This is a genomic window from Mesorhizobium sp. P2_E7, assembly GCF_056403855.1.
Map to the genome: position 1 here is coordinate 1 of NZ_JBFUER010000010.1, position 115,343 is coordinate 115,343.

Annotated in this window: 93 protein-coding genes and 1 pseudogene (1 of these 94 running past the window's edge); 34 read left to right on the forward strand and 60 right to left on the reverse strand. The window is 63.2% G+C overall.

Annotation, left to right across the window (positions count from 1 at the left end):
* Positions 1 to 1,592, reverse strand: a 1,592-nt coding sequence (locus AC1DYC_RS29360; RefSeq protein ID WP_477411183.1) for an Ig-like domain-containing protein, incomplete at its 3' end; no start/stop codon positions are given.
* 322 nt (positions 1,593 to 1,914) lie between these two features.
* On the opposite strand from AC1DYC_RS29360, the gene AC1DYC_RS29365 reads away from it, so the two are divergent.
* Complete coding sequence (locus AC1DYC_RS29365; protein ID WP_477411184.1) at positions 1,915 to 2,859, forward strand: transglutaminase-like cysteine peptidase; 945 nt, start codon at positions 1,915 to 1,917, stop codon at positions 2,857 to 2,859.
* A gap of 151 nt (positions 2,860 to 3,010) precedes the next feature.
* On the opposite strand, the gene AC1DYC_RS29370 is transcribed toward AC1DYC_RS29365, so the two are convergent.
* From AC1DYC_RS29370 to AC1DYC_RS29390, 5 genes are all read right to left on the reverse strand, one after another.
* On the reverse strand, positions 3,011 to 3,652 hold the full coding sequence (locus AC1DYC_RS29370) for a ribbon-helix-helix domain-containing protein (protein ID WP_477301986.1): 642 nt from the start codon (positions 3,650 to 3,652) through the stop codon (positions 3,011 to 3,013).
* The gene (locus AC1DYC_RS29375; RefSeq protein WP_477411185.1) at positions 3,642 to 4,931 is read right to left on the reverse strand and encodes an HlyD family type I secretion periplasmic adaptor subunit; all 1,290 of its coding nucleotides are present in this window, start codon (positions 4,929 to 4,931) and stop codon (positions 3,642 to 3,644) included. The genes AC1DYC_RS29370 and AC1DYC_RS29375 overlap by 11 nt, the downstream gene beginning before the upstream one ends.
* A gap of 45 nt (positions 4,932 to 4,976) precedes the next feature.
* On the reverse strand, positions 4,977 to 7,109 hold the full coding sequence (locus AC1DYC_RS29380) for a type I secretion system permease/ATPase (protein WP_477411186.1): 2,133 nt from the start codon (positions 7,107 to 7,109) through the stop codon (positions 4,977 to 4,979).
* A gap of 37 nt (positions 7,110 to 7,146) precedes the next feature.
* Positions 7,147 to 8,595 carry a TolC family outer membrane protein gene (locus AC1DYC_RS29385; protein WP_477411282.1) on the reverse strand — a complete coding sequence of 483 codons (1,449 nt, stop codon included), beginning with the start codon at positions 8,593 to 8,595 and terminating at the stop codon, positions 7,147 to 7,149.
* Positions 8,596 to 9,075: 480 nt separating this feature from the next.
* Positions 9,076 to 11,301 carry a mechanosensitive ion channel family protein gene (locus AC1DYC_RS29390; RefSeq protein WP_477411187.1) on the reverse strand — a complete coding sequence of 742 codons (2,226 nt, stop codon included), beginning with the start codon at positions 11,299 to 11,301 and terminating at the stop codon, positions 9,076 to 9,078.
* A 530-nt stretch (positions 11,302 to 11,831) separates the two neighbouring features.
* Between AC1DYC_RS29390 and AC1DYC_RS29395 the strand changes: the two genes are divergently transcribed.
* Positions 11,832 to 12,746, forward strand: coding sequence for an MBL fold metallo-hydrolase (locus AC1DYC_RS29395; RefSeq protein ID WP_477411188.1), 915 nt, complete (start codon positions 11,832 to 11,834; stop codon positions 12,744 to 12,746).
* Between the two features lie 282 nt (positions 12,747 to 13,028).
* Entirely contained in the window at positions 13,029 to 13,805 is a 777-nt protein-coding gene (locus AC1DYC_RS29400) for an alpha/beta fold hydrolase (protein ID WP_477411189.1), read from the forward strand.
* A gap of 95 nt (positions 13,806 to 13,900) precedes the next feature.
* Here the strand turns inward: AC1DYC_RS29400 and AC1DYC_RS29405 are convergent, their stop codons facing one another.
* The 6 genes from AC1DYC_RS29405 to AC1DYC_RS29430 all read right to left on the reverse strand — a co-directional run bounded on the left by AC1DYC_RS29405 (position 13,901) and on the right by AC1DYC_RS29430 (position 22,865).
* Positions 13,901 to 15,106 carry a TadE/TadG family type IV pilus assembly protein gene (locus tag AC1DYC_RS29405; RefSeq protein ID WP_477411190.1) on the reverse strand — a complete coding sequence of 402 codons (1,206 nt, stop codon included), beginning with the start codon at positions 15,104 to 15,106 and terminating at the stop codon, positions 13,901 to 13,903.
* A 66-nt stretch (positions 15,107 to 15,172) separates the two neighbouring features.
* Entirely contained in the window at positions 15,173 to 16,597 is a 1,425-nt protein-coding gene (locus AC1DYC_RS29410; protein ID WP_477411191.1) for a UDP-N-acetylmuramoyl-tripeptide--D-alanyl-D-alanine ligase, read from the reverse strand.
* A 321-nt stretch (positions 16,598 to 16,918) separates the two neighbouring features.
* Positions 16,919 to 17,800, reverse strand: coding sequence for an alpha/beta hydrolase (locus AC1DYC_RS29415; RefSeq protein WP_477411192.1), 882 nt, complete (start codon positions 17,798 to 17,800; stop codon positions 16,919 to 16,921).
* 129 nt (positions 17,801 to 17,929) lie between these two features.
* Complete coding sequence (locus tag AC1DYC_RS29420) at positions 17,930 to 20,239, reverse strand: CapA family protein (RefSeq protein WP_477411193.1); 2,310 nt, start codon at positions 20,237 to 20,239, stop codon at positions 17,930 to 17,932.
* 103 nt (positions 20,240 to 20,342) lie between these two features.
* Positions 20,343 to 20,795 (reverse strand): hypothetical protein, encoded by a 453-nt coding sequence (locus AC1DYC_RS29425; protein WP_477411194.1) that lies wholly within the window; start codon positions 20,793 to 20,795, stop codon positions 20,343 to 20,345.
* Between the two features lie 15 nt (positions 20,796 to 20,810).
* Positions 20,811 to 22,865, reverse strand: coding sequence for an ATP-grasp domain-containing protein (locus AC1DYC_RS29430; RefSeq protein WP_477411195.1), 2,055 nt, complete (start codon positions 22,863 to 22,865; stop codon positions 20,811 to 20,813).
* Positions 22,866 to 23,212: 347 nt separating this feature from the next.
* Here AC1DYC_RS29430 and AC1DYC_RS29435 point away from each other — a divergent pair, with 347 nt between their 5' ends.
* The 3 genes from AC1DYC_RS29435 to AC1DYC_RS29445 are packed head-to-tail and all read left to right on the forward strand — an operon-like array spanning position 23,213 to position 27,806.
* The gene (locus AC1DYC_RS29435) at positions 23,213 to 24,793 is read left to right on the forward strand and encodes a hypothetical protein (protein ID WP_477411196.1); all 1,581 of its coding nucleotides are present in this window, start codon (positions 23,213 to 23,215) and stop codon (positions 24,791 to 24,793) included.
* Positions 24,790 to 26,496, forward strand: coding sequence for an ATP-binding cassette domain-containing protein (locus tag AC1DYC_RS29440; protein WP_477411197.1), 1,707 nt, complete (start codon positions 24,790 to 24,792; stop codon positions 26,494 to 26,496). Before AC1DYC_RS29435 ends, AC1DYC_RS29440 begins: the two co-directional genes overlap by 4 nt.
* Entirely contained in the window at positions 26,493 to 27,806 is a 1,314-nt protein-coding gene (locus AC1DYC_RS29445; protein WP_477411198.1) for an HlyD family type I secretion periplasmic adaptor subunit, read from the forward strand. Before AC1DYC_RS29440 ends, AC1DYC_RS29445 begins: the two co-directional genes overlap by 4 nt.
* Positions 27,807 to 27,876: 70 nt before the next feature.
* Here the strand turns inward: AC1DYC_RS29445 and AC1DYC_RS29450 are convergent, their stop codons facing one another.
* From AC1DYC_RS29450 to AC1DYC_RS29470, 5 genes are read right to left on the reverse strand one after another with little or no spacing between them, the layout of a single operon-like run.
* Positions 27,877 to 28,479 carry a cysteine hydrolase family protein gene (locus tag AC1DYC_RS29450; protein ID WP_477411199.1) on the reverse strand — a complete coding sequence of 201 codons (603 nt, stop codon included), beginning with the start codon at positions 28,477 to 28,479 and terminating at the stop codon, positions 27,877 to 27,879.
* Positions 28,476 to 29,546 carry an ABC transporter ATP-binding protein gene (locus AC1DYC_RS29455; RefSeq protein ID WP_477411200.1) on the reverse strand — a complete coding sequence of 357 codons (1,071 nt, stop codon included), beginning with the start codon at positions 29,544 to 29,546 and terminating at the stop codon, positions 28,476 to 28,478. Before AC1DYC_RS29455 ends, AC1DYC_RS29450 begins: the two co-directional genes overlap by 4 nt.
* The gene (locus AC1DYC_RS29460; RefSeq protein ID WP_181061074.1) at positions 29,533 to 30,312 is read right to left on the reverse strand and encodes an ABC transporter permease; all 780 of its coding nucleotides are present in this window, start codon (positions 30,310 to 30,312) and stop codon (positions 29,533 to 29,535) included. Before AC1DYC_RS29460 ends, AC1DYC_RS29455 begins: the two co-directional genes overlap by 14 nt.
* A gap of 10 nt (positions 30,313 to 30,322) precedes the next feature.
* Complete coding sequence (locus AC1DYC_RS29465; RefSeq protein WP_477411201.1) at positions 30,323 to 31,231, reverse strand: ABC transporter permease; 909 nt, start codon at positions 31,229 to 31,231, stop codon at positions 30,323 to 30,325.
* Positions 31,221 to 32,252 (reverse strand): ABC transporter substrate-binding protein, encoded by a 1,032-nt coding sequence (locus tag AC1DYC_RS29470; protein WP_477302406.1) that lies wholly within the window; start codon positions 32,250 to 32,252, stop codon positions 31,221 to 31,223. The genes AC1DYC_RS29465 and AC1DYC_RS29470 overlap by 11 nt, the downstream gene beginning before the upstream one ends.
* Positions 32,253 to 32,404: 152 nt before the next feature.
* On the opposite strand from AC1DYC_RS29470, the gene AC1DYC_RS29475 reads away from it, so the two are divergent.
* The 4 genes from AC1DYC_RS29475 to AC1DYC_RS29490 all read left to right on the forward strand — a co-directional run bounded on the left by AC1DYC_RS29475 (position 32,405) and on the right by AC1DYC_RS29490 (position 39,474).
* Positions 32,405 to 34,627, forward strand: coding sequence for an MGH1-like glycoside hydrolase domain-containing protein (locus AC1DYC_RS29475; RefSeq protein WP_477411202.1), 2,223 nt, complete (start codon positions 32,405 to 32,407; stop codon positions 34,625 to 34,627).
* Positions 34,628 to 34,635: 8 nt separating this feature from the next.
* The gene (locus AC1DYC_RS29480; RefSeq protein WP_477411203.1) at positions 34,636 to 37,359 is read left to right on the forward strand and encodes a carbohydrate-binding protein; all 2,724 of its coding nucleotides are present in this window, start codon (positions 34,636 to 34,638) and stop codon (positions 37,357 to 37,359) included.
* Positions 37,360 to 37,369: 10 nt separating this feature from the next.
* Positions 37,370 to 38,497 (forward strand): serine hydrolase domain-containing protein, encoded by a 1,128-nt coding sequence (locus tag AC1DYC_RS29485; protein WP_477411204.1) that lies wholly within the window; start codon positions 37,370 to 37,372, stop codon positions 38,495 to 38,497.
* A 218-nt stretch (positions 38,498 to 38,715) separates the two neighbouring features.
* Positions 38,716 to 39,474, forward strand: coding sequence for an SDR family oxidoreductase (locus AC1DYC_RS29490; protein WP_477411205.1), 759 nt, complete (start codon positions 38,716 to 38,718; stop codon positions 39,472 to 39,474).
* A gap of 55 nt (positions 39,475 to 39,529) precedes the next feature.
* Here AC1DYC_RS29490 and betI read toward each other — a convergent pair whose 3' ends face one another.
* Complete coding sequence (gene betI / locus AC1DYC_RS29495) at positions 39,530 to 40,279, reverse strand: transcriptional regulator BetI (protein ID WP_477411206.1); 750 nt, start codon at positions 40,277 to 40,279, stop codon at positions 39,530 to 39,532.
* A gap of 21 nt (positions 40,280 to 40,300) precedes the next feature.
* Here betI and choX point away from each other — a divergent pair, with 21 nt between their 5' ends.
* The 3 genes from choX to AC1DYC_RS29510 all read left to right on the forward strand — a co-directional run bounded on the left by choX (position 40,301) and on the right by AC1DYC_RS29510 (position 43,256).
* Complete coding sequence (gene choX / locus AC1DYC_RS29500; RefSeq protein WP_477411207.1) at positions 40,301 to 41,230, forward strand: choline ABC transporter substrate-binding protein; 930 nt, start codon at positions 40,301 to 40,303, stop codon at positions 41,228 to 41,230.
* Positions 41,231 to 42,268 carry an alcohol dehydrogenase catalytic domain-containing protein gene (locus AC1DYC_RS29505; protein ID WP_477411208.1) on the forward strand — a complete coding sequence of 346 codons (1,038 nt, stop codon included), beginning with the start codon at positions 41,231 to 41,233 and terminating at the stop codon, positions 42,266 to 42,268.
* An 82-nt stretch (positions 42,269 to 42,350) separates the two neighbouring features.
* On the forward strand, positions 42,351 to 43,256 hold the full coding sequence (locus AC1DYC_RS29510) for an AraC family transcriptional regulator (protein ID WP_477411209.1): 906 nt from the start codon (positions 42,351 to 42,353) through the stop codon (positions 43,254 to 43,256).
* Between the two features lie 38 nt (positions 43,257 to 43,294).
* Here AC1DYC_RS29510 and AC1DYC_RS29515 read toward each other — a convergent pair whose 3' ends face one another.
* The 6 genes from AC1DYC_RS29515 to AC1DYC_RS29540 form a co-directional block, all read right to left on the reverse strand.
* Positions 43,295 to 44,416 (reverse strand): NAD(P)/FAD-dependent oxidoreductase, encoded by a 1,122-nt coding sequence (locus AC1DYC_RS29515; protein WP_477411210.1) that lies wholly within the window; start codon positions 44,414 to 44,416, stop codon positions 43,295 to 43,297.
* Positions 44,397 to 44,813 (reverse strand): hypothetical protein, encoded by a 417-nt coding sequence (locus AC1DYC_RS29520; protein ID WP_477411211.1) that lies wholly within the window; start codon positions 44,811 to 44,813, stop codon positions 44,397 to 44,399. Before AC1DYC_RS29520 ends, AC1DYC_RS29515 begins: the two co-directional genes overlap by 20 nt.
* A gap of 2 nt (positions 44,814 to 44,815) precedes the next feature.
* Positions 44,816 to 47,461, reverse strand: coding sequence for a LodA/GoxA family CTQ-dependent oxidase (locus AC1DYC_RS29525; protein WP_477411212.1), 2,646 nt, complete (start codon positions 47,459 to 47,461; stop codon positions 44,816 to 44,818).
* Positions 47,462 to 47,595: 134 nt separating this feature from the next.
* Positions 47,596 to 49,569: a tyrosinase family protein gene (locus AC1DYC_RS29530; RefSeq protein ID WP_477411213.1), complete on the reverse strand. Its 1,974-nt coding sequence runs from the start codon at positions 49,567 to 49,569 to the stop codon at positions 47,596 to 47,598.
* 10 nt (positions 49,570 to 49,579) lie between these two features.
* Complete coding sequence (locus AC1DYC_RS29535; RefSeq protein WP_477411214.1) at positions 49,580 to 51,697, reverse strand: multicopper oxidase family protein; 2,118 nt, start codon at positions 51,695 to 51,697, stop codon at positions 49,580 to 49,582.
* A 467-nt stretch (positions 51,698 to 52,164) separates the two neighbouring features.
* A complete protein-coding gene (locus AC1DYC_RS29540; protein WP_477411215.1) occupies positions 52,165 to 53,673 on the reverse strand; it encodes a winged helix-turn-helix domain-containing tetratricopeptide repeat protein in 1,509 nt (502 codons plus the stop codon).
* Between the two features lie 133 nt (positions 53,674 to 53,806).
* Here AC1DYC_RS29540 and AC1DYC_RS29545 point away from each other — a divergent pair, with 133 nt between their 5' ends.
* Together AC1DYC_RS29545 and AC1DYC_RS29550 are read left to right on the forward strand one after the other, a co-directional pair.
* Positions 53,807 to 54,037 carry a DUF1127 domain-containing protein gene (locus AC1DYC_RS29545; RefSeq protein WP_477411216.1) on the forward strand — a complete coding sequence of 77 codons (231 nt, stop codon included), beginning with the start codon at positions 53,807 to 53,809 and terminating at the stop codon, positions 54,035 to 54,037.
* Positions 54,038 to 54,113: 76 nt separating this feature from the next.
* A complete protein-coding gene (locus tag AC1DYC_RS29550) occupies positions 54,114 to 55,280 on the forward strand; it encodes an MFS transporter (RefSeq protein WP_477411217.1) in 1,167 nt (388 codons plus the stop codon).
* Between the two features lie 123 nt (positions 55,281 to 55,403).
* Here AC1DYC_RS29550 and AC1DYC_RS29555 read toward each other — a convergent pair whose 3' ends face one another.
* From AC1DYC_RS29555 to AC1DYC_RS29580, 6 genes are all read right to left on the reverse strand, one after another.
* Positions 55,404 to 57,461, reverse strand: coding sequence for a DNA/RNA non-specific endonuclease (locus AC1DYC_RS29555; protein ID WP_477411218.1), 2,058 nt, complete (start codon positions 57,459 to 57,461; stop codon positions 55,404 to 55,406).
* A gap of 29 nt (positions 57,462 to 57,490) precedes the next feature.
* On the reverse strand, positions 57,491 to 58,702 hold the full coding sequence (locus tag AC1DYC_RS29560; RefSeq protein WP_477411219.1) for a hypothetical protein: 1,212 nt from the start codon (positions 58,700 to 58,702) through the stop codon (positions 57,491 to 57,493).
* A 1-nt stretch (position 58,703) separates the two neighbouring features.
* Positions 58,704 to 59,966: a caspase family protein gene (locus tag AC1DYC_RS29565; protein ID WP_477411220.1), complete on the reverse strand. Its 1,263-nt coding sequence runs from the start codon at positions 59,964 to 59,966 to the stop codon at positions 58,704 to 58,706.
* Positions 59,967 to 60,758 carry a M12 family metallopeptidase gene (locus AC1DYC_RS29570; RefSeq protein WP_477411221.1) on the reverse strand — a complete coding sequence of 264 codons (792 nt, stop codon included), beginning with the start codon at positions 60,756 to 60,758 and terminating at the stop codon, positions 59,967 to 59,969.
* Positions 60,759 to 60,771: 13 nt separating this feature from the next.
* Positions 60,772 to 61,119, reverse strand: coding sequence for a YbaY family lipoprotein (locus AC1DYC_RS29575; protein ID WP_477411222.1), 348 nt, complete (start codon positions 61,117 to 61,119; stop codon positions 60,772 to 60,774).
* A 432-nt stretch (positions 61,120 to 61,551) separates the two neighbouring features.
* On the reverse strand, positions 61,552 to 62,190 hold the full coding sequence (locus tag AC1DYC_RS29580; RefSeq protein WP_477411223.1) for a TetR/AcrR family transcriptional regulator: 639 nt from the start codon (positions 62,188 to 62,190) through the stop codon (positions 61,552 to 61,554).
* Positions 62,191 to 62,357: 167 nt separating this feature from the next.
* Here AC1DYC_RS29580 and AC1DYC_RS29585 point away from each other — a divergent pair, with 167 nt between their 5' ends.
* Together AC1DYC_RS29585 and AC1DYC_RS29590 are read left to right on the forward strand one after the other, a co-directional pair.
* On the forward strand, positions 62,358 to 63,554 hold the full coding sequence (locus AC1DYC_RS29585; RefSeq protein ID WP_477411224.1) for a TCR/Tet family MFS transporter: 1,197 nt from the start codon (positions 62,358 to 62,360) through the stop codon (positions 63,552 to 63,554).
* A 79-nt stretch (positions 63,555 to 63,633) separates the two neighbouring features.
* A complete protein-coding gene (locus AC1DYC_RS29590) occupies positions 63,634 to 64,056 on the forward strand; it encodes a hypothetical protein (protein ID WP_477411225.1) in 423 nt (140 codons plus the stop codon).
* A gap of 83 nt (positions 64,057 to 64,139) precedes the next feature.
* Here the strand turns inward: AC1DYC_RS29590 and AC1DYC_RS29595 are convergent, their stop codons facing one another.
* The 5 genes from AC1DYC_RS29595 to AC1DYC_RS29615 form a co-directional block, all read right to left on the reverse strand.
* A complete protein-coding gene (locus AC1DYC_RS29595; RefSeq protein ID WP_477411226.1) occupies positions 64,140 to 65,354 on the reverse strand; it encodes an NAD(P)/FAD-dependent oxidoreductase in 1,215 nt (404 codons plus the stop codon).
* A 92-nt stretch (positions 65,355 to 65,446) separates the two neighbouring features.
* Positions 65,447 to 65,611 carry a DUF3309 family protein gene (locus tag AC1DYC_RS29600; protein ID WP_477411227.1) on the reverse strand — a complete coding sequence of 55 codons (165 nt, stop codon included), beginning with the start codon at positions 65,609 to 65,611 and terminating at the stop codon, positions 65,447 to 65,449.
* A 219-nt stretch (positions 65,612 to 65,830) separates the two neighbouring features.
* Positions 65,831 to 67,210, reverse strand: a complete 1,380-nt coding sequence (locus tag AC1DYC_RS29605) for an aminotransferase (RefSeq protein WP_477411228.1) — start codon at positions 67,208 to 67,210, stop codon at positions 65,831 to 65,833.
* 155 nt (positions 67,211 to 67,365) lie between these two features.
* Positions 67,366 to 67,857: an Lrp/AsnC family transcriptional regulator gene (locus tag AC1DYC_RS29610; RefSeq protein WP_477411229.1), complete on the reverse strand. Its 492-nt coding sequence runs from the start codon at positions 67,855 to 67,857 to the stop codon at positions 67,366 to 67,368.
* Positions 67,858 to 67,931: 74 nt separating this feature from the next.
* Complete coding sequence (locus AC1DYC_RS29615) at positions 67,932 to 68,909, reverse strand: GlxA family transcriptional regulator (RefSeq protein ID WP_477411230.1); 978 nt, start codon at positions 68,907 to 68,909, stop codon at positions 67,932 to 67,934.
* A gap of 130 nt (positions 68,910 to 69,039) precedes the next feature.
* Here AC1DYC_RS29615 and AC1DYC_RS29620 point away from each other — a divergent pair, with 130 nt between their 5' ends.
* Positions 69,040 to 69,678, forward strand: coding sequence for an HD domain-containing protein (locus tag AC1DYC_RS29620; RefSeq protein WP_477411231.1), 639 nt, complete (start codon positions 69,040 to 69,042; stop codon positions 69,676 to 69,678).
* 149 nt (positions 69,679 to 69,827) lie between these two features.
* Entirely contained in the window at positions 69,828 to 70,226 is a 399-nt protein-coding gene (locus AC1DYC_RS29625) for a hypothetical protein (protein WP_477411232.1), read from the forward strand.
* Between the two features lie 108 nt (positions 70,227 to 70,334).
* Here the strand turns inward: AC1DYC_RS29625 and AC1DYC_RS29630 are convergent, their stop codons facing one another.
* The 8 genes from AC1DYC_RS29630 to AC1DYC_RS29665 form a co-directional block, all read right to left on the reverse strand.
* Positions 70,335 to 72,221 (reverse strand): ABC transporter ATP-binding protein, encoded by a 1,887-nt coding sequence (locus tag AC1DYC_RS29630; protein ID WP_477411233.1) that lies wholly within the window; start codon positions 72,219 to 72,221, stop codon positions 70,335 to 70,337.
* A complete protein-coding gene (locus AC1DYC_RS29635; RefSeq protein WP_477411234.1) occupies positions 72,221 to 74,077 on the reverse strand; it encodes an ABC transporter ATP-binding protein in 1,857 nt (618 codons plus the stop codon). Before AC1DYC_RS29635 ends, AC1DYC_RS29630 begins: the two co-directional genes overlap by 1 nt.
* Before the next feature lie 212 nt (positions 74,078 to 74,289).
* Positions 74,290 to 75,063, reverse strand: coding sequence for an SDR family NAD(P)-dependent oxidoreductase (locus AC1DYC_RS29640; protein WP_477411235.1), 774 nt, complete (start codon positions 75,061 to 75,063; stop codon positions 74,290 to 74,292).
* 9 nt (positions 75,064 to 75,072) lie between these two features.
* Entirely contained in the window at positions 75,073 to 76,407 is a 1,335-nt protein-coding gene (locus AC1DYC_RS29645) for a dihydroorotase (RefSeq protein WP_477411236.1), read from the reverse strand.
* Positions 76,408 to 76,409: 2 nt separating this feature from the next.
* A complete protein-coding gene (locus AC1DYC_RS29650) occupies positions 76,410 to 77,333 on the reverse strand; it encodes an allantoinase PuuE (RefSeq protein ID WP_477411237.1) in 924 nt (307 codons plus the stop codon).
* A gap of 11 nt (positions 77,334 to 77,344) precedes the next feature.
* Positions 77,345 to 78,361 carry an NAD-dependent epimerase/dehydratase family protein gene (locus AC1DYC_RS29655; protein WP_477411238.1) on the reverse strand — a complete coding sequence of 339 codons (1,017 nt, stop codon included), beginning with the start codon at positions 78,359 to 78,361 and terminating at the stop codon, positions 77,345 to 77,347.
* 30 nt (positions 78,362 to 78,391) lie between these two features.
* Entirely contained in the window at positions 78,392 to 79,153 is a 762-nt protein-coding gene (locus AC1DYC_RS29660) for an SDR family NAD(P)-dependent oxidoreductase (protein WP_477411239.1), read from the reverse strand.
* Entirely contained in the window at positions 79,153 to 80,400 is a 1,248-nt protein-coding gene (locus tag AC1DYC_RS29665) for an MFS transporter (RefSeq protein ID WP_477411240.1), read from the reverse strand. Before AC1DYC_RS29665 ends, AC1DYC_RS29660 begins: the two co-directional genes overlap by 1 nt.
* Positions 80,401 to 80,642: 242 nt before the next feature.
* Between AC1DYC_RS29665 and AC1DYC_RS29670 the strand changes: the two genes are divergently transcribed.
* The 7 genes from AC1DYC_RS29670 to AC1DYC_RS29700 all read left to right on the forward strand — a co-directional run bounded on the left by AC1DYC_RS29670 (position 80,643) and on the right by AC1DYC_RS29700 (position 87,985).
* The gene (locus AC1DYC_RS29670; RefSeq protein ID WP_477343716.1) at positions 80,643 to 80,993 is read left to right on the forward strand and encodes a RidA family protein; all 351 of its coding nucleotides are present in this window, start codon (positions 80,643 to 80,645) and stop codon (positions 80,991 to 80,993) included.
* A 24-nt stretch (positions 80,994 to 81,017) separates the two neighbouring features.
* Entirely contained in the window at positions 81,018 to 82,448 is a 1,431-nt protein-coding gene (gene hydA, locus AC1DYC_RS29675) for a dihydropyrimidinase (protein WP_477411241.1), read from the forward strand.
* Positions 82,433 to 83,362, forward strand: coding sequence for a nitrilase-related carbon-nitrogen hydrolase (locus AC1DYC_RS29680; protein ID WP_477411242.1), 930 nt, complete (start codon positions 82,433 to 82,435; stop codon positions 83,360 to 83,362). The genes hydA and AC1DYC_RS29680 overlap by 16 nt, the downstream gene beginning before the upstream one ends.
* Positions 83,363 to 83,611: 249 nt before the next feature.
* A complete protein-coding gene (locus tag AC1DYC_RS29685) occupies positions 83,612 to 84,898 on the forward strand; it encodes a Coenzyme F420 hydrogenase/dehydrogenase, beta subunit C-terminal domain (protein ID WP_477411243.1) in 1,287 nt (428 codons plus the stop codon).
* Positions 84,895 to 86,055 carry an NAD(P)/FAD-dependent oxidoreductase gene (locus AC1DYC_RS29690; protein WP_477411244.1) on the forward strand — a complete coding sequence of 387 codons (1,161 nt, stop codon included), beginning with the start codon at positions 84,895 to 84,897 and terminating at the stop codon, positions 86,053 to 86,055. The genes AC1DYC_RS29685 and AC1DYC_RS29690 overlap by 4 nt, the downstream gene beginning before the upstream one ends.
* Entirely contained in the window at positions 86,052 to 87,329 is a 1,278-nt protein-coding gene (locus tag AC1DYC_RS29695) for a hydantoinase/carbamoylase family amidase (protein WP_477411245.1), read from the forward strand. The genes AC1DYC_RS29690 and AC1DYC_RS29695 overlap by 4 nt, the downstream gene beginning before the upstream one ends.
* On the forward strand, positions 87,326 to 87,985 hold the full coding sequence (locus AC1DYC_RS29700) for a cysteine hydrolase family protein (RefSeq protein ID WP_477411246.1): 660 nt from the start codon (positions 87,326 to 87,328) through the stop codon (positions 87,983 to 87,985). Before AC1DYC_RS29695 ends, AC1DYC_RS29700 begins: the two co-directional genes overlap by 4 nt.
* Here AC1DYC_RS29700 and AC1DYC_RS29705 read toward each other — a convergent pair.
* The 9 genes from AC1DYC_RS29705 to AC1DYC_RS29745 all read right to left on the reverse strand — a co-directional run bounded on the left by AC1DYC_RS29705 (position 87,970) and on the right by AC1DYC_RS29745 (position 99,345).
* Positions 87,970 to 89,460, reverse strand: a complete 1,491-nt coding sequence (locus tag AC1DYC_RS29705; protein ID WP_477411247.1) for an N-acyl-D-amino-acid deacylase family protein — start codon at positions 89,458 to 89,460, stop codon at positions 87,970 to 87,972. The two genes, AC1DYC_RS29700 and AC1DYC_RS29705, sit on opposite strands and share 16 nt — an antisense overlap.
* A 5-nt stretch (positions 89,461 to 89,465) precedes the next feature.
* Complete coding sequence (locus AC1DYC_RS29710) at positions 89,466 to 91,007, reverse strand: trimethylamine methyltransferase family protein (protein ID WP_477411248.1); 1,542 nt, start codon at positions 91,005 to 91,007, stop codon at positions 89,466 to 89,468.
* Positions 91,008 to 91,081: 74 nt separating this feature from the next.
* Positions 91,082 to 92,050 (reverse strand): D-2-hydroxyacid dehydrogenase, encoded by a 969-nt coding sequence (locus tag AC1DYC_RS29715; RefSeq protein WP_477411249.1) that lies wholly within the window; start codon positions 92,048 to 92,050, stop codon positions 91,082 to 91,084.
* A 10-nt stretch (positions 92,051 to 92,060) separates the two neighbouring features.
* Positions 92,061 to 92,969 carry a dihydrodipicolinate synthase family protein gene (locus tag AC1DYC_RS29720; protein ID WP_477411250.1) on the reverse strand — a complete coding sequence of 303 codons (909 nt, stop codon included), beginning with the start codon at positions 92,967 to 92,969 and terminating at the stop codon, positions 92,061 to 92,063.
* 9 nt (positions 92,970 to 92,978) lie between these two features.
* Positions 92,979 to 93,560 carry a hypothetical protein gene (locus AC1DYC_RS29725; protein WP_477411251.1) on the reverse strand — a complete coding sequence of 194 codons (582 nt, stop codon included), beginning with the start codon at positions 93,558 to 93,560 and terminating at the stop codon, positions 92,979 to 92,981.
* Entirely contained in the window at positions 93,561 to 96,413 is a 2,853-nt protein-coding gene (locus AC1DYC_RS29730; protein ID WP_477411252.1) for a 2Fe-2S iron-sulfur cluster-binding protein, read from the reverse strand.
* A complete protein-coding gene (locus AC1DYC_RS29735) occupies positions 96,410 to 96,676 on the reverse strand; it encodes a sarcosine oxidase subunit delta (RefSeq protein WP_477411253.1) in 267 nt (88 codons plus the stop codon). The genes AC1DYC_RS29730 and AC1DYC_RS29735 overlap by 4 nt, the downstream gene beginning before the upstream one ends.
* 2 nt (positions 96,677 to 96,678) lie before the next feature.
* The gene (locus AC1DYC_RS29740; protein WP_477411254.1) at positions 96,679 to 97,920 is read right to left on the reverse strand and encodes an FAD-dependent oxidoreductase; all 1,242 of its coding nucleotides are present in this window, start codon (positions 97,918 to 97,920) and stop codon (positions 96,679 to 96,681) included.
* 6 nt (positions 97,921 to 97,926) lie between these two features.
* Positions 97,927 to 99,345: an MmgE/PrpD family protein gene (locus tag AC1DYC_RS29745; protein ID WP_477411255.1), complete on the reverse strand. Its 1,419-nt coding sequence runs from the start codon at positions 99,343 to 99,345 to the stop codon at positions 97,927 to 97,929.
* 168 nt (positions 99,346 to 99,513) lie between these two features.
* On the opposite strand from AC1DYC_RS29745, the gene AC1DYC_RS29750 reads away from it, so the two are divergent.
* From AC1DYC_RS29750 to AC1DYC_RS29765, 4 genes are all read left to right on the forward strand, one after another.
* Entirely contained in the window at positions 99,514 to 100,401 is an 888-nt protein-coding gene (locus tag AC1DYC_RS29750; RefSeq protein ID WP_477302125.1) for a LysR substrate-binding domain-containing protein, read from the forward strand.
* Between the two features lie 194 nt (positions 100,402 to 100,595).
* Positions 100,596 to 102,254: an ABC transporter substrate-binding protein gene (locus AC1DYC_RS29755; RefSeq protein WP_477411256.1), complete on the forward strand. Its 1,659-nt coding sequence runs from the start codon at positions 100,596 to 100,598 to the stop codon at positions 102,252 to 102,254.
* Positions 102,255 to 102,372: 118 nt separating this feature from the next.
* Positions 102,373 to 104,793 carry a GcvT family protein gene (locus AC1DYC_RS29760; RefSeq protein ID WP_477411257.1) on the forward strand — a complete coding sequence of 807 codons (2,421 nt, stop codon included), beginning with the start codon at positions 102,373 to 102,375 and terminating at the stop codon, positions 104,791 to 104,793.
* 61 nt (positions 104,794 to 104,854) lie between these two features.
* Positions 104,855 to 105,757 carry an SMP-30/gluconolactonase/LRE family protein gene (locus tag AC1DYC_RS29765; RefSeq protein WP_477411258.1) on the forward strand — a complete coding sequence of 301 codons (903 nt, stop codon included), beginning with the start codon at positions 104,855 to 104,857 and terminating at the stop codon, positions 105,755 to 105,757.
* A 21-nt stretch (positions 105,758 to 105,778) separates the two neighbouring features.
* Here AC1DYC_RS29765 and AC1DYC_RS29770 read toward each other — a convergent pair whose 3' ends face one another.
* Together AC1DYC_RS29770 and AC1DYC_RS29775 are read right to left on the reverse strand one after the other, a co-directional pair.
* Positions 105,779 to 106,684, reverse strand: coding sequence for an allantoinase PuuE (locus tag AC1DYC_RS29770; RefSeq protein WP_477411259.1), 906 nt, complete (start codon positions 106,682 to 106,684; stop codon positions 105,779 to 105,781).
* 27 nt (positions 106,685 to 106,711) lie between these two features.
* Positions 106,712 to 107,779: a pyridoxal phosphate-dependent aminotransferase gene (locus AC1DYC_RS29775; RefSeq protein WP_477411260.1), complete on the reverse strand. Its 1,068-nt coding sequence runs from the start codon at positions 107,777 to 107,779 to the stop codon at positions 106,712 to 106,714.
* Positions 107,780 to 108,005: 226 nt separating this feature from the next.
* On the opposite strand from AC1DYC_RS29775, the gene AC1DYC_RS29780 reads away from it, so the two are divergent.
* Entirely contained in the window at positions 108,006 to 108,935 is a 930-nt protein-coding gene (locus AC1DYC_RS29780; RefSeq protein WP_477411261.1) for a LysR family transcriptional regulator, read from the forward strand.
* On the opposite strand, the gene AC1DYC_RS29785 is transcribed toward AC1DYC_RS29780, so the two are convergent.
* Together AC1DYC_RS29785 and AC1DYC_RS29790 are read right to left on the reverse strand one after the other, a co-directional pair.
* Positions 108,886 to 109,623 (reverse strand): SDR family oxidoreductase, encoded by a 738-nt coding sequence (locus AC1DYC_RS29785; RefSeq protein WP_477411262.1) that lies wholly within the window; start codon positions 109,621 to 109,623, stop codon positions 108,886 to 108,888. The two genes, AC1DYC_RS29780 and AC1DYC_RS29785, sit on opposite strands and share 50 nt — an antisense overlap.
* A gap of 128 nt (positions 109,624 to 109,751) precedes the next feature.
* Positions 109,752 to 110,360, reverse strand: coding sequence for an NAD(P)-dependent oxidoreductase (locus AC1DYC_RS29790; RefSeq protein ID WP_477411263.1), 609 nt, complete (start codon positions 110,358 to 110,360; stop codon positions 109,752 to 109,754).
* A 104-nt stretch (positions 110,361 to 110,464) separates the two neighbouring features.
* On the opposite strand from AC1DYC_RS29790, the gene AC1DYC_RS29795 reads away from it, so the two are divergent.
* Complete coding sequence (locus tag AC1DYC_RS29795) at positions 110,465 to 111,376, forward strand: LysR family transcriptional regulator (RefSeq protein WP_477411264.1); 912 nt, start codon at positions 110,465 to 110,467, stop codon at positions 111,374 to 111,376.
* Between the two features lie 93 nt (positions 111,377 to 111,469).
* Entirely contained in the window at positions 111,470 to 111,745 is a 276-nt protein-coding gene (locus tag AC1DYC_RS29800) for a hypothetical protein (protein ID WP_477302144.1), read from the forward strand.
* A 57-nt stretch (positions 111,746 to 111,802) separates the two neighbouring features.
* On the opposite strand, the gene AC1DYC_RS29805 is transcribed toward AC1DYC_RS29800, so the two are convergent.
* Complete coding sequence (locus AC1DYC_RS29805) at positions 111,803 to 112,753, reverse strand: GlxA family transcriptional regulator (RefSeq protein ID WP_477411265.1); 951 nt, start codon at positions 112,751 to 112,753, stop codon at positions 111,803 to 111,805.
* Between the two features lie 88 nt (positions 112,754 to 112,841).
* Between AC1DYC_RS29805 and AC1DYC_RS29810 the strand changes: the two genes are divergently transcribed.
* Entirely contained in the window at positions 112,842 to 113,978 is a 1,137-nt protein-coding gene (locus tag AC1DYC_RS29810) for a DJ-1/PfpI family protein (RefSeq protein ID WP_477411266.1), read from the forward strand.
* A gap of 55 nt (positions 113,979 to 114,033) precedes the next feature.
* Here the strand turns inward: AC1DYC_RS29810 and AC1DYC_RS29815 are convergent.
* The 3 genes and pseudogenes from AC1DYC_RS29815 to AC1DYC_RS29825 form a co-directional block, all read right to left on the reverse strand.
* Positions 114,034 to 114,275, reverse strand: a pseudogene (locus tag AC1DYC_RS29815) (ATP-binding cassette domain-containing protein); the annotation flags it as partial.
* Positions 114,268 to 115,290, reverse strand: coding sequence for an ROK family protein (locus AC1DYC_RS29820; protein ID WP_477411267.1), 1,023 nt, complete (start codon positions 115,288 to 115,290; stop codon positions 114,268 to 114,270). The gene AC1DYC_RS29820 and the pseudogene AC1DYC_RS29815, both read right to left, overlap by 8 nt.
* Positions 115,290 to 115,343, reverse strand: partial view of a ribulose-phosphate 3-epimerase gene (locus tag AC1DYC_RS29825; protein WP_477411268.1) — the 3' portion only. Its footprint extends 669 nt past the window's final position; only the last 54 of its 723 coding nucleotides appear in the window; its start codon lies beyond the right edge, outside the window — the gene reads right to left on this strand; its stop codon occupies positions 115,290 to 115,292. Before AC1DYC_RS29825 ends, AC1DYC_RS29820 begins: the two co-directional genes overlap by 1 nt.

Sequence of the window (115,343 nt, forward strand, 5' to 3'; positions counted from 1 at the left end):
CGATCGTACCCGGTACCCGAGGTCGTTTCCGAGGTCGCAGGCTCGTTCGAGCCGGAAGGCTCGCCGGCGCGCGCCGGCAGGCCAGCCTCATAGACCGTCGTGTCGTCGCCGCCCGCTGCCGGGATCGATACGGTCGGCGTTCCGTCGCCGATCGAGATGGTGAGCGTGGTGTGAGAGGTGTCGCCGTCGCCGTCCTTGATAGTGTAGGTGAAGACGTCGTCATGGCCGCCGGCCGAGCCGGCATCGCGGGTATAGGWGTAGGTRCCGTCGGCRKYSAGCGTCAGCTTGCCGTAGAGGCCCTGGATGGGAGTGCCGAGCGTTGCGGCATTGTCGACGTCGGCATTGGTGTTACCAGCCGCAACGCCAACCACGGCAGCCCCATCGGCACCCTTGGTGTCGGCGCCCGCCGCATTGCCGTCGGACCCGCTGCCGTCGATCACATTGCCGCCGACCGGCCCGAACGAGCCCGCCGCCACCGCATCGGTATCGGCAACCGCCGTCGGCACGTCGTCGACGATCTGGACGGACAGCGTGCCCGGAAGGGACACGTCTCCGTCGGTGTCGGTAACCGTCACCGTCATGTTGTCGAAGATGGAATCGATCCCCGCGTCGGGGTGAGTCGCGCTATGGACGAGCGTGTAGCTGTAGCTCACCTGGCCCGTGCTGGCGTCGTAGCCGTTGACGGTCAGAATGTTGCCGAGCGGCGTCGTTATGTTGATCGGCGTCGCTGAGCTGTTGGCAAGGGCAGCGCCCGAAATCACCTGGCCGGCGATCGTCAGCGAGGCGACACCGTCGGGCGAGGTGATGGTGAAGGTACCGGTGTTGATCTCCGACTGGTCGGTATTGGGAGCAGCATCTTGCGCCTCGCCCGAGCCTTCCGACCCGGAACTTGCCGGCAGGCCTTTTTCGTTGACGGTGGTGTCGCCGCCACCGACGGAAGGCGTCAGGTCGATGATCGACGGTGTGGAATCCGGCCGCAGGCTCGGAAACAACTCGCGGTTGTCCGGCTGGCCGAATGCCAAGGCTGTCGGGGGCAACAGCGCCGAAAGACCAAACCCGTCGCCGATGCCACCGGGGGGAACCGAGAAATCTGCGCCTGCGCTTGGGTTCGAACCGCCCGGGCCGGCCGATATCGAACCATCGGCACCGAAGGCGACATCGACATGACTTGCCTCAAGCGCTGCCAGCAAGGCAACGCGCGGCACCTCGACGTCACCGATGATGAAGGTCGGCACGTTGAGCGCGCCATCCTTGATCACGATCACCGAGCCATCAGCCTGTTCGAGCACGAGGTTGTGGCCATCGACCTTGATGTTGTCGATCGAGGCGTTGGCCGGAAGCTTTACCACGTTGCTGGCGTCGGCCACGTATTCGTGCGGCGCAGCTGCATCCGGGGCCTTCGCCTCCGCAGGTGCATCCTGTTTGACGGGCGCGCCGCTGCCGACATCGACCGGTACGGGCTCGGCAGGCGCCGGCTGCGCGGCCTGCGCCACCTGGATCCCTGCCTGCGCCGGCGAGCCGCCATGTTCATGGGGAGCAGAGTGCTCATCCCAAGAATTCGAGACGGTGTCCAATTCGTTACTGTTCGCCATAACCAAACCCCTCCGGTATTTCCCGGAAAGAGACAGTGACGGCCCCTGCTTTGCAACTATCCCGCAATCACTTTAATATATTCTGGTATGCCCATTTCAGCATTTTTTACGCGTGGTAAACACCTAACATATAACCTGATATACATTGGCTGAGTCGCGCTGCGTTTGATATCCGCCGGTCCTGCTAGGTTGGTAAGCAGAAGTATAAATTTGAATAAAATTTTACACGAAATAGATGTTTTCGTTTGCGAGAAACTTATCCACCTTCCTTTCCAGTAATTTGAGACAAGATGGGTAGCGTCCACAGTCAAAGGTGGGCGTTATGAAAAAAGAAAAATCTGCCGCGGGAATCACCGGGCTCAAGCTGCTCCTGCTGGCAATCGGCATCGCAAGCCTGCCGCAGCCATCATCCGCGAGCGCCATCGCAGCTGACGTCGGCCGCACCGACGCGCTGCTGGCGGCGGTCGAAACCCCGCCCAGTCTCGGCGGCGTTTCACTGCTGCGGCCGCAACCTTGGCAGCCTGTTTCGGCCTACACGATCGGCATGATTTTCGGCAGCTATAGTCCTGTTGCCGTTCATGAAAAGCGTGATCCTTCGATCGCGCAGGACGACGCCGGGATCGACCCGATCCAGACGGCGGCGATCATTCCCGGCGTCTTCGGTTCGGTTGCCCTGTCGATGCGCAATTTCCCGGTTTCGGCGCGCTGGGCGCCCGTCTACAAGGCTATTGTCGAGTGCACCGCGGCCAGCGCATGCGAGCGCAACAACAGCATCTTCGCCGGGATCGTCGAGGCAGCCCGGGACAAGCGCTTCATCGACAAGTTGTCCTTCGTCAACTCAAGTATAAACCGTGCGATCGCCTACAAGAAGGACAGCGTGGTTTACGGCAAGCTCGACTACTGGGCCAAACCCTCGGAAATCCTCGAGCGGCGGGCAGGGGACTGCGAGGATTTCGCCATCCTGAAGATGGCTGCGCTGTTGCATGCAGGCATCCCGGCTCAGAGCATGTCGCTGGTTGTCCTGCAGGATCGCAAGCGCGGTTTCTTTCATGCCGTGCTGTCGGTCAGCACCGGCAGCGGCGTTTTCATTCTCGACAGCCTGAGCAATGTCGTTTCGCGCGACAGCGATCTGCCGAGCTACGTGCCGCTGTATTCGTTCAGCACCGACCGCGCGTGGATCCATGGCGCAAAGACCGGCTCTGCGCAAATCGCCGACATCAAGGGCGGCCTTTCGACGGTCGCGCCGGGCGAAGGTCTGCAGCAGTAAGTATGTTGTCAGGGTGTCTTCTGCGCCCTAGAGCAATTCCAGGAAAACTGTGAGCGGTTTTCCCGGGAAAAGCGCGTAGCGCTTTCCCTTGGGGATTGCGAAAAACAAAGGGATAGAGCGGCTCGCCGTTTCCGTGAACCGGTGAAACGTTCTAACCGCCGAACACGAACGCCATCAGCAGTTCCGGCTCGACCACCGGCGCCCGCACCGCGTTCAGTTGACCCCGGTAGCGGCGATCGCCGGCGCCGATGACGAAACCGGTGGAGACCGGGGTCTCGCCATTGGCGTCAAGCCTGGCGAATATGTCGGCGACATTGAGGTCCAGCGCCAGCTTGAGGTCGTGGCGCGCGTCCTCGTTCGGCGCCACCGGCAATTGACGACGTACCAGTTGCTGGAACGGCGCATTGAACGTCAGGATCTTCTTCGACGATGACAGGGCAAAGGCCGGCGAGGGACAGGCGACCAGAATGGCGTTGATGGTCTTGATCGACGCCAGCCTTTGCAGGGTGAGGTTCTCGTCGGCCAGTCCACGCATGCAGGCCACGCGGATTGCCGATGTCAGGTTTCCGGTGTTGGCGTGACTCTCGGCGATCTCTTCGATCAGCATGCCGATCGTGCATCTGCGGTTTTCGGCCATTTGCTTCAGCGAGGTCCAGAACGCCCGCTCCAGGCGAATACCGCGGCGCGTGCCGCCGCGCGCCACAACCCGGAACTCCAGTCCGAAATCCTCTGCCGCCAGCGGTGGCAGCAGCCGGTCGCGATCGGCAGGAGGGGAGATCAAGCTACCGCTCACTCATCGCCTCCTCACGCGCCTTGTTGATCGGCTTCATCAGGTAGGTGAGGATCGTCTTGCGTCCGGTCTTGATGTCGACCGAACAGATCATGCCGGGGATGATCGAATAGGTCTTGCCGTCGCGTGTCAGCGTCGATTTGTCGGTGGCGACGCGAACCTGATAGTAGGGCTCGCCGGTCTTCTGGTCGACAAGGCTGTCGGCGGTGATGTTCGAGACCTTGCCTTCGATGCCGCCGAAGATCGAGAAGTCATAGGCAGTCACCTTGATCAGTGCATCCTGGCCCGGCCGGATGAAAGCGACGTCTCGCGGCGAAACCCGCGCTTCGACCAGCAGGGTCTCGGAGGTCGGCACGATGCCCGCGACCACGGCGCCGGGCTGAACGAAGGCGCCGACCGTGTTGATATCGAGCGTGTTAACGATACCGTCGACAGGCGACCGTATGTCGGTGCGCGCCACCTTGTCGGTGGCACCGCGTATCGTCTCATCCACCACCGAGAGGTCGGCCAGCGCCTCTGTCAGATCGCTGAGCGCTTCCTGTTGCAATTGCAGGCCGAGTTCGTCGACCTGAAGCTTGGCTTCGGTGATGGCCGACATGGCTTTCTTGATGGTTTCTCCGGCAAGTGCCAGCTGGCCGTTGAGCTCGGTCTGCTCGCGTTCGACGCGCAGTTGCTCGGTTCGCGCCATCAGGCCTTTCTTGACCATCGCTTCGACCAGCTTCGCCTCCTGGTCGCTGACGGCCAGATTCTTGGTCAGCCGATCGGCGTTGGCGTTGGCCTCGTCCAGTTCCTTCTCGCGCTGATCGAGGCGCGACTTGAGAACCGACAGCTTGACTTCGAAATTGTCGCGCCGCGCGATGAGCAGCTTCTGCTCGTTGTCGCAGATTTCCGGCGCCACCTTCTGGATCTCGGGCGGACAGGGAAACGCGCCCTCGAGTTTGCCGGTCTGTTCGAATTTGAGCCGTGCAATGCGCGTCTGCAGCGCCCGCGCCTTGGCCTGCTGCTCGCCAAGGCTGGACGTGTTGAAGGTGTTGTCGAGGCGAATGATGAGGTCGTTCTTCTTGACGACCTGCCCGATCGTCACGGCAATTTCCTGAACGACGCCCGGCTCGCTGGCCTGGATGATCTGGGTCTTCGACGCCGGTATGATCTTGCCGTCGCCGCGTGCGATTTCATCGACCTCGGCAAAGGACGCCCAAGCGACCGAACTCGCAAAAAGCGCTCCGATGATGAATATCGACGCCGACGCGAAAAGCGGCGGACGGTCTTCCCTGGCAAGCATTTCCAACGCCCCAACGTATTGAATGCACTCAACAAGTCTGTTCTGTCAGGCGCTCGTTCTCTGCAGCGCTTGTATCACTTGGTCTTTCGGTCCATCGGCAACGATCTTGCCCTGCTCGATGACAATCAGGCGGTCGGCCAACTCTAGCATGCTGTAGCGGTGCGTTGAAACGATCAGTGTCGTGCTGCGATCGAAGGCCACTTTGAGCTGCTTGATCAGCTGGCGCTCGGAAGCCAGATCCATCGAGCCGGACGGTTCGTCCAGGAAGACGATTTTCGGTTTGGTCAGCAACAGGCGGGCAATTGCCATTGTCTGCCTCTGGCCGCCCGAGAGATTGGTGCCGCGCTCGCCGACATTCATGTCGTAGCCGCGCGGATGGCGGGAGACGAAATCGTCAACGCCGGCAGCCTTGGCCGCTTCGACGATCTGTTCATCGGTGGCCTCCGGGCACGCCATCAGGAGGTTTTCCTTGATGGTGCCCGAAAACAGATCGTTGGCCTGCGCGACGATACCGACCGCCGCACGAACCTCCGACGGGTGGTATTGGCGGATGTCGATCCCGTCCAGCAGCAGCTCGCCGGAGGTCGGCAGGAAGAGCCTGCCGATCAGCCGCCCCATCGTGGTCTTTCCCGAGCCTATGCGACCGATGATGCCGATCCGTTCTCCGGGCTTCACCGAGAAATTCACGCCGGTCAGAACTTCGTTTTCGGAACCCGGATAGACAAAGCCGACATTCCTGAACGCCATCGCGCCATTGCGAATGGGGCGGTTGACGAAACCAACCGTGTCCGGCCGATCCTCCGGCTGCGCCATGATCGAGTTGACAATCCGCAAGGAGAGCATTGCCTGACGAAGTCTGGACAAGGTGATCGCGATCTGCCCGAGCGGGGCCACGGCCCGGCCTGCCAGCATGACGGTGCCGATGATGGCGCCGGTGGAGACATGTCCTTCCGAAAAGGCATAGGCGCCGGCCACGATCAGGGCGACGGTCACCAGCTGCTGGATGGCCTGCGTTATGTTGCCGGCGGCAGCCGACAGCTGCTTTATCTTTTCGGACGTGTTGGATGCGTTCTTGGAGTGCTCTGCCCACTTTCGCAGAAGGTACGCCTCTGCCCGCAGCGACTTGATCGTCTCCAGCGTGGAGATGGACTCCACCAGCAGGGCCTGGCGTTGCGAAGCCTCGTTCATGGAAGCAGCAACCCGTTTGCCGATACGCCGTTGTGTGATCAGCCCGACGATCACGGAGGCGACAAAGGCAATGGCCGGTATGATGACCAGCCAGCCGCCTATCGCATAGATGACAAGAAGAAAGACGAAGACGAATGCTGTGTCGATGAAGACGCTGATGGTGTTCGACGTGAAAAACTCGCGCACGAACTCGTACTGCGTCACCCGATTTGCATATTCGCCGGTTGAGCTGGGCCGTGCCGACAAGGACGAGTTCAGCACCTTCTCGAACAGCATGTAGGAGATGCGAAGATCGGCCTTGCGCCCCGCATAGTCGATCAGCGACGCTCTGGCAGTTTTCAACAGCAGGTCGAACAGAATGACCGCGCCGATGCCGATCGACAGCACCCAAAGCGTCGATATCGCCTTGTTTGGCAGGATTCTGTCGTAGACATTCATGGTGAAGATCGGCGAGGCAAGGGCCAACAGATTGATGAATACCGCCGACAGAATGACCTTCGAATAGGTGCGCCAGAATGGCCCCATCGTTCCGGTCAACCAATGTCGCCGCTCAATCTTGGCCGCCGAGCCGACGCTCATCCCCTCGACTGCATTGGCATAGGTTATCGAGAAGGAAACGCCGCCGCTTATGAAGCTTCCGGCAAGTTCGGCTTTGCTGATTGTTGTGCGGCCGTCCTCCTGGGGAGCGGTGGTAAATTCACCGTCCGCTGTCTCGGCAAGCAGCGCCACCGGCAATTGGCTGACGCGAAACAGGATGGCGGGGAGGTCGATGCGTCCGCGAAGAAAGTCGCGATGGCTGAACTCTGTGATTTCAAGACCGATGCGTTCGGCAAGATGCCGAACGGCGTCGATATCGATTTGGGTATCCGACAGCGGCACGCCGGCAAAAAGCACGGTCTCGGCACTCGGCCTGCCGAGGTAGCCGGCAACAGCCGAAAAGCAGGCCTTGAAGGCCTCCTTTGGGGACAGGATTTTAGGTTGTGGGTTCACGATCCGCCCGCAGGACTATCGTTCGACCTTGGCCTTCCTATTTCTTCCTTACTGGCGCGAGGATGTCAAAAGGCAGATCGTTCTTTTGCTCCGACGGCGTGCGTGCATAGGTTTCGGTGTCGGCCGTTTCCGGTGCATTGAACTCTGCCTTGGCGTAGGCGGTTGCCTGCTTGGCCGGATGAAGGCCCATGGTGTTCAGCAACTGTCCGGTTGCCGCCAGCAGCCGGTACTGGGCGAAAAGCGACGCGTAGGACGCGGTGTCGGCAAGCGTCGCTGTGTTGAACCTGGTGTTCTGCGCATCGAGCACGTCGAGCAGCGAGCGCTGCCCGACCTTGAACTGCTCGCGATAGGACGCCACCAGCCTTTCGTTGGCGGCGGCCTGAAGCTTCAGCGTCTTGGCCAGATCGGCCTGCCGGAAGCGGCGATCCCATGACGTACGGACGGCTTCCTCGATCTCGCGCAGGACCTGGTGCAGGACAAGGCGCTGCTCGCTGGTGCGGCGGATTTGTTCCTGCTCGTTGGCCTTGTCGATGCCGCCGCGATAAAGGTTCCAGCGCAGCACGACCCTTGCCTGAAGGTCGCTCGTGTCGCCGTCACTGCCATCGATGTCGGATCCTGCCCGGGCGACACCTTCGGCGGTGATCGAGGGCCCGAATTTTGCCCGTGCGGCATCCACGAGGGAGGCCGCGGCGTCGATATCGCTGTTGGCCATATGCACGCGCGGATTGTTCTGTCTTGCCAACCCGATTGCTTCATCAAGCGATCTCGGCAGCGCGGCGGACACATCGCCCGGCCTCGATGCACTGGTCAGCGGCTTTCCGACAGTCTTGAAGAACCGGATCTTTGCTGCCTCTAGTTCCTCGGTGGCTTCCTGCACACGGGCCTTGGCGGCGAACAGCCGTTCCTCAGCCTGCTGACGATCGGCCTCGTTCAGCGCGCCGCCGGCAATGCCTTGCCGGATGTCGCCGAGAATTCCCTGATGGAATCCGAGGTTCTTCTTCGCCTCGGCGACGATCGAGGCCTGCAACATGGCTTCGAGATAATCCTGGACAACCGAGAGCCCGATGAATTCGGACCGTTCCAGAACCCGGAACGAGGCGCCGTCGACGCGCGAGGCCTGGCGGTTTAGTTCGGCACGCCTTGCACCGCTGTCGTAGAGGGTCTGCGTAACCGTGAGATCGGTTTCAGCTGGATAGAGCGTGTCGTTCTCGATGGAAAGAGAGCGCCTGTCCGGATTGTCGAGGCGCCGAGCCCCCGCGGACGCTTCCAGGTCGACGCTGGGAAGATAAAGCCCCTTCGCCTGGCGCAGTTCGAATTCGATTGCTTCGCGGTTTTCGATGGCCTGGCCAATCTCGGGATTGGACTCCACTGCGACTGCCATGGCTTCTTTGAGAGTGAGCGCGTGGGCATTCCCGCAGCTCAATATGGCAACCGTCGTCAGCAGGCCAAGTCGCTTGCCTATGGCAGAAATAGTTGTCGAATTCATTTTACCCCGCCCCAACGTTTCCCCCTGCACCTTATTCCAAGCGCTACAACCCAAGCACGATTATCTACAAATTTACATTTTAGTGGCCACTAAAACGTTGGGTTCAGGCCATAAATTTGCAGAATGTAGCAAAAATAGCACAAAAAATGCCCGGCTGCGAGTTCAGGCCGATTCTATCCGACCTCGCACATGGCAAACGGGAAGGCTTACGAAAAGGGCTACAAGGCTCTCTTACAACCACTTTTCCGCTGGTAGACCGACTATTTCTGGGTGCATATTTCCCTGCGGATATCGGCAACTCCTGGTTGACGGCTGTCATTGGCACGTAAGCTTCAGCCCAATCCCGAGGACCTTCAAGTGGGAGCGACACTCTGGTTGAGCGCTGCCGACCACATATGCCCGTTTCCCCGGTCTGAGACCCTCAAGCCGAAGGCGCCCAAGTGGAAAGCCCGCGCGGTGGCCGGGGGTGTCAGAGCTTTCCTAGTCCGTTGTGCCGGCTTTTTTTCTGCGCCGATTGGTGTGCGACTGCGCGACGGCCATTTGCAACTCGGGCGTGATCTCCAACGGCGCATTCTCCGCCTCATGTGGGTTCTGCAGCCCTTGGACGTGGACAGTCGGAAATGGCAGTTCGATTCCCTGCTCTTTGAAGACCTGGCGCAGGCGCACATAGAATTTGCGTTTCATGCCGAAGGCGCCTCCGGGTCTGGTCATGGCCTTGACCCTCAAGACGATGCCGTACTCGCCGAACTCCTGTACGCCCTGCATCTTGATCGGGTCGAGCACCCAGTTTTTGAACTCGGGATCTTCCGCCAGTTCGAGGCCGATTCGCTTGATAAGCTTGCGCGCGAAGTCGATATCGGTGTCATAGCCGACGGTGATGTTGAATTTGTCGATCACCCAGTCACGGCTCTGGTTCTGGACTGCGCCGAGTTCACCGAAAGGTATGGTGAACAGCGGACCACGATGGTGGCGCAGCTTCACCGAGCGCAGCGAAAAGCTTTCCACGGTACCCTTGTAGTTGCCCGAGGAAATGTATTCGCCGACGCGAAACGCATCATCGAGCAGAAAAAACACGCCCGAAATGATGTCCTTGACGATCGTTTGTGCGCCAAAGCCCACCGCGACGCCGACGACGCCGGCGCCGGCGATCAGCGGGCCGATCTGGATACCCAGCGAGGCGAGCATCATCAGCACCGCCATCACGATGATGGATGCGAGCAGAATGTTCTGGAGGATCGGCAACAGCGTGTGCAGCCGCGCCTGCTGCGGATCGAGGATCGGGACCTCCTCGTCGCTGATCACAGGGTGCGGTGCTTCGATGCCCAGCTTTCGTTCGATCAAGGCCTTGATGATCGACCAGCCGAAATCAGCTGCAAGCGCAATGACCACGATATTGATCAAGCCGCGCAATATGAGCGTGGTGGTCGTATCGCTGTCGCGCATGGATTGCATGTTCAGGCCCAGGACACGCGCGAGAAAGTAAGCCGCCGCCAGGATAAAAATCATCCTGATACCGCGATCGATAACAGCGATCGTGACCGCCGGGACAGTCGGTCGGCCAGCATCTTCCGAACCCGGCCGCAGGACAAAATTAACCCCGCGCTCCGTCAGCACGATTGCCAGGGGCAGGAAGAATGCGGCGAAGGTAAACCAGAAGAGGGTGTAGAGGCCGGCGATGCGCTCGAGGAACAGAACGACGAAATAAGCTGTCAACAACCATGTCACCGCCGTATGACCGCTGTGGCGCGCATCGTCTCGCAGTATTCTTGGCCGACGCCAAACGGCTAGCAGAAAGAGCAACAGCAGTATGAAATCGGCGCCCACCGACAGGACCATCATTCCGTCCTGGTCGATGCCGAGACCCGGCAAAAGGACAAACGCGGCGGCGAAGAAGGCGAAAACGCCGATGATCCGGGGCAGCCAATAGGACCAATGATCAGCCGCTTCGTTGGTGATCGGCAGGGCGCGAACCTCGACGGCGTGCTCGACCTCCATGAAGGAAGGGACGAGCAGGGCCATGACGTATATGCGCACAGCCCACGTAAAGACCGCAGCCATCAGAAATGTCAGCACGATCTCGCGGATGAGCATTGGCCAGTCGAACAGCATGAACGCGCCGGCGCTGCCCAGCGCGAACGAGCCGATCATCATGCTGGAATAAAGCGTGCGACCGCCGATCTTCTTGGTCCGCCCGATGGGCGTATCTTTCGGCTGCGCGATGACCCAGAGGCGAAATGGACGGGTGAGCTTGTATATTGCCCAGGTGAGTGCCAGGCCGGCGGCGATGAAGATCGCAATCAGCACCAATATGCCGACAGGCCCCCTGCTGGACATATCGTCCATAGTATTGGCCCGGACGCGCGCGAACTGGCCTGGCAGCGTGGGCAAAGTCCGCACGATTTTTTCGATATGATGCTTGATCCGATCGAGCGTCGAGGACGCCATCGTATTCATCGGACCTGGTGTGGCCACGGCGTCGGACGATGCGTCGGTCGGCGAAGCAGCTGCCTCGGCAGGCGCTCCCGTCGATCCAGCGTCCTGATTTCGTTGTTCGGCCACCCAGGCCTTCACCGACGGATCGTCGAGAAGCTCGAACAGCTGTTTGACCCTTTCAGGCGGGACGGCTGCCGGCGCCTGCGCCTGTGCCTGACCAGCCAACAAAAGGGCGATCACAAACACGAGCGGCCTGGCAATCAGGACAAACATCGCCTTCAGATCTCCGAGACGTCGTGTAGGGCGCGCCAGAGTCTTGGCGCCCAATCGTCGATTCATGAGTGGCATCGTGCTGTAACCTTCCGGTCAAATCGGCGAGCAAAGACAGCCAGGTCCGCCGTTGTTCCTACCTTGAACAAGCCGATGTTGTGGCGCAAGTCTCATCGTTCCTGGCTAGCCCGATGGGCAGGACAGCTGGCGACCGACAAGGCTGTCATCATGGCCTTTGCTTCGTGCGCTCGCGACAGGGAGCACGCCGCCGCGTCTTGCTGACCCACAATAGCAGTTGATTTTATTGATAAAAGTGGCCCCAGACGTTTTGGGATGTCCATCGCCATTCCCCGGTGTTTTCGACATAAGCCTTATGTCTGTCCCTTATGCTGGAAGGGCTTTACAGTTCGCCAATTAAGGATAATTGATATCCACAAGGATGTGCAATATCCTTAATAACCAAATCGACCGTGGCGTCATTATCGGTCGGGCCGACCTGGTCGGTCCAAAACCGCTGGCAGCAGGAGACAAACATGAGCTCAAACAACACCGCACATGTCGAAAGACCGAGGCCCGACGAGTTGGTCCCATCGCGCTATGCGCTGCGGATCGGCGACATTGAGGTGCTGATCATCAGCGATGGGGTGCTGCCTCTGCCAACCGAGACGATGTCCACCAATGTCGACCCGGCCGTCCGGGCGGCATGGTTCAAGGACATATTCCTCGGGCCGGATGCGTTCGACTGGGCGCTGAATGTCGTCGTGGTGCGCAGCGGCGGCCGGACCATCCTCGTCGACGCCGGGTTGGGGACAGAATTTCCGGGCTTTCCGCGGGCCGGGCAGTTGGCCCGTCGACTGGAAGCCGCCGGTATCGACCTTGGGTCCGTGACTGACGTGGTGCTTACCCACATGCACATGGACCACGTTGGCGGGTTGCTCGTCGACGGGGTAAAAGACCGGCTGCGCCCGGACCTGCAAATCCACGTGGCCGCCGCGGAGGTCAACTTCTGGGCAGCGCCCGATTTCTCCCACACCGATATGCCCTCGCCGGTGCCGGATGTGCTTCGATCGGCCGCCAAGCGGTTCTTGAACGACTACCGCAGCCATTTGCGCCCGTTCGAGGAAGAGCATGAGGTGACGCCGGGCGTGATCGTCCGTCGCACTGGAGGCCACACCCCCGGGCACAGCGTGGTTCGCGTATCATCCGGTGATGAGGGGCTGACGTTTGCTGGCGACATAGTTTTCCCGGTCGGGTTCGACCACCCTGACTGGCACAATGGTTTCGAACACGACCCTGAGGAGGCGGTCCGCGTTCGGATCCGGCTTTTGCGGGAGATGGCGGCGACTGGTCAGATGCTGGTGGCCACTCATATGCCATTCCCGTCCATTGGCCGGGTGGCGATCGCCGGCGACGCCTTTCGCTGGGTGCCGGCCTTCTGGGACTATTGATCGTCCAGGCCATTCATCCTGAAGACCTGTCGACGGGCCGGCCCTCATCAAGAGGGCCGGCCTTTTTCGCAGATGCTACGGAAGCGCGGAGTGGGCCTCTGCAGACGATCCGGCTTCCGTGGACGCAAAATCAAAGCGATCTCAAGGCAAAAACAACGCGCTCTGAAGGCCGCCTCAAAGCACGCGTTCCAACTCTGCCGCATAGTCCTCCTGCAACACACAGACAGCCGCCAAGCAGCGTCTGAAACCATCAACCCGGCCTTGAACCCAGGAGTACTTGAAATGACCAAGATCGCACTCACCGCCGCCGCCATCCTCATCGGCATGGGCACGGCTTTCGCAACCCCGGCCCTGGCCAAGTCCCCCGCCAGCGTCAAGAACATCGTGCTTGTGCACGGCGGCTTCGTCGACGGTTCGGGATGGAAAGGCGTCTACGACATCCTGACCAAGGATGGCTACACCGTCAGCGTCGTCCAGAACCCGACCGTATCCCTCAAGGACGATGCGGCCTTCACCCGCCGTGCGATCGATGCCATGGGTGGCAAGGTCGTGCTGGTTGGCCACAGCTATGGCGGTGCCGTCATCAGTGAAGCCGGTACGGACGCCAATGTTGCGGGCCTCGTCTACATCGCGGCCTTCGCTCCCGACAAGGGGCAGTCCATCATCGACATGCTGGCCAACCCTGAGAAAGCAGACCCGGTGCCGCCGATCCTGCCGCCCGTGGACGGCTTCCTGTTCCTCGACAAGGCGAAGTTCCACACCTCTTTCGCCGGCGATGTCAGCAACAAACTCGCCGGGTTCATGTACGCCTCGCAGGTGCCGTTCGGCCTTGAAGGCGCGGGCGGCAAGGTGAGCGACCCGGCCTGGAAGACGAAGCCTTCCTGGTATCTGTTGACCACCGACGACAAGATGATCCCGCCGCGCGTCCAGAAATTGATGGCCGATCGCGCCAAGTCACAAATCACCGAGGTCGCAGCCAGCCACGCGGTCTACGTGTCGCAGCCCAAGGCTGTGGCCAAGATCATCGAGAAGGCGGCCGAGGCCCTCTCGGCTCAATGAACCAAAGCGGCGGGGGAGGTGTGCTCCCCCGCCATCGCCGGACGGGCCTTCTACACGGGCCGTCTACAAAGGCACGAAGCCGGTATCGTCTCCCTTTATTGTAGCAGCACGATAGCGGCGTCTCCGAGACCCTTTGGCGGAGTGCCGCTATAGCCGTCCAGGTTGACGCTCGAATCTCCATTGTATGAGAATTGCCAAGCAACAATCCAACCTAGGTCGGTGGCCAACTTTTTATCGTAGGTCCCTTTCATCTTAAGGCGATGCATTGGTGAGTATATTGTCCCATTTATCGAGTAATTCTTGTTTGTTGCAAGCGATATGGTCGGCAATGCTGTCAAGGCGGTGCGCGATCCGAAGATGGCAATGCCAGTATAAACGCCGCTCGTGGGCGCGGAGAGGTCCATGGCGCCGTTCCCGCCTGCCTGTATGATGCTGGATTTGGAATCGACGAATATGGTGACTTCCTTGCCTGTTATTTTCGCATTGTTGGCGATGCCGACTATCGCATTGTGAAAGTAATGAACGCCTGGGGAGAGCACAACCTTTCCACCAAAGTCGATGCTTCCGCAGAACACCCGCCCGGCCGGAATGGTGACATCCGAGAGCATCTGATTGTTGTAATCGCAACCGACCGGCGGGACCGGTTCCGGTGTGCTGACAAGTGGGTCGGCGAGGGAGGGCTGGTTCGTCTTCGGGGGAACGCTGTATCCGCCGCCTTGGTAATTGCCGACTACCGAGATTTTTGTCGCGGCGATTTTCCCGGCCCCAACGTGTCTCAGTGCTTTGGAGCTGGAAGAATTTACCTGGATGCCGCAGTTTGGCACCGACATCTTTCCCAAGCCGGTCACACTCAGCGCTCCGGTTGAGTCTGGATCGAGAGCATAGATGCAATATTCCGGGGGGGCTTTTCGTGCCTTTGCCGTGACGTGAAGGCTGATCGTCCGAATGCCGGCAAGGTTCATAAACTGTGTCGGCATTGCGGCGGCGATTTCAACGGCTGCCTCCCGCGACACGGGAGTCGGCGTTGTAAGGTCGACTTGAACGACTGCGCCGACGTCCAAAGAGCCGTTGCCAAGCGCAAGGTTCTTGGCGGCCAGAATAGCTTCCTCGTCTTTCCCCTCGCTCTCTATAGCTGCCAGAGCGGCAGAATCAGCCAGTTCTTGCAGCCTGGATTTGAAGGTGACGGCATTGGTAATGTCGATGCTCACGCCCAGGACCAAGCACAGCGGTAGCGCCACCAAGGCCGCTGCCACAGCAATGTTTCCCCGCTTATCGAGCAGCAGGTCCTTCAGCTTTCGCATTAAGATGCCCTCGCAGATAAGCAGCCTAGATCGAACTGCGTTTACACTTTACTAAATTAGAATACTCTAACTTAATTGACTCCCAGACGTTGCCCTGCTGACGTGGCCAAGCTGACGGCGCAAGCGAGTTACGACTTCATGCAGTCCCGTGCCGTGCGAAGCCTTCACAAGAAGGTGGTCTCCCGCGCGCAGGATGCTGACGAGATCGGGCAAGACGTCCTCTGCTGTCGCGTAGTGCGGACCGAGCAGGCGCGCCGGCAGGGCGCGACGGAGATGTTTCATCTGCTCCCCGACCGTCATCACCATGTCCAGATCTGCCGCGAGGACGGGTTCCGCGAGACCTGCGTGGAGTTCAGCCGATCGCGGCCCGAGTTCCAGCATGTCGCCAACTAGGGCAAGCTTTCGGTCCCCGCTTTTGCGCTGCCCTTGAGCGAATGCAGCCAGCACGGCGGCTACGGATGTCGGATTTGCGTTGTAAGCCTCGTCGACGATCTGAGCCTCGCCGGAGGCTAGGGCGATGCGTATGACTTTACCGCGTCCGTCGATGGCCTCCGCCACCCCGAGCGCGTTGGTCGCAGCACTCAAATCAAGGCCGAGCGAATCGACCGCCGCAAGGGCGCCAAGGCTGTTCACTGCCATGTGCCGCCCTGGTATACCTAGCTTGTAGGCGAAATCCCGGCCCTTCAGGACGGCGCGCACTACTTGGTCGCCGGGTGTGTAGTCCCGGAGCCGGTAGTCAGCCTCTGCATGTTCACCGAAGGACACGACCTTCGCCTTGAATGACAAGGCGCGAGCGCGGAGGTATTCGAAATACTCGGAATCCCGAGGGACGATCGCTGTGCCGCCCTCGGCGACGTCGTACAGACGGGATTTCAATTCGGCGATGGCCTCGCGCGAGCCGAACTCTTCGAGATGGGCGTCGCCGATCGTCGTGATGAGTGCGACATGCGGCTTGATCGCGAACGCCCTATGGCGTCGCCGAAAAAAGCTAATCGCCACCTCGACAGTATGGATGCCATCAGGAGGGAGGTTGGCCATCTGACCAAGCACGCCATCGACGGTATTGAAGTTCCCGCCCGAAAGCGGTGGATGGCCAGCGGCGGTAAGGATGGCATCGACCATCGCCGTGGTGCTCGTCTTGCCGACGCTGCCGCCAACCGCGATCAGGCGTCCGCTGTAGGCAGCCCGCGCTCGCTCGGCGAGATATTTCATGGCGATGCGGACCGAAGGCACCCGAAGCAACGGCAAGTCTTCGACGTTGGGCCAGTACTCGGTGTCCGCAAGCAGCGCGAGCCCCTGTCGCCCGAGGCGCGCGATCTTCGTCGCGCTTACACCGTAACGGTACGTACCAACGCGCGGGATGACGAGCGTACCGGGACCGATCAGTTCGTGCGAGAAGGCTATCCGGTCCGTCGTCCAGTCTTCAGGCAGGTCACCTTCCCATACGCCTCCCGTGATCTCCGCAAGCTCAGCCTTCGTCCAAGGGCTCATTTCCTTCTCCGTTGTGCCGCCGCCCCGCTGTTTTCGGCATAGCCGACGACGAGGCCTCGCCAGCAGGCGCCCGCCGGCTGCTGAACTCGGATGTTCTCGAGGTATCTCCTGCTTGCCGAGCTACACCAAGGCACGCACGCACTTGACATACTCGTCCGGCGGTCGGGCTAGTGACGCGGAGGCGCTGTCGATACAAGCGCGGAGGCGCCTCCGAACTCCTCCTCGCTTCGCAGGCTCCAGCAAGCAGTCTGGCCGGGAATGCCTGAGCGGACGCATATCTGAAAATGGTATCTCTCCAAGGGTCAGGACCGCAAAATTTCGCTATTTGAGTCCAAATGCGGCCGCTGCCTGATCCGAGCGCAACATATCACTTGCCGAATGCCCGACGCCCGGCAAGATGATAAGACGCCAGTTAAAGGGCCACCCGTTTGCGGTCGCGACAGCTTGCGCCAAATCGTATGTGTACTGCCCCCGTTCCAGGCGTGTCGCCCCCTGGCGCATAGCGGCCGCGCTTTCGTTCAACTCGGCATCGCCTGTATCGTCTTCTCCAAGATAGACCGTCAGCGGCAAGGCCAGATACGCTTTCATCTCCTGGGTGGCTTGATCCGGCGTATAGACGCATCCCGAGGAGACGCAGCCGAGCCCATAGGCCACGGCTTCCGCCAGCGAGGGCAGAACATATGAGGAGGGATTGGCAACCACCAATCTTTTCGCGTCGGCCAGGGCGAATGCCGCAACACGAGACGTGAATTGGCCGCCGGCGGAGTGCCCGAAAAGGTAGTACTGCGCGTTCGGCAACCCCTCTCGTGACCTCGCCCATTTGACCAGGCCCTTCACGTACCAGACAGTCCATCGATCCCGCGGCTGAATAGCGCCGCTGTTGACGATTCCGCCACGCTGGTAGCTCCAGCTTGGGAACCTTGCCAAGTCAAAAAGCGGCGCCATGACGATCAGGCAATTTCGATCGGCCAGAGGCTGCGCATAATCCCTGTAGGAAGACGCCGTTCGGCTCAGCCCATGGAAGACGAACAGGATCGAGGGATTGCTGCAGTTCGAGGGGTGGTAGGTATAGACCGTCAGCGTCGTCCCGTTGATGGTCGCTGTCGTCGTGCCCTTGCCCACCTTCCAGGCAAGCACCGGGCCCGAATAAATCAGGCTGCAGCCCACCACTGCAGCAGCCAACAGACGGATCAGAAATCGCATCGGTCGCTCCCTATGGACAATCCGCATGATGCCATATTCCATTAGAAACTTCTAAACAAATCAAAACCGTCCGGGCGGTAAAGACTTCGTTTCAGTCACAGGAACTTGGTGCTTGTCGAAGGATGACCCTCAGCGCGAGGGGATAGACAATTTAAGGCATCTGTCTTGGACAGCGGCTATTGCACCGCCCAGTCCAGGCGACAAATCGAGCAGCCGATCGATCGTCGCCCGGCCGGCCGCCCCTCCCATTATTTTTGGTTGGTAATCGAGGCGCGGATCTCTGTTTTGAACGTAGACTGGGTATATGTCCAAATCTATCTGCCGCGCGCCAAAGTGGAAGCAAGGCAAGATAGACTCAGCCCGGCTGCTTCCCGACCCGAAGGCGAAATTGCCGACACTGTATAGTATCGGCCGATCTTTATAAATCTCGATAGCCTGGAGAATATGTGGATGATGGCCGATGACCGCGTCCGCGCCGAAGTCGATAAACTGCCGTGCTTTCACGCGGTTTTGCTCGGTAGGTTCGCGTCGGTATGTAGCAGTAAACCAATGCACCATCACCGCGATCCGATCGACCAGCGGCCGCAATCGCGCGAGGTCACGCTCGACCAATTCGGGCAGATCCTGGGCGGAGCCTGGAAGTTCGCCACGAGCCGCCGTTCGGTCGTTCCAGTAATATCCGAGAAGTCCGATTCGGATATCCACGCCATCAAAAATCACCGGATCGTGGGCCGAGTTCTGATCCCTGCCGCCACCATACGGTTTGATAGAATGTCGCTCCAGCGTGTCGAGCGTCTCAACTACGCCGCCTGGGCCGCAGTCCTGAATGTGGTTGTTCGCAATGGTCATGGCAGCAAAGCCGGCGCGGCGTAAGACAGCGGCTGACTTGGGATCGACCTTGTATGAGTATTTCTTACTGGGCTCTGCTTCCTCGGATGTGGAGGCGAACGGTCCTTCAAGATTTCCCGTTATCAAACCGCTGCGCCTGAAGATCGGCTTGACCCAGGCGAGGGGATAGTCCGGGCCGAACCTGCGGATACGATGGCGCATCCGCATCCCCGTCATGACGTCTCCGACCGCAGCAAGATGGTACGGGACGATGGCGGACGATGAGAGGGACAGTTCAAGTTGATCCGGATCGATGAGATCGCCATCATCCGGAATGATGACTTCCGAAAACTTTTCGCGAATTTTGGCAACGTGGCGCTGCACGCCGTCAGAGCCGCTGAGGTGATGAGGGAGGGGCGGAACCGACGGCGCAAGCAGCATATCGGCCGCAGGCGAACTAAAGCCTATCCCGCGCTTCTCGAAGATGTCCCGGATCAGCCTCTCGTAAAGGCCGCCGGACCTCACGCGGTCCGCATGAAGCAGGCACGAGGCAAAGCTGCGTGGGGATGATCTGATCGCCCTGGTTCTGACCCGGGAAGGGGCGAATGGGCTATCGGAAAGTCGCCCAAGCTGCAAAAGGGCACCAACAACCAATTCCATGCAGGCAAATTCGTGCCCGAGAAATGCCTTGTGCAGATCCCACATCGCCCCCGCGACGGCTTGTGCGACCAGCGCCTCCTTCGGCTGCATTTCGTCATCGTCAATCCGGGCGTCATTGGCAAGGCTGTCCGCAGGCACAAACTCGGCATCGTGACGAGCATGCCAGCACCCCACGTGGGGGCTCGATAGCATGGAGGCCGCCAGGTATGTGCTCACGGCATATTCAAGGGCGCCCGGTCTGCTGAACGCGGCACGCGGTGCACGCAACCTGTCGGTCTGCACATCAGCGGTATGACGCACGACGTGAAGCCCGAACGCCTGGTATATCATGCCGGCGTCGTGGGATGGATCGCGGAGATAGGCGCCGCCTGAAATTCGCGGCAGCCACCCTTCCTCGGTGACCCCATGCCCCGGTCCAAAAAGCAACTCTCCGCAGATGGGAATTGAAAAATCGTCGAGATTTTCCATTCTTGCCGGGTAACGATATCTGGCCCCTTTGACCGGCACCCACATGCGGGTGTCTTCAGGGCTGCCCGGCCGGTTCTTCTGCCGACGTGCATTGACGATCGCCCTGACTTTCGGCAGAGGGGCCATTCCAACTGAACGAAGCACATCGTTGATGCGCTGGCTCATCGAGGAGACGTGGTAGTAGACGTTGACCTGGCCAAAGCGCGCGGCGGCCTCGCGGCTTTCCAACCCGCCGCAAACGCCACCGCCGGACGGTTTGAAAGAAAAATTGCCGTCTTCGTCGGGCGACACTTCGCCCATCTGGCCTGTCGGCCAATCCTCTTCCGTGCCTGGATGGCTGATGACGTCTACATACCGTCCACGCAGGCCGCGCCTTCCGGTGCGCTGGGAGAGATAGGGCAATTCTACCTCGGCCAGATGCACGCGGCCGCCGGTAAAGTCCGAGTCACATGGCTCCCAGACGTAAACAGAGCCAGTCGCCATATTTACTCCCCTGTAGAGGCTACTGCTTTCGCCATCATACCCATGCGCAAAGCAGTAACCGCTGCCCTGAGGATACTAGCTACCGCTTTCCATCAATTCCTGCCTATTGGGCCTCGGCCTTGTCTCTCTTCTTCCGGGTCGACCCATTGAGGGGGCTCGATGCGCTGCTGGCGTCAGTCGCCTCGCCAAGCTCCCGCCGCGCATTGTCCAGCACTTCCGCGAGCGATCCCTCCCCGATCAGCTTGAGTTCCTTCGCGACCACATTCGATTTTGTCAGCGGCCATTTGTCCAGGGAGGCTGCGCGCACGAAGCCATAGGACGACGGCATGCGGACCATCAGCCAACCCAGGTTCATCATCTCTTCGGTGAATTCTCGCACAAACCTTGCACCACCGATGCGCCGCCCGGTCAAGCGCTTGAATGTCTTGTAAGACATCCTTACGCGGGTTCGCGGCTGCCCCGCCCTGTTCTTGGTGCGCTGCAAGGTCAAGGCAACGAGTGCTGCCGCGTCGCCTTGCGAAACATTCGGTGTTGTCGTTGCTAAAACAGTATCCATGAATGCTACTCCCTTTTACCTCAGCAGAGAAACTCCTGCCTGCTGTTGAACCCCATTCGCGTAAGTTAGATTAGCTGGTGGCGACGCCATCTGGTCGAACCATGCATCCCGTTTTGCCAGATACGAAATTGCCATTGCATGCATGGCAGCCTTGAGTTGAGCTGGTCGCGACGCAAACGTGGCAGGTTCCATGACGAGATCGCCAGATCCCGATGCAAGCGTCATCTTTGCTCCGGACCCATCGGTGCTCCATCGCATCGATAGAGCCAATCCGCCGCGTTGCAGGTGTCGCCGCAAGTCAGGGCCAAACCCGGTCTCGGCGCTTGTCAAAATCAATCTTTCAACAGGCAGCGCCGACAACGCCTGGCGGGATACCAAATCTTCATTGTCGACGATAAAATAGCCACGGTTGCCGCCGCTCAGCACTGCTTTGGCCAGGTCTTCGAGGATCTTGCAATTCTCGACGTCAGTCGCCGTCACCGACACGGCGTGGCAAGCGCCCAGGCCAAGACCGTTCTCCGAGACCCTTGCTGGAGAAACGGCATAGACCAGCGCTTCCAATGAAGGATCCCTGGTCAGCATTTGCGGGGTTGCCCGCTGGCTGAATTCTTGCGGTGCGGTGTTGATGTAGGCGCCTTTCTTCGACAAGAGGCCGATCCTTCGCCCCTCTGCCATGAACCGCTGCTCGATTGCCTTTGCCACCATGCTGGTATGCCGGTCGCCAAGGACGAGCACCGTCGCAACTTCCGATGAAGCTGGATCCTCGTACATATTGGCCAGGATTATCTCGCTCACATCCCTTGCCGTGCCGGCCCGCGGCCAAAGATGAAACTCGATCCCTGGTCGTGCATTCACCTCGATGACAGTGCACCCGACGTCTTTGTGAGATTGCGCTATGTCGGGCATGATCAGATCCAAACCGGCAATACTGAGCCCAATGACCCTGGCGATGCGTTCGCACAGCTTATGATTGTCCGGATGGATGGAGTTTGTAACGTCGACCGGTACGCCTCCGCGGGCGAGGTGGCCGTTCGGCCGCAGAACCACCTGCTGCCCGGCAATGGGGACAGTTTCCATCGTAAGACGGTGCAAGGACAGGTGTCTGAGCAGGTCGTCGTCGATTTCCAGGCGCGACAGACGCCTGCCGTCCCTGTCGGGTTCCCGATTCAAATCATCGATCAACTGGCGCAGCGTTTTTTCGCCGTCGCCGGTAACCTCGGGCGGGCAACAAAGCACTGCCGCCACGACACGAAAATCGACGATCGTGGCTCGATACTCAGGGCCGGCGATGAACTGTTCCACCAACACGCCATACCGGTCGGACTGAGCCACCTGGCACGCTATGTCGAACGCGGCTTCGACAGCACGGCGTCCCCGCAGCTTGATTGAAACGCCGCGCCCCTGATTGCCTTGGGCGGGTTTCACCACCACTGATTTACCCAGCTGCTTGGCGGCCGCGACCGCCTCGGATTTGCTGCGAACCGTAAGCTGGCGCGGTACGTGCAAGCCGGCCTGCGCCAAGAGCCTATTGCCCAGCCTCTTGTCCAGGGCCACCTTCGCCGACGCAAACGATGTCGAACCGGATATCGTGGAGAAGAGCTGCTTCTGGTGCTTGCCTTGGCCGAGGAGAAGGTGGTTGCGGGCAACGAACTCGAACGGGATGCGATTCCTCTTGGCGGCGGCGACCAGCACTGCGGTCGAATTTGAAAGACGCCGTTTCTTTGCTCTTTCCAGGTTCAGTTCGCGGGCGAGGGAATACTTCGATGCCACATCCCCGTCTCGCGCCGCCTCACCGACCGCTTCAACAACAGCTGCAGCTGCCGCGCGCGACATCTGCGGATCGTCCGACTCCCAGACGATCACCGGATTGCTCTCTGCCGGATCGCTCACCAGCGTGGCCACGGTAGGAAACGAATAGAAATTCATCGCGCGGCGAAGCTCGAGATCCGCGGTCAGGATCGCATCCGCTAGATACGAGGGCACCAAAACATCCTGCTCACACTCGGGAAACAGTCCGGAAAGCACTGAGCGGGGACCGGCAGAAAAACCGGACACGCGTACAGTAGCCATTTGCCCTAAATTCAGGGTTAATTTAACGGTTGTATTCGCGTTATACATATTGAGGCCGGATAGCGTCTTGAAACCGGCAACCTCAAATGGCTCCGACTCTTCAACTGGGCATACCATAACCATACATTTTGCCCCCCTGAAACCAACTCCCATCTGCCGTTAATCGGTTTTCGATCCGATCACTTGCGTGCAACCCTCAGTTATATTATGGTTATCTAATAATTAACGCAACAAAAAAATGAACGGGGCTCAGGAGTAGACGGGGAATATAACTAAGTAAAACTTTAATAAAAAAACTAGCGTTGGGGTGGGGTGTCATGTCTGTTTGTAGAATTCAGCGCGGGCGCATGAAGAAAGCCAAGCGCGCGTTTGCCACTCGCCGGGTCGCGGCCTCGCACATGCGAACGCTCATCACCGGATCCTTGCAACCTGTGGCGGGCGATCTCGTCCTGGCTCGCGTCGACAAACTCGGCAATCACAGCAGATTGGAGCTGATCAACGGGAGAAAGGCGATCATGTTTCCCGGGGATGAGATAATCATCTGCTATGGAAACAGATACGCGCCGGACCAGTTCGAAGCCGTTATAGGTCCCGATCTTGGGCCATGTGACTTGGTGGCGGGGGGAGGCATCGCGGCGTGTGAGCTTTCCAGACACGATCGAATGCTTGCGCCAACGAAGATTACCCCTCTCGGACTGATTGGCGACAAATTCGGTCGCCGGTTGAATGTGTGGGATTACAAGGTCAGCTCGGACGACCTTCGCCCCTCTCTGCCGATTGTGCTGTCGCTCGGAACATCGATGAACGCGGGAAAGACATTGACGGCGACATCGTTGGTGAGAGGTTTCAAAAGAGCGGGGCTGAAGGTGGCCGCCCTGAAGATTACCGGAACCGGGTCCGGCGGCGACACCTGGATCGTACGGGATGCGGGCGCTGACATCGTTCTTGATTTCACCGACGCCGGGTTTGCAACCACCTATCTTGCCCCGGTGGAACTGATCGAAAAGGGCGCTTTCCGGCTGCTGAACCACGCAGCCGAAAACGGATGCGACGTTGCTGTCATCGAGATTGCCGACGGGCTGCAGCAGAAGGAAACGTCCGAGCTAATTCTGGCGGAATCGTTTCGCAGCATGGCTCTTGGCACCATATTCGCTTCCTACGACGCGATGGGTGCGAAATATGGCGTCGATACTTTGCGCGCTGCCGGCCACAAGGTGCTGGCCATCAGCGGTAGAATTGGCCGCTCGCCGCTTGGGGTGAGAGAGGCTGAGGAAGCTACCGGGCTGCATTGCTATTCCCCGTGGGATCTGCAGGACGGCGCGCTCGGTCCTGTGCTGAGAGCCTGCGCCGCAGAAAAGCTGTCCAATGGACAGAGCAACAACCCGTACCTGCGGCGCATTGCGGCATCGTCGGAGGCAGCCATGCCGATCGGCGTGGATCGAGTCCATTCTCACCAACTCCGGATTGACTTCTTGGCAAAGGTCGCGCGCGAGTTGATTGTTGCCGAGCTGGGAGAAGTAAATGGAAATGGCAGCTTGGTGATGTGGCCCAGTCCGTTCGGAGGCATTTTGGTCACTCTGCCTGAGCGGCCTTCTCAGGGTGCTGTCCCAACATTCATGTCGGTGCAGGCGCCCGCGGAACTAATAGAGGCAGCAGTGCTGGCAAAAAGCCGGGGTGCCCTCAAGGCGTCGCTCGGCGGTATCGTGCAGGCACTTGGCTGCCCTCCGCTGCCGGCCGCCCGGATGTCCAACCTGCTGAACGAAACTTGGTCGATGTTTGAGGCAGCCGATCACCATGATCGGCCTCTGCAAAACGCGCTTGAGGCGCCGCCGTTGGATGCTCATGACGACATTGATGCGGTGATCATGAATTTCTCTGGACTGTTCAATGAGCATGCCGATCAGTACTCTCCCCTCGGACGTGCGTGAAAGACGGTGCCGCGATGAACACACGAGGCAGGCGTCGGTATAGCGGCCCCCTCAGCGAAATGTGGAGAAAGTCGATACCCGGCCTTGCGGCGCTGGTGGTATTCAGCGTGTTTATCAATGCCCTGCGGTTTACAGGGCCACTTTATCTCATACAAATATTCGACCGGGTCATTTCCAGCCGCAGTGTGGAAACCCTTGTTATTCTGACCCTGGCTGCCTTGCTCGCCCTGGTAGCCGGAGTCGCACTGGAAACCATTCGCCGCCGCATGCTTTCGCGCTGGAGCGTATGGATCGAGCATCAGTTGACCAGCCAGTCCGTGAAAGCCGGATTGACGTCAGGCGTCGCCAATCCGCCGCTGCTGGCCAGCATCGAGAAAGTCGCGGGCTTTGTTGAGCGCGGGCTATCTGCCTGGCTGGACGTCGTTTGGGCACCGATTTTCCTGTTGTGCGTGTACTTCATCCATCCGGTTCTCTTTCTGATCGCAGTAGCAGCCACAGTTTTGCTGATTGGCTTAAGCCTGTTGAAAGAGAATTTCACGCGAGAGCCGCGCCAGGCGGAACGTGATGCCGTCAAGCAGGCAAAAGAGGTGTTGGTCTCGGCGGACAGACACAGAGACGTTGTCAGCGCGTTCGCAATGGCCGACGCGATTGCTGGTCGCTGGGGCAGGAACCGAGTGGACGGCTTCTTGCAGCGAGATCGGCTTAACGCCCGCGGATCGAGCCTCGATGCTGCGATCCGGGTACTGAACCGTAGCCTCTACATTATTCTGCTGGCCTCCGGCATATGGCTGTTCCTGCAAGACCAGGCGTCCCTCGGCGGGATATTTGCAGCCCGACTCATCGCCAATTTTGCCTACAGGATGGTGGACAAGGCGGTTGGAGAACTCAGGGGCCTCAGGGAAGCGCGGGAAGGATACGCAAAGATCAAGGCGGATCTGGCCAAGCCGTCGGACGAGGACCCGTCGTTGCTGCCCGGAACTCCGCGCGGCACGTTGATTCTCGATGAAGTTACGTTCAGGCACGCGGGATCGCGAGAAGACGTATTCAGGAGACTGTCGCTTTCGTTGGCGCCAGGCGAGTTGCTATTGGTCATCGGGCGCGCAGCCACCGGCAAGACAACGTTCTCCCGCCTCCTGATAGGCCTGCTGAAGCCACGAACCGGACAGATCCGCCTGGGAGACATGAACGTCACCCGGCTTCCGGATTATATCAGAGCCGAGTCCATTGGCTATTTGCCACAGCAGGTCGAACTGTTCGTGGGAACCGTCGCGCAGAATATCGCCCGGTTTCAACAAAGCTCCATCGACGATGTGGTTTCCGCGGCAAAAATTGCCGGAATCCACCAGGTTATCCTGCGCTTGAGCCAGGGCTATGACACAGTGCTTGACGACACGGTCGGACTGTCCGGCAGCGAACGGAAACGAATTGCGCTTGCAAGGGCGCTGTTTCGCGCACCGAGACTTATCGTTCTCGACGAGCCCTTCGCCAATTTTGACAGCTCATCGAGAAGGACGCTGGAAGCGGCGGTGAAGGTCATGAAGGGGTCTGGATCCTCGGTAATCATTACCATGTCGGGACAGACCAACCGTCTTGCCGGATTGGTCGACCGGACCCTGATCCTGGGCGGCCGAACGCCTGAGCTCTCCGATCCTACGGAACGCCCGGTTCGTCCCGCAAAAACTGAGTTGCGGAGCGTAAAGTGACAGTCCCGCTCGCCGTTGGCGCCAAGCAACCCGGAGACGAACCTGCGCCTTTTGGCAAGGGCTTCATTGTTCTCGGTTTCGCGATAATCACCATTTTTTCGACCCTGACCGGCATGTGGCTTGTTGCTGCTCCGATCCAGGGCGCCGTTCTGGCCAACGGGTTGGTGGAGGCAGCCTCAAACGTAAAGACGGTGCAGCATCTCGAGGGCGGGATCGTATCCGAGATATTGATTCAGGAGGGCGATCGCGTATTGCCAAATCAGGTTCTGGTACGGCTGCAGAGCACTGCTTCGACGGCCGCTGCGAACGAAATCAAGGCGCAATGGTACGAGGCGAAAGCCACCGAGGCACGGTTGATCGCCGAGAGAGATGGCAAGGACTCAATCGAAATTTCGTCAGAGTTGAAGGAGCCCGGTGCGGCCGAAGCTGTTTCCGGCCAGGAGAGTGTCTTTCGAACACGTCAGACCCTGCTCCGAGAGCGACTTTCCCTGCTGCAGCAAACGACCGGGAGCCTGCAGAAGGAGATAGAGGGCTATGAAGGGCAGGTGGCTGCGGCCACTCGGAAACTGGAGTTGATCGAGGAACAGCTGGGCGATGTTCGCGCCCTGTATGAAAAGAAGTTGGTGGTAAGAACGCGCCTGACAGATTTGGAGACTGAAAAGGCGGATGTGGGAGGCGACCTCAGCGGCTATATCGCGTCAATTGGCGTTGCCAGGCAAAAAATGGAGGAGACGAAATTCAAGGTTGCTGAACTTAGCGCATCCACGGCAGCCGACATTGTCGCTGAGCTTGGGGTGGTACGCGCCAAGATATATGAATCCGCTCAACGAATAGCCGCTGCCGATGACGTGAAGACACGAACCGAGATCCGCGCCCCCATCGGAGGCACCATAGTGGGGCTCAAGATTCACACCATTGGCGGGGTGATAGCAGCGGGCGATCCACTGATGGATATCGTGCCCCTTGGGGACAACTTCGTCGTGATTGCCAACGTCGACCCGCTCGACGTCGACCAGGTGAAAGTGGGGTTGCACGCGACCATCTGGCTCAGCGCTGTGGGCAGGCGGTATCAGCAGCCCATGAACGGTGATGTTCGCACCCTTTCAGCAGACCGGCTGGTGGATCCACGGACCGGTCAGGCATTTTATGCGGCTCGCATCGTTCTGACACCTCAGTCCTTGAAGGCAACGCCGGTAGCGTTGCAGGCTGGAATGAGCACGCAGGTCATGATCGAGACCGGGGCGAGGTCGGCGTGGGAATATCTCAGCGCTCCTGTCTACGCCGCCATGGGACGAGCTCTTCGCGAATAGACCGAGCGTCGGGTCTACGGCGGCTTCGTCAGGCTGGTAATGCGAGTGAGCCGCCGGCGCCGCTTGGCGGTCAATCCGTCCAGTTCGCGAGCAGCGTGGCGGTGCTGGCAAGGGCGATCTGCTGCGGCATTCGCGGCAACAGAAGGTCTATGGTCGCCTTGTGGGATTCCAGCGACCCACTGGTCACGGCATCCTTCACCACGATTATCCGGTACCCTCTGTCGATGGCGTCGAAGACCGTCGCGAGCACGCAGACATCTGTCTCCACGCCGGTGACGACCAGTGTATCGACATTGCGGGCGACGAGCCGGTCCGCCAGCCCACTGACGCCGAACATTGAGTAGGTCGGCTTGTCCAGAGTTTCTGCCTGGCGCGCCAACACGGCAAGCGGCTCGATCACGTCGACCAGGCCGGGGTCGCTCGACCATGCTTGCACTATTCCCGACCAGTGCTGGTAGTAGCTACGCCAGTTGCCTTCGGCCGCGTCGGGCGTTTCAGGCACGGTGAAGCGCGCGAAGATCGTGCGGCCGGGCTTGGCCTCGATGATCCTGGCGATATTGGGCACAATGTCGGCCAGCGTCGGTGTATGCCATTCCGTTTTTTCAGCGAACAGGCGCTGCATGTCGATGCACAGATGAACGGCATTGGGGCCGATGCGTAAGGTTTCGGTCATGCCGCCGCCTCGAGCGGAACAGTATGCAAAGGCGACCATGTCAGTTCCACAACGTCGCCAACCGAATGCGGCCTGGCATCGCTGTTCTGGGCGAAGATCTTGAAGCTGAGCCCGTCGAAGGCCGCCTCGTAGGTCAGTGCCGTTCCCGCATAGACCGATGACGATATCGTTGCGCTGACGCGGTTGCTGCGATCGGTGTCTTTGCCACCACGTGCCGCGTCCCTGATGACAATCTTTTCCGGCCGCACCGCGACAGTCGCTTCGCTTCCCGTGGCGGGCAGCGGTGCGTCGACGGCCACGGTCGATCCGTTGGCAAGCCTGATGCCGCCTGCAACGACCGTGCCAGTGAGGAAATTCGTGTCGCCCAGAAATTCCGCCGCGAAACGGGTCTTCGGCCGCTCGTAGACCTCTGTCGGCGCGCCGATCTGCACGATGCGGCCGCGGTCCAGGATCGCCACCTTGTCCGACAGCGTCAGCGCCTCTTCCTGATCGTGGGTGACGAAGATGGTGGTCAGGCCGCTTTCCTTCTGGATGCGGATCAGCTCCACCTGCATCTCCTGGCGCAATCGGCGGTCGAGCGCGGAAAGCGGCTCATCCAGCAGAAGCACGCTCGGCTTGGTGACGATCGCCCTGGCCAGCGCCACACGCTGCTGCTGGCCGCCCGACAATTGCTTGGGTTTGCGGTCGCCGAAACCGGGCAGGCGCACAAGCTCGAGCGCGCGCTCGACCTGCTTGCGCGACTCCTCGCCCTTGATGCCACGGCGCGCCAGCCCGAACGCCACGTTTTCGTTCACCGTCATATGCGGGAATAGCGCGTAGGACTGGAACACCATGCCGATGTTGCGCGCCCAGACCGGGGTGCGCGTGACATCGTTGCCGCCGATCGCGACATTGCCCTGATCCGGGATGATGAACCCGGCGATGATGCGCAGCAGCGTGGTTTTGCCTGACCCGGATGGTCCGAGCAGGCTGGTGAAGGACCCTTGCGTGAAGTCCGTGGAAATGTCGGTGAGGACGGGAACCGAGCCGTAATTCTTGGCGATCGAACGGACTTCAACGTTTGTCACTGACGCCTCCCGGCTTTGCGAACAGGGCGAAGATCACGATGACCGCCATCGAACCGACCAAAAGGATGGTCGAGATGGCGTTGATCTCCGGGGTGAAACCCTTGCGGATTGCCGAATAGATCTGCACCGGCAGGGTCGAGAATCCGGGCGTGGCAAGGAAGTACGAGATGACGAACTGGTCGAGCGAGACGGCGAAGGCAAACAGCGCAGCACCCAGAATGCTTGGATAGAGCAGCGGCAAGGTGATCGAGAAGAAGGCGTGTACCGGCGTCGAACCGAGGCTCATCGCCGCTTCCTCGAGATCGGCGCGCACGGTCTGGAAACCCGTGCCGACGACCAGCACCACATAGGGGATGGCGAGCGCGACATGGCCGATCAGCAGCGCGTGCAGGCCGCGGCCGATGCCGCTGTAGAAGAAGAACACCAGCATCGCCGTCCCGGTGATCAGCCAGGGAATGGCGATCGGTGGCAGCAGCATCAGCTGAAGCAGCGTTTTGCCGCGAAAGGTTCGCCGCGACAGCGCGACGGAAGCCATCGTGCCGAGCACCGTGGCGATGATCGACGTGGCGACCGCGATCCAGATGCTGTTGATGCCGGAATTGACGAGCGGAGCGTTGCCGGCAAGCGCCTGATACCAGCGGGTCGAGAAGCTGAACGGCAGTTCGTAGAGCGGGGATTCGTTGAACCCCATCGCCATCATCACCAGGATCGGCAGATAGAGGAAGGCGAGGATGGCGGCGATGTAGAAGCGGGCGGCGATCTTCATCTTGGCATCCTCACAAGGCCGTGCCGCGGCGCAGCACGCCGGAGAAGGTGGCGAAGATGCCGAGGACGACGGCAAGCATGGTGAAGGACAGCGCGGCGCCGAGCGGCCAGTTGAAGGCTTGCGTGAACTGGTCCTCGATCACCGTGCCCATGGTAACGCCGACGCGGCCGCCCAGGATTCTCGGTTCCATGAACGAGCCGATTACCGGTACGAAGATCAGGACCGATCCTGAGATCAGGCCAGGCGCGGCCATAGGCAGCAGGATCTTCCAAAGGATCGTCCACCAGCGCGCGCCAAGGCTGCTGGCGGCTTCGACGATGGTGTTGTCGATGGTCACCAGCGCGATGTAGCAGGTCAGGATCATGTAGGGCAGATAGCCATGCACCAGGCCGACCACGACAGCCTGCCGCGTGTAGAGGAATCCGACCGACCCGGCGCCGGGCCAGACCGAATGGATCGCATAGTCGAGAAAGCCGCCTTCGCGCAGCACCATGGTCCAGGAAAACACGCGCACGAGACCGTTCGTCCAGAACGGCAGCAGCACCAGGATCAGCAGGGTCTCGCGCACCTTGCCCTCGGTGGCGCGCACCAGCGCCAGGGCGGCAAAGAAGCCCAACACCGCGCAGAAAAACGTCGTCCAGAAGCCCATCAGCAGGGATTGCCAGGCAACGCCGAGCAGATAGGGTTGATCGACAAAGGCCCGGTATTGCTTGAACGTGAAGGCGATCGGGGCCTTGCCCATCGGCGTCGCGGTCAGGAAACTGAACGCGAACATGGTGCAGAGCGGCAGGAACACCGCAAGCGTCAGCCAGCCATAGGTCGGCACCAGCAACGCAGCCGTCGACGCCCATGGCGGCAACGGCCTGCGCGAGCCGCCAGGCTCGCGCAGTTGGGTGGAACCGGCAGGATCAAGCGGCATAGAATGCCTTGACCTCTTGCCAGATGTTGTTGAACGCCTCGCGCCGATCGTCCGGCAGAGCCGACTGCAGCGTCATGGTCTTGAGGTACTCAGGCTTGTGGATAAGCCGATTCAGGTCGTCCGCGGGAAGCTTTTCCATAGCCGCGGAGTTGGCCGAAGCGGGGGCGCCGACCTTGGTCGCCCACTCGACATAGAATCCCGGGTCGATCATGTAGTCGATAAAGGCGAATCCCGCGTCTTGCTTGGTGCTGGTCGCCGGAACCGACAGGCTGTCCAGCCAGCCGATCCCGCCTTCCTTGGGCACCACAAATTCGACCGGCAGCTTGCTGATGCGCCTGGAGCGGACGGATGCCCCGGACCAATAGACGGAAAGGTCGAACTCCTTGGCCGCGAAAGACTTGTTCCACTGGTCCTCGCTCGACCACAAAAGCTTGACGTTCGGCTTGAACGCCTTGAGCTTCTCGGTGACGGCGGCGAGGTCGGTGGGGTTGTTCATATCCTGACCGGACAGCAGCGCGCCGATGGCGATCCCCGTTACGGCATCGTCGAAGAGCGCCACGCGGCCTTTATGCGACGGATCTGAGAGCGCCGCGTAGCTGTCGGGCTTTGCATCGCCTTCTCGGGTGGCGAGCGCGGTGATACCCCAGACCCAAGGCACACCATAGACCTTGCCGGCAGTGTTGAGGTTCGGATGATTGCGCAGCTCAGGCGACAGGCCGCCGGCGTTCTGGAGCTTGCTGAAGTCGATCTCCGTAAGCAGATCCTCGCCGGCCGCCTGTTGGGAACGCGCGCTGTTGATCAGCACAACGTCGTAGACGCCGGGATTGGTTCTCAGCTTGGTCAGCATTTCCGCTTCCGAGCTGAAATAGTCGTGCACCACCTCAATTCCGGTTTTTTCGGTGAAGGCCTTCACCGCCCAGGCCTCGTCGGTGCCGTAGCCCTGCCAGTTCAGAACCGTTATGCTGGTCGCGGCCCGTGCCAGCCTCGGCCGAGCCAAACCGGCCGCTGCGGCAGCGCCCATGATCGTCAGAAAACTGCGTCGTGTCTGTTGCATGTTCTTCTCCCATTTTTGTTAGTGTACAAACAAACTTCGAGATGGCTTAATTGTCAAGTGATCTCTAATTCGCCCACTGCCGCCCGCTCCGCTCATCATCGACCCAACGGAAATGTCACATGCTCAAAAACGCCAATGTGCCCGCCAAAAGTGCCTGGAACACGTGGTCGGAACGGCCGGGCGAGATGGTGTTCCTGCCGCTCGGCGCACGCATCACGCCAGTGCTGTTCTCGTCGGGGGCGCGCAAGGCGACAACCATCCGCCCGCCCGCCGAAATTCGCTTCGGACGCCACGGCCTCCATGGCGAGGCCATCGATTTCGAGACCACGCATGGCGGCACGCGGCTCGAATTCTCCTACGCGAAACGCGATCCCTTCTGCATCGAAGGAAGCTGGTCGGTGCGTGAAAAGCAGGAGTGGGGTCTGCGCTACTGGGTCGTGATTTGCCTGTCGGCTGAGAATGGGGAAGAGGTCACCTACAGCCATGAAGATGGCGCCGCGACCCTGGCCGTCGGACAGCGATACGTGTCGTTGGTTTCGCGCGACGCACCGGTCCAGGTGACCGGTCACGACAGCATCGAAGCCCTGGTCGCCGACATGGACGCCAACGGTTATTTCGATCTCTCGAGCCGTTCGAATTCGGCAAAGGTGATCGCGCTGCGCTTCAATCTCGAAATGATGCCCCAGGCCCGGTTTGCCGCGGCGGTGGCCGACAGCCGTGCGCTTGCGGTGAAGACAGCGAAGGGAGCGTTGGTGACAGACGCGGCATCCACCGCGCCGCTTCACACCGGGCGCAACGAGGGCGCGCTCGACGCGGTCCGCGACGTGATCGGCTGGAACACGCTTTATGACCGCATCAATGCCCGCCCTTACACCGCGATCAGCCGCATCTGGAATCTCGGCGGCTTCGCCGTCTGGTTCAACGACCAGACGTTCGCGGCGCTGATGGCCGGTCTTTTCGATCCGTCGCTGGCACGTGAAAATTTCCACGTCGCCATGGCCAGCGCGACCCCGCAGGGCAATTTCGCCTGCTTGCTGACCTCGCGCGATTCCTGGGTCGACCGCAGCCAGGCGCCGCACGGCGCCTTTATCACGTGGACGATGTATCTGCGCAGCCGGGACCGGTCGTTGCTCGAAAACGCCTACGGCCCATTGCTGCGCAACAATCGATGGTGGCGAGCCAGCCGCGATCCGGACGGGCGCGGTCTGGTTTCCTGCGGCACCTCGGATGTTGGCGACGCCCTCTACAAGGGCACGGCTTTCGGCGCGCGGAACGAAACCGGCATGGACAATTCCGCAACGCATGATGAGGCGGTCTACGATCCCGTCACACGCTCGCTTTCGACGTTTGACGTCGGGCTCAACTGCGCGCTGGCGCTCGACACCGAAATGCTGGGAAGGATTGCCCGCGAGCTCGGCTACGTCGACGATGCCGCAAGCTTCGAGACGCTCGCGCAGGATACGCGCGACAAGATCCGGACCGAATTGTGGGATGAGGCGCGCGGGCTGTTCGCCAACCGGCAGCGCAACGGCGGCTTCGTCTCCAGCGTCGGTCCGACAAGTTTCTATCCGCTGCTGTGTGGCGCAGCCAGCGAGGCGCAGGCAGCCCGGCTTCTCGACTACCTCGCCGATCCCGTGACATTCGGCGGGCAGTTCGTTCTGCCCAATGCCTCGCGCAACGATCCCGCCTACAAGGAAAACGTCTATTGGCGCGGGCGCATCTGGGCCAATGTCAACTTTTTCGTCTGGCAAGGACTGCGCCGTTATGGGTTCGAGCAGGAGGCGGCCGAGCTTGCTCGCAAAAGCCTTGCCATGTTCGAGCAGTCCTGGACGACCGCGCGGCTTTGCGGTGAGAACTACAATGCCGAAACCGGCGAGATCGTCGATCAAGGCGACGCCGATCCTTTCTACACCTGGGGCGCCATGCTGCCGCTCCTCGGCGTCTGCCAGGTCATGGACATCGGCCCGTGGCATGGATGGGAGTTGGCAAATAATGGCGAAGCGGTGCGGCTGGGGCCGCTGTCGAGCCCCGCCGGTGATGTCGTTGTCACGGTCGAAGCGGGGACGCTCACGCTCTCGGCCAGGGGCGCTGTGCTGTTTTCCACCGATTGCAGGGGCCGCATCAGCCAGATTGTCGTGGAACGTGGGCTGCTGTCGGTCCGTTTCCCGGAGGGCTGCTCGGGCAGCTTCCGGCTCGGGCCGGACATGGCCGCGCGCCTGGTGTCAGCGCGCCTCGATGGGCAGGAGATCGCGACGGTGCTCGACGACGGGTGCCGCGTCATGGATTTGTCGGGGGCAGGGGCCGGCGCACGCCTTGACTGCCACCTCTCACTAACCCCGTGAGCGGCAAATTGCTTGACGGGCCCGAATGGTTTCGCAAGCCGGGGCCGGATTTCTGGCCGGCGGTCTTCTGGTTCTGGCACCGCATTCCGAGCGCATCGGAAATTCGCCGGCAGCTGGCGGATATCAGCGAAAAAGGCGTCGGCACGGTGATGATCCAGGCGCGCCGCGCACTTGCGCTCGAATCCTATCTGTCGCCTGCGTATATGGATGCGTATCGCGATGCGGCCGCCGAGGCCCAGCGGCTGGGCCTCAGGGTCACCATCTATGACGAGTATGGCTGGATGTCGGGCCATGGCGGAGGACGCACCGTCAATGGTGCAGATCATCTGCGCGAGCGCCATCTGTTCTGGACGAGCGGGGTCGTGCAGGGCGCGCGCACCGAACTCACGATTTCAAACATCCACTCACCGTTTCTCGATTTCCTCGGCGAGGCCGGCCGCACCTGGTGCTACGAGGACGGCGTGCCGCGCTGGCGTGACTGGCAAGTCGTGCTGGCCGTCTCGCACCCGGACGACCAGTCGGCGATTGCGGCCGAAAGCGCCGTCTGGCCGGTAACGGGCACCATCAACATCGAGCAAACCGGTGATGCCGCGTGCCGCATCGTGATCGAGCATGATGGCGCCGTTGCGGCTGGCAGCGCTGTCACCGTCTTTGCATCGGCGCGCTGCCTGACCTCCCGGCTCATCAACTATCTCCTGCCGGAAGCGGCGCAACGCTTCGCCGACACCGTCTATGCGCCGCTGCTGGACGCCGCCGGTGGCGCGGCGGACGGCTTCTTCTTCGACCATCCCTATGCCGGCTTCCACGTTTGGGACGAGCACCATGGCAATCTCGGCAACAGCCTGCTCTGGGACGCCGCCGACCCGGCCGACGCCATGCAATTGCTGTCGCTGCTGCGCGACGTCGGTCCGCACACGGCCGCGCTGCGGGCCGGCTTCTTCGAAGCCTATGGAAGGCGCTTGCATGACGCCTTCTTCGGAACTCTGTCGCGCTGGGCAGCCGAGCGCGGCGTCGGCTTTACCGGACACGAACTTCTGACCCATGTCGGCGCCTGGGGACTGCACGCCGGCCTCAAGGGATTCGATCCGCGCAGCATGCCGGGCGTCGACTATTTCGGCATCGACGCCTATCGCAGCACGACGGCGGTCGACGCAGCCGACTATGCGCCGCAGCTTTCCGCCAAGCTTGGCGACAGCGTGGCGCGGGCGCATGGCCGCCGGCGCTGCATGATCGAACAATATTCGACCGGGCGGGAGACCGGCGCGACGGGCCTTGCCGGCCAATGGGGTCTGACGGCCGAGCGGTTTCGCGCGCAAGCGATCCGCCACATGTTGTTTGGCGCGCGGCAGATCCTGCTGCACGCCTGTAACGTCACCGATGGCGACAAGGGCGACGGGCTGCTCAGCGCCCGTTTCGACTTTCCGCCGGCCTTCAACTTCGAGCCGTGGTGGCAGGATTGCCCGGCGATCTTCGCCGAACTGGCGCGGCTCTCGGCCTTTCTGGAGGATGGCGAAGCGCTGCGGCCAGTGGCGCTTTTCTATCCGCTCGAGACGATCCGTGCAGAGGCGATGGTGTCGGCCTGCGGAGACCATTTCGGCTGGTGGGCGGAGGCGCTGGCGCGCGCCGGTATCGGCTATGACATTGTCGACGAGCGCATGCTCGGCACAGTGCTGGGTGGAAAGCCGCGCTACGCGACGCTGGTGCTGCCTGCTGTGACGACGCTCGCCTCAGCTGACACGGCCGAGACCATCGCCGCTTTCGTGCGAAATGGCGGCCGGCTGCTGGCGACCGGCCCGCTGCCGCACAAGACCAGAATGAAAGGCGAGGAGCCGTCCTGCGCCGCGCCTTTGACCAGCGTTGCTGCGGGTGGGCGTGTCGTGCATCTGCCGGATGCGGCACAGCAAGATATCGCCCGCCTTGTGGCGGCCGAGCCGCGTCCGCTGCCCGCCATCAGCTTCGAAGATGGTCCTTCCTGGAGTTCGGTGTCGCGGTGCGGCGACAGCTGGCGGCTGGCAGCGTTCAACGACCAGGCGACCGCGCGGCGGCTCAACATCCGCCTCGCCGAGCCGACACCGGACATCTCGTTGTGGAATCCCGACACGGGTGAAGTGGCCGTCGCGCCATGCACGATGGTCGACGGAACACTGACCCTCGATGTTGGTGCCCAGCGTCTGGTGTGTCTGTCGATCCGGAATGGCGACCCGGCATCGAACAGCGCGGTCGATGCCGGAGGGCATCACCACACGGCGCATGCTGATGTGCCGGCGCCGATCGTCCTTTCCGATGGCTGGACGCTGGAGATCGACGGCGGTGGACCGATTTCGATTGCGGTCGATCACGGATGGGAGGCTCAGGGCCATGCCACTTTCGCCGGCACCGGAGTCTACCGCCGGCGCATAAACCTGCCTGAACTCGCCGACGGTCTCGTCTGGCATCTGCTGCTGCCGGGTCTGCATGAGACCGCGGAGCTTTGGCTCGACGGCGCGTTTGTAGGCCGGCATGTCGCGGGAGAAGCGCGCTTCGCCCTGCCTGTCTCGCGGGGCGAGGTGGCAGTCGAGCTTCGCGTCAGGAACACGGCGGCAAATCGTTATTATGCAGGCACGCCCTTTTGGGACGGCACGCCCCTGCCCTCGGGACTGACTGCGGCACCATGTCTCTGCGCCGGTCGCCAGAGCTTGGTTGCCAATCCAGGAGCAGCCACTGAAACTGCATCGCGTTGGGGAACCGAATGAGAATTCGCGCATGAACATCGAGGGTGCCTGCGATCCACGCTTTGCCGGTGTGCGCGACGCGTTTGCTACGGGTTTCGCGCAAGGGCTGGAGCATGGCGGCGGCGTGTCGGTCGTGGTCCATGGCAGGACCGTCGTTGATCTGTGGGGCGGTCATGCCGATGCCGCGCGCACTCGTCCATGGCGGCAGGACACGCTGGTCAATGTCTGGTCCTGCACCAAGGGCGTTGTGGCCTTGGCCATCGCCATGTTGGCGGAGCGCGGCAAGCTCGATTATGCCGCCCCCGTTGCGCGCTACTGGCCGGAATTCGCGGCCGGCGGCAAGGAGCGCATCACGCTCGATCAGGTGATGTCGCATCAGGCCGGGCTGAACGGTCTCGCCGTGCCGATGGACGAGGCTGGGCTGCTGGCATGGACGCCCTTTGTCGATGCACTTGCCGCCATGTCGCCGCTGTGGGAGCCCGGCAGCCGCTGTGTCTATCACGCCCTTACCTACGGCCACCTTGCCGGCGAAGTGCTGCGCCGCGTCGATGGACGAAGCATGGGCCGCTTCATCGCGGATGAGATCGCAGGCCCGCTTGGCGCCGATTTTCATGTCGGTCTGCCGGCCAGCGAGGATGCCAGGGCCGCCGAGATGATTGAAGGTCCAAAGACTTCGGACTGGGTCGAGTTCGTCCGCGCCTCGCCCTTTCCCCATGCAGGCGATAATCCGGCACCCCGGGCACTGGCGCCCAACGATCGCGCCTGGCGCGCCGCCGAAGTGCCGGGCGGCAATGGCCAGTCGACCGCACACGCGCTGGCGCGCATCTGCGGCATGATGGCGGCCGGCGGCGTTTGGGAGGGCAAGTCTCTGATCGGCTCTACCGCAATCGAAGAAGCAGCAAGACCTCGCATTCGCGGCATGGACGACAGCTTCGCGTTGCCGACAGCCTTTGCCGCCGGCTACCAGATGGAGGATCCCACCTATGCCGGGCGCGCGTCGCCGCAAACGTTCGGCCACAGCGGCTGGGGCGGCGCCATCGGCTTTGCCGATCCTGCCGCCGGTGTCGGCTTCGGCTATGTCACCAACCGTATGCTCGGTTTCGACGACATGGACCCGCGCCGCAAGGGTGTGATCGACGCCGTCTACGACGCGCTTTGATGCGAGCCATCGAGGGGAATTTTCCCGCCTCGGCGGCACGTCTCGATCTGATGGGCTCGAAAGCCTTTCCGGGCGGCGCGGTGGGCGCAGATCTGTCGGGCGGCGCCAACCGTCCGACTCGCAATTTGGACTTATGCAAACTAATTTCGGACTTCAGATTATATATAGTCCGGGTTTGGCTCGGTATCTTGGCATCATCCACAACGAAGGAGATTGCCATGAAGACCGCTTTTGTCACCGGAACCTCGTCGGGCTACGGCCTCGCAACCGCCAGGCTTTTTCACGCTGAAGGCTGGAACGTCATCGCCGCCATGCGCACGCCGCGCGAGGATGTGCTGCCCAAATCCGACCGCATCCATATCGTGCCGCTCGACGTCACCAATACCGACAGCATCAAGGCAGCGGTCGAAGCGGCCGGCCCGATCGATGTGCTGGTCAACAATGCCGGCATCGGCATGTTCGGCGCCTTCGAGGCGACGTCGATGGACACGGCGCGCCAGATTTTCGAGACCAACACCTTCGGTGTCATGGCCATGATCCAGGCGGTGATCCCGCAGTTTCGCGCCCGCCGTTCGGGCACGCTCATCAATGTCACCTCCAGCGCCGTGCTGGCGCCGATGCCGCTGGTTGCCATCTACACCGCCAGCAAGACGGCCATTGACGGCTTCACTGCCTCGCTTGCCAACGAGCTCAATCATTTCGGCATTCGCGTGAAAATGGTTCAGCCGGGCTACGGGCCGACGACGGCTTTCTCCCGCGACGCCGCATCCTACATCGAGCGCTTCATTCCCGAAGCCTATGCCGCCTATGCCGGCGAAATCTTCGCGGAGATGACCCGGCCGATGGCGCACACCGTGCCTGAAGACGTTGCCGAAATCGTCTGGAAGGCCATGCACGATGTGTCAGCCACGATCAGCTTTCCCGCCGGACCCGATGCGGTGGCGTTGAGCCAGGCACGGTGTGCGGCGGCTGCCTAGTTCCGTCGGCGTGTCTGCCGCGCTGGCGACGTTCTCGCCAAGGTGCGGCAGAGGCTCATTGCCGCGGTTGCCGAGCCGCTGCCCGCTTGGGTTCTCGGCCTGAACGCAGAAGTTTCTCTTCCTTGTCGCTCACCAAAGAGCGAATTCCTGTGAACACCAGGGTGATGGCCTCGTCGCGTCCGATATCGTCGGCGACCGCCTTGCGCAGCCAGAGCCCGTCGAGCAGGGCAGCGATGATCAAGCTCGCCTCGTGCAGGCGCGCGGCATCGAACATCCCACCAAACACCGAGGCCAGGTTGGAGCGCAGCCGTCGGTGGAACACGCGTTGGAGGCGGGCATATTGCTCGTTCACGCCGGCTTCGGCGCAGACGGATATCCAGGCGCTGGCGATGGGACGGGTGAAAGCCTGCGCGGGAAAGTTGCCCTCGACGATCGCTTCCAGCCGCGCCCAATGGGTCTGGGCTGCAGTCAGCCGCGCGATGACGTCTTCCATCAGCAGGCGGTTGTTGTAGCGCACCATGCCGAACAGGACTTCGTCCTTGCCCTTGAAATAGTAGGCGAGAATGCCCGGCGACATGCCAGCCTCGCCGCATATGCGGGCCGAGGTCATGCCTTGCAGCCCATGCTCAAGGAACACGCGATGCGCGGCCGCGATCAACTCGACGCGCCTTATGTCTTCGATTCTGGTTCGCTTGCCGTGAGTCGCCATTTCCCTTTCTACCAAATAAGATTTTTGTATGCTCATACAAGATTCTGTATTGACATATAGCACGGACGCCATAGCGTTGGCTGGCAGTCGTCTCATCAAGAAAATGGGGAACCAAGAATGCGTACGACAGTCATCTTTGCCTTGCTTTCGGGGTTGATCGCTTCGCCCGCCATCGCCGCTGATGCGGCGCAGTGCCAGAAGGTCCGCATGGCGGATCTTGGCTGGACTGACATTGCGCTTACCAACACCACCGCCGAGGTCATCCTCGACGCCCTGGGCTACGACGCCTCGCAGACCTTGCTCGGCCTCGGCGTCGCCTATTCGGCGCTGAAGGAAAACGACATGGATGTGTTTCTCGGCAACTGGCGGCCGGTCCAGGACGAGGAGTACAAATCCTACTTCGATGAGGGATCGGTCGAAGTGCTGGGCGTCAACCTCGAGGGCGCCAAATACACGCTCGCCGTTCCGCAATATGTTGCCGACCAGGGGGTCAAAAGCTTCGATGATCTCGCCGCGCACGCCGACAAATTCGGCAGCAAGATCTATGGCATCGAGGCGGGCTCGAACAAGCCCTTGCTCGACATGGTGGCGGCCAACCGCCATGGGCTCGGCGAGTGGCAGATCATCGAGTCCAGCGAGGCGGCAATGCTGACGCAGGTCGCAAACTCGGTGGCGGACAAGGGCTGGGTCGTGTTCCTGGGTTGGGAACCGCATCCGATGAACCTCGACTACAAGATCACCTATTTGTCGGGCGGGGATATCGAGTTCGGCCCGAATTTCGGCGGCGCCACGGTCCGCACCATCGCCCGCAAGGGCTTTTCGACGGAATGCCCCAACGCGGCCAAGCTGTTTGCCAATCTGGCCTTCGATCTCACTTACGAAAACTACGGCATGCGGATGATCCTGGGGGAGGGAAAGTCCGCCGACGAAGCCGCCCGCGAGATGATCAAGCGCAATCCCGACAAGCTGACGAAATGGCTGGACGGTGTCTCGACCTTTGACGGTCAGCCAGGCCTGCCGGCCGTGAAAAGCGCGCTGGGTCTCTAGATGAGTGAGAGCATGCTGGCCGCCGTGCTGGAGACAGTGGGTCAGCCGCTGCGCATCATGAGCGTGCCGCGGCCGAAACCCGGTCCAGGAGAAATACTGGTCCGCCTGGAAGCCAGCGGCATATGCCATACCGATGTGCATGTCTGGCAGGGCCACGTACGGCCGGCGTCAGGGCAGCTGACGACAATTCTCGGCCATGAGGGCGTGGGCAGGGTGGTTCAACTCGGCGCCGGTGTTTCGGGCTGGCGCCTCGGCGAGCGTGCCGGCGTGGCCTGGCTGCACGACACGTGCGGCCACTGCGACGAATGCCACGCCGAAATGGAGTCTTTCTGCCAGCACCAGCGCGCACACGGCTTCGATGTTGCAGGCACCTTCGCCGAACATGTCGTTGCCGATGCACGCTTTGCCGCGCGCCTGCCGGAGGAGGGCGATGCGGCGGCACTGGCGCCGCTGATGTGCGCGGGCCTGACCGCCTTCGGCGCCGTGCAGCGGGCGGGGGTCAAAGCTGGAGAGATTTGTGCCGTCTTCGGCTGTGGCGGCTTGGGACTCTATGCCATCCAGATCGCCCGGCGGCTTGGCGCTGTGGTCGTCGCCATCGACAAGGATGAAGCCAAGCTTCGTCTAGCAGGCTCGCTTGGCGCCGAGCACACGCTTCTTGCCTCGCCAGAGCTGGCCGACAACTGGCCGGCAAATTTGCGTGCGCATGTCTGCATCAATTTTGCGCCGACGCCGGCAAGCTGGGATGCCATGATTGCGGCGATCCGTCCGCGCGGCAGGATCATCGCCGCGGCCATGGTCTCGCAACCGGTGCCGCTCAACCAGGAGTGGCTGACCGCAAGCGGTGTCTGGATAACTGGGACAAGCGTCGGCACACGCGCGCAGATGCGCGAGCTGATCCAGTTGCATGAGGCGCAGCCCTTCGAGGCCCAGGTCCAGCGCGTCACGCTGGCCGAGGCAACCGACGCATTGGCCCGGCTGAAAGCAGGCAACGCCGAGGGGCGGCAGGCGATCGTCTTTGGTTCCGACAGCTGGTGCTGACATCGGAGCGTCGCGGCGAGCACGTTGGAACGAAGACTGTCGACAATTGACGGCTGGCCATTTGTTTGTAAAAGTCCATTTAATGGTCGATCCGCTTTCCGAAATCATTGAACTGCTCCGGCCTCAGGCCGTGTTCACAAAGGGCATCAGCGGCGCTGGCCGCTGGGGTGTTCGCTATGGCGATTTTGGCCATCCGAGCTTCGCCATCGTGATCGAGGGCGCGTGCCGATTGGCTGTCGACGGGCAACCGGCACTGACACTGGAGGCCGGCGATTTCATCCTGCTGCCGAAGACGCCGGGCTTCACCATGACCGGCTTTGAGCCTGTCATCCCCGAGCTCATCGATCCGCATGTTGCTGCCTTGACGGCGGAAGGCGAGGTTCGCCATGGCGACCAGGATGGTCCGCCAAGCGTGCGCATCCTTGGCGGCTATTTCGTCTTCGACAGCGAGGATTCCGGGCTGCTGGTTTCGCTTCTGCCCGACCAGGTCCATGTCCGCGGCGTCGAGCGCCTGTCGATCATGGTGAAGCTGTTGATCGAGGAGGCCGCCCAACGCCAGTCAGGGCGCGAGCTGGTGCTGACCCGGCTGATCGAGATCCTGCTGGTCGAATCCTTGCGGCTGACGCAGACGCGCACTGCACCCGCCGGACTGCTGCGTGGCCTGGGCGATGTCCGGCTGGCCGAAGCCATCCGGCAGATGCATGCCGATCCGGCTCGTCCCTGGACGATGGCGGAACTGGCAAAGGAAGCAGCACTCTCCCGCTCGGCATTTTTCGACCGCTTCAGCCGCAGCGTCGGCGTGCCGCCGATGGAATATCTGCTGGCCTGGCGCATGGCGCTCGCCAAGGACATGCTGCGCCGGCAGGAGGTCGACATCGCCGACGTCGCCGAGCGCGTCGGCTACGGTTCGGCCAGCACCTTCAGCACCGCCTTCAGCCGCCATGTAGGCCAGTCGCCCGGCCGCTACGCCAAGGCGACGGCGCACTAGCCAGTGATGCGGGCCGCCGCTCGGTAAGCTCTCGATTTTCAGAAGGTTGATGCAGACCGGCTTCTGCCAGTGCCGGGCATCGCATGCCTTTCGGGCCGGCGGCGTTGCCAGAAGGCGGTGTCCCAGCGTGCCGCGGCGGCGTAGTGGGCTTCGAGCGCCGGGACGTAGTCGGCAAAGCCCTGCGCAGCAATCATCGCGTATCGCCTGCGTGCGAGTTCGTCGCGGCCGTCGATCATGTCCGACGCGGCGTAGGCGGCGAGGATGCCTGAGCGCAGCGCGTGCACGATGCCGCGCGACGACAGCGGATCGGCGGCAAACAGGCAGTCGCCCGCCGCGACCCAGCGCTCGCCGGCGGCCGGCTCGATCGTTGCCGTACCCGCCGACTTCACCGTGACAGAGGTTTCGCGCGCGCCATCAGGCAACAGCGGTACGATAAACCGTGTCGCCGCCAATGCGCGGTACCAGGATTTCGGGTCGCGCAACGCGCTGCCGAGGTCAGGATCGGTGAGGCACGCCACCACCCGGCTGCCACAGGGCAGGTCGGCGCTGTACCACCAGCCTTCGGGGCGTGCTTCGATGACCATCCGGCAATCGCCCGGTGCGCGGTCGAAGAAGCGTGTGTAGGCCGCAAGGTGCGCATGCACATGAAGCGTCGCGCTGAAGGATCGTGCCAGCGTCCACCTGCGGCCGGTCGCCCAGATCACGGCGTCCGCGAGGACGTCCCCATCGGCGAGTTCGAGACGCCAGCCCTGGCCTTCACGCACCGCCGAACGCCCCGCGCAGCCGAGCCGAACGTCTACGCCTGCCGCCGCTGCTGCCTCCACCAGCAGCCGGTCGAACCGCGCCCGGTCGAGTTGCCAGCCGGCGCCCTGGGCGGAGAATATGCTGGGCCGCTCGCTCGGCGCATCGTCGGCCCAGGCCGAAACGACCGCGCGGCTCTCTACGAAATTCTCGGCAAGGAACGGTTCCCAGACCCCGAGCTGACGCAGCAGCCCTTGCGCCACCGCCGGCAAAACTTCGCCCGGTTTGGCCCGGTCGTGTCGGCCGGCTTCGAGCAGCACCACGCGCCGTCCGGGCACGTGACGGCACAACGTCAGCGCCGCCGCGGCACCTGCCGGTCCGCCACCGATGACGACGAAATCAGCTTGCTCTGACGGCATAGAAGGACGCCACCACCCCAGCCGGGTTGGTGCTGCCGCCATCGCCTGAATGCGGGATGGTGCGCACCACCGAGCCGACGATCGCCGGCACTTCCAGCCGGTCGGTGCTGTTCGGCCAGACGGGAACGAGCCAGCCTATATAGTCGTAAATCCACTCTTCGCCCCCAACCACGCCCTTGCCCTGGAAGCGGACCTGCATCGGCGAGCCGTAGCCAAAACTGCCGCGCAGATCGAGCGACCATCCAGGACCGCCGATCGTTCCCGAGAGTTCGGTCTGCGATTGCTCCACGATGGTCAGCGTGCCTTCGCCGAACAACAGATCGTTGGCCGCCTTGCTGAGATCGGGATCGTTGAGAAAGCTGCGATAGGTCCAGTTGCCGACAAAGGGATTGGTCATCGTCATTCTCCCGAATCTTCGACGCAGATGTATTTGATGCTGGGCGAGGGCTGATCGAGCCCGCCGCCTGGGTTACGGATCATGAAGCCGAGCTTCGACCATTCGGTCACCATTTTGAGGTCGCCGGCGAGCGTCTGCGGGATGCCGCGTGCCCAGTTGCGGAACTGAGGGTTGGGCTGGGCGGGGTAGTAGACCTGCATCGGCCGGTGCGCCGGCCACCACAGCGTCTCCCACACGCGCCGTTCGCGCTCCATCAGCGTGTTGCCGACGCTGTCTGGGTAGAGAACGTTCCACTCCTCATAGGTGACGTCGATGGTCTGGGTCGAGCATTCGTTGAAATCGGCCTGCCATGGTAGCCCGCTGAGCTTGGTCAGATCGCCCGGCTGCAGACCGATGTCGAAATCGCTGGTGAGCGACAGCGGGTCGGAGGCATAGGCGATGTAGCCTTCTTCGCTTAGGGGGGTGTCCCAATTGTTGGCGTTCTCCTGCGCAGCGGTCAGCGCGAAGGTATACCATTCGGGGTCGGCCTTGATCCGGTACGGCTCGCGCCAGATTGCCGGATTGCGGATGATCCAGGTCACTTCGCCGCCCGGGCAGAAGGCGCCGCCAAGTCCGTTCGACAGCACGCCCTGGTCGAGGCCGCGTCCGCCCGGCACATTCCAGTCCTTGTAGGGCTGCCACGGGTCGATTGCCGGCGCAAAACCGGCGTCGACCTCGTCGATGAAGATGCCCGCCGCCCACTGCCGCAGCAGGAACAGTTGCGTATCGGTCAGCCGCAGGAATTTGCTGACCGTCTTGTTGGTGATCGGATTGTCGCCGGCCAGCAGCGGCATCAGCGGCAAATGATAGGTGCGCGTCGCCGGATTGGCCTCAAGCTGGAACAGGTTTTCCTCGCCGGGTTTACGCAGCAAGTCGAACAGATACTGCCGCGCGGCTCTGCCGGGATCGGTGGTGGCGTCCTTGGCGGCGGCGGCAAGCGCGCGGTCGAACAGTTGGCCGGAGCGATACTCGAACGCCAGCCGCCGCAGCGCTACTTCGATCGGTTCGTCCGGATCGGTGGTGCGGTCAGGTTCGCCCGGCTCCTGCCGTGAAGAAGACCGCGCAAGTTCGAGCATTGATTCCAGTGGCGGTGCGATAGAAGCTGCGACGCGCTCGATCACGCCCGTGACCGCGGCGTCGAAAGCACCGAGCGCCTCGGCATAGGCTGGGTCGGCCACCCTGTCGTTGTCGACGAAAATCTTTTGCCAGCGCTGGGCATAGGTGCGCGGCATTTCGCCATCGCCGGGCGGGCAGACCGCAGTTGCGAAAGCCGCTGCGGCCACCTTGAGCGTCTCGCCGGCTTCGCCGACCACGGCATCCTTGGCCGCACCCGGCGCCTGGGTGGCGTCGAGCAGCATCAGGCTCGGCTCGACGGCCACCTCGAGCAGGCGGCCGCTGGCCTGATCGTCCCTGGCGAGGCCTTCTTTCGCCGCCAGCCCGCGCGGCGCGACGCGTGGCGGGATGCACAGGCGGTAGGGATCGAACGTGCCCCGGCTCGACTGGTTGTGCGGAAAATTCGATTGCTGGAGGATGTTGGCGAAATACGAGAATTCGTCGGCGCGGAAAATGATCGGCCAGATGTCGCGCCAGAACCACGGACGATAGGCAGGGTTCCACTCGACCGGTCCTGCCTTCCAGTGCAGCAGGGCCCCGGTGTCGGTCGGGTCGATCTTCTGCGGCGCGTTGAATGTTCCTGCCGTGCCGTACATATCGGTGCGATAACCGAATTCGCGGATCGACATATCCTCGACCACGTCTTCCAGCGTGATCATGTCGAGCACTTCCGGCGCGTAGCGCGGATAGCCGACCAGAACCCAGGCCGGATATTCGACATCGATGTAGCGCAGCTTCTGGACGCGCTCTTCCATCATCACCAGCCGCGCCATCACCGGCCCGTCGGAAATATCGTCGAACCAGCCATCGCTGTTGGCGTAGGTCTCGATGCGCGGATGGCCGAAGCCGGAGAGGAACGAGCCGCTGTTGCCGTGTCCGCCGAGCACCAGCAGTCGCCCGGCATCGTCGGTCATCATGTCGCCCAGCGTGTCGATGTCGTTGGGCGCCATGCCGGTCGGCGGGAAGGTGACGGCATAGGCCGGATTGGTGGCTCGCCCGAAGCTCGCCTTGCGCCGCTTCTTGCAATCGACGGCTTGCGGGCCGGCGTCGATGACCAGCTTCTGCCGCTCGATCGGATCGGTGACATCGGGGTTGCGCAGCGGTGTGCCGTCGGGGTAGCCGGCTTCGCCGCGCAGTCCGTCGAAGGTAAACCAGGCCGCCTTCTTGTTGGCGAGTTGCACCCGCCACTGGATATCGACCAGCTTGCCTCTGTTGCCGCCGCCCTCGACATGGTCGTCGATCTTCAGCGCAACGCCGTCCGGATTGTCTGTGTCATAGGCGAAGATCTGGAAGCGCGCCGCCTGGCGCTTGATGCGGCCCTTACTGTCCTTGAAATGCTTGATCGGCGCATCGCCCTTGGCGGCATTGCCGTTGGCGTCGCATTCGATCGGCATCTGTGCCGGCTTTTCCGGCGAGATGCAGAAGGCTTCGGGGCTGTCGCCGAGCCGGGCGATGCCGACCGCCGGGTGGATGCGATAGATCGATGGGTCGGCCATGTGATTCCCCCTGTGCCGGCGCCGGCCTCTGGAGCAATTCCAGGAAAAGTGTGGAGCGGTTTTCCGTCCGGAATTGCGTAAAAACAAAAACTAAGAGCGGTTCAGCGATTCCGTGAGACGCTGAACCGCTCTGGTCAGTCGAGAAAGTTGAGCGAGACCCCGTCGAGCCGCAGCAGCTCCCGGTCTTCCTCGTAGGAAGCGCCGATCACCACCAGGCTGACGGTGATGTCCTTGGCGCCGGCCGCGATCAGCCGTCGCGCGGCGCGCGTCACGTCGATGCGGTGGTTACGCGGTGTGTTCATGCTGCGCTCGCGCAAATCGAACTTGCGGTTCTCCGCCGGCGGCACCTCGCAATGGCCGGGGCCGCCATAGCATTCGCCATGGCCGAATACGGCGGCGTAGCCGGCATAGCCCGGCACGTTGAGCGGCGTCGAGGCATCGGCATCCGGCGTGTTGAGGAAGACGCGGATGAAACAGGAGCGCGGCAGCTGCGGCACGCGATGCAGCCGCACTTCCGCCGAGCGAAAGCCCTTGGTAGCTTCCGGCACCGCGATCGGCGCCGAGACGAAGCGTCCGACCGGGCTGGTCAGCCCGACCGGCATCAGGCATCCGCCGCGCACATATTCATAGCCGAAGCGGTTCATGTCGAGCGTATCGCGCACCGCGTAGCTCCACGGCGTCAGCGCCGAATCGAGATCGGCCGGCAGGCCGTCGGGATGCTCCTGCTGCCAGCGCCACCACAGCCGGTCGATATTGGCATGCACCGGCCAGAAGATCGGGTCGTAAGACGCCGTCAGGTTCGAGAACATGTCGCCGAACTGCGGCTCGGAATAGAGATCGTCGCGCTGGTGGAACTTGCGGCCGGCAACGCGCACCGCGCTGTTGCGGTCGGTTGGCGCGTCGGTCTTGAAGGCCGGGTTCATGCCCCCGGTCCAGATATGCATGGTGTTGTGCGGATTCTGGTCGAGGAAGCCGAAGCTGTCGACATAGAGGCTGCCGCCGCCGAAGTCGCGGAAGGTGCGCAACGACAGGATCTCGTCAATGTCCTCCTGCGCCGGGTAGTGGTAGTGGATGACGCTGTTGATGGTGCCCTTGCCGAACTGGCCGGAATAGCGCAGCGGGTACCACAGCGAATTGGCGTCGAGCAGCGCATCGATCAACCGCTTGCGATTTTCGCCCGCCACATAGTCCTTGCCGCAGGCCTTGCTGACCGCGTCGTAGATTTGCGTCGGGTTGGCCCAGAGCTGCCCGACCAGCGTGTCGATCTTGGCCGGGAAACCCTTGTCGCGCAGGAAGCGCGCGGAGCCCTCGGTGAGAAAGCCCTTGAAGGCATCGGGAAGGATCGCGCCGTTCTTCGGATCTTCCGGCTTGTAGCGGGACGCCGGGAAATCCCACCACGGCATGGTCACATCGGGGCAGAAATCCTGTAGCGCCTGCTCGAACTCATAGAGATAGACGCGGTGCCAGGGCAGGAAGCGCTCCCAGCCATGCTGGCAGTGGTTCTGGTGGATCAGCGCCAGATTGTTGTAGCTGCGCTTGTCGCCGACCCATTTGTTGAGCTTGTAGAGCTCGCGAAAGGCATAGCGCAGCCGCTCCTTTTGCGGATCGCTCAACACGTCGACATCCATGCGCTGGCGCAACTCGCCCTTGGCGTAGCGCCAGGCCGCCGGATCGGATGCGGGACCGAAGACGGGGCCGGGAAGCCCCTTCACTTCGACGCGGGCTTCGGTCGCAACGCTGACTTCGCCCGCGAGCGCAACCGTTTCGATCAGCTCGCCAGGACAGCCTTCCTCGATCCAGGTTTCGATACGGTCGATGTCGTCATCGGCGACCGCTTTGCCGCCCCAGGGCAGGCGAGGGTACTGCTTGCCGTCGAAAGGCGGCAGGCCGCGCAGACCGCGGACCAGCGCCGAGCGCGCGCCGCGGCCTTTGGCGTCGCTGGTGCCGCAGCACGTCGTGGTGAGCGGCGCGATCAGCGGCATGCCTTGCAGCTGCAGCGTCAGGAAGTCCGGCAGCGTCAGTCCCGTCAGGCTGCCTGGCCCCTCATTGCCTCCGGCTGCGGTGAGGATCGCCTCCACGTCGCTCCAGGTGAACGGCGCCTCAGGCATTGGCTGTGCCTTACTTGTGGGCATCGTGACTACCCATTTCCATCTGCTCGTTCATCCCCTGCATCTGCATGGCGCCGCTCTGCGTGGTGTCCTGCGTGGTGTCGCCCACCTGATCGGGCAGCACCACGGCGACGTTCTGCATCATGCCCTGGTCCTCATGGTCGAGGATGTGGCAGTGGAGCACGTACTCGCCGATATAGCGCTCGTAGCGGGTGCGCAGCGTGATCGTGTAGATGCCGGAGAAGCCGGCGGGCAGCGATTGCGGGATCAGGCTCTTGATCCACAGCGTGTCCTTCCAGACGCCCTTCAGTCCGGGATATTGCGGATCGTAAGGCGAGCCGCCAGCATCGTCGATCGCACCCGGCGCGCTGACATCCTTGCCGTTGGGATCGATGATCGAGACGATCTGGAACGGGTTGACGTGGATGTGGAACGGATGGCTGACGAAATGCGATTGCAGCGTCCACACCTGCGCCTTGCCGAGCGGCAGCGAGCGATCGATGCGGGTCGGGTCATAGGGCTTCACATCAGCCGTATTGAGCGTGTTGCCAACCTCGAACTTCACGTCCGGCCCTGATGTGTCGATGAAGAAGGTCAGCTCCTGCGTGCTGTTACCCTTCACTTCCTCGTCGGTAACGTCGGGATGCGGCGTGAAGCTGGTGAACTTCGTACCGTCCTTGAGATCGGCGATCACCGTCGCCTTGATGTCAGCCGGCATATTGGCCTCGGCCAGCGCAACCAGCTTCTGGTTGATGTAGGTCTCGACATTGTCGACCGGCTTGCCTGGCGCGACGTCGACCAGGCCGAGCAGTTGCGGCCCGACATCGAGCGCGTTGACGACACCCGATTTGGGCGCCGAGGAATCGATCACGCAGTAGCGTCCGGCTTCCGGAAACACGACCAGCGCATCGAAGCGATAGCCGGGCTGGAGTGTCACAAGCTTGGTCGGATGTGCGGCCGCCATTGTCAGCCCGTCGGCCGCTACCAGCTCATAAGGCACGGGCCTGGTATCGCAGGTGTCCTTGATGAAGGCCGCCGTGGTGTCGGCCCTGAGCAGCGTCTTCACCCCCGGCTTCAGCTTGCCGTCCAGCACCTTGAAGAACTGCAGGCTGATCGTGTCGCGCACGCCGGCATGGATCATGCGCCAGCGCTCGACCTGGCCCTGTGTCGCCTTCATCGCATCGTTGGGATTGAACACCTTGCCATTGAGCGAGGTGTAGCGTCCCGATGCCGGCCAGGTGCCAGGTCCGAACTGGTCGTAGGCCTCGATGCCGCCGACATCGCCGGGGTCGCAGATATAGCGGCCGTTGATATCCTGCTTGATCGGACCGAGTTCGCCGGGCTTGGCAGCGGGTCCGCGGCAGGCATACTGGATCTGCTGCATCACCAGCACTCGTTCGGGGATTGCCGAGGTCGGGATCAGCGTGTCGATATCGCCATGCGCCGTTGGCGTCGGGAAGCGGTTGCCGCGAATGATCAGCGCACCTGCCATGCCACTCGACACCTGCAGCGCCGTCGAGCCGTGGCGATGCGTGTGATACCAGAACGTGCCCGATGGGTGGTCCGACGGGATGTTGTACTCGTAGGTGAACTTGGTCTGCGGATTGATCGACAACAGCACGTTGTCGCTGTTGCCGGTCGGGCTCACCCACAGCCCGTGCGTGTGCAGATTGGTGCCGTTGAAGCAATGCGGAATATCGGGCATCTGGCCGCCGGGCATGCAGCCGGGATCGCCGGGCTGCGGCCCCGCCGGAAGCTGGTTATCAAGCGTGATGCGCACCGTGTCGCCGGGCACCGCCTCGATCGTCGGCGAGACATAGGGCGCGCTGGGATCGACGCCGTTGCCGGTGTAGCCGCGCAGATGCACCTTGTCGTAGCCGCCGGTGGACGGATTGTAGATCTGGTTGTCGATATACTGGATCTTGAGATCGAGCAGGCGGTCGCCACGCGCCGGCGCCGTGTTGCCGGGCAGTGGCGCGGGGGCTTCCTCGGTCAGGATAGGCTTGGCAACTGCCGCGCGTTCATCCTGCAACACAGGCGGATTGAGGATCTCGGCTGCCGCGGGCAGCGCCGCGATCGAACCGAGGCTGCCGCCGAAAACACACGCGAAAATCCGCGCACGCGCCATCCATCCACCACACAACATGGGGGTCCTCCGCCACTTGGTTCTAGATTGCGTCCGGAAAGCATAGTGCGACAGATCAGGAAGTCTGTCCAGATTGCTAAGTTGTCAAAATCAAATTTACTTCCAAAAACACTGTACGAGCGAGTTTGGTGGCCCGTTTATACGGCTAATTGTCGATTCGCCCTAAAATCGGTCTATTTTTAACAAGTTTACAAGCAACCAAGGTCTCTGAGGACTACCGCGTCTTTCGTTTGTTCTCGCTAATATACATCGTCGGCCACGGCGTTCGCAGCCCTCTTCCGCAACCCCAATTCCGGCAAAGACAACACCCCTGGCCGCCAGGCCTTTCGCTCAATCACAGCAACATCGGTCGAGCGACTTCGCGACTTGCAAACATTGGCCAGGATTGAGCCGACCGTGCCGGGCATCATCCCGGGCGCAGCGTCATCGATCGAGCGCGGGCCGGTCCGTCACTCCGGAAGGCCGGCCTTGCGGAAGCCGTCGACGAAATGCTCGAGCGTGGCAGTGTCGCGGAATGGCTCGGTCTCGACCCAGTGGCGGGTCGTGAAATGCGGATTGGCAACGAGGAACATTGCGACCTCGGCGCGCGCCTCGTCGAACTGGCCGAGCTGGGCAAGGCTTGCCGCCAGGAAGCGGCGTGAGCTTGTGCGATAGGTCTCGTCCCGGCGCAGCGTCTCGACCGCGGCTTCGTAGTCGCGCGCCGCATATTGCGCCTGGCCGAGCGTCAGATAGTACCAGCTTGCCGGATACGGGTTCAGGCGGAACGCTTTGCGGATCTGCTCGAGGCCCTCCTCCACCTGCCCGGCCAGGGTCGTGATGTCGGATAATGTCGCCCAGGCGTCGGCGTCGTTCGGGTCGAGCTCGAACGCCTTGGCAAATTCCGCGTCCGCCTCGTCGAACCTGCGCTCATAGGCAAGCAGGTTGCCCAGCACCCAGTGACAGCCGGCATCGTTGGGATCGATCGCCACGGCCTTGCGCGCCAGGTCCAGGGCGAGGCCGCGGGCAGGCTCAATGGGTTCGCCCCAATGCACCCATCCCATCCAGTGGTTCATCGCAAGCCAGCGATAGGCCTCGGCATAGTCCGGATCGAGCGCAACCGCGCGCGTCAGCATCAGATGCGCTTCGCGCGCCGTCTGCGGTGAATCGTCGATCAGCTTTCGCGCCCGCACGCACAGATCGTAGGCCTCGAGATTTCTCGGCCGATTGCGCGGCAGCGGGGTGCGCAGCCGGCCAAGCAGCGCCTCGACGATCTTGGCCGTCACCTCGTCCTGGACGGCAAAGATATCTTCCAGGCCGCGATCGAAGCGGTCCGCCCACAGATGCTCGCCGCTCAGCGCGTCGACCAGCTGGGCGTTGATGCGCACGCGTCCGGCGGCACGTCTGGCGCTGCCCTCCAAGAGATAGCGCACGCCGAGGTCTTCGGCGATTGCGCGCACATCCGCCGCCTTGCCCTTGTAGGCAAAGGTCGAGTTGCGCGCGATGACGAACAGGCCACCGATCCGGGACAGGTCGGTGATCAGGTCCTCGGTCAACCCGTCGGCAAAGGCTTCCTGCTCAGGGTCGTTGCCGAAATTAGCGAAGGGCAGCACTGCGATCGACGGCTTGGTGGGCAGCGGCAAAGCCTGTCGCTTCGCATCGCCGAGCTGTTCAATGGCGCCGGTGAAGCGATAGCCGACGCGCGGAACCGTCGATATCCATTCACCGCCATTGGCGGCCGGACCCAGCAGTTTGCGCAATTGCGCGATTTGGACCGTGAGGTTGCCTTCCTCGACGGCCGTGCCTGGCCACGCCGCGTCCATCAACTCGGCCTTGGCCAGGATTTCGCCGGGCCGGGCGACCAGCGCCGCCAGCAGTTGCAGTCCGCGGTGGCCGGCGGCTACGGGAACATCGTCCCGAAGGAGCGTTCCCGCACCCGGATCAAGCACGAACGGACCAAAGGCAAAGCGCGATCCTTGCATAGCCGCGCATGTATAACCGGTTTGGAACTTTTGAGAACTATTTGGCTGCGCTTAATTACGGCGCCGTCCGCATGCTGCACAGTTCAGCCTCCTACCGAGGGTTCTTGACCCCTCGAACCGAATGGAGGTTGCCATGAACGATACCCTTGCTTCTGCTCCGGCAGCCTGGCCGGGAAAACCCGCGGCGTCATCGCGCCGGCACCTGACGAGCCCCCGAAGCATGATTGCGGCCTGGCGCGAGCGCATACGCTTTCGTTGGGACCTGAAGCAGATGGCGGAGGCCAATCCGCATCTGATCGACGATATCGGTCTGACCAGACGCCAGGTCGAGGCAGAGATCATCAAACGCTTCTGGCAGGTGTAGGCCGAATGCCGTGCGCCACGACGCCTCGCCGGCATTTACACTTGCCGAAGTTTGCCGATCCTGCTTCGAAGGCTGCATGAGCGCCGAAGACGCGACGTCACCGCGAGAAAGTCGCATCCCATGGGCCGCGATGGCCGCCATCATCGCGACCGTCACGGTGTTCGCCGTGGCGCAAGGGCTGACCTATCCGCTGCTCAGCTTCATCCTCGAACGGCAGGGGACGACACCGGGCTTGATCGGCTTCTCGGCGGCGATGACGCCTTTGGGTTTCATTGTCTCGTCGCTCTTCACGCCGGCGCTGGTCCGGCGCGTGGGTGCGGCGCGCTTCGCCGTCCTGTGTTCGATCCTGGCAGCAACCGCCCTGGTCGCGATTGGCTGGACGCAGGACGTCTGGGCCTGGATGCCGCTGCGCTTTCTGCTCGGCTTCTTTGCCAACCCGCTCTATGTGATCAGCGAAACCTGGCTGGTCTCGATCGCGCCCGCCGCGCGCCGGGGCCGCATCATGGGCCTTTACTCCTCCGTCGTTTCCGCCGGCTTCGGCCTCGGCCCGCTATCGCTCGGCCTTGTCGGAACGCAAGGGTGGCCGCCCTTCCTCATCGGCAGCGCGGCCTTCCTGATCTGCGGCCTGATCGTGCTTGCGGTGGCGCCGCGCCTGCCCGATATGCCGCGTGAGGGCGAGGCGGTATCGGTCGGCGGCTTCTTCGCCCTGGCGCCGCTGCTTCTGTTCGCGGTTTTCGCCGCTGCCGCCTTCGAGCAAGTCCTGCTGTCCCTGTTCGCGGTCTATGGCGCCGCACTGGGCAACGCCGAAGAGCGCATCGCTTCGCTCATCACCTGTTTCATCGCCGGCAATGCCGTGCTGCAGATCGTGCTTGGGCGCGCGGCCGAACGGTTTGGCTCGGCGCGGATGATGCTGTTCTGCGTCCTGGCATGCCTGGCCGGTTGCCTGCTGTTGCCGTTGCTCTTCAACAATTGGCTGATCTGGCCGCTTTTCTTCGTCTGGGGCGGGGTCTCATTCGGCATCTACACGCTGTCGCTGATCCAGCTCGGCGAGCGTTTCACCGGCCAGGCCTTGATCGCCGGCAATGCCGCCTTCGGATTCGTGTGGGGCATAGGTGGCATCGTCGGCTCGCCCGTCGCAGGGCTAGCAATGCAACTGACCGGACATCAGGGACTGCCGGCGTCGCTCGGCCTGCTGTGCTGTGTGCTGGTGGTGTTTCTGATGGCGCCGAGACGGCGGGTTTGAGAGGCCAGTTCCTGGCGGTGTCTTCCACGCCAGGAACCGCCATCGGCGTTAGCGCACGCATCTACGGACCTGGCCTGGTCCGCAGAATACGCGTCAGTCAAGTTCTTCCATGGTCGCCGTCTGTCAACGAAGGAACCGGATTTGCTCCATGGCAAGAAGTGGCAACGCCGCGCCGCCTGCAGATACGCTTTCCTCATCGCCGGCCAAAGGATCCACGGCAGCGAGTTTGCCAAAGTTGATGCCGCTGCGAGCCTCGATTGTGCGAATGGAAACCTGCGTCGCCGTGCCTAGTTGGGGCGACGTGAACGCCCCGAAAACGAATTCCTCTTCCGGCTGCAGGCTTTGCTGCTGGTCCATCTCGTAGCCGGTTGCGCAGAGTTTGCGGGTGTCGTCGTGGACGAAGGCGATGACCTTCCAGAAGGCAAGCGGAATGCGCACGCCATACATCACCGGATCGGCCTTCGCGAAATAGGCTCCGGTGAAGACGGAAATCTTCATCGCGTCCTCGCGGGCATGCTGCAGCGCATAGTCCTCAAGCGCCAGCCAGATCGGAGCGTTGAAGGCTTGCATCTGCGGCGTCACATTGGTGACGTGCATGGAATCTTCGTTGCCGCGCTTGGCAATTTCCGGCGAACCCCAGCCTGGATCTTCCCGTCGTGTCATATGCCCTCGGCTGAACCTCGGTGGGTTGCCGTAGCATTCCTTCATGATCTGCTGCTCCCTGGGAATGCGCGGATCCCATTTCCAGCCGACGCGTGCGCTCTTCTTCGACTGATTGCCGTCGATGTTGCAGGCGCTCAGAAAGCACATGCGGCGGCTGCGGCTCATGATGACGGAGTAGTGCTCGTAGCGAAGCTCCGTCTTGGAAACGCCATCCTCCTGGAAATCGAGAATGTCGTCGGCGCCGCGTATCACTGTCGGCATATCGACGCTATTTTCCTCGCCGAGGAAAGCAGGGTCGTAGCCGCCGCGGTCGCGATAGTCGGCGACCGATTCCGTGCCGTCGTCGATTATGTATGAGTCGTCGGCTCCACTGTCCGCCACAGGGGCCCGGGCCACTGCAGGCGCGACCGAACCGCCCTGATCGAGCTCCACCGATATGCGCAGCGTCAGCGGGATGGACAGGCCGCCGCCGATGCCCTGGCGCAGGACCGTCGAAGAACGGCGCTGCGGCGCGGGCGCCGGGGTCACGGTGCGAGACGGCGCCTCTGTGCGTCGCGGCGAGCGGCCGGCCCGCACGTCGTCCAGCAGTTTCTTCACCACATCGGCGCGCACCGCGTAGTTCGTCGACAGGAAGCTGCCGCTGAAATGCAGCCCGATTGCATTTCCCTCGTCGAGATCGAAGACCAGCGAACCGGAATTGCCGCCGAGCGTCGTGCAATTGTGCCAGATGCGCGTCGGCTCCACCCGGGTCACGCCGCCTGGTGCGAGCCGCTTTTTGTTGTATGTCTTGCCGTAGATGCGCTCCATCAGCTCCGGTTCGGGAATGCGGCTGTCATAGGCGGGATAGCCGATGGTCGCGACATTCTCGGTTTGCCGGATGTTGGTGGCCAGATCGATAGGGCTTGCAAGCCTGGTCTTTCCGGAGGCTACCTCAATCTCGAAGAAGGCGACGTCAACGCCTGGCGCATCCTCGATATGGAGCGGCCTGACGAGCTTGAAGAGGAGCTGGTCGGGATTGTCGATCTCTTCCAGAAAGTCGGTGGTCGCCTCCATGGGAGCGCTGACCCCCGGTTTGAACGTAAAGCCCGCGCCCTTCCGTACGGCGAATTCTCGAGCGACATGGCGATTGGTAACGAGAATATTCTCGGCCACCAGCCATCCCGTGCCCACCCATTCGAACGGCGCGCCCAGAACATTGATCCGGCCGACGGCGCGAATGGCTTTGTCGAGCAGCGGCTTGGCCTTCTTCAGCCGCGCCTCCCAGATTTCGCTGTCGGCCTTGTCGATGAAGACCAGCTTGGTGACATTGTTGTGGATGGTCAGAACCGGCCGCTCGCGCCGCATGGCGATGCTCTCCAGCTCGACGGCCTGGTCGAGGTCCTCGGGGGCGCGCGCTATCTCCAATGCTTCGTTCTCGACCCCGAGATCGGCACTCTCTTCGGCAAGCTTGGGGTCGCCCGCCCTTACCGACGCGTTGAAGCGGCGCAACCGCGCCAGTTGGTCCTCAAGCTTACCCACGGCATCCCTCGCTTTCGATGTGTTTGAACCTATTTCGGCATTGCCGACTTCCTGCTTGCCCAAGCCTCGGCGGGCTCGCGGAAATTCAGAACCGGCCGGTCGAAATTCGCGTTGCTTGCGGTTCGGTAGAGCCGGTCGAGAAGCGCGCCTGTCTTTTCGCCGTCGGCCGGATCGAAATGTTTTCCCGAGGCGTTGCGGTAGCCGCTGAGGCGGTCGAGGGCAAAACGCAATCCCGGCGTGAATAACGGCAGGCCGCGCGACGGCAATTCATAGAGAAGGTCGAGCGCTTCGCGATGCCTGCCCCAGCGCGCCAGCATCTCGGCCCTGATGCACAGCCCGTCGGCTAGCCAGCCTGCGTCGCGATAAAGCGTCTCAGTCCAGCGATCAAGCCAGCTGCCGCTTGACGTGTTTTCGGTTTCGTACGCGTTGGATGGACCTACCAGCATCATGACATAGGCGCCGACGGCGGCGGCGATCGGAAATTCATGCTTGTCGGCGAGCAGATCTCTCGCCTTGCGCCAATAATCCGAAATCAGCGAAAGCTGCTCGAGCTGACGGCCTTCGAGATAGCGGATGAACAGATCGGCGTCCGGGTCCTGCAGCTTCACCGCAAAATTGCCTGGCGCCGTGGCAGGGATGGAAATCTGCGCCCCTTCCGAACCGGAAACGGGAGCCGCCACATAGAAATAGCGGCCATCGTCGCCCGCCGTCCGCACAAAGCCGGGCTGGAAACTGCCGGGGATCGCGATCCAACCGGAGGGATCGGTCGAAAGGTTCTGCCCTTCGGACAAAGTCCGTCCCTCGAAGTCGACAGATATCAGCGCGAACTCGCGCGGGGTGGATTCCTGCGCGCTTTCGAGGCTTTCGAGCCCCATGCTTTCGAGCCCAACGCTTTCCAGCCCAACGCTTTCCAGCAGGTTTGCATCGGATTCGTAGCCTGGCACATTCAGGCGCGCGAAGGCGCTGTTGCTGCCCATGGGTGGGTACGAGCCAACCCTGGCCTGCGAAAGCACGACCGAGGCGTCGTCGCCCGAGGCGGGCATCTGGAATGCCGTTTCGAGGAATGTGCCATTGGGCAGCAGCGCGCGCGCCGCGTAGAAGCCGGGGTCGAGGTCGATACCCCCGGCGGGTTGCGCGAGCGTGGTCTCTCCCACAATCTTCAGATCGTGGTCCAGGATCGAAACCCGGGCGTCGGAGAGGCCGAGGCTCTCGGGTATGGACAGGGTCAACTTGCCACTCATCTCAACCTCCCGCCCCGCCACCGGCTGGAGGGGCTGCCGGCGGACCTGCGGGCGCTGCCGGTGCCGGCGCGATTGCGGCCATGCTTATCGGCCAGTTCGGCCTCTGCTGGTTGATGAGCTGGATCTCGGTGACGTCAGCGAACCCGGCGCCGGCCTTGGCCGTCAACTGGAATATTCCGGCCTGTGAGGTGACGGCGTAGGGATGATCCGCCGCCGAGGGCGGAATATCCTTTTGGAAGCCGCCGCCCATCCGCTGCAAGGCAAGCCCGGTGACGCCGACAGCCGCGTCGGGGCGGATGATCAGACGGAACTCGACCTGAGGCGGCGAGCTTAGCCAGCGCAGCGTCACATTCTTAAATGTGGTGCCGGTCGCCGGCGCGTACTGACCGGTTTTCTTCTGCATGAAATGGTTGTTGAGCGCCGTGTTGAGGGTGAAGCTGCTGACCGGCCAGCGCTGTTGCGGATCGTTCAGGTCGTTTATCTCCGCACCATTGTCCAGGCACTTGATCAGCGCCTCGCAAAAGTCCGTTTTCCTGCCGGCGATCGTCATCGCTATGGAACCCGGATAGGAAGCCATGAACATCGGCGTCGCGCGGTCGTCGACGCCCGGCAGTGTATCCCACACCGTACCGGGCGGGTTCGCCAGGCCGGGAAAGTCCGTGACCGTCTCGCGGCAGGCGTCGACGAAGTAAAACTGGGTTCGGGCGATATCGGGCCTGTTCGCCGAGGGGGCCATGCCGAGCATGAAATTGGCGGCGACCTCGCATGAGCGCTGCAACACGCCGCCGGCGGCCGGATCGGTGAAATCGGCCAGCGTGATCAACGGTCTGCCGAGGCGTTCCAGCCCATGCCCGGAATAATAGAAGAAGGTCATCGAGTTGCGGTCTGTGGAGGCGTCCTTACGCCACTCGATGGCTTCCGGAACGAAATGCTGCCAGTCGGCCTTGTCAACTGTCGTGCGCGTCAACTGCTGGCCCGCGCCGAGGTCGATCGGCGTGAGCTTTTTTCTTTCCTTCGCCGAAGGCGACATCAAAAGGCGAATGGTCGCCAGCGGACAGGCGAGCGTGTCCGCATTGGCAACCAGCCAGCGGCATATCTCCCAGGCGCTGAGCGCCGGCGAAGCCAGCCGCTGCAGATTGAATTTTTCCGGGTCGGGCGGCTCGGTCTGCTTCGGTAGGTGCGTATATTCGCTCACTCCCACCAGAAAGGCGTGCGTCTGCGGCTTGCCGGCAAATTGGGCCCGGCGATCGAATACCAGGGTCATCTAGCCATACATCTTCTTGATGGTTGCGCGGTCTCCGTCGCTCAAACCCTGGCGCTGGCCGACGATGCCGGCGTGGCCCTTGATGAGTTCGATGGTCGGCTTGCCGTCCTTGGAAAAAGCGGTGAGCGGATAGTGCATGATGGAATCGAGATCGTAGTCCTCGATATCGACGCCATCGTGAATGTGCTGCGTGAAATTGTGCTCCATGCCGGCCTGTATGCGGTCGAACCGGATGCGGATATGCGCGTCGCGATCGATCCTGCTCTGCTCATGCCAGAGGCCCAGCGCATGTCCGATCTCGTGGATGGCGTTGCCTGCGCTGCATTCCGGCCCGAGCACCAGTTCCTGGCGCCCGCCGCGCATGCCCACCGCCGAGCGGCAGCCGGAGCCAGGAACGAAAGCGACGAAGTTCTTGTGCTTGGCGTTGCCAGGATCGCGCAGCTGGAATTTGATCGAGGTCTTGGCCTTCCAGTGTTCCATCGCGTCTAGGACGCGTTCGGGCTTGGGAAGCGTCTTGGATATCTCGAAGATCAGGACGCCCCCCGGCCAACGGAACTGCTTGCCCTTGATGGCCGCTCCAAGCGCTCCGGCCTTCCCTCGCAACAGCCCCGGCGATTGCTGCACTGCGGCGAGATTGGCCGCGGCTTCCTCCGCGCTGCCGAGCACGATGCAGCCTTCGACCACCGCCAGACCGTCGACCACCGTATATTGGACCGGCCGTACCTTGTTGCCGACGAAGGCAAATGTGGTCTCCACGGTTTTACCGCCCCCGAGTTCGCCGTCTTCCGCCATTTTCCTCTCCCTCTCAGTCTCGATCGAAAGAACGAAGTTGCAGCCGTTGCGGCGTCTTTGACCCAAGCTGCCAGGGGTAACTCAGCACGGTGCCGAACGATGCGTCATCCGCTCCGGCCGGAAGGTATCCGGCGCGCGCCGACAGCGTGTATTGCCGCCGCCTTTCGACCGCGGCGTCGGGAACCGCGAGCACAAACGCGACCGGCTGCGCCGAACCGGGCTCCAGCCTGCAATGCGTCTCGGCCATCACGACCGAGGGCGCATCGAGCATGGTCGTGTCCTCAAGCCGGATGCAGATATCCACGAGGCGGTTGGGTGGACCGTCGGCGAAATCAATTGTCCCGCTAATATCGGGGCTCACCGGGCTGCTCCATTATATCCGTCCCACGAAATCCGTGCGGAAACAGAACTTTATGACAAATCGATCTCTGCACCGTCGCAGACCTATCGCTCGATACGACCGTCGGACGGCTTAAAATTCCAAAACTTCGAAATCCAAAGCAGCGTAGTATTTATGACAATGAAAGAGCTCTCCACCATTTCATAGAGAGCCGTGCGCTCTTGCCGTTAGTTAGGTGGCAAGAACAGAACTATTAAGTGACGAATTTATAATATTGTCAAGAAAGAAGATACCCCTTCGAAGTCGAGAAACAAGCGACGAAATTAAACTCGTTGACCCCCTGCACGGTGTTGATCGGCCCGATATGGCGTGATCTGCCGCTGGTTGTGGCATCGTCCAAAGGCCTTTGCGCTGCAACGTTGCGGCAAGCACCAGCGGGCCGGAGCCAATTGCTCAGGCGTAAGGCGTGCCTGCCATTGCGGCTTTCAGGCCGATGCTGCCCTTGTCGACAAGCGCGAGAAAGACCGCGCTCGCTTGCTCCATATCGCGCGTCTGACGAAACGTCTGGTGGGCCTGGATATAGGCCACGCTCCACGTCGCGAGCAGCAGGGCCGCCGTCAGACGGGCGTCGGGATCGGCGGGGTCCCGCCCGGCGCCTTCGGACAGCGCCACCGTCAGCACCTCTGCGAGCTCATCGCGTATCGCTCTCGCCCGAGCCTTGAGAGTTTCGCTGCCTTCGACTGCTTTGATGAAGCCTTGGCTCCTGGCGGAAAACTCGACGGCCGGGCTGCGTTCCGCGACCAGGCGATGCGCGAGCAACCGTAAAGTCTCGATTGGTGAAATGCGGGGATCGCGCTGCCGCAAGGCTTCGCGCAGCATCTCGCGGCCCTCCTCGTCGCGGTCGAAGAGCATGTCCTCCTTGCGGGGGAAGTGATTGAACACCGTCATCCGCCCGACATCGGCGGCCGCCGCGATCTCATCCACTGTCACATGATCGAAGCCCCGTTCGAAGAACAGGAGCGTGGCGGCATTGGAGATGGCTTGCCGCGTGGCGAGGCGCTTGCGGGACCGGAGGTCGGATGGGGTTGACATGGCGTTCCTGACTGAATATGTACTGAGTACAAATTTGGATCGAGTATAGTAAGAGATAGGCCGAAAAGCAAGCTTTCTCCGCTCGATCTGACTGCAGAGAACCCAGGACGTCAGCGCTTGGCGCGCATCATGGGCCGGCTCATCATTTTCATCGTTTGGATCTCGCCATGAACAAATCCCTTATCGTTATCCTCGCCGCGATCGGCCTCGACGCCGTTGGCATAGGCCTCATCTTCCCGATCCTGCCGCGTCTTCTCCAAGAGGTGACGCACAGCCCTGACATCGCACCCTATATCGGCATCATGACCGCGCTTTATGCGCTGATGCAATTCGTCTTCGCGCCCATGCTCGGCGCCTTGAGCGACAATATCGGCAGGCGTCCCGTGCTGCTCATTTCGCTCGCCGGTGCGGCCATCAACTATGTCGTCATGGCCCTCGCGCCGCAGCTCTGGATGCTGTTCCTCGGCCGCGCCATTGCCGGCCTGACCAGCGCCAATGTCTCGGTCGCCATGGCCTACATCACCGACGTGTCACCTGAGGACAAGCGCGCCCGTCGCTTCGGCCTGTTCAACGCCGTGTTCGGTGCCGGCTTCATCATCGGACCGGTCCTCGGCGGTCTGCTCGGCGAACACTGGCTGCGGCTACCTTTCATCGCCGCAGCCGTGCTCAATGCCTGCAATCTTCTGCTCGCCTTTTTCATCCTGCCGGAGTCGCGCGCACCGGCCCGTCAGAAGATCGATCTGGCCGCGCTCAACCCGCTTTCGCCGCTGCGCTGGGTGTTCTCTTTGAGGGGGCTTCTGCCGATCGTGCTCGTGTTCTTCATCATGAGCGCCACCGGGGAAGCCTACGGCACCTGCTGGGCGCTGTGGGGCTTCGACACGTTCCAGTGGAACGGCGTCTGGATCGGCCTTTCGCTGGGCGCCTTCGGCGTCTGCCAGACGCTGGTGCAGACATTCTTGCCCGGCCCGGCGGCAAAACTGCTCGGCGAACGCTGGGCCGTTGTCGCCGGCATCGGCTTTGCCTGCATCGCGCTTCTCGCCATGGCTTTCGCCAACCACGGCTGGATGGTGTTCGCCATCATGCCGGTCTTCGCGCTTGCCGGCATCGGCGCACCGGCGTTTCAGGCCTTTGCCACAAGGCAGGTCGACCCGGCTCGCCAGGGTCAGCTCCAGGGCGTGCTGGCATCGGCCGTCAGCCTTGCCTCGGTCATCGCCCCGCTTGGTTTCTCTGCCTTCTACTTTGTGGTCCAGAAAGCCTGGCCCGGGGCCATCTGGCTCACGGTGCTGGTCGTTTACGCCATCGCTATCCCGCTGGTTCTTCTCGGCACGCGGAGCGCCCGCGCTACACAACCCGCGATCGCGTAGATCTCCCTCAGTAAAGCCGCTCACACACCAGGCTTTGGAGGTATGGTATACTCACCGGATGTAACAGGGAGAGGTATCGATGAAGAAGGCTTTCCTGACTGCTGTCATCGTCGAGATGGCATTTCTAGGCGCGGCGACGACGGCGTCACTGGCAGATGATTTTCCTGCCTTGAACTCGAACTGGCGCGAACAGCAACGTGGAACCTGCCTGGAGATCACTCAAGTTTCGGATGCACTTCCCGGACCGGCAGGCTGCGCTCAGATTGCCGGGCGGATAAAAGACGATCTGATGATCGGCTATGCCTGCAAAAGCGGATCGGAAATCAGCTTTTTCACCGGCCTGCAAACCGACAATTCCGTCAAGCCCGATATTTTCATCGGTCGGTACAGCCCGGAAGCCATTGTCGCCCAATACTGCACCAGGATTAGCAACGACTGGCCCCCGGAATATGATTGCAAAAATGAAATGAAGTTCAAAAGCGTCAGCAGTTGCACACCCTGAAATGCGCTGGCCGGTTGAAAGACTGAAGCTTCATCCGCCGTGCAAAGCATTGCCTGAGCAGCGGCGCGAGCGAAAGTGTCCGATCAGGATCGGCTGAATGAAAACAGCCTCGCATCTGCATCTTCGACACCGTCGATCGCCGAGGCGACGATCTCCGAGGCGATCTGCGAGAAGGTGATGCCGTTGCCGCCGTAGCCCATCACGGCATGGATGCGTGGATGCCGGGGCAAGGCGCCGATATAGGGCATGCCTGTGCGGGTTGTGCCGAATGAGCCGGTCCAGGTGAATTCAGGGGTGAGGTCGAGCCGCGGCAGCAAACGATGCAGCTTCTGCGCCAGACGCTGCGCCTTGTCGGCGATCAACGCGTCGCGACGAGCCTCGTCGGTGAACTCCTCGTCCTCGCCGCCGCAGATGACGCGGCCGTCCTCTGTCGCCCGTATGTACAGATATGGGTCGGACGCCTCCCAGATGAGCGCGGCGCTCGGCCAGATGTTTTTCGGCTGCGGCGCCGTGGCAATCGCCCAGGTCGAGACGACGCTGTGCGCGGTCTTCGGAATGATGTCGGTCAGCTCGTAGCCGGTGGCCAGCACCAGATGCCGCGCGGTGATCGCCGGGCCACCGCTGGTGGCGACCACGACCTGATCGCTTTTGTCCTCGATCGCCGTCGCCTGCACCGGAGCATAGAAGCGCGCCTTGCGTTTGAGCGCCTTCAGCAGCAGCCCAGCGGTGAGCTTGCGCGGGTCGAGCGCGAGATTGCCGTGGCTGAGGATAGCGCCGGCGCGGTCGATGCCAAACTCGTCGTCTAGGGCCTTGCGGGTGAGGTAGCTTGCGCCGATGCCGACCTGCCGGCGCGCCTCCGCCTCGTCGCGCAGCGCGGAGGGGTCGAGCACATCGCCGGCCAGATAGAGCGAGGAAGATGGGGTCAGGCGGCAGTCGATGCCGAGTTCGGCGATTCGTCCGCTGAGGTTGGACACCGCAAGCCGCGAGCGCCGCCATGCCTGTCCGGCATCGGCCTTGCCGACCATCGCCGACAGTTTCGTCAGCGGCTGGTCAAGTTCGAACTGCACCAGGGCGGTGGTCGCCGCGGTCGATCCCAGCAACGGTCCGCGTCGGTCGATGCAGATCACCGAATGGCCGGCGGCGGTCAGCGTCTCGGCGGCCATGGCGCCGCTGATGCCCATACCGACGATCAGCACGTCGGTCTTGACGTCGCGGGTCAGTTTCTCTGTCGGCACTGATGGCGCGCGATAGGCAAACCAGACCGGCCGGCCGCTGCGCAGGTCGAGTTTGCGTGCCACCAATGTCTCCAGACGCCGGCAAGCTGCCAACCAAGGTCTTCAAGCGAAGAGCAGCCGCCTTAGCTCTGCGCTTCCGGCGGCCAATGGCGACGCTATATGCGCCCGAGAACAACCAGAATGATCAAGATGATCAGCACCAGCCCGAGGCCGCCGCCGCCATAGTAACCGGTGCCGTAAAACGGTCCGCCGCCGAGGCCGCTGAAGCCGCCGAGCAACGCGATGATCAGGATGATAATAAGAATGGTACCCAGGCCCATATGCCGTCTCCTTGCGCTGCCGCGCCATTCACGCCGCGCGGTTCGGAGACAGAACTCGCGGCAGGCCTTCCCGTTCCCGGGCCTTCGTGCTTGCAGTCGGTCTAATTTTTGCGTCGGCTAAGGAACGAAAGCGGCGCAATGGCGTTCCCGCGAGCAGGAAATCAGGCTCGGCGCGCGGCAACGCACGCTGCGGGAAGGCGCGCGTATTCGCTGTCAGTCTCAGAGATTGGCGAACACGCTCTTCACCGCATCCGCCGTCTTGGCCACGACGATGTCGGCTTCCTCGCGCGTCAGGCAGAGTGGCGGCGCGAAGCCGAGTATGTCGCCCTGCGGCATGGCGCGGCCGATGACGCCGCTTGCTGCAAGCGCCGTCGCCACCTGCGGCCCGATCTTGAGCGACGCATCGAAGAAGGTGCGGTCGTCCTTGTCGGCAACGAACTCGACTGCCGCCACCATGCCGTCGCCGCGCACGTCGCCGACATTTTTGTGGCCGCCGACGGCCTTTGCCAACTCGGCGCGGAAATAGGCGCCGGTCTCGCCGGCATTTGTCACGAGGTCCATCTCATCGATCAGTTCGAGATTGGCAACACCGGCGGCAACGCAGATCGGATGCGCCGCATAGGTCCAGCCATGGCCGAGCGAGCCCAGCTTGTCGGAACCCTGCACCAGCACCTGCCAGACCGTGTCGGCGACAATGACGCCCGACAGCGGCGCGTAGGCCGAGGTCAGTCCCTTGGCGATGGTGATCAGGTCCGGCTTGATGCCGTAGTGGTCGGAGCCGAACATGGTGCCGAGACGGCCAAAGCCCGTGACCACCTCGTCGGCGACCAGCAGCACGTCATACTTCTTCAGTACGGCCTGGATCTTTTCCCAGTAGCCGGCAGGCGGCGGCACGATGCCGCCGGTGCCGAGGATCGGTTCGCCGATGAAGGCAGCGACCGTTTCGGGACCTTCGGCCAGGATCATCTCCTCGAGCTTGTCGGCGCAATGCTGCGAGAACTGCTCCTCGGTCATCGAGCGGTCGGCGCGGCGGAAGTAATAGGGCGCTTCGGTGTGCAGCACCGGCGCGCGCGGCAGGTCGAAGGCGTTGTGGAACAGATCGAGCCCGGTCAGCGATCCCGTCATTACACCCGAGCCGTGATAGCCGCGCCAGCGCGAGATGATCTTCTTCTTCTCCGGCCGGCCCAGCACATTGTTGTAGTACCAGATCAGCTTGATGTTGGTCTCGTTGGCATCCGAACCGGAGAGGCCGAAATATACCCTCGACATGCCCTTCGGCGCGCGGTCGATGATCATCTTGGCGAGCGTGATCGAGGCCTCGGTGCCGTGGCCGACATAGGCATGGTAGTAGGCGAGGTTCTTCGCCTGGGTGGCGATGGCATCGGCGATCTTCTGGCGGCCATAGCCGACATTGACGCAATAGAGCCCGGCAAAGGCATCGATGCTCTTCCTGCCATTGTTGTCCCACACGGTGACGCCTTCGCCGCCGGCCATGATGCGCGTCGGCGATTCACCCCGCGCGTGCGTGCCCATATGGGTCGAGGGATGGAAGAAGTGGTCGCGATCCCAGGCGTTGAGTTCATTGGACTGGTCGAGCATTTCTGTGGCTCCTGGCGAAGGGACGATTTCGGTGCGGCCGGTTCGAACTGATGCGGGAATACTATCCGTCTTGGACGGACAGAGAGGCTGTTTGGATGCCTGGCGGTAGAGAGTGTCTCTCCATTGTGCCCCGTTGGCAGACAGATTCTCCGGGCTTATGTCGACGCCGGGAGCAGCTCGGCTACCGGAAGCACGATTTCTTCCTTCACCGTCTTGGTGACGATGTAGGTGAAGTAGCGGTCTATGCCGATCTCGCGCGCGAGCAGGCCGTCCACCAGCCGCTGATAGGCGTCGATGTCGCGCGCCATCACCTTCACGACATAGTCGACACCGCCTCCCACCGCCCAGCAGGCGACAATCTCGGGAATGTCGCGGATGGCACGTTCGAAGCGATCGAAATCGGCCTGTCGATGGCTGGCCAGCGTCACCTCCATCAGCACCGTGGCAACCGGTGCCACGATCCGCATCGCGACCCGCGCGTGGTAGCCCGAGACGATGCCGGCTTTCTCGAGCTTGCGCAGTCGCATCCAGCATGGCGTCGGCGACAGACCGACCCTGTCGGCCAGCGCCAGCTTGGTGATGCGCCCGTCGCGCTGGATGGCGTCGAGGATCTTGAGGTCGATCGGGTCGAGTTTTGCGGATGGCATAAGGGTCCACTTTTGTCAGCATCACCATGACGGCGCGCGATTTCCATTGTCAATTGCGCCGACTTATCCGACTTTCAGGGCACGGCCTGCGGCACATCGATCTGAACGCGCCGGTATGCGGCGGGCGTGACGCCGAGCTTGCGCTGGAAGGCGCGCCGGAAGGTGTCGACGTCTGAAAAGCCGCACTGGTCGGCGACGAGTTTTGGCGCCGCACCCGTCTCCAGCAGGCGCTGTGCCGCCTCCACGCGGATCGCCTCGACCCAGGCCGAAGGTGTGACGCCGACCTCCTGGCGAAACAGCCGGGCGAAGTGGCGCGGGCTCATGCCGGCGCGCCCGGCAAGCTGATCGACGCCATGCTCTCCAGCCGGGTTGGTGATGACCCAGCGCTGCACCTGCTGCAACGCCGAGCGCCCGGCCGGGCTGCCGGCGCCTTTGCGGCTATACTGGAGCTGGCCGCCGTTGCGGCGGAAATACATGACCAGCTGCGCCGCGACGCGGCGCGCGACATCGACGCCGAGATCCTCCTCGACCAGCGCCAGCGCCAGATCGAGCCCGGCGGTCACCCCGGCTGCGGTCCTGATCTTGCCGTCGCGGACATGGATGGCGTCGACATCGAGCAGCACCTCGGGAAAGCGTTCGGCAAATCGGTCGGCGCCCGCCCAATGGGTGGTGGCGCGGCGGCCATCGAGCAGGCCGGCCTCGGCCAGCAGGAAGGCGCCGGTGCACACCGATCCATAGCGCCGGGCAGAGGTACTGGCGGTGCGCAGCCAATCGAGCACGGGCGCGCTGCTCGTCGTCTGCGCCAGATGCGGCGCGCCTGCCACCAGCAGCGTGTGGAAGCGCGGCATGCCGGCCTGTCCGATAACGAAATCAGGCAGCAGCCTTGCCCCCGATGAGCAGCTTACCGGGCCATCCGCCGCTGCGACGACCGAGATGGCATAGGCTTGCCGACCCGCCTGCAGATTGGCTTCAGCAAAGACATCGAGCGGGCCGGAGACATCGAGCAGCTGCGCGCCGTCCATGGCGAGGATGCCGATCCGCAAGGCCATCATTCCGTTCCCGTCAACCTTGCTGCCACGTCCGCATTGTCAGTGATTTGGCAGAAATCGTCGTGACTAAACAATTCCTGCCATAGCCGACAAAGCCTAGTTTGTCATCTCCCATCAACAGGAGAGGACATCCATGGCCACCATTCCCGACGGCGCCGCCATACCCGACAGCAAGCTGGCACGCGCCATCACCAGCTTCATCCGCGACACCGAAACCGAACTGCTCTTCAACCATTCGAGCCGCGTCTATCACTTCGGCGCGCTGGCCGGCGTCCATCGTGGGCTCACTTTCGATCGCGAACTGCTTTATGCCGGCGCGATGTTCCATGATCTCGGCCTGATGCCGAACCACTCGAGCAAGCGAGAGCGTTTCGAGGTCGACGGTGCGCACGCCGCGCGCGACTTCCTGCGCAACCACGCCATTCCCGAAGAAGATGCCTACACGGTCTGGACCGCGATCGCGCTGCACACCACGCCGGGCGTGCCGGTACACATGCATCCGGTCGTGGCGCTGGTGACCGCCGGCGTCGAGATGGACGTGCTCGGCCTCACCCACAAAGAGTATTCCGACGTGGAGCGCGAGAGCGTGGTGTGGGCCTTCCCGAGAACGCCCGGTTTCAAGGAGGACATCATCCAGGCCTTCTACGACGGCATCAAGCACAAGCCCGACACCACCTTCGGCAACGTCAAGGCCGATGTGATTGCTGACAAGGAACCGCATTTCCATCGCGGCAATTTCTGCTCGGTGATCCGCAATTCAGCCTGGCGGTAGCGGCAGCGCATCGTTGACGCGCAAGATCGGGATTGGCGGGCAGTCGGTTGAGCAGCATTTTTCCCGGGATTGGCGTCGTCGATGCGATGACGGTATCTTGCGGTGGCGGTGTTCGTTGAGCCGCGGATCGGCAAAGCGCGAGAGGATCGATGATTGGTGGCGAGGAAAGCTTCGGGTGTGAGCGTTGCTGGCCGGCATCGCCTGGTGACGCCTGGAAGGCCCGCGCCAGCCTGTCTCACCAGGCCACGGTCATCGACGAAGCACATTTCATTGCCTCGTTGCTCGGCTGCCCCGTCTGTTCCCAGCGCTTCGTTTCAGTTTTCGCCGAGTCTATCGACTGGGTTGGCGGCGAGGACCCGCAATGGTGGGTTCAGCTTCCGCTGACGTCGAGCGAAGCCACACAGCTGACACGCAAGGATGCGCGCGTGACGGAGTCCGATCTTGCCGGTCTGGCCGCCGGCAAGCGCTCTCTGATCACCGGCTTCCCCAAGGGCGGTGTCGAAACATGCGCCTGGGGCACTGGGTTGTCCATTGGCTGGCATGACTAGTAGCGCAGGCGGCTTGTCGACGCGCTTGGTCGCGAGATCAATGAGACGCTGCTGGTGGCGGCTTTCCGCGCGACCATCCGCTGCGTGCGGGTCCGGCGTCCGTCTCCTTCACGTCGCCTTGCCGGCCGGCGCGGCTGTGTCTTCCTCGGCAATGTCGTCGAACGAGGCGTAGTTCATGTTGTAGAGCCGGGCATAGAGGCCCTTGGCCGCCATCAACTGCTCGTGGTTGCCGCTTTCGACGATCTCGCCATTCTGCAAAACGATGATGCGATCGGCGCCGCGGATGGTGGCGAGCCGATGGGCGATGACCAGCCCGGTGCGGCCCTCCAGCAGCGTGACCAGCGCCTTCTGGATCAGCATCTCGGTGTAGGAATCGATGCTGGCCGTGGCTTCGTCCAGCACCAGGATCTTTGCATCCGCCACCAGCGCGCGGGCAAAACTGATCAACTGGCGCTGGCCGAGCGAGAGATTGCCGCCGCGCTGCTCGAGCTCGGTGTCGTAGCCGTCGGGCAGATGCTCGATGAAGTCGTGCGCACCGACGGCTTGTGCCGCGCGCACCACTTCTTCGCGGGTGGCCCCGGTCTTGTGGTAGCGGATATTTTCCAGCACCGTGCCGGAGAACAGGAATGGCTCCTGCAGCACCATGGCCACCTGGTCGCCGAGCGAATCCTGCGTCACGTCGCGGACATCGTGGCCGCCGACCAGCACCTCGCCCGACCAGACATCGTAGAAACGGTGCACCAGCGCCATGCAGCTCGACTTGCCCGATCCGGTCGGCCCGACCAGGGCCACGGTCTCGCCTGGATTGACGCGGAACGAGACATTTTTCAGCACTGGCTGGTTCTGCCGGTAGCCGAAGGTGACGTTCCTGAACTCGACCGAGCCGTCCATGTCGCGCGTCAGCGCCACCGCGCCTTGCCTGTCGCTGACGTCGACCGGCACGTCGAGCACCTCTGAGATGCGCTGGCCCGAGGCCATGGCGCGCTGCATGACCGAGTACTGCATGGTGAGCGAGCGGATCGGGTCGAAGAAGCGCTGGATGTAGAACAGGAACGCCACCATGACGCCGATGTCGAGGCTGTGCGACAGCACCATCGAGCCACCGACGACAATGACCGTCGCCATGGCGATGCCGGTCAGCGTGTCGACGATCGGCACCATCACCTGCGCATATTTCGCCGAGGTCAGATGCGTCCTCAGATTGGCCAGCACCTTCTCGTCATAGAGGTCGAAATTGACGTGCTGGCGTTCCAGGCTCTGCACCGTGCGCACGCCATGGATGCCTTCGGCGAGCGCGCCATTGGCGATCGAATTGGTCTCGTGCGCGGCCATGAAGGCGACCTTGGCGCGTGGCAGCCAGAACAGCCGCACGATGAACAGCGCCGGCATGGTCGACAGCGTCAGCAGGCCGAGCCGGAAATCGAGCCAGAGCAAAACGGTGACGATGCCGAACAGCAGCACGATGTCGCCCACCGACATCACCGACGTCTCAAGGAATTCCTGCATCGAATTGACGTCGCCCTGCAGGCGCGACATCAGCCGTCCCACCTCGGTCTTGTCCATGAAGCTCAGCGAGACCCTCTGCAAATGGCTGAACATGGCGCGGCGCAAATCCGACAGCACATTCTCGGCCACCTTGCCGACGACGCTTTCCTGCACATAGCTGGCGCCATAGTTGACCAAGATGATCAGCGCGAAGGCGCCGATCGCCCAGTTCATCACCGAGCGGTCGGCCTTGCCTGCGGCCATGCCATGGTCGATGGCGTAGCGGATGACCAGCGGGATCGCCAGCTGCGTCAGCGTGAACACCAGCACCGCGGCAACCGAGATGAAGATCCGGCCCTGATACGGTTTCACAAAACTCCAGATGCGACGCACGATGCGCGGATCGTAGGCCTTGCCGAAAACCTCTTCCTCGTCGCGATGCGAGCCGACCACGGCCTTTGTCGGCCGGCCGCTGGTGTCTTCCTTCTCGTCGTCGTTCTGTGTCGACATCATGCGGCTCCCACGGCGACAGGCAGATCGTCTTCCGGCCGCAGCTGCAGGTCGTAGAGCGCGCGGTAGCGTCCCTTGAGCGCCAGCAATTCCTCGTGCGTGCCGCGCTCGGCGATGCGGCCGCTTTCGACGAACAGGATCTGGTCGGCATGCATCAGCGAGCTCAGCCGGTGCGAGATGATCAGCGTCACCCGGTCTTTGGCGAAGCGCTTCATCGCCGTGCGGATCCGCTGCTCGGTGCCGGCGTCGACGGCCGCGGTGGAATCGTCGAAGACCAGAACCGAAGGTCGCAGCATCAGGGTGCGGGCGATGGTCAGGCGCTGTCGCTGGCCGCCGGACAGAGAGGCGCCACGCTCGCCGACGACGGTGGTGTAGCCGGCCGGAAGGCCGATGATGTAATTGTGCAGCTGGGCGTATTCAGCGGCCTGGCCGATGCGCGTCTCGCGCGCCCACGGATTGCCATAGGCGATGTTGTTCTCGATCGAGGTGGTGAACAGGAACGCGTCCTGCTGCACGACGCCGACCGCCTTGCGCAGCGATTGCAGCGTGACCTCGCGGATGTCCTGCCCGTCGATGGTGATCGCGCCCGACGTCACGTCATAGAAGCGCGGGATCAGATGCGCGATGGTCGACTTGCCACTGCCCGGCGGACCGACAATGCCGACGGTTTCGCCGGACCTGGCCTCGAACGAGATACCCGACAGCGCCGGCCGCCCACCCGCACCCGCATAGCGGAAGCCGACATTGTCGAAGCGCAGCACGCCGTCGGTGACGACGAGGTCCTTGGCGCCAGGCGCATCCTGGATGTCGAGTTCGGCGTCAAGCAGTTCGAACAGCCTCGTGCCGCAGGTCGAGGCGCGGGCAAAGGAATTGACCATCAGGCCGAGCTGCCGCACCGGCATCTGCAGGATGGTCATGAAGGTGAGAAACTGGGCCAGTGTGCCGACGCTGATCTCGCCCGCGATCACTTTCTGGCCGCCGAACCACAGCACCAGGCCCATGGCGGCCAGGAAGGAAAAATTCATGGCGCTGGTGTTGGAGACTCGGATGTCGACGCGCTGATCGGCAAGCTCCAGCGCCGACTTTTTGGCCCGGTCGAATTTTTCAAGCTCATGTCGTTGCGCGGCGAAGGCGCGAACGACCCGGATGCCGCCGAGATTCTCGTCCATCACCCGGCTCAGCACCGACAGCCGCTCCTGCAGCGTCAGCCATGTGCTGCGCAGCCTGAGCTGGGTGACCGAGGACCGCCAGGCGACGAACGGCACGAAGCTCAGGCTGAGCAGCCCAAGTTCGAGATCGGTGCTGATCAGCAGGTACGAGCCGACGCCGATCAGCACCCCGAGCAGCACCACGCGCAATATGCCGGTGGAAAAGAACATGCGCACGCCGTCGAGGTCGAGCAGGCCGAGCGTGATCAGGTCCCCGGTATGCACCCTGTCGTGGAAGGAGAAGCTCAGCCGCTGGATCTTCTCGTAGAAGGCGAGCCGCAACTCATAGCCGGTGCGGTGGCCGACGGCCTCGCCGTAATAGTTCTGCGCCATGGTGAAGAGGCCGCGCAGGATCGAGACGACGAGCAGCGTGATCGCCGTCGTCCATAGGGCCTGTTCCGCCGCCGCGCCGCCGCCCGCTTCCATCACGCCTTGCGCCTGATCGATGGCGCGGCCGAGCAGGCGCGGGATGAACAGCTGCAGCGTCGCGGCGATGAAGGTCGAGACGATGGTGATCGCCACCTGCCACGGATGGCGCAGCGTCATGCGCACGATGCGCAACAGCGTGCTGAGGCCCTTGCCCCAGGACGCCTCCGCCACATGGGCAAACGATTTGCCGCGCTTCGCCGCGCCGCTGGCTGCATCCATTGCCAAGGAAAATATCCAATCCGGTCCGGACTTTAGCCCAGACGAATGAAAACAGACTCAGTTTCAGATGCTGCGATGGTACGCCTCCATTTTGGCCGTTCAAGGGCCAATGACGGCATCGCACTGTGCCTGAGGGCGGCGCATGACATATGAGCTGAGGCTAAGATTGCAGGTTTGGCTTGTGGCGCATTACGAGCCTTTGTCCCGCACGATCAGCCCGCCATCCAACCGCCATCCACCATCAGATTGATGCCGGTGACATAGCTTGCCATGTCGCTGGCGAGGAACAGCGCGGCGCCCGCGACGTCGTTCGGGGTGCCGAGCCGTGGCCAGGGCGTGCGGCTGTGTGAATAGGCGAGCGCGTCGGGGTCGTTGGCCACACCCGGCTTGCCGGTGATGATCTTGCCGGGCGCAATCGCATTGCAGACGATGAGGTCGCTGGCATGGTCGACGGCGATCTGCCGCGTCATCTGCACGATCGCGCCCTTGCTCACCGAATAGGGAAAATCACCGGGGCAGGCGACCATGCCGTGCTGCGAGGAAATGTTGATGATGCGGCCGCGCACCTCGTTGACCGGCGCCTGGGTCAGCATCTGCATGACGGCGCGTTTTGAGCAGTGGAAGAACCCCGTCAAATTGACGCCGATCACGCTGTTCCATTGCTCCGGTGTGGTCTCGACCAGATTGGTGCTGGTGTAGATGGCGGCATTGTTGACTATCACGTCGAGCCGTCCGAAACGCGCGGCCGTTTCGCCGACCAGCGCATCGACCGCGCTCCAGTCCGAAATGTCGGTCGCGACATGCATCGCCGTCCCGCCGCTCGACTGGATCAGGCCGACGGTGCTCTCGCCGCCCTCGATCGGCAGTTCGATCGTGTCGGCGACGATAACGACGGCGCCTTCGGCTGCGAACTTCAGCGCGATGGCGCGGCCGATGCCGGAGCTTCCACCGGTGACGATCGCGACCTTGTTATCGAGCAGGGGCATCTCTTCTCCTCAATGTTCCCGGCGCACGACTTTGCCTTGCCCCGAACCGGTCAGCACCTGATCGCGCACGATCTCTCGCCCGCGCAGAAACACATTGGTCAGCTGCGCCTTCACGCTCCAGCCGTCGAACGGCGTGTATCCCGCGCGGGAAACCTGCTCGGCGTTCGAGATGGAACTGGACAGGCGCGGGTCGACGATCAGCAGGTCGGCGTCGTAGCCGGTGGCGACGCGCCCCTTGCGCCGGCCGAGCCCGAAACGTTCGGCCGGATTGCGCGCGCACATGCGCACCACATCGGCATGAGTGATCAGCCCATCGTCAACGAGCTTCAGCATCACCTGCAGCAGCGTCTGCAGTCCAGGCATGCCGCCGGGGATATCGGCGAAAGCGGTGTAGGCCGCGGCCTTCTCGGCCGGCGCATGCGGCGCGTGGTCTGTCGCGACGATGTCGATCAGCCCACCCTTCAGCGCAGCGCGCAAGGCCTCGACATCCTGCCGCGACCGTAACGGCGGCGAGCCCTTCAGCCTGGGGCCGTGCGTCTCGTAATCGTCGGCAGTGAAGAACAGGTTCTGCGGTGTCGTCTCGACGCTGGCATCCGCCCGGTCGCGCAGCCGGCTCCACGCCTCGACACCCGGCTCCGAATTGATCTGCCGGACGTGGATGCGCGCCCCTGTCGCGGCGGCGGCAAGCACGGCGCGCGCGACGCCGCCGGCTTCGGCCAGCGGTGGCCGGCTGTCGAGAAAGGCTGCGATGGTCCCCGTCTTGTTGCGCTCATTGGCGCCGGTCAGCATCGACTGGTCGCCCGGCGAAATGCCGATCAGCGTGTCGGCATGGCCGAAATGCCTGAGCGCCTCGGCAACCGCGTCGAAATTGCGAAACCGGAAGGCCTCCGGCACGTCGGCGGTGAACACTTCGAACGACACCGGCGCGAGCGCGAGCAGGCCGGCAATGCGTGACAAATCGCGGCTGACCACGGCCTGGAAGCCGACATCGACATGGAGACGGCCTGTCGCCATCGCCATCTTGTCGGCGAGTTCTTCGGCGCTGGCAGTCCACGGCTCGTCGGTCGGCATGTCGAGCACCGTCGTCACCCCGCCAAGGGCTGCGGCATGCGTGCCCGAGGAAAAGTCTTCCTTGTGCGTCAGGCCAGGCTCGCGCAGATGCGCATGCGCGTCGACCAGGCCAGGCAGAAGCAGGCAGCCCGAGGCATCGAGAACCGTCGCGGCTTCAGCCGTTCCGCCGGGTGTGATCAGCGCCGCGATGCGTCCGCCGGCAATGCCGACATCGCGCAGCTCCTGCCTGTCGGCATTGACGATTGTCGCGCCCCTGATCAGCGTCTCGAACATACTTAGCCGCGCCGCTCGAAGCCGGCGTGGTTTTCCAGCCAGAAGCGGGCGATGTCCTCGCGCCGCATGAAGGCGGCAGCCGGTTTCGACTTCACATGCTCGATTACTTCGCGCAAGCCGGAGGCACGGTTGGGCTGGCCCATCCAGCGCGCATGGATGCCGATCGTCAGCATGCGGCCGCCGGTCTCGTCGGCTTCATCGAGCATGTAGTCGATGGCCGAGCGGCAGTCCTGCGCGAAGTCGCATGGATTGCTGTAGCCCGGCGCGACGAGATAGCGGCTGTCGTTGAGCGTCTTGGAGTAGGGCACGACCAGGATCTCGGTGCCCTGATGGTCCAGGAAGTAGGGCAGGTCGTCATTGCAGGGATCGGAGTGGTAGAGAAACCCGCCCTCGCGCACCAAAAGGTCGCGTGTGTTGACGCTGGGCAGCGAGCGGCAGTTCCAGCCCAGCGGGCGCCGCCCCATTAGCCTCTGGTAGAGGGCGATAGCCTCGTGCAGATGGCGCTCTTCCTCGCTGCGCTCCATCACCGTGTAGTCGATCCAGCGCAGCCCGTGGCCGAGCAGATCGTGCCCGCGCGCATTCATCCATGCGGCCACCGCCGGGTTGCGCTCCAGCGCGACGGCGCAGGCCGAGACCGTGATCGGGATGTCGTAGCGGTCGAACAGCCGGGCCAGGCGCCAGACGCCGGCCCGGCTGCCATATTCGAAATGGGTCTCGGTGCCGAGGTCGCGCACCGGCGGGCTGGAGGTGAGATTGTACTCGCCCCAATTGTCGTTGCGGCCGTCTTCGAGCCAGGAGTACTCCGAGCCCTCTTCGTAATTAAGCACCAGATTGACGGCGAGCTTGACGCCCCCCGGCCAGCTCATGAAGGGCGGGTTGGGGCCGTAGCCGACGAAGTCGCGCGGCTGCTGAAAATCGGTCGGCATCGCTCTGCTCCTCAAGCTTCGTTGGCGGCGATCCAGTCGATGTAATCGTGGAAGGCCTGCCTCGCCGGCGTTGGCCGCCAGCTGGTGTCGCGCTCGATGCGGGCAAGGTCGTACTCGCCCCACATGCCCGTCTTCAGCGCTGCCTTCATGGTGATGTTCGCCGTCTCTTGCGGGCTGACTTCGCTCTTCAGGCCGGGAATGCGCTCCTTGGCCCATCGGATGAAATCGCCGACCGTCTGCGTGCCGCCGCTGCCGATATTGTAGTGGCGGTAGCGCAAGGTCTCGGCATCGAGCAGCGCCATGATTGCCTTCGCAACGTCGCTCGACAGCACATAGTCGCCGAGCGGCTCGAGGCTGTTCGGCCGGATCGTCTCGTTGCCGAGCGCCATATGCGCGATGCGGTTCGGCAGATGGCGCACGTTGCGGCTGCCGGTGACGCGGTCCATCGGCCCGTAGACCGAGGACAGCCTGACCGAGATGGCCGACAGGCCGAACAGATCGGCATAGCGGTTGGTGACCATTTCGGCGGCGAATTTCGAAATGCCGTAAAGCGTCAGCGGCGCGACATAGCCGTCCTCGGGCAGCGGCTCGCCGCTCCAGTCAGGGCCGTTGTGGCGATAGACCGAACCGGAGCTGACATAGACGAAGCGCTTGATGCCGGGGCGGCCGCGGGCCCATTCCAGCATGCGCACCGTGCCCATCAGATTGACGTCGACGATGGCAGCCGGATCGTTGGCTTCCGGAGGCTGCGTCGGGTCGCTCGGGCGCGAATTCGGCGTCACCGTCGCGCCATGGACGATTGCCGTGATGCCATGCGCGTCAAGCGCCGCCGCCCACTGCGTGGGATCCAGTATGTCGGCGGTGAGCACGGTAAGGCGGTCGCGCACCGGCGCGAAGAATTTCTCCGCGATCGCGTCAAGCCCCGACCGGTCCAGGATCACGGCCCGGGCTTGTGGATCGCGGGTGAGCCATTCACGCGCAACCACGCTCATGACAAAACCGGTGCCGCCGGTGACGAGAAGCGTCATGGGATCTCCTGTAAAATCGACCTGAGGAATTCAGCGCGTCGCATAGCCGCCATCCACGAGCATGTCCGAGCCGGTGACGAAGGATGCATCCCGCGAAAGCAGGAAGGCAGTTGCCGCCGCGACCTCCTCCGGCTCGGCGATCCGGCCAAGCAGATGCGCCGGTCCGAGTGTGGCATTGGCCGCCTCGAAATCCCTGAAGCGGCGCAGCAGCCGCGTCGTTGCCACGGCGCCCGGCGACAGGCTGTTGACGCGCACCATGTCGGCCGCGTGGTCGACAGCCATGGCCTTGGCGAGATGGATCAGCCCGGCCTTGGCGGCGCAATAGGCAACCGCTTTGGTGGTTGCGACACGACCGAACTGCGAGCCGATGAATACCACCGATCCGCCGCCGCTTGCCGCGATCAGCGGCACCGCGAACTTGCTCATCAGGAAGGCGCCGGTCAGGCCGACATCGAGTTCGCGCCGCCACGCGCTCTCGTCGAGATCGACGACAGTGGCGCTGGTCGACGGTGCGGCGGCATTGTGCACCAGCCCGTCCAGCCGGCCGAATTTTTGTCGCGCGAACTCGACGGCGCCTTGGGCGGAACCGATCTCGGTCACGTCGCACTGGCGGGCGGCTGCCGAAGAGCCAAGCGTGTCGGCAAGTTGGGTTGCAGGTTCGAGATCGTAGTCGGCGCAGACCACCCTTGCGCCCTCGGCGATGCACCGCCTGGCGATCGCCGCACCGATGCCGCTTGCGGCGCCTGCGATCAGGATGACGCTGTCTTGCAGGCGGCTCATGGCGGTCGTCATCAAACGCGCTCCTCGACGGTCTGCACGATCTTCACTGCGACCGGCCGGCGCAGCAGATTATAGCAGGCAGCAAGCGTCACCAGCACTGCGCCGCCGCCCAGCAGCAGGAACATCGCCGGTGCGCCCATATGCGCCATCAGGCCGGCGGAAACGCCGGGAGTCGCCACATTGCCGATCGAATAGAGCAGAAGCAGCGTGCCGGAGGCGCCGACCATATGCCGGCTGTGCAGTTGCGAGGCGCCGAAGGCCATCGCTACCGGATAGATCGTCAGCGCCGTGGCGCCGTAGAGGAAGAACAGCACGAACAGCAGCGGCTCGGAAAAATTGCCGAGCCAGGCGATTGTGGCACACAGCACGACCGACAGCAGCCCTTGCGCCAGCAGGATCAGCCGCCGTTCAAACCGGTCCGACAGCCAGCCGACGGGCGTCTGCGCCAGCATACCGGCGATGCTGATGGTCGTCACGAGCCCGACCGTCGTCCCCGCCGACAATCCGATCTGGGTGCCGTAAATCGGCGTCAGCACGAAGATGTTCATGTTGGTGATGCCGCCCTGGAAGATGGCAACGACCGTCACCGGCGCCAGCCGGAACAGCGCCAGCGGGCCGAGGCGTTTGACGGGCGCATTCGCATGCTCCGGCTCGGCGGGAGAGGCAGGCAGCGCCGGCCAGCGTCCGCCGACGAATTTGGAAACCAGCGCCAGCAGCACCATCGCCGCCGCGACCGGGAACAGATGCGGCGATTGCGGCCCGACCAGCGCGACGAGGAGTTGTCCGAGCAGCACCGCGATCGCCGTCGTCAGCATGTAGACCGAGAACATCACGCCGCGATTGTGCTGCTCGGCATAGAGGTTGATCCAGCTCTCGCAGACGACGAACAGCGACGCCATCGACAGCCCGCCGAGCAGGCGAAAGCAGATCCAGCTCGGCAGGAAATCGGTGAAGACGAAGCCCGCCGCAGCCAACAGCGCCAGCACAAGGACACCCATGAAGGTGCGCTCATGGCCGTAATGGGCGACCGCCGGGCGCGTCACCAGGCAGCCGACGAAAAAGCCGACGGGATAGGCGGTAAGCACGATCTGGACGACATCGGGGGAAATACCGGGCTTGCCGAGATGCAGCGAGACGGCGGTGGTCAGCATGGCGCTGCCGATGCAGGCGAGACAGATACAGGTCATGATCGGCAGCAAGGCGCGCGAGCGCTCCGCGTTTTGCCATAGCCGCATCGCGGATTGGGCGATCGACCTCATGGCTGCGCTGCTCCCCTGGCCGCGCCGACACCGACGCCACCCTGAGCGAGAGGCTACACGGGGCAGCAATTGCTGCAAACGAAGATAGATACGGCTATGGCTTTGATTTTTTTGGCCATGCCGGTGACGGAAAGCGGCATCTAGGCCGACGGCGGGGCTTTACAGAGGTTTTGTGCCGTCCATACCATAGGCAAGTCACCGACATCGCGAGCTGCCTGATCGAAGCAGCAGGGAGGAATTCCATGACGATCGAGCGTCTTGAAAACGGCCAACGCTTCTGCCGGGTGCTGCGCTACAACGGCACCGTCTATGTCGCGGGCCTGACGGCGGACGACCTCTCCGGCGACACGACCTCGCAGACCAAGCAGATCCTGGCCAAGATCGATGCCCTTCTGGCCAAGGCCGGCAGCGACAAGACCAAAATCCTCAGCGCCCAGATCTGGCTGCGCGACATTGCCGATTTCGAGATGATGAACACGGCCTGGGACGCCTGGATCGACCGCAGCGCCATGCCGGTGCGCGCCACGGTGGAGGCGCACCTTGCCGGCGACCAGTACCGCGTCGAGATCATGGTGACGGCGGCTGTCGGCTGAGGCCGATTGGGGTGGGCAAACCGGATGCATGAGCTGGTCATCACAGGCGGACGCGTTGCGCTCGACGACGGCTGGGCCGACTGCGATATCGGCGTTGATGACGGCCGCATCGCCGCCATTGGCAACAGCCTTTCTGGCAAAACGCTGATCGATGCAGCCAAGCGCTGGGTCATGCCCGGCGGCATCGACGCCCATTGCCATCTCGACCAGCCGGTCTGGGGCGGTGCGGGCAATGCCGACGACTTCGAATCCGGTACCATATCGGCGGCCTTCGGCGGCACCACCTGCATCGTCCCGTTCGGCATGCCGGGTCCGGATATGAGTACCATCGGCGCCATCGATCGGGCGCTCGATCGCGCCGCGGGCCGTGCGGTGATCGACTACGGGCTGCATGCCGTGGTGACGATGGGCACCGGCGCCGATGTCGAGCAGCAGCTCGCTGCGCTTGCCGGCCGCGGCATCGCCTCGGTCAAACTGTTCATGACCTATCAGGGCTTTGCCGTCGACGACGATCTCTTCTTCAAGGTGCTGGACACCGCCCACACGCTCGGCTGGATCGTCATGGTCCATGCCGAGAATGATGCTGCGATAAGGCGCACACGCCAGAGGCTGATCGATCTCGGCCGCACCGACATCCGCTACCATGTCGTCGCCCACAGCGAGACCATGGAGCGCGAGGCGACGCATCGCGCACTGGCCTTCGCCGAGATGACCGGCGCGCGCATGACCATCGTCCACGTCTCCTCCTGGCAGTCGGCCGAGGAAGTAGCGCGGGCGCAGGCGCGCGGTGTCGACGCCATCGCCGAGACTTGCCCGCAATATCTGTTCATCGGCGCTGCCGACCTCGACCGACCGGCACTCGATGCGGCGCGCTTCGTCTTTTCGCCGCCGCCGCGTTCGCCGCGCAGTCACCAGCATCTGTGGCAGGCATTGATCGATGGCGGCATCGACCTCTGGTCGTCCGACCATTCGCCTTACTACTTCGCCGACAAGATCGGCAGATCGCAGACCCCCGGTTTCACCACCACGCTGAGCGGCATTCCCGGCATCGAGACCCGTCTGCCGCTACTGTTTTCGGAAGGACTGTTGACCGGCAGGCTGACGCTCGACCGCTATCTCGATCTGACCTCGCGCAATGCCGCTGCGATTTACGGTTTCGCCGATCGCAAAGGCAGCATAGCGGTCGGCCTCGATGCCGATCTGGCGTTGTGGGATCCCGGAGCGGCCTGGACGCTCGGCCACGCCGCCTTGCATTCGCGCGTCGACTTCACGCCTTACGAAGGCAGGAGCGTGACCGGCAAGCCGACCACCGTCCTGGTGCGCGGCGTGCCGGTGATCGCTGACGGTGTGCTCAAGGCACAGCCCGGCTTCGGACAATTCCTCTCGCGCACCGCCGCCGATCCGGCTCGCTCGGGAAAACCAGTCGAGGAGACGACGCCATGGCTCGATGCCTGACCATCGCGGTCTGCCAGACCGGACCGATCCAGCGCAGCACGACACGGGCAGAGACGGTCGGTCGCCTCATCCATTTGCTGGAACAGGCCGCCGCAGCCGGCGCGGAGATCGCCGTCTTTCCAGAAATGGCGCTGACCACCTTCTTCCCGCGCTGGCGCATCGACGATCAGGCGGAGATCGAGGCCTTCTTCGAGAGCCCGATGCCGGGGCCGGAAACGCAGCGTCTCTACAATGCAGCAGCCCGGCTCAAGGTCGGCTTCGCGCTCGGCTATTGCGAACTTGCGCAGGAGGACGGCCGCACGCGCCATTTCAACACCATGGATCTGGTCGGCCCGGACGGGCGCTTCATTGGCCGCTATCGCAAGATGCATGTGCCGGGCTCGGCCGAACCGGAAGAAGGCACCACCACGCATCTGGAGCGGCGCTATTTCGAGCCGGGCAATCTCGGCTTTCCGGTCTTCGACTATTGTGGCGTCCGCGTCGGCATGGCGATCTGCAACGACCGCCGCTGGCCGGAAACCTACCGCATGCTCTGCCTCAACGGCGCGGAGGTGGCGGTGCTCGGCTACAACACGCCGCTGCTGCTCGATGAGGCACCGGCGCTGGCGCATCTCAGAATGTTCCACAACCATCTGCCGATGCAGGCCGGTGCCTACCAGAACACACTGTGGGTTGCCGCTGCCGCCAAGGCCGGTCTTGAGGATGGCCAGGCGCTGATCGGCGGCTCCTGCATCATCGCGCCGACCGGCGAGATTGCGGCGCAGGCGATTTCGCTCGGCGACGAGGTCATCGTCCATCGCGCTGACCTCGATCTCATCGCCACCTGCCGGAAGGTGAACTTCGACTTCGCGCTCTATCGTCGCCCGGATCAATACAAGCTTATCAGTGAGCCGATGGCGGTATCGAGTGTCTGAGATGAGCGGCGGTCGAGCCTTCGGATGCGGGACAGCGCAATCACATATGGCATCGCCAGTCCCCCACTCCGTCCGCTTCGCGGCCACCTCTCCCCCATGTCCATGGGGGAGAGGAAACCCAAGCCTTTCGAGGCAGCGACCTCAGCGATTGGCATTTCCTCTCCCCCACGAATGTGGGGGTAGAGGTGGCTCGGCGAAGCCGAGACGGAGTGGGGGAGCGCCGTACGCGAGTGCCCTGAGGTGCAGAGCATGACAGCCGATCCGTTGTCCCTAAACGAAATCGTCGAGAACGGGCTGTGTATCGGTTGCGGACTCTGCAGGTCGCTCGCCGGCTCGCAAGAGATCGAGATAATCATGACGCCGGAGGGTCGCCTCCGACCAGCCGCTCGTAAGGCGCTCAGCCATTCGACCCTGACGCGGATCAACGCGGTCTGTCCGGGAACGCGCATCGCCGGACCACCGCAGGCGCAGATGGATACCGCCGCGCTGACAGACACAGTGTGGGGCCCTGCCGAGCGGCTCAGCCTCGGCTATGCCGGAGACCCCGAGGTGCGGTTCCAGGCATCGAGCGGCGGCGTGCTGACGGCGCTTGGCCAGTTCCTGCTGACGTCCGGCCGCGTCAACTTCGTCCTGCACGTCTCGGCCTCGCGCTCCGCGCCGATGCGCAGCGAGCGGCGCCTGAGCTTCGATGCCGCCTCCGTTCTCGACGGCGCCGGCTCGCGCTACGGGCCGGTCGCGCCGCTGGAGGATTTCAGCGACATCCTCGCGCGCGGCGAACCCTTTGCCCTGATCGCCAAGCCTTGCGACATCACCGCCGTGCGCAATCTGGCCCGGCACGATCCACGTGTCGATGAGTTGATGCGCTATGCGCTCACCTTTGCTTGCGGCGGCGCATCCGACCTGTCGAAATCGGAACAGGTCTTGCAGCGCTTCGGCCTCGCCGAGGACGAACTCGCGTTGTTTCGTTACCGGGGCTACGGCAATCCCGGCCCCAACCGGGTCGAGACGAAGGACGGCCGCGCTTTCCAGCTCACCTACCGGCAGCTGTGGGAGGATGAGGACAAATGGATGATCCAGCCGCGCTGCAAGATCTGTCCCGACGCCATCGGCCAGGTCGCCGACATCGTCGCTACCGATGCCTGGCTGAATGGCGGGCCAGCGGTCGACGATGAAGCCCTCAACGGCATCATCGTGCGCACGAGGCGTGGCCTCGAATTGTTCGACGCGGCGGTGGCAGTCGGCGCGCTGGCGATCAAGCGCGGGACAAGCTTTGCCGAACTCGGGGAGTTGCAGTCGCATCAGACGCGCAAGCGCCGCGCGGTGTGGGCGCGGCTGAAAGGCATCGAGATTGCCGGCAAACCGGTGCCTGTCGTGACCGATCTTGCCCTGGAGGATTGCGCCCGGCAAAACACGCTGGCCGACAATCTCTCCGAAGGCCGCGGCGCCCGCGACCGCGCCAAACGCGGGCGGCTGGGTGAACCGCGTGCGGTGCCGCGCCTGAACGAAACAGCCATGGTCAAGGATGGATGTCCATGAGTGTCCCTGAGGAAACGGATGTGATCGTCATTGGCGGCGGCATGGCCGGCGCCGGTGCAGCCTTCGAGATTTCTCGCACCGCAAAAGTGGTGCTGCTCGAGCGCGAGAGCCATTGCGGCTACCACACCACCGGCCGCTCGGCGGCAAGCTTTACCGAGAACTACGGCAATGGCGTCATCCGCCGCATCGTGCTGGCCAGCCGGTCGTTCCTGACCGAACCGCCGGCCGGCTTTTCCGATTATCCGCTGCTGAGCAAGCGCGGCATGATTACGGTCGCGCGGGCAGATCAGCTCGACCTTCTGGCACAGGACCTGAAGGCCGCGCAGGCGCTGGTTCCGTCCATTGTCGCCATGACGCCTGCCGAGGCGATTGCACGCGTGCCGGTGTTGCGCGCCGACTATCTCGCCGGCGCCTATATCGAACCGCATTCGATGGACATCGACGTCAACGGCCTGCACCAGGGGTTCCTACGCGGCGCCCGCGCGCGCGGCGCACGGATCGTCACCAATGCCGGCGTCAAAGCCATCGACAGGCAAGGCGGCCAATGGCGGGTCGAAACCTCGGCCGGGACCTTCCTCGCAGCGCGGATCGTAAATGCCGCCGGCGCCTGGGGCGACGAGATCGCTGTCATGGCCGGCGTGCGTCCGGTCGGCCTGCTGCCGAAACGCCGCACCGCCTTCAACATACCGGCGCCCGCCGGCGTCGACATATCGGACTGGCCGCTGGTCAACGATGTCGGCGCCGAATTCTATTTCAAGCCGGATGCAGGACAACTCTTCGTCTCGCCGGCCGATGCGACGCCATCGGAGCCGATGGACGCCTATGCCGAGGACATCGATGTCGCGATCGGCGCAGAGCGTCTGGAAAAGGCCACCATGATCGAGGTGCAGCGCGTGTCGCGCTCCTGGGCCGGCCTCAGGACTTTTGTCGCTGACGGTTCGCCCGTCGTCGGCCCGGATGACGAGGTGCCGGATTTCATCTGGCTGGTCGGGCAGGGCGGCTATGGGATCAAGACCTCACCCGCACTCTCGCGCGTCTGCGCCAGCCTAATCGGCGGCGGCGGCATGCCGGATGATGTCGCCAGGCAAGGCGTGTCGCTGGCAGACCTCACGCCGCACCGGCTGCGCTTACCTCAATCCACGCGGGTTGCCTCATGAGCGATGCCGCACTGACGGCCGGCGGTATTCTGGCCGGACGGCTGCTGGAGACGCTGGCGCAAGCCACCGCCGACGCACCGGGCATCACGCGGGTCGCCTATGGCCCCGGCGAGCGCTTTGCCCACGGTCTGGTGCGCGAGGAAGCTGAAAGGCTCGGCGCGGTCGCACGCGTCGATGCTGCCGGCAATCTCTATTTGACGCTGAAAGGTCGCGACCCGGCTCTGCCGGCAATCGTCATCGGCTCGCATCTCGACAGCGTGCCGCATGGCGGCAATTTTGATGGCGCCGCCGGTGTCGTGGCCGGGCTGGCGGTGATGGCCGAATTGGTCGGGCAGAGCATCCCGTTGTCTCGCGATCTCATCGTGCTGGTGACGCGCGCCGAGGAAGCGATGTGGTTTCCGTTTTCCTATCCCGGCAGTCAGGCCGCGCTCGGCTTGCTTGACCCCGCAGCGCTGGAGGCGAAGCGGTCGGACAGCGGACGCAGCCTTGCCGACCACATGCGCGAGGAAGGTTTTGATCCCGACGCCGTGCGGCGTGGCGTTCCGGGCATCGATGCCGGTCGCATCGCGGCTTTCGTCGAAGTCCATATCGAACAGGGGCCGCGTCTGGTCGCCGCCGGCGTGCCGGTCGGCATCGTCACCGGCATTGCCGGCGGCTTCCGCTATGTCGATGCCAAATGCTTCGGCGCTTACGCCCATTCCGGCGCCGAGCCGCGCTTTGCCCGGCACGACAGCGTGCTTGGTTTCGCCGATCTGGCCGCCGGCCTGGAAGCGGAATGGGACGCGCTTGAGCGCGACGGCCACCAGGCCACCATCACCTTTGGCCGCGTGCAGTCCGACCCCACGCAGCATGGCGGCAGCCGCGTGCTCGGCGAACTCGGTTTCACCCTCGATGTGCGCAGCGCCGAGGCCCGTGTGCTGGAGCGGATCGAGGCGCGGCTGCACCTGCTGTTCGCCGAAGTCGGCGCCGGGCGCGGCGTCACGTTCGAAGCCGGGTCACGCTTCACCTGGGAGCCCGCAACGATGTCACCGGCATTGATTGCGGGACTGGACCATGCCGCCGCCGATCTGCAGATGCCGGCGCCGCATGTGCCGAGCGGGGCAGGGCATGACGCCGCCAGCTTCGCCGGCGCCAATATCCCGACCGCCATGCTGTTCGTGCGCAACGAGAATGGCAGCCACAATCCGCATGAGGCGATGGAGGTCGCCGACCTCGATCAGGCGATCCGTCTGCTCCTGCGCTTCGTCACTGACTTCGACAAGGACCAGCCATGAACCGCGCCGCCTTGCTCGTCATCGACCTGCAGAACGAATACCGCCCCGGTGCCGCCTGGCCGGTCGTCGGCTATGACGCGGTGCTCGCCAACGCCGCCCGCCTGATTGAAGCCGCCCGTGTTGCCGGAATTCCCGTCATCCACGCGCAGGCCTGGGTGAAGCCGGAGGAGCGCGCCGGCTATGCCAGGCAGGAAGAGGTCCTGACCGAGGAATTCCGCTCTGCCGTGGCGGGCAGCGAGGGCGCCGACATCTGCGCCGAAGTGGCGGCGTTGCCCGGCGACATCGTGATCCACAAGCACTGGCCGAGCGCCTTTCGCCGGACCGATCTTTCGAAACGACTTGCCGACCTCAAGATCGAAAACCTTGTTGTCACCGGCGTGCTCACCGACAGCTGTGTCACCGAGAGCGTGTTCGACGCGGTCTATCAGGGCTTTCGCGTCTGGCTGGTCAAGGAGGCCTGCGGCAGCATGAGCGAGGCCATGCACCGCACCGGCATGCTCGACATGGCCAACCGTCTCTATGGCGGCGGCGTCCTGCGCATCCCTAAGGCGCTGAAGGCGCTCGCCGGCGAGAGCTTTGACGGCTGGCGCTGCACGCGGCCGGTCGAGTTTGTCTATACGCTGGAGACGGTCGACAGCCTCTACGAAGCGCTGTGATCCGCGCCGCACCCGCACGCGCCCCTGACGATCGTTTTTGAGGAAGCAGGCTTGAGCACCGCACCCGGCAGCGCCCCGGTCGCTCTGCCGCCGCTCCATACGGAAACACCGTTGACGAAGACGTGCTCGATGCCGGCAGCAGGCTGGCGCGGCTCTTCGAAGGTCGCGGTGTCGATGATCGTCGCGGGATCGAAAATCGTTAGGTCGGCGAAATTGCCGACCGCAAGCGTGCCGCGCTGAGCTATGCCGAATTCACGCGCGGGCAGGCCGGTCATTCGGAACACCGCCTCTTCCAGACTGAACAGGCCGACATCCCTGGCGTAGTGGCCGAGCACGCGCGGAAATGTCCCCCACAGACGCGGATGCGGGTGGATGTCGTGCGGCAACCCATCGGACCCGACCATGGTGCGCGGATGGGTAAGGATGGTGCGCACGTCAGTCTCGTCGAGCTGGAAATAGACGGCGCCGGCCGGCAGCAGCCGTTCGCCCGCCTCGCGTTCCGTGCACTTCCATTCGCGGGCAATGTCGGCCATCTCGCGCCGCGCCATTTCGGGATGTGGGTCGGACCAGGTGATGAGGATTTTCAGTCCGGTGTCGCAGCGCTCGAGGCGAAGCACCGTCGAGCTCGCGGCATAGGGGTAGACATCCATGCCGATGTCCATCGTCTTGCGCGCCCGGTCGATGCGTTTCAGCGAAGGTCCGCTCTTGCCGAAATTGGCGCGGCCGGTGCACTGGTGGTGCGAGATGAACAGCTTGCCGCCGGCATGGTCGGCAATGTCGATGGCCTCCTCGATCGCCTCGTCCATCGTCTCGAAATAATTGCGCGTGTGTGTGACATAGGGACCGCCAAGACCTGCCGCCGTGGCCGCCAGCGCCTTCACCTCCTCGGTCGAGGACTTCACAGCCGGCGGATAGTCGAGCCCGGTGCTAAGCCCGAACGCGCCCTCGGCCATCGCCTGCGCCACAGCTTCCTCCATCGCCGCTGTCTCCGCCTCATTGGCGGGGCGGTCGGTCACAGGCATGCAGCGCTGGCGCAAGGTGGTGTGGCCGACGAGCAAGGCCGCGTTCGTGGCGATGCCGCGCTTCTTCAGTTCGGCGATATAATCGGCAAAACGGTCGAAGTGAAAATTCTCCTGGCCGCCGACCAGCGTGAAGGGCGGCGGCGGGGCGCGATCCAGCAGCAAAGGCGCAAGGCTGATGCCGCAATTGCCGGCGATCACCGTCGTCACCCCCTGGCTGATCTTCGGCACCATGCCATCGGGTGCCAGCAGCGCGCCGTCATCATGGGTGTGCACGTCGATGAAGCCCGGCGCGACTATCTTGCCCGAAGCGTCGATCTCTTGTGCACCACGTGCGTCGCCCAGGTCGCCGATGGCGGCGATCCTGTCGCCGTCGATGGCGACGTCGGCCTCGAAGCGATCGGAACCGTCGCCTGAAATCAGCGTCCCATGGCGGATGACGAGATCGTATGGCATTGCTGTCAGCCGTCCGGATTGGCGGCGATCTCCTCGCGGCGGCGCGCGACATAGGCGTCGAGCTCCTCGCGGATCGCGGGATCCATCACTGGCTCCTCGTAATCATGCAGTGCCTGCTGCCAGAGTTCGGTGGCGCGTTCCAGCGCATCCTTGCCGCCGGCTTCCTCCCAGGCGCCATGGTTTTGCCAGTTGGACAGCATCGGCTGGTAGAAGGCGGTGGTGTAGCGCGACATCGTATGTTCGGCGCCGAAGAAGTGACCGCCGGCCGGCACCGACTTGATCGCCTCGAAACCGAGATCGTCCTCCTGGAACGGCAGCGGCCGCAGGAACTCCATCATGTTCTGCAGGATCTCGACATCGAGCACGAGCTTTTCGTAGGAGGCCGTCAACCCGCCTTCGAGCCAGCCCGCCGCGTGATAGATCAGATTGGCGCCGCCGAGCACCGCGCCCCAGGTCGCCATCTCGGTCTCGTACGCCGCCTGCAGATCGACGACGTTCGAGGCATTCGCATTGGAGGTGCGATAGGGCAGATTGTAGCGCCGCGCCAACTGCCCGGCGATGATGTTGGCCTTGGCGTTCTCCGGCGTGCCGAAGGCCGGCGCGCCCGACTTCATGTCGACATTGGAGGTGAAGGCGCCATACATCACAGGCGTGCCTGGATTGACCAACTGCGTCAGCACTACGCCGAACAGCGCTTCGGCGTTCTGCTGGCAAAGCGCGGCCGCCAGCGTCACCGGCGTCATTGCGCCCATCAGCGTGAACGGTGTCACCGTCACCGGCTGGCCGTGCTCGGCCATCGCGATCAGGCCTTCGGCCATGGCGTCGTCAAACAGCCGCGGCGAGTTGATCGAAATGATCGTCGTCACACCGGGCGAAGCCCGCATCTCCTCGACGCTGATGCCGCGCGCAATCGCCATCATGTTGATGCCGTCCATCGCCCGGGCGCGGCCGATCGCCGTGCAATGGAAGGAGAGATCGCTCAGCGTCAGATTGGCATGATAGGTGTCGAGATGCCGCTCATTGGCCGGCAATTCCATCGGCGCCACCACCTGGTTGCCGATGATGTGGATGGCGTTGAAGTGGTGCGCCAGCCGGATGAAGTTCTGGTAGTCGAGCAAATTGCCCTGGCGGCGACCATTGATGCGGTCATGCACATTGGGCGGACCGGCGACCAGGCCGAACACCAGCGAGTTGCCGCCGAGATGCACCTGCTTTTGCGGGTTGCGGCTTGTCAGCCTGAAGGAGGACGGAACCGCCCGCAGCGCTTCGGTAACCAGACTCTCGTCGATCCGGATGGTCTTCTCCTCGCGGTCGACAATGGCGCCGGCAGCAGCGAACAGATCCATCACCTTGTCGCTCATCACGCGAATGCCGAGTTCCGACAGGATGCGCATCGAGGTATCGTGCAGCCGCTGCATCCGATCCTCGTCCAGCAGCTGCATCGGCGGATAGGGGTTCTCGACATGCTGCCAGGGCAACTGCGCGATGCCGCCGCCGCTGCGCCCGATCTTCGATCTGCGGCCCCCGCCGCGTCTGTCATGCGTCATGTATCTCTTCCCTTCGGGTCTCTTTTTTTCGCAATTCCGGACGGAAAACCGCTTCACACTTTTCCTGGAATTGCTTAGTAGCCGCGCTCCGGATTGACAGTGTTTTCCAGGGTCTGGCCGCTGCGGTAACGCGTCAGATTGCCGGCAAACATCCGCACAGATTTGATGTCCCAGCCTTCGTAGACGGCCGCGCAATGCGGCGTGATGGCGACATTGTCGTAGCCCCACAAAGGATGGTCCGCCGGCAGCGGTTCGGTGGTGAAGACATCGAGCGCCGCGCCCTTGATCCGCTTGCCGTCGAGGGCTTCGAGCAACGCTGCTTCCTCGGTCACGCCACCGCGCGAAATGTCGATGAGCACGGCTGACGGCTTCATCGCCGCGAAGGCCGCCTTGCCGAGCAGGCCACGCGTGCTGGCCACCAGCGGCACGCAGCAGACGATGAAGTCGGCGCGACCGAGCAGGGCAAGCAAGGCATCCGGGTCGTGCACCTCGTCGAGGCTGGGCATCGGCTTTGGCCGGGCGCGGATGCCGAGCGTTTGCATGCCCATCGCCTTGGCGCGCTCGGCGACGGCCGCGCCTGTCTTGCCAAGGCCGATGACGAGAACCGTCTTGCCTTCGATCGGCTCGACGCGGCCGCCGCCCCACTGGCGTGCCTGCTGGCGACGGCCGAAGCCGCGCAAATCGAGCGAGAAGGACAGCATGGCGCCCAGCGCATATTCCGCCAGCATGCCGGCGGCGACACCGGCTGAATTGGTCACCGTGACATGCGCCGGGTCCCAGCGTCCGAGGTGGTCGGTTCCCGAACCGCCGACCGACACCCACTTCACGGTCGGGCTCTCGACAAGAGCTTGGCGCGGAAAGCGCGGCGTGCCGTCGAAGCGCACGGTGTAGACCACCACGGCCGCTGTCTTCTCAATCAGAGCCGGCAAAGCCGCGTAGGTATCACAGGTGTGGACGGTGAGGTCAGGATGCGTCTCCAGAAGCACCGCCATCGCTGCCGCCGGCCGGTCGGTGTGCAGGATGATGGTGGGGTGAGCCGACATGTTTTGCGCCTCAGCCGCGGCCAATGTGATCGACTGAAGCGCCGAGCGCGGCAATCAGCGTCTTGCCGTGCTCCAGCGTCGCATTCTCATGCGGCGCACGCAGGTTGATCCAGCGCTTGTCGCCGGAGCGCACCGCCAGCACCGCCTTCATCGCCGGGATCAGGCCGGCATCCTGAATGACTTTCCGAAAGGCTTTGATCGCGGCATCCGCTTGCGCGACGTCCTTGCCTGCGATTGTCGCGTCGTAAAGCGCCCGGATGGCGGCGGCGTTGAGATTGACCGTCGCCGAGATGCAGCCCGCCGCGCCGCTGGCCAGCCCCTTGGTGAGCTGCGCCTCCGAACTGGGGAACACAGCAACCGCAGGTGCTGCCGCGATCACCGCCGCCGTGTTGTTCCAATCGCCGGCGCTGTCCTTGTAGGCGACGACCGTGTTGGGAAACGCCGCGCTAAGTCGCGCAGTCAATGCAGAGCTCACCGGCACGCCGGAGTTCTGCGGGATGTGGTAGAGGATCATCTTCAGCGCCGGGTTGCCCACCCGCTCAATCAGCTCGCTGTAGTAGCGGGCTTGGCCGTTGTCGCCGGCAGCCGTGTAGAAGAACGACGGCAGCACCATCACGCCGGCGCAGCCGAGGCCGACCGCATGCTTCGACAGCTCGACCGTTTCGGGCAGTGCGGTGACACCGGTGCCGGGCATCATCCGGGTAGGCGAAATGCCGGCCTCGACCAGCCATTCCAGCGCTTGCATGCGTTCGCTCAGCGAGAGCGACAGCGCCTCGCCCGTGGTGCCGAACGGCGACAGGTAATGCGCGCCCTGGTCCAGCACCCATTTGGCGTGCGAGATCCAGAGGTCGCGGGCGATGCGGCCATCGTTCTCGAACGGCGTCAGGATCGGGGCGATGGTTCCTTGCGGGCGGGTCATTGATGTCCTCTATGCCTGATGTTGCGTGCAGTGCCTGGCCACCGCCGAGACGGTTCGGGCGAAATACGCCGACGCGGTGATGTCGAACAGTACATCGAAACCGCCCGGCGCGCGGAGGGTAACGGCTTCGATATGGCCGACGCGCGTCTGCGCGATATCTTCGGCGCTGAATTTGGCGGCACGCAGATCGAGTGCGCAAAGCTGGCTCATCGCTTCGGCAATTGCGGGACCGGAAAGCCGCATCCACGCCCAGCCCTCCTCGCGCCAGGATGAATAGCCTTTCGGTCCGCTGTCGCTTTCCCAGACGCTCCGGAGTTCGGCCAGCGCCTCACCGGCATCTTCGCCAAGCAGCAGAACATCCTCATTGCCGAGGCGGAGCACGCGCATGCCGCGGTGGCTGCCGATGCGATTGATCGCGGGCAGGGCAACACCATGCGCGGCGAGCCAGGCCGCGCTGCCGCCGCCCTTCAGGCCGAAACGCGGGCTGGCCGTGAGATCGGTCAGAGCGACGGCGCCGGAAGGCAGTGCCGCACCATGCGCCGCGCCACCAGGCTCGAAGGGAAAGATGGGCATTGCGTCGAGGCCCGCCATCTACATCTCCTGCCGTGCATTGGTCGGGTCGAAGAAGGCGTGCCCAACCACCGGCACTTCGACCAGCGCGCCGTCGCGGCACCTCACCGTCACCCGGCCTCCTTCCGTTGCATCGTCGACATGGACATAGGCCAAAGCGATGGAACAGCCGAGCGTCGGCGAAAAGCCGATCGAGGTGATCTGGCCGACGGGATCGTTGCCGCGCAAAACCAGGCAGCTCTCGCCGGGTATGTCCCTGGCGCCGGCGGGAAACTGCAGGCCGACCAGCTTGCGCGCCTGGCCGAGCCTCGCGCGCATTTCGATGGAGCGCTTGCCGACGAAGAATGGCTTCTTCTTCGACACCGCCCAGCCGAAACCGAGCTCGTCCGGCGTGGTGATCGCGTCGGTATCCTGGCCGATCAGGATATGGCCTTTCTCCAACCGCAGGATGCGCGATGCCTCCAGCCCGTATGGGGTGAGGCCGTGCGGCTTGCCGGCCTCCATCACCGCGTCCCACAGCGCCGGCGCGAGGCTGGACGGGCAATGCAATTCGAAGCTGAGTTCGCCGGTAAAGCCGATCCGCATCACCCGCACCGGCACGCCGGCGACAAGGCCTTCGCGGCCGCTGAGATAGGGGAAGGCCTCGCGGCTGAAATCGATGCTGCTTTCCAGCGCCTCGAGAACCGAACGCGCCTTGGGGCCGGTGACGTTGAGGCCGGAGAATGCACCGGTGAGGTTGAGGACATCGACCTTGAGCCGCCACTGCGCGTTCCAGAACAGCATGTCGGCATAAACGCGCGCGACCGCACCCGTTGTGGCTGTCACATAGAAGCGGTCGTCGGCCATGCGGTAGGCAACGCCATCATCGACCACCGAGCCCATTTCGTTGAGCATCAGGCAATAGCGCACGCGCCCGACCGGCTGGTTGGCATGCGCCATGGTGTAGAGCCGGTCGAGGAATTCGCCGGCATCCGGCCCGCGCAGCTCCAGCTTGCCGAGCGTCGAAACGTCGAGCAGGCCGACACCCTCGCGCACCGCCATGATCTCGTTGCGAACTGCCTTTTGCGCATCCTTGGCATCGCCGTAGAAATAGGGCCGCCACCAAGCGCCGACCGGCTTCATCGCGGCGTTGAGCGCGAGATGCCTGGCGTGCAGCGCCGTGCGCCGTTCCAGCATCTCGTGATGGCCTGCAAGCACGCCGAGTGTCTCCGGGCCGACTGGCGGACGCGCAGTGGTGATGCCGACTTCGGCCACTGTCCGGTCGGTCGCCTCGGCGACGATTCGTGCCGTCGCCAGCGCCGAATGGCGGCCCTGGCTCGGCCCCATGCCGACCGTGGTGAAGCGCTTGACCAGCTCGATCTCGCGGTAGCCGTCCTTGATGGCGTTGTGCAGATCCTTGACCTGCAGATCCTCGTCGAAATCGACGAAGTCGCGACCCTTCGCGTTGGCGATGATCGACTGCACATGGACCGGGCAGGATGGTTTGACTTTGCCGAGGACTGTGTCTTGTACAACCGCATGGCCAAGCCGCTGCAGTGCTAGCGCAGCCGCGCGACGGCCACCGGCAACAGCGCCTTCGAGGCCATGGTCACCGGCGACCGAGCCGGCAAGCTGAATTGGCCCTTGCGCCAGCGTGAGCGTCATCGATCCGCTGACGTCATCGTACCCGACCTTGGCGCCTGCCTGGCAAGGCAGTTGCCACGCCGACACTTCGCCGACCGAAATCGTCAGCAGGTCACATTCGACCCAGCGCCCGCTCACGCGAACGCGGGCAAGATGTCCGCTGCGGCCTTCGGCGGCTTCAACTGTCACGGCCTTCTGGATCGCCACGCCCTTGCCGTGCAGCTCGGCTTCCAGCGGGCCTGGCAGGCCGCCGGATCGCGGATCGACGACCAGCATGACCGAGACGCCGGCCTCGACCAGATCGAGCGCAACGGCATAGCCTTCGTCACTGCCGGTCAGCACCACGGCCTTTTGTCCAGGGCGCACGCCATAGTGGCGGATCAGCCGCTGCGCCGCGCTGCCCAGCATGATTCCCGGCAGGTCGTTGTTGCGGAAGATGGCCGGCTGTCCGATCGTGCCGGTGGCAAGGATCACCTCGCGCGCCCGTGTGCGATAGAGCCGGTCGCCCTGGATCAGCGGCAGCCAATTGTCCTCGTACCAGCCATTGCAGAGCGTCCCGGTCATCACGCGGAGATTGGGCAGCGTCTTGAGCCGCGCCGTCAGGCCCGCAAGGACTGAGGGATCATGGCGGCCGTAGGTCAGCGATCCGCCGATCTCCGGATTCTCGTCGCAGAGCACGACATCGGCACCCGCTTCGGCAGCAGCGATCGCCGCGTTCAGGCCGGCCGGACCGGCGCCGACGACCAGCACGTCGCAATGAAGATGCGACTTGTCGAAATGCCGTTGTGCGGCCTTGGTGTCGACGATGCCAAGCCCCGCCTTGCGGCGGATGATCGGCTCCCAGAATTTCAGCCAGCTGTCGCGGCGCGGTCCCATGAAGGTGCGGTAGTAGAAACCGACCGGCAGGAAGCGCCCAAACCTGTCGATGATGGCGTCGCGGTCACGCGCCAGCGAGCCGTTGACGTTCTGCGCGCTGACCTGCAAGCCTTCGCTGACCGGCGTCCGGTCTGCGGCGACGTTCGGCTCGGAAGGCAGCTGAACCAGCGTGTTGGCTTCGGCGCCGTTCATACTGAAGACGCCGCGCGGGCGGTGGTATTTGAACGAACGTGACAGCATCCACTGCCCCGAAGCGGCGAGCGCGCTGGCGATGCTGTCCCCGGCAAAGGCCTCGAAGCTCTTGCCCTCGAAGCTGAAGCGCAGCGGGCGCGTCCGGTCGATCCTGATACCGAAAGGGGCGGGCAGGCGGTTCATGATTGGCCGCTGCGTTGTGAGGCGTCGAAGGTGCGGATGATCTCGTTGCTGACTAGATCGCGTTCGGCGAGGAAGAAATAGTTGCTCGGCACATGCCGCCACCACTCGACCACGACACCTCTGCGGTTCTCTGCACGGAACAGATGCCGCGACCAGTCGGCGTCGGCGGTCGCCGCCGGGTCGAGCGTCTCGCGCACCGGCCCGAAAGACTGGAACTCGTCTATGTTGCGCGGGCCGTTCATCGGGCAGGTCATGATCTTCATCGTCAGTGGCTCGCTGCCGTCGCGCCCATTTCATTGAGCAGCTGGAAGGTCTCGAAGCGCTCCAGCGCGAACGGCTTGAGGATGTCGGGCACGCGGCCGGTGGCGATGGTCTCGGCCATGCGTTTGCCGGCGACGGGCGTTGCCTTGAAGCCCCAGGTTCCCCAGCCGCAATCGAGCCACAGATTGTCGAGCGGGCTGGCGCCCATGATCGGACTGTAGTCCGGCGTCATATCGGTAATGCCCGCCCATTGCCGGAGCAGCCGCACACCTTGCAGGAACGGGAAGAGATGCACCGCGCCTTCGGCGAGGTGTTCCTTCATGTCGAGCGTCGAGCGCGTCGAATAGAGCTGGTAGGGATCGGAGCCGCCGCCGATCACCACCTCGCCGCGCGAAGACTGCACGAGATAGGTGTGCAGCGAGACGGAAGAGACCAGCGTGTTCAGCCACGGCTTCAGCGGTTGCGTCACCATCGCCTGCAGCGGATAGCAGCGGATCGGCAGTTCGACGCCGGCCATCAGCGCCACATCGTAGTTCATGCCGCCGGTGGCGATCAGCACCTGGCCGCAGGCGATACGGCCGCGGTTGGTCTTCACCGCTTGCACCCGGTCGCCGACGATTTCAAAACCTTGCACTTCGGTGCGCTGATGGATCTCGACGCCGCGCCGCGACGCCTGCGCGGCATAGCCCCAGGCGACCGCGTCATGCCGCGCGGTGCCGCCATCGGCATGCCAGAGACCGCCGAGGATTTCGAGCGCGCCGCCATAGTCCATGTTGAGCGACGGCACCAGTTCCTGGACCGCCTTCTGGTCGATCACTTCGGTGCGCGTGCCCAGATGCTTGCCCATCTCGGCGCGTGAATGGAAGCTGCGCAATGTCGCTTCCGTATGCGCAAGCGTCAGCTGGCCGCGCTGCGAGAACATGACGTTGAAGTCGAGCTCCTGTGACAGCGTCTCGAACAGCCCCACGCCCTCTTTGTAGAAGGCGATGCCTTGCGCCGTGATGTAGTTGGAGCGGATCGTCGTGGTGTTGCGCGCTGTGTTGCCGCCGGCGAGATAGCCCTTCTCGAGCACCGCGACGCTGGTGATGCCGTGATACTTCGCCAGATGATGCGCGCAGGACAGGCCGTGGCCGCCGCCGCCGATTATGACGACATCGTAGGACGGCTTGAGCGCCGGCGTGGCGGGGATGTCCTCGCTGACCGGATAGTCCCGGCTGAGACCGTATTTCAGTAGCCTGAGCGGCATGTCAGTCTACCACGCCGGCCGCTGGAGGATCTTGCTGATCACGGGAGGATCGTAGAGCAGGCCGGAGAGATCACTGAACCTGCTGTCAGGCTCGGTGAGCGACAGGATGGCGTCGCGGATCGCCATGGCGCGGCCCCGCCCGAGCACGGGTGTCGCGAACTCCAAATATTTGGCCTCGATGTCTCCCGATGTCAGCGGCGCCTCCGGTCCGCCGCGTGCATGGACATCGCCCGAAATCAGCACCCGTCCGTCGGTTGTGGTGATGACGACATCGGCCCAGCGTCCCACCGGGAAGCGAGCGCTGTGGCGTTCCTGCTCTGACACGCTGATGCGGTTCAGCATCTCGGCAACGGCGGCGTCCTCAAGCCCGGCGCCCGAAATATGCTCCAGCCCGATGCGGCCATGCAGGATGAAAGTCGCAACCGCGAAGCGCAGGCTGTACTGCGCTTTCGACGTCGTGTCCGGCATGCCGTCGAATAGCGTCGCGGCATAGTGGAAACTGTTGACCTGGACATGGCCGATATCGGCCGGCGTCAGATGATGTGAAAGCACCAGTCCGCGCGTGGCGTCGATGGCCGCATGCGCCCAGCGGCAGATCGGATAGGGCTTCACATATTGATGCAACGCCTGCCAGAACACGCCAAGGTCCCGCCAATGCGCCGCGACTTCCGGCGCCTCGACGGTGATCGCGGGCGCGCCGGTGAAGCCGCGTTCGGCCAGCACCGCCGCCGACAGGCCGGTCAGCGCGCCGATGCCCGAACCGTCATGCAGCATCGTTGGGGTGGCGATCTCGCGCATCATCTGGCTGCGCGGGCCGTGATACTCGGCAATGCCGAGCGCCTCGCGCAAATGCCCGTCGCTTAGGCGGCGCAGACGCGCCGCCACGGCGGCAACGCCGAGCGCATTCCATGCACCCGACGTGTGGTAGTCCGACACCGTCGCATGCAGCGCGATGCCGGCGCGGCCGGCGACTTCGTAGCCGACGACCAGGGCTGCCAGCGCGTCGGGGCCGCTGAGCTCCGGAAGCTGTTCGGCCAGTGCCGCCAGCGCCGGCACCACCACCACGCCGATATGACCCTTGGTCGGGCTGTAGCCGTCATGGCCGTCGAGATTGTCGATCTGCGTCGCGCAGGCATAGGCGGCACCCGCCAGGGAGACGCGACGGCCGTCGAACAGCATGCGCGCGGAATGCCTGGGGTCGCTCGAATTGTAGAGGAGGGTCGCGGCATCCCTGGCGATCCGGCCGGCCTCAATCGGCCCCGCGGCAATCGCAATTCCAATCGTGTCGAGTAGGAGGTAGCGGGCTTGTTCCAGCACCGCCTGAGGGAAAACCGATGCCGGCCGGCGCAGCACGAAGTCGGCCAAGCGCACGGCAGTCTCAGCGCTTGCGTCCGGCCCTTCACGGCGATGGGGCGACACAGCCACTTGCTCCACTCCCTCTGTCGTCACGCCATCATTAATTTGGGTTCATCGTGCATTCACGCAATTAGTTCAGCGGCTTTGACCAAAAATATCTATGCCATGTCGCATGCGTGCAATTGAACGCCGGCGGCTCCATGGTCTACCTATTCTGGCACAGAGCAGGAGCCGGAGATGAAGCCACCCCCGCCTTTGAACTATATCAGGTCGTTCGAGAGTTCGGCCCGGCATCTCAGTTTCACTATGGCCGCCAAGGAGCTTGGCTACACGCAGGCCGCGGTTAGCACCCATGTCCGCTCGCTCGAACATTACATCGGCCGGCAATTGTTCATCCGCTATCCGCGCAGCCTCAAGCTGACCGAGATGGGCGAGGCGTTCCTGCCGACCCTGCGTCAGGCGCTGGACCAAATCGATCAGGCGACGGAGGCGATCGTGACCTCGTCGCGCAACCGCACCGTTGTCGTCTCCTGTCCGATGAGCCTGGCGGAAAACTGGCTGGCCGGCTGCATGGCCGCCTTCCGCAAGAAGCATCCCGAAATCGAGATCGTGCTGCACGGCACGATCTGGGAAGATCTCAGCGAACAGGTCGCCGACATCACCATTTCGACGCGCCGCTTCGACGATCGCCCACCGGCCGCCATTCCGCTCTGGAATGACGAGCTGGTGCTGCTGTGCGCGCCCGCGCTGCTCGAAGGCGAGCACGCCGTCAAAGCGCCGGAGGATATCCTCAAGGTGGACCGGATCTTCGTGCACGGCCGCCAGGAATACTGGCAGGTCGTTGCCACCGCGCTTGGCGTCGACATGCAGGATTTCGACAAGGGCCTGTCGACGAATGCGTCCAACATCGCGCTGGAACTCGCCGCCATGGGCGCAGGTCTCGTCGCTACCCAGCGTTCGCTCGCCCACGCCTATCTGCGGCGCGGACTGCTCGTCGAGCCGTTTCCGGTCCGGCCGCCCAGCCCGTGGAATTACTACCTGACCGAAACCCATGTCTCCAAGGGCAACATCGCCCGCACGGTGCGCGAATGGATCGTGGCGAGGGCGCAGGAAGACAGCGCCTGACGGATATTCGCCTGCGCTCTCTGACTCCCCGCGAAAAAATTTGACACGCCAATGGCATTGTTTTTTTAGGCCTTGCAAGCCGGTTTTCAGCGGTTTGTGAGCTCTCAAGCCCTTCCGGGATTTTTGCATCGCCTCTAACATTCCCTGCGTAATGGGGAATGAACGGGCGGAAAGCCCAAACCGGAGAAGCAACAATGGCACTTTTCAGGAGCAACGGTGACCGCGTCCCGGCGGTCATCGAAAGCTACGCAGATGAAGTCCGAAGCGGCAGGATGGACCGCCGCGAATTCCTCGCCATGGCGAGCGCGATGGGCGCCTCGACGGCGTTCGCCTATGCAATGGCCGGCCTTCCCACGCCGGCCGAAGCGGCAACGATGGAGCCCGGCAAGAAGGGCGGCATCCTGAAGATGCAGATGATCATCAAGGACATGAAGGATCCGCGCACCTGGGACTGGTCTGAGATGGCCAATGTGCTGCGCCAGTGCAACGACTACATGATCCGCTACACCCAGGACTTCACCTTCGAGGGCCATCTCATCGAAAGCTGGGAAGTCAGTGACGACGCCACCGAATACACGCTGCATGTGCGCAAGGGCGTGAAATGGTCGAACGGCGACGAACTCAACGCCGACGACATCGTCTTCAACATCGAGCGCTGGTGCGACAAGGCGGCCGAAGGAAATTCGATGGCCGGCCGGATGGCCACGCTGATCGATCCTGCGACCAAGAAGGCGATTGCCGGCGCCATCACCAAGGTCGACGACCACACAGTGAAGCTGAAATGCGGCCAGTCCGATGTCACCATCATCCCGGGCTTCGCAGACTATCCGGCCATCATCGTCCACCGCGACTTCGACAAGAACGGCGCCGACATGACCAAGACGCCCGGCACCGGGCCGTATGAACTCATCTCCTACAAGGTCGGCGACTCGGCCTCGGTTCGGCGCCGCAAGGACTTCACCTGGTTCGGCGGTGAAACCTATCTCGATGGTGTCGACTGGACCGACTACGGCACGGACGCTTCCAACCCCGCCATCGCCAGCGCCTTCGAAGCCGGCGAGATCGACTGCAACTACCAGACCGTCGGCGGCACGGTGGATCTCTATGACGGCATGGGCCTGGTCAAGGAATCCGTCGTCACCGCCGGAACGATCGTGCTGCGCACCAACGTCAGCAACAAGCCCTATGACGACAAACGGGTGCGCAACGCCATCCAGCTCGCGGTCGACAACGAGACCGTGCTGAAGCTCGGCTATAGCGGCCTCGGCCAGGTCGCCGAAAACCACCATGTCTGCCCGATCCATCCGGAATATTACGAACTGCCGAAAGTGCCGCGCGATCTCGCCAAGGCCAAGGCGCTGATGACCGAGGCCGGCCAGATGGATCATGAGTTCGAACTCATCTCCTACGATTCGGACTATGTGAAGGACCCGGCCGACGTCGTTGCCGCGCAGATGCGCGAAGCCGGCTTCAAGGTGAAGCGGACGATCATCCCGGGCACCTCGTTCTGGAACGACTGGACGAAATATCCATGGTCGACGACCGAATGGGGCATGCGTCCGCTGGGCGTACAGGTGCTGGCGCTTGCCTATCGCAGCGGCGAAGCCTGGAACGAGTCGGCCTATGCCAATCCCGAGTTCGACAAGAAGCTCAATGCAGCACTCGCCATTCCCGATACGGCCAAGCGCAAGGAGCTGATGAAGGATGTCGAGTTCATCCTCCAGGATTCCGGCGTTCTGGTTCAGTCATTCTGGCGCTCGCTCTACCGTCATCACGCCACCTATGTGAAAAACCTCAAGATGCATCAGACATTCGAACTGCAACTGGACAAGGTCTGGCTCGACAAGGCCTGAACTGTAAGCATCCAGGGGGCGGGCTGATCGCCCCCTGGAGTTTCGCCAAGGCGACGAGAGCGAATTCATTGATCTGGAACAAGACAAGTCGCCGAACACAAAGGGAAGAAATCTCGATATGCGTACCCATGCACAAGCCGTTGTCATCGGCGGCGGCCTGATCGGCTGCTCGATCCTTTATCATTTGGCCAAGCATGGCTGGTCCGATGTGGTGCTGCTCGAGCGCGACGAACTGACATCCGGCTCGACCTGGCACGCCGCCGCCAACATTCATGGCCTGCATGACTCGACCAACATCAGCCGCCTGCAGCACTACACCATGGCGCTCTACAAGGAGCTGGAGACCGAGACCGGCCAGGGCTGCGGCATCTTCCAGCCGGGCTCGCTCTATCTTGCCCAGACCGAGGCGCGCGAGCATCAGCTGCGGCTCCAGGAAGCCAAGGCGCGGCGCTACAAGATGAATTTTTACGAAGTCGCGCGCGACGAGGCGGAGCGGCTGCACCCGCTGGTCGATTTCGACGGCATACGCTGCATCATGTATGAGCCCGACGGCGGCAATGTCGATCCGTCCGGCGTCACCGCCGCCTATGCGGCAGGCGCACGCCAGCGCGGCGCCGAGATCCATCGCTTCACGCCGGTCACCGGCACGGACGCGCGGCCCGACGGCAGCTGGATCGTGCGCACGCCCAAGGGCGACATCCGCACACAATGGGTGGTCAACGCCGCCGGCCTGTGGGGCCGCGAGGTCGCCGCCATGGCCGGCCTGCAACTGCCGCTGATCCCCACCGAGCACCAATATTTCGTCACCGAGACCATCCCCGAAATCGCCGCCATGGGTCGCCGGCTGCCTTCGGTCGCCGATCGCGACGGCGAATATTATCTGCGCCAGGAAGGGCTCGGCCTGCTCATCGGCGCCTATGAGCGCAACATGAAATTCTGGGCGGAAGATGGTACGCCGCTCGACTTCGGCCACGAATTGTTTCCCGACGATCTCGACCGCATCGAGGACAACATGATGCGCGCCATTGCGCGTGTGCCGGCGGTCGGCAAGGCAGGCGTCAAGCGCGTCATCAACGGCCCGATGATCTGGTCGCCCGACAGCGCCGTGTTGTTCGGCCCAGTGCCGGAACTGCAGAACTATTTCTGCTGCAACGGCATCATTCCCGGCTTCTCGCAGTCCGGCGGCATGGGAAAGCTGGCGGCCGAGTGGATGATCGAAGGCGAGCCGTCGCTCGACATGTTCGCCTGGGACATGGCGCGCTTCGGCCATTGGGCCGGCAAGGCCTTCACCAAAGCTCGTGTGCAGGACCAGTACAGCCATCGCTTCAAGATCCATTTCCCCAATGAGGAGCGCGCCGCCGGGCGTCCCGTCCGCACCCGCCCCGCTTACGAGATGCAAAAGCAGATGGGTGCCGTCTTCGGCCTCAATTTCGGTTGGGAGCATCCGCTCTGGTTCGCCGCCGAAGGCGAGCCGCGCGAGGAGACGAACGGTTTCACCAGGCAGAACTGGTGGGGCCCGGTCGGCCGCGAGGCGCGCATGCTGCGCGAACATGCCGGCATCATCGACGTCTCGAACTTCGCCAAATACGAGGTCAAGGGGCCGGGCGCCGAAGCCTGGCTGAATTCGCTGTTCGCCAACCGCATGCCGTCCGAGGTTGGCCGCTCTTGTCTGACGCCGCTGATCGGCAAGCGCGGCGGCATCGCCGGCGACTTCACCGTGACGAAGCTTGGCCAAGACGAGTACATGGTGTTCGGCTCGGGCATGGCCGAGCGTTTTCATCAGCGCTTCTTCAAGGCCGTTCCGTTGCCGGAAGGCACGAGCTTCCGCTCGCGCACCGAGGAGATGGCAGGCTTCAACGTCGCCGGTCCGAAGTCGCGCGAATTGCTGCAGCGGCTGACCAATGCGGACCTGTCCAGCGAGACCTTTCCGTTCATGCGCTCCAAGCGGATCACGGTTGGCGGCGTCGATGTCGTGGCGTTGCGCGTCTCCTTCACCGGCGATCTCGGCTGGGAGCTTTATTGCCCGGCCGCCGACCAGGTTGCACTCTACGGCGCGCTGCTCAACGCCGGCAGCGAGGTCGGCGCCGGGCCGGTCGGTTCGCGCGCACTGATGTCGCTGCGTGTCGAGAAAGGTTACGGCAGCTGGAGCCGCGAATACTCGCCCGAATATTGGCCGCAGGAGGTCAAGTTCGACCGGCTGGTCAAGATGGACAAGGGCGATTTCCTCAACCGCGACGCCTACGCGGCCATCGCCGGAAAGCCGTCGCGCGATCAACTGATCATGCTCTCGATCGCCGCAAAAGATGCCGACGCCACCGGCGGCGAACCGATCTTCCTACCGGACGGCACACCGATCGGCCAGGTCTCCTCAGGCGCGTACGGCTACTTCGTCGAGCAGTCGCTGGCGCTCGGCTATGTCAAGGCCGGCTCCGCCAAGGCAGGCGACAAGGTGTCGGTGGCGATCCTCGGCAGACCGCACGATGCGGTGCTGTTGGGCGAGCCGCCCTTCGATCCCGAAGGCAAACGGCTGCGGGCGTAGGTCTCGCTTCCTTCTATCGACGCAATGCAGATTTCAACGTCCGGAAACAAAGGGGAATCGCATGATCAAACGGCATCTGCTCAGCACCATGTTTGCCCTGGCCCTCACGTCCTCCGCGCTCGCGGCGGACGTCAAGGTCATCAATGACGATGCCTGGTTCGCCGAAGGTCCGATCTGGTACCAGGACAAACTCTTCTACGTTGAATATGGCCGCGGTACCGTGGACGTATGGGACGGCAAGAAGAATGAGATCTTCTGGAAGATGGATGGCTGCGGCCCTTCGGCGGTGGTGCCGACCACGACCGGCGAGTTCCTCGTCACTTGCTACGACAGCAACTCGATCGGCCGCATTTCCGCCGACGGCAAGACGCTGCCGGCCTATGACAAGGACGCGGACGGCAAGCCGTTCGCCGGGCCGAACGACTTTGCGCCCGACACGGATGGCGGCATCTATTTCACCGGGTCGGGCAAGGGCGGTCCGCTCATCGACGCCTCGGCTTACTATATCGGCAAGGACGGCAGCGTGAAGAAAGTCGCCGGCGACCTGCACAATGCCAACGGCCTCGTCATGTCGAATGACGGCAAGATCCTCTATCTGGTCGAGACCGAGGACAACAGGATCATCGAGTTCGATGTCCAGGCCGATCACAGCCTGAGCAACCGGCGTGTCTTTCTGCGCCTCGACGATCTCTTCCCCAACCAGCCGCACATCTGGCCGGACGGCATCAAGATGGACAAGGCGGGAGAGATGTATATCGGCCAGAGCCCGCGCTCGCTGGATGAGCCGGGCAAGATCATCGTCGTCGACAAGGACGCCAAGCTGCTGCGCACGCTTTCGGTGCCGTCGCCATCCATGCCCAACTTCGCCTTCGGTCCGGACGAGAAGGCGCTTTACGTGATGGCGCTCGACCAGATCGACGCGGCACCCTGGCACGGCAAGGTCTACGAAGTTCCGAACAAATAGGCGTTCGCGGCTTTCGCCGGCTCAGCCGCCGAACCGATCCAGCCAATGCTGGGCGAGATCGGAACGGCGGCAGACCCAGATGTCCGGATTGGCTTTGATCTTATCGAGGAAGCGGGCGAGCCCGATCATGCGGCCGGGCCGCGCCGCCAGCCGGCAGTGCAGAGACACCGTCATCATGCGCGGTGTCGTCTGGCCCTCGGCCAGCAGCCAGTCCACCCCGTCGCCGACATAGTCGAAGAACTGGCTGCCTGTCTCCAGGCCGGAGCCGCGCGAAAAACGGCTGTCATTGTTGTCGAAGGAATGCGGCACCACCAGATGCCGCTTGCCATCGACGTCGACGAAATAGGGCAGGTCATCATTGTAGTCATCGCAGTCGAACAGGAAGCCGCCATGCTCGGCCACCAGCCGCCTGGTGTTGAGGCTGGGCCGGCCGGTGTACCAGCCGAGCGGGCGGATGCCGGTGAGCCGCTGCACCGTATCGACGGTCATGGCGATGTGATTGCGCTCCTCCACCTCGCTCAGCGGCGCGTAGTCGATCCAGCGCCAGCCATGGCAGACGATGTCGCTGCCGAGCTCGGCGATCGCCTTGCCGGCGGCCGGGTTGAGTTCCAGCGCCCGCCCGACGACGTAAAAGGTCGGAACGATGCCTTTGTCGCGAAACAGCGAGGCGAGCCGCCAGACGCCGACGCGCGAGCCATATTCGTAGAGCGATTCCATGTTGCGGTTGCGCAGGCCGGGCACCGCCGGCGACACGGCTAGATCCGACAGGATCGTCTCGGAAACACCGTCGCCCTCGTCTATGCTGTACTCAGCACCTTCCTCGTAATTGACGACGATGTTGAGCGCCAGCTTGGCGCCGCCGGGCCACGCGGCGACAGGAGGCTTGTTGCCATAGCCGATGAAGTCACGGGCCGGGACATAGGACATCGCTGAAGTCTCCTCGTGATCGCTAAATCAACCGCCGCGCTGGTCGGTCAGGATGCACAGCGCCCGATCCATCATCTCTTGCGGGCCAACCGTTGCGCGCAGGCATTCGGTCAGGCCGTAGCCGCCGAGGCTGCGCACGATGATGCCGGCGTCGCGCAACACGGTGTCTGCAGCCGCAGCAGCCGCTGCATCGGGGAAGCGGATCAGCACGAAATTCGTCCGGCTTTCGGGAACGTCGTAGCCTGCCGCTCTCAGACCCTGGGCGAAGCCGTCGCGGATCGCGGCGGTGCGAGCCACCGTCTCGCGCATATAGGCCTGGTCCAGCACGGCAGCGACCGCCATTGCGAGGCTCGCAGTGGTGACCTGGTTCGAGTTCTGCAGCTTGCGTATTTCGGCAGCGACCGCAGGCGGGAACAATCCCCAGCCGACGCGTGCGCCGGCCAGCCCATAGGCCTTGGATAGCGTACGCAGTACGACGGTGTCGCCACGCGCGACGAGCGCAAAGATTGGCTGCTGATCCTGGTCGTCGAACTCGCCATAGGCCTGGTCGATGACCAGCAGAATGTCGCCGGGCAAGGCGGCGCGCAGGCGCAAAAGTTCCGCATTGCGGATGCGGGTGCCGGTCGGATTGCCGGGATTGCAGACGAAGACGATCCGCGTCGCCGGCGTGACGGCGGCGAGAATGTTGTCGACGGAAACGACGAAGTCGCACTCCGCCGCAGTGACGTAGACGGCATCGGCGCGCGCCGTGGCGGAGGCCGCGAAATTATAGGCATAGGCGGTGGCGAGCACTTCGTCGCCGGAACCGGCAAATGCCGCGATGGTGCAGCTGATCAGGTCCATCGAGCCGGCGCCGCACAGCATCAACTCGCGCTCAACGCCATAGGCCTGCGCGATCGTTTCGCGCAGCACCGTCCAGTCCGGATCGGGGTAGAGATGGCTGCGCGCAATCGCATCCCGGCCAGCGGCGATCGCGTTGGGGCTTGGCGGAAAAGCGCTTTCGTTCTGAGCCAGCGTCGGCCGGTCATAGCCGCCGAAATTCGCCAGCGCGAAGGCGGACATTGCCTCGACATGAGCGGTGGCTTTCAGCGGCATGCCCGAACAATCCTGATGACGCTCATTTCCCCCGAATTGCCTCTGTCTGACCGGTTTTCCGAACAAGCTACAAGCCGCCCCCGCGTTCACAAGCAAAAACTGGCCGCGCAATGGCCGCGGAATTCTGGCCCTTCGCTCAGCCGCAATCCGGCGACGCTGGCGGCAGTGGTTGCAAAAGGGCCAGCAAGACCCGAAATGTCCGAGACAAACGAGTCCGGAAACGGGAATGCATCCAAGATTGCTCAAGACATTCCTCGCCGTGGCGCGGCACCGCAACATCACCCGCGCATCGCGGGAGGTTCATCTGGCGCAATCGAGCGTCAGCGACCAGATTCAGTCGCTGGAAAGCGAACTCGGCGTCGCCCTGTTCACCCGCTCGCGCCACGGCCTCGACCTGACCGCGGCTGGCGCGGCGCTGAAACCCTATGCGGAAGAGATCCTGCAACTGGCTGACGAGGCGCGAATTGCCGTCGAGGCAACTACGGGAGCGGCTGTCGGGACGGTGACGATCGGCGCGCTGGAGACGATTGCCGCTGTCAAACTTCCGCAATGGCTGGCCGCCTTTCAGAGCGATCATCCGGAGATCGGTCTGCGGCTGAAGATCGCCGGCAGCGACGCTCTGCTGCGCCAGCTGGAAGACGGCGAGATCGACGTCGCCTTCTGCTTCGACAAGGGCGGTCTCGACGAACGCCTGGCCAGGCGCACGATATCGGCCGAGCCGCTGGTCCTTGTCGCGTCCGCCGAAAACGCCGCTGCGGCGAGGCAGGGCGATCTGGCCGCGATGCGTTTCGTGGCGACGGAAGCCGGATGCGTCTACCGGCATCTGTTCGACACGGCCTTCGCCGAGACAGGTGTTGCCGCGCCAAAACTTGCCGCCGAAGTCGGCAGCATTGGCGCCATTGCGGGCCTTGTGGCGAAGGGTGTCGGCATGGGTCTGGTGCCGCGGCTGGCGGTCGCCGAGGCGCTCGATCGCGGCGAGATCGTCGAACTGCCCTGGCCGGGTTCGGCCCGCACGGCGTCACTGGTGATGATCTGGCGCCGCCGGCGGGTGCAGCCGCCGGCGCTGAAACTGCTGCTGGCGGCAGCGAGTGAGACGTTCGCGCCGGTCAGATCAGCCGGTGCCCACCCTCGACATGCAGTATCGTCCCTGTCGTAAAGCCGTTGCCCATCAGGAAGGCGATGGCGTCGGCGATATCGTCAGGTTGACCGATGCGCCCGACCGGCAGCCGCTTGGCCATGGCATCGAGCGTCTCGTCCTTCCTGTCGCCGGCCACAAAACTCCAGATCGGCGTGTCGACCCAGCCCGGTGAGACGGCGTTGACGCGGATCGGCGCCAGTTCGACCGCGAGTGCCCGGACCAGCCCTTCCAGCGCCGCGTTGACCGCGGCGACAACCGAGCCGCGCGCCACCGGCCGGTAGGCGGCAATGCCGGAGGTGAAGGTGATTGAGCCGTTGGCCGAAAGCTGCGGCGCACCGTGCTTGGCCAGCAGCAGCGGTCCATAGAATTTGCTTTCGACAACCCGCTGCGCGGCCTTCAGCTCGATCGCGGGCAGCAATTCATAGGCGCCTTCGATGTCGGCCGCGGTGCTGACGATGTGATCGACGCGGCCGATCTGCCCAAACAGGTCGGCGACCTGATCTTCATCAGCGATATCGGCCGCGATGGCATTCAAACCGACCGGGTTCCGCAACGCCTCGCTCGCCCGCTTCAGCTTGTCTTCGCTGCGCCCAACGATGATCACCTCCGCACCGGCATTGAGGCACCGCACAGCCAGCGCCAACCCCATTCCGGAGCTGCCGCCAACGATGACGATTCTTGATTTTGCGATGTCCGTGTCTGCCATGGTTTCCGTTCCTGAGCTGCGTTGGCCGAGACTTCGCAGACCGGTGGCAGGAGTGGAAACGGAAGAAAACGATAGTGCCATCGGAAGCTCCGATGGCACTTGTCGTCAATGTCGGCAGGTGAAATCGGTCAGTAGCCGACGGTGAAGCGCTGGCGGATATGCGCCGGCTTTTCGATTTCGTCGGTCATGACGATGGCATAGTCCTCGAAGGAAATGCTGCTGCCCTTGTCGGACGTCAGCAGCGTGTCCTTGCCCAGCCGGTATTTGCCGGTCCGCTCGCCGGCAACGAACAGCGCCGACGGCGACAGCAAGGTCCAGTCGAGATCGTCGACCGTCCGCAGCGTGTCGAGGAAGTCGGCGCCCTTCTGCGCCTCGGCCTTGTAGATCGCCGGGAAGGTCGGTGTATCGACCAGGCGCTTGCCGGGCGCGACATCCAGGCTGCCGGCGCCGCCGACGACGAGGTAGCGCTTGACGCCGGAATCCCGCACGGCGGCGATCAGCGTGTCGGGATCGCTGTCGAGGAAATGCACGGAGCTGATCACCGCGTCATGCCCCTTGATCAGCGCGGCGAGGCCGTCCCGGTCGAAGACGTCGCCCTTCTTCGCGGTCACGCCCGGCAGCGCGGCGATCTTGTCCGGATTGCGGGCGATGGCGGTGATCGTGTGGCCACGGTCGGAAAGCTCTTTCAGGAGACGCGAGCCGACCTGGCCGGACGCGCCGATGAGTGCGATTTTCATGGGAGGTTCCTTTCGTCTTGGGTCGGGCAATAGATGGCAGCCCGACCGCTTGCGAAAAACAGCGATCAATCATACAAACTGTCTTACCAAATCAGACAATCGACATGACCGAACTTCTAAACCTCAACCGGCTCGTCTACTTCGCCACCGTCGTGGAGACCGGATCCTTCACCGCCGCTGCGGACCGGCTCGACGTCGCCAAAGCGGTGGTCAGCCATCAGGTCGGCAGGCTGGAGCAGGAACTTGGCGCAACGCTGCTGCGGCGTACGACGCGGCGCGTGACCCTGACCGAGGAAGGGCGCCTGTTCTATGACCGGACCGCAATCATCCTGCGCGAAGCCGAGGCGGCCTATGGCGACATCTCGCAACGGGCTGCGCAGCCGACAGGGATGCTGCGGCTGACGGCGCCGCTCGACTATGGCGAGAAGGTGGTGGCGCCAACCATCGCCGCCTATCTCAAAAAATATCCAAAAATGCGGGTCGAAACGATCTTCGACGATGCCGTCAGCAATCTGGTCGACGAGCAGATCGACCTTGGCATCCGCGTCGGTTGGCTGGCCGATTCCAGCAATCTGGCGCGCCGGCTGGGAAGCCATGAACAATTCGTCGTCGCCAGCCCGGAGCTCGCCGGGCGGCTGCCGCGTGACGTCAGCCCCAGGCAAGCGAAATCGCTGCCATGGGTCGCCAATGCCCAATTGCGCGGCATCGGCCAGTGGGTGTTTTCGAGGGGCGGCGAGACGGTGCTGACTGAACTTAATCCCGTCGTTACCTGCGACAAGACGCCGGGCGTGCTGTCCTGCGTGCTGGCCGGCATCGGGCTCGGTATCTTCCCGGATTACAGCGTCACCGACGACATCGCGCGGGGGCGGCTGGTGCGGCTGTTCGCGGACTGGAGCTTGCCGTCCGGTGGCATGCATGCTGTCTTCCCGCCGGCGCGCTTCAGGCCGGCCAAGGTGCGTGCCTTCGTCGACCTGCTGGTTGCGGCCGAAAGGCGGCGGGCGCGCAGTGCGGGCTGATTTCGGCACCAGCCGGCAACGCCGAAAGGGAACCTTTGTTCGGCCGGCGCTTTTGGATATGCTGCGATTCCGAAAGTCAGAAGGGTGTTGCCGATGACCACCAAGATCTTTGCGACCTGCGCGCTCGTTCTCGCCGTCGGCTGCAGCCTGTCCAGCGCTGCCATCGCCAAGGAAAAGCACCGCCATCGGCAGCCGGAACCCGAACGCTACGTTCCGGCCCATCGCGACCTTCTCTACGACCTCTTCGGCGGGCCGCGTTACTATGACACCATGCTGACCACCACGGCCGCCGGCGCCTGCTCCTACAACCGGGTCGGACCGGACGCGAATGCGCTGAACAAGATCAACGATCACCATTGCGGGAAATAGAAGGGGCGGGAAGTAGCGGAGCGGGAGCAGCAGCCGGCCGAAACCCTCGTTTGAGCGCTATCGCGTCAGGGTTCTGGCCGCTGCACGCCGGAGCGCCTGTGGCGGTTGACCGAAGCTCCTCAGGAACGCGCGGCGCATCCGCCCGGCATCACCGAAACCGCTTTCCTCGGCGATGCGATCGAGAGGCGTGTGGCCGGTCTCCACCGCCATTCGCGCGGTTTCCAGGCGCAGCCGCTCGACAGCCTTGGCCGGCGTGGTGCCGGTCTCCGCAGTGAAGGCGCGGGCAAAATGTCTCGGGCTCATGGCGGCACGGTCGGCAAGGCGCTCCACGGTCAGAGGCTCGGCGAGCTTTGTTCGCATCCATTCGATCAACTCGACAAAGCGTCCCGACCGCCCGCCGAGATCGACCAGCGCCGAGAACTGCGACTGGCCGCCCGGCCGGCGTTGATGGACGACAAGCTGCTGGGCGGTGCGCCGCGCGATCGCCGGACCGAGATCATCCTCGATCAGCGCCAGCGCCAGATCGATGCCGGCTGAAATTCCGGCCGAAGTCCAGACGCCGTCATCCCGAATGAAGATGCGCTCGCCATCGAGCTTCACCTTCGGATAGCGGCGGGCGAAATCGTTGGTGCTCCACCAATGGGTGGTGGCGCGCCGGCCGTCGAGAAGCCCGGCTTCAGCCAGCAGATAGGCGCCTGTACACACGCTTGCCGTCCGCCGCACGCTTGTTCGCTGCAGCCAGGCGACGATCTCCTCGGCAGCAGCCCTGGAGCGTATGATCTCGCCGCCGGAAATCACAGCGGTATCGAGTGATACCGCAGCAGATAGAGGTTGGGCTGCAAGGCGCATACCGGACGAACTTTCGATCTGACCGCCGCCAGGCGCCAGCATTTCGAGCGCGTAGTTGCCCGGGCAGAAATGCTCCGCCAGTTCGAACGCCGCCGCCGGACCGGCTGCGTCCAGCAGCTGGAATCCTGGATGGATGATGATGCCTATGGTCCTACGCATGGCAGTTTTTGCCCGATCTATGTCATTTCAGACAAAGCCTAATGGAGCTAGGCTGATGGTCAAGCGTCTAGATCGGAAGGACTGAGCGATGAGGCTGCGCATCATGCTGTGGACTGCTCTGGCCATCGTGCTGATTGTCGCGGCGGCTGGCGCCGTGTGGCTGCTGTCCCTGCCGTCAGCATCGCTTGCCGCCGTTCAGCCAGCCATCGATGCCAAGGAGATCGAAGACACGCTCGCCGCGCTGAAGCCGCCCAAGCGCCAGCGCCCGCTCATCGCCATCATCGGCATCAATGACGGCACCGAGACCACCGACTATCTGATGCCCTTCGGCATATTGCGGCGCGCCGACGTCGCCGAAGTCGTCGCGCTGGCAACGCAGCCGGGGCCGATGAAACTGCATCCGGCTCTGCAGGTCGAGCCCGACGCGACGACAGCGGCGTTCGACGCCGAGCATCCCGAAGGCGCCGACTACGTCATCGTTCCCGCCATGATGCGCGATGACGACCCCGACGTGCTGAAATGGATCAGGGGCCAGGCAGCCAACGGCGCCATCGTCATCGGTGTATGCGCGGGCGCCAAGGTCGTCGGCGCCAGCGGATTGCTCGATGGCAAGCGGGCGACGACGCATTGGTATTCGCTGAGCGAATTGCGCGAAAAACACCCGACGATCCGTTATGTCGCCGACCGGCGCTTCGTCGTCGATCAAGGCGTCGCGACGACAACCGGGATCACCGCGTCGATGCCGATGATGCTGACGCTGATCGAGGCAATCGGCGGGCGCGCCAAGGCCGAAGCCGTTGCTCGCGATCTTGGCCTGGCGCATTGGGATGCCCGCCACGACAGCGGCGCCTTCAAGTTCACCCGGCCTTTCGCGTTGACCGCGATTGGTAACACGCTGGCATTTTTCAACCACGAACAGCTCGGTATCAAGCTGACATCAGGTATGGACGAGGTGTCGCTGGCAATGGTGGCGGATGCCTGGTCACGAACCTATCGCTCCGGCGCCGTGACATTTGCCGACGGCGCGATCGTCAGCCGTGACGGCATCCGCATCGTACCTGACCAGATTGCGGCTACCTGGCCGACGGAGCGTCTGGCGCCGAATGTTGTCGACGCGCGGCCGGTTCAGTCGCTGGACCAGACGCTTCGATACATCTCGGCCCGCTATGGCGCCCGCACGGCCGACTTCGTGGCCATGCAGCTCGAATATCCACGAACGCAGTGAAGGCAAGCCTGTGGGATCTAGGCTCAAGGCAGCGGCGCCAGCGCGCGTAGGACTAGAACACCATGGCGAGCCCGCGCTCGGACGGATCGATGTCGTTGGCGCGCACGCCGTCGATCAGCAGGTCGCCGGCGCTGATCTTCTCGAGCCGGCGGTCATACGCAGCAGCGTGGACTTGCCGCAGCCGGACGGGCCGACGAAGACGACGAATTCGCGGTCCTCGACGTCAAGGTCGATCCCATTGATGATCTCGACATTGCCATAGGATTTGCGCGCGCCGCGCAGTTTGAGCTCAGCCATGGCTTGCCTCCCTGGCATCGCCGGTCACGCCGCTGTCGTCCTGTGCCATCGCAAGTGGCAAACCCGGTTCGCCTTCCCACAGGATCAGGCTGGCGGCGCCGATCAGCCCGGCGCGGTCGCCAAGCTCGGCGCGCACGATCGGCACGTCGCGATAGGCCGGCATCGCCCGCCGCTGGACGACCGCCGCGATCGACGGCGCCAGCAGGTCGAAGCCGTTGGACAGGCCGCCGCCCATCACGATCAGGTCGGGTGAATAGAGATGCAAGAGATTGGTGAAGCCGATGCCCAGCCACCTCGCTTCCGCCTCGATCAGCTCGAGGGCGTTGGCGTCGCCGGCCTGGGCTGCCTCGACAACATGCCTGGCCGAGACGTCGCCATCATTCGACAGCCGCCGCAGCAATGAACCGTCGCCCGGCGCGGTCAGCCGCGTGGCGCGACGTCCGAGCGCCGTTCCCGAAGCAACAGCCTCGAAGCAGCCGATGGCGCCGCAAAAGCAGCGGTCGCCTTCGCCGGTGATGGTCATGTGGCCGATCTCGGCGGCCAGCCCGCGCCGGCCATGGTAGATGTGGCCGTCGGCGACGACGCCGCCGCCAATGCCGGTCGACACGGTGACGAACACCAGCGAGCCGCTGCCGCGTCCGGCGCCGAAGCGCCATTCGCCGAGCGCTGCCGCATTGGCGTCGTTCTCAAGCCGCACCGGCAGGCCGAAATGCTGCCCCAGAATGTCGATCAGCGGCACGTCGTGCCAGCCGGCCAGCGTTGGCGGCGCAATCACGATCCCTGCCTTGGGGTCGAGCGGCCCCGGCGCACCGACGCCGATGCCGGCAATTTCGGCTTGCGGACTTTGCGCTATGAGATCGCCGGCGAGCGCAATGATCTGGCCGATCACCGCCTCCGATCCCGCACCGGCAAGCGTCGGCGCCGAGGCATGAGCGACGATACGGCCGTCGCTTTCGACCAGCGCGCCACGCAGCGCCGTGCCGCCGAGATCGAAGGCCAGCGCAAGCTTGCTCATCAGGCGGCGACCTTCAATTCGTGCAGCCAGGCCATGCGCTGGGCAAGGTCGGG

Coding starts and splice junctions, on each gene's coding strand:
- AC1DYC_RS29365 (WP_477411184.1), top strand. CDS start 1,915: ATGAAAAAAGAAAAATCTGCCGCGGGAATCACCGGGCTCAAGCTGCTC.
- AC1DYC_RS29375 (WP_477411185.1), bottom strand. CDS start 4,931: ATGCTTGCCAGGGAAGACCGTCCGCCGCTTTTCGCGTCGGCGTCGATA.
- AC1DYC_RS29385 (WP_477411282.1), bottom strand. CDS start 8,595: ATGAATTCGACAACTATTTCTGCCATAGGCAAGCGACTTGGCCTGCTG.
- AC1DYC_RS29390 (WP_477411187.1), bottom strand. CDS start 11,301: ATGTTTGTCCTGATTGCCAGGCCGCTCGTGTTTGTGATCGCCCTTTTG.
- AC1DYC_RS29395 (WP_477411188.1), top strand. CDS start 11,832: ATGAGCTCAAACAACACCGCACATGTCGAAAGACCGAGGCCCGACGAG.
- AC1DYC_RS29400 (WP_477411189.1), top strand. CDS start 13,029: ATGACCAAGATCGCACTCACCGCCGCCGCCATCCTCATCGGCATGGGC.
- AC1DYC_RS29405 (WP_477411190.1), bottom strand. CDS start 15,106: ATGCGAAAGCTGAAGGACCTGCTGCTCGATAAGCGGGGAAACATTGCT.
- AC1DYC_RS29410 (WP_477411191.1), bottom strand. CDS start 16,597: ATGAGCCCTTGGACGAAGGCTGAGCTTGCGGAGATCACGGGAGGCGTA.
- AC1DYC_RS29415 (WP_477411192.1), bottom strand. CDS start 17,800: ATGCGATTTCTGATCCGTCTGTTGGCTGCTGCAGTGGTGGGCTGCAGC.
- AC1DYC_RS29420 (WP_477411193.1), bottom strand. CDS start 20,239: ATGGCGACTGGCTCTGTTTACGTCTGGGAGCCATGTGACTCGGACTTT.
- AC1DYC_RS29425 (WP_477411194.1), bottom strand. CDS start 20,795: ATGGATACTGTTTTAGCAACGACAACACCGAATGTTTCGCAAGGCGAC.
- AC1DYC_RS29430 (WP_477411195.1), bottom strand. CDS start 22,865: ATGGCTACTGTACGCGTGTCCGGTTTTTCTGCCGGTCCCCGCTCAGTG.
- AC1DYC_RS29435 (WP_477411196.1), top strand. CDS start 23,213: ATGAAGAAAGCCAAGCGCGCGTTTGCCACTCGCCGGGTCGCGGCCTCG.
- AC1DYC_RS29450 (WP_477411199.1), bottom strand. CDS start 28,479: ATGACCGAAACCTTACGCATCGGCCCCAATGCCGTTCATCTGTGCATC.
- AC1DYC_RS29460 (WP_181061074.1), bottom strand. CDS start 30,312: ATGAAGATCGCCGCCCGCTTCTACATCGCCGCCATCCTCGCCTTCCTC.
- AC1DYC_RS29465 (WP_477411201.1), bottom strand. CDS start 31,231: ATGCCGCTTGATCCTGCCGGTTCCACCCAACTGCGCGAGCCTGGCGGC.
- AC1DYC_RS29470 (WP_477302406.1), bottom strand. CDS start 32,252: ATGGGCGCTGCCGCAGCGGCCGGTTTGGCTCGGCCGAGGCTGGCACGG.
- AC1DYC_RS29475 (WP_477411202.1), top strand. CDS start 32,405: ATGCTCAAAAACGCCAATGTGCCCGCCAAAAGTGCCTGGAACACGTGG.
- AC1DYC_RS29485 (WP_477411204.1), top strand. CDS start 37,370: ATGAACATCGAGGGTGCCTGCGATCCACGCTTTGCCGGTGTGCGCGAC.
- AC1DYC_RS29490 (WP_477411205.1), top strand. CDS start 38,716: ATGAAGACCGCTTTTGTCACCGGAACCTCGTCGGGCTACGGCCTCGCA.
- betI (WP_477411206.1), bottom strand. CDS start 40,279: ATGAGACGACTGCCAGCCAACGCTATGGCGTCCGTGCTATATGTCAAT.
- choX (WP_477411207.1), top strand. CDS start 40,301: ATGCGTACGACAGTCATCTTTGCCTTGCTTTCGGGGTTGATCGCTTCG.
- AC1DYC_RS29505 (WP_477411208.1), top strand. CDS start 41,231: ATGAGTGAGAGCATGCTGGCCGCCGTGCTGGAGACAGTGGGTCAGCCG.
- AC1DYC_RS29510 (WP_477411209.1), top strand. CDS start 42,351: ATGGTCGATCCGCTTTCCGAAATCATTGAACTGCTCCGGCCTCAGGCC.
- AC1DYC_RS29515 (WP_477411210.1), bottom strand. CDS start 44,416: ATGCCGTCAGAGCAAGCTGATTTCGTCGTCATCGGTGGCGGACCGGCA.
- AC1DYC_RS29520 (WP_477411211.1), bottom strand. CDS start 44,813: ATGACCAATCCCTTTGTCGGCAACTGGACCTATCGCAGCTTTCTCAAC.
- AC1DYC_RS29525 (WP_477411212.1), bottom strand. CDS start 47,461: ATGGCCGACCCATCGATCTATCGCATCCACCCGGCGGTCGGCATCGCC.
- AC1DYC_RS29530 (WP_477411213.1), bottom strand. CDS start 49,569: ATGCCTGAGGCGCCGTTCACCTGGAGCGACGTGGAGGCGATCCTCACC.
- AC1DYC_RS29535 (WP_477411214.1), bottom strand. CDS start 51,697: ATGGCGCGTGCGCGGATTTTCGCGTGTGTTTTCGGCGGCAGCCTCGGT.
- AC1DYC_RS29540 (WP_477411215.1), bottom strand. CDS start 53,673: ATGCAAGGATCGCGCTTTGCCTTTGGTCCGTTCGTGCTTGATCCGGGT.
- AC1DYC_RS29545 (WP_477411216.1), top strand. CDS start 53,807: ATGAACGATACCCTTGCTTCTGCTCCGGCAGCCTGGCCGGGAAAACCC.
- AC1DYC_RS29550 (WP_477411217.1), top strand. CDS start 54,114: ATGAGCGCCGAAGACGCGACGTCACCGCGAGAAAGTCGCATCCCATGG.
- AC1DYC_RS29560 (WP_477411219.1), bottom strand. CDS start 58,702: ATGAGTGGCAAGTTGACCCTGTCCATACCCGAGAGCCTCGGCCTCTCC.
- AC1DYC_RS29565 (WP_477411220.1), bottom strand. CDS start 59,966: ATGACCCTGGTATTCGATCGCCGGGCCCAATTTGCCGGCAAGCCGCAG.
- AC1DYC_RS29570 (WP_477411221.1), bottom strand. CDS start 60,758: ATGGCGGAAGACGGCGAACTCGGGGGCGGTAAAACCGTGGAGACCACA.
- AC1DYC_RS29580 (WP_477411223.1), bottom strand. CDS start 62,190: ATGTCAACCCCATCCGACCTCCGGTCCCGCAAGCGCCTCGCCACGCGG.
- AC1DYC_RS29585 (WP_477411224.1), top strand. CDS start 62,358: ATGAACAAATCCCTTATCGTTATCCTCGCCGCGATCGGCCTCGACGCC.
- AC1DYC_RS29590 (WP_477411225.1), top strand. CDS start 63,634: ATGAAGAAGGCTTTCCTGACTGCTGTCATCGTCGAGATGGCATTTCTA.
- AC1DYC_RS29600 (WP_477411227.1), bottom strand. CDS start 65,611: ATGGGCCTGGGTACCATTCTTATTATCATCCTGATCATCGCGTTGCTC.
- AC1DYC_RS29605 (WP_477411228.1), bottom strand. CDS start 67,210: ATGCTCGACCAGTCCAATGAACTCAACGCCTGGGATCGCGACCACTTC.
- AC1DYC_RS29610 (WP_477411229.1), bottom strand. CDS start 67,857: ATGCCATCCGCAAAACTCGACCCGATCGACCTCAAGATCCTCGACGCC.
- AC1DYC_RS29615 (WP_477411230.1), bottom strand. CDS start 68,909: ATGATGGCCTTGCGGATCGGCATCCTCGCCATGGACGGCGCGCAGCTG.
- AC1DYC_RS29620 (WP_477411231.1), top strand. CDS start 69,040: ATGGCCACCATTCCCGACGGCGCCGCCATACCCGACAGCAAGCTGGCA.
- AC1DYC_RS29625 (WP_477411232.1), top strand. CDS start 69,828: ATGATTGGTGGCGAGGAAAGCTTCGGGTGTGAGCGTTGCTGGCCGGCA.
- AC1DYC_RS29630 (WP_477411233.1), bottom strand. CDS start 72,221: ATGTCGACACAGAACGACGACGAGAAGGAAGACACCAGCGGCCGGCCG.
- AC1DYC_RS29635 (WP_477411234.1), bottom strand. CDS start 74,077: ATGGATGCAGCCAGCGGCGCGGCGAAGCGCGGCAAATCGTTTGCCCAT.
- AC1DYC_RS29640 (WP_477411235.1), bottom strand. CDS start 75,063: ATGCCCCTGCTCGATAACAAGGTCGCGATCGTCACCGGTGGAAGCTCC.
- AC1DYC_RS29645 (WP_477411236.1), bottom strand. CDS start 76,407: ATGTTCGAGACGCTGATCAGGGGCGCGACAATCGTCAATGCCGACAGG.
- AC1DYC_RS29650 (WP_477411237.1), bottom strand. CDS start 77,333: ATGCCGACCGATTTTCAGCAGCCGCGCGACTTCGTCGGCTACGGCCCC.
- AC1DYC_RS29655 (WP_477411238.1), bottom strand. CDS start 78,361: ATGACGCTTCTCGTCACCGGCGGCACCGGTTTTGTCATGAGCGTGGTT.
- AC1DYC_RS29660 (WP_477411239.1), bottom strand. CDS start 79,153: ATGACGACCGCCATGAGCCGCCTGCAAGACAGCGTCATCCTGATCGCA.
- AC1DYC_RS29665 (WP_477411240.1), bottom strand. CDS start 80,400: ATGAGGTCGATCGCCCAATCCGCGATGCGGCTATGGCAAAACGCGGAG.
- AC1DYC_RS29670 (WP_477343716.1), top strand. CDS start 80,643: ATGACGATCGAGCGTCTTGAAAACGGCCAACGCTTCTGCCGGGTGCTG.
- hydA (WP_477411241.1), top strand. CDS start 81,018: ATGCATGAGCTGGTCATCACAGGCGGACGCGTTGCGCTCGACGACGGC.
- AC1DYC_RS29680 (WP_477411242.1), top strand. CDS start 82,433: ATGGCTCGATGCCTGACCATCGCGGTCTGCCAGACCGGACCGATCCAG.
- AC1DYC_RS29685 (WP_477411243.1), top strand. CDS start 83,612: ATGACAGCCGATCCGTTGTCCCTAAACGAAATCGTCGAGAACGGGCTG.
- AC1DYC_RS29690 (WP_477411244.1), top strand. CDS start 84,895: ATGAGTGTCCCTGAGGAAACGGATGTGATCGTCATTGGCGGCGGCATG.
- AC1DYC_RS29695 (WP_477411245.1), top strand. CDS start 86,052: ATGAGCGATGCCGCACTGACGGCCGGCGGTATTCTGGCCGGACGGCTG.
- AC1DYC_RS29700 (WP_477411246.1), top strand. CDS start 87,326: ATGAACCGCGCCGCCTTGCTCGTCATCGACCTGCAGAACGAATACCGC.
- AC1DYC_RS29705 (WP_477411247.1), bottom strand. CDS start 89,460: ATGCCATACGATCTCGTCATCCGCCATGGGACGCTGATTTCAGGCGAC.
- AC1DYC_RS29710 (WP_477411248.1), bottom strand. CDS start 91,007: ATGACGCATGACAGACGCGGCGGGGGCCGCAGATCGAAGATCGGGCGC.
- AC1DYC_RS29715 (WP_477411249.1), bottom strand. CDS start 92,050: ATGTCGGCTCACCCCACCATCATCCTGCACACCGACCGGCCGGCGGCA.
- AC1DYC_RS29720 (WP_477411250.1), bottom strand. CDS start 92,969: ATGACCCGCCCGCAAGGAACCATCGCCCCGATCCTGACGCCGTTCGAG.
- AC1DYC_RS29725 (WP_477411251.1), bottom strand. CDS start 93,560: ATGGCGGGCCTCGACGCAATGCCCATCTTTCCCTTCGAGCCTGGTGGC.
- AC1DYC_RS29730 (WP_477411252.1), bottom strand. CDS start 96,413: ATGAACCGCCTGCCCGCCCCTTTCGGTATCAGGATCGACCGGACGCGC.
- AC1DYC_RS29735 (WP_477411253.1), bottom strand. CDS start 96,676: ATGAAGATCATGACCTGCCCGATGAACGGCCCGCGCAACATAGACGAG.
- AC1DYC_RS29740 (WP_477411254.1), bottom strand. CDS start 97,920: ATGCCGCTCAGGCTACTGAAATACGGTCTCAGCCGGGACTATCCGGTC.
- AC1DYC_RS29750 (WP_477302125.1), top strand. CDS start 99,514: ATGAAGCCACCCCCGCCTTTGAACTATATCAGGTCGTTCGAGAGTTCG.
- AC1DYC_RS29755 (WP_477411256.1), top strand. CDS start 100,596: ATGGCACTTTTCAGGAGCAACGGTGACCGCGTCCCGGCGGTCATCGAA.
- AC1DYC_RS29760 (WP_477411257.1), top strand. CDS start 102,373: ATGCGTACCCATGCACAAGCCGTTGTCATCGGCGGCGGCCTGATCGGC.
- AC1DYC_RS29765 (WP_477411258.1), top strand. CDS start 104,855: ATGATCAAACGGCATCTGCTCAGCACCATGTTTGCCCTGGCCCTCACG.
- AC1DYC_RS29770 (WP_477411259.1), bottom strand. CDS start 106,684: ATGTCCTATGTCCCGGCCCGTGACTTCATCGGCTATGGCAACAAGCCT.
- AC1DYC_RS29775 (WP_477411260.1), bottom strand. CDS start 107,779: ATGCCGCTGAAAGCCACCGCTCATGTCGAGGCAATGTCCGCCTTCGCG.
- AC1DYC_RS29780 (WP_477411261.1), top strand. CDS start 108,006: ATGCATCCAAGATTGCTCAAGACATTCCTCGCCGTGGCGCGGCACCGC.
- AC1DYC_RS29785 (WP_477411262.1), bottom strand. CDS start 109,623: ATGGCAGACACGGACATCGCAAAATCAAGAATCGTCATCGTTGGCGGC.
- AC1DYC_RS29790 (WP_477411263.1), bottom strand. CDS start 110,360: ATGAAAATCGCACTCATCGGCGCGTCCGGCCAGGTCGGCTCGCGTCTC.
- AC1DYC_RS29795 (WP_477411264.1), top strand. CDS start 110,465: ATGACCGAACTTCTAAACCTCAACCGGCTCGTCTACTTCGCCACCGTC.
- AC1DYC_RS29800 (WP_477302144.1), top strand. CDS start 111,470: ATGACCACCAAGATCTTTGCGACCTGCGCGCTCGTTCTCGCCGTCGGC.
- AC1DYC_RS29805 (WP_477411265.1), bottom strand. CDS start 112,753: ATGCGTAGGACCATAGGCATCATCATCCATCCAGGATTCCAGCTGCTG.
- AC1DYC_RS29810 (WP_477411266.1), top strand. CDS start 112,842: ATGAGGCTGCGCATCATGCTGTGGACTGCTCTGGCCATCGTGCTGATT.
- AC1DYC_RS29820 (WP_477411267.1), bottom strand. CDS start 115,290: ATGAGCAAGCTTGCGCTGGCCTTCGATCTCGGCGGCACGGCGCTGCGT.